Origin of the sequence: Lactiplantibacillus dongliensis (genome assembly GCF_005405105.1) — a bacterium.
Lineage (GTDB): Bacteria > Bacillota > Bacilli > Lactobacillales > Lactobacillaceae > Lactiplantibacillus > Lactiplantibacillus dongliensis.
In genome coordinates, this window is record NZ_BJDK01000005.1 from 1 (window position 1) to 115343 (window position 115343).

The window sequence follows — 115343 nt, forward strand, 5'->3', positions numbered from 1 at the left end:
ATAGTGAATCCAAAGTCATCCTAAACATTGAAAAGTTGGTACATCAACATTCTTCTTGACAAGACGTAGAAAAAACCTCACCATTTATTTGATGAGGTAATCATATCGTGTATTTAGTGACAATCATAGACGGTCAGTTATTGGGTGCTTACGATAATTCCAAACGAGTTTAACTTTACCTAATGAAAGATTGGGTGAAAAATCCAAACCAACCTTGATTACTGGCGATCTTTAACTGGCTTGCATGAGGTTATACCAATTGAGTGCATAGAATAAATCCCCAAGTTAAGAAGGGGACGAAGGGTAAATGCGTGCGTTGCCGATCCAGTAGTAAGATTAATAATGCACCAAACGCAGCCATGGTCAGACTCGTTAAGACGACGGCGGGAGTGGCTAATAAAGTCAGCATGATTAAGATATCCACATCGCCGAGACCAAACTTGTGGGTGAACTTGGCGAGGAGATACAAGCTCAGCAGTAAGCCAAGTAGCAGATAGAACGGTCCATTTAGTTGGGGTGGTTGTAGCCACAACCCAATGCTTGCTGGTAAGACTAAGGTCAGTGGATAGACACTAAAGGTTAAATAATCGGTGAGGCTGTTGAATAAGAGCACCCCGTAACCAAGTAGTAATGGGACTAAGCTCAAACTAACGGTTGGTAGGGTGACTGCCAACAAGGTACCGCAAAGTAGTTCAACTAGTGTGGAGCGTAAGCTGATGCGGTGCTGGCAATCCCAACAGCGACCGCGTTGAATCAAGACGCCTATTAATGGGAGGAGTTGCCAAACCCGCAAGTTTTGTTTACAATAGGGACATTGTGATCGCGCGGCTGACTTAAAGATCGGTTGTCGATAACTGACGCGCTCGGCCATACAAGTAATGAATGAGCCGAGACAAGCGCCGATACTAAAATAATAACTGATGAGTAGGAACAAAGTGAAACCACCTTTCTAAAGTTGCGCTAACTATTAGGTAACTACGCAAAGAAAACTTGATTTCATTTGTTGACACGCCTAAAGCATCATGCTATTCTAGTAAAGGTGCTTTTTGCAGACAGATTCCTGTATAGGAATACAGACATGCTGACTGGTCGGCTCTAGCGCACAATATCGCCGCCGTTCGGGTTTCTTTTTTATCAAAAAAAGAACCACCTGGATGTGTGGACTTAAAAACTCAGACATTTTTGGAAGGAGGACACTTTAGAACATGCCAACAATTAATCAATTGATTCGTAAAGGCCGTAAGTCTAAAGTATCAAAATCAAATGCCCCAGCGTTAAACTTCGGGTATAACAGTTACAAGAAGGTTGCAACTAAGAACCCAGCGCCACAAAAACGTGGGGTTGCGACTCGTGTCGGTACCATGACTCCTAAGAAGCCTAACTCAGCTTTGCGGAAATACGCACGTGTTCGTTTATCTAACTTAATCGAAGTTACAGCTTACATTCCTGGTATTGGCCATAACCTCCAAGAACATAGTGTTGTTTTAATTCGTGGTGGTCGTGTAAAGGATTTACCTGGTGTACGTTACCATGTTATCCGTGGTACTTTGGATACTGCCGGTGTCGAAGATCGTCGCCAAGGCCGTTCCAAGTACGGTACTAAGAAGCCAAAAGAATAGGGAGGTAAGTTAAATGCCAAGAAAAGGACAACCAGCAAAGCGCGAAGTTTTGCCAGATCCAATGTACGATTCTAAGTTAGTTACGCGTTTAATTAACCACCTAATGTTAGATGGTAAGCGCGGGACTGCATCAACTATCTTGTATGATGCGTTTGATCAAATTAAAGAACAAACTGGTAACGAACCTTTAGATGTCTTCGAAGAAGCAATGAAGAACGTTATGCCAGTACTTGAAGTTAAAGCTCGCCGTGTCGGTGGTTCTAACTATCAAGTTCCTATCGAAGTTCGTCCAGATCGTAAAACGACTTTGGGCCTTCGTTGGATCGTTCAATATGCACGTTTACGTGGCGAACATACCATGTCCGACCGGTTAGCTCGTGAAATCATGGATGCTGCTAACAATACTGGTGCCTCAGTTAAGAAGCGGGAAGATACTCACCGTATGGCTGAAGCCAACCGTGCCTTTGCGCATTATCGTTGGTAATATCTTCATGGTTTGGTTAAAGGGTTCCTTTGACTAAACGTAACAACAAGGTGGCTATTATATGTGAGCATATAGTAGTCATTTTTTTAAGAAAAGTTTTTGATTATTACTACTTAATTTTGAGAGGAGAAACACTTTACTAATGGCTAATACAAGAGAATTTTCACTCGATAAGACTCGTAACATTGGTATTATGGCCCATATCGATGCTGGTAAGACTACCACTACCGAACGTATCTTGTACTACACAGGTAAAATCCATAAAATTGGTGAAACCCATGATGGTGCTTCACAAATGGACTGGATGGCCCAAGAACAAGAACGTGGGATTACCATTACCTCAGCTGCGACGACTGCTGAATGGAAAAAACATCGTATCAACATTATCGATACCCCAGGACACGTTGACTTCACGGTTGAAGTTGAACGGTCACTCCGGGTTTTGGATGGTGCGATTGCCGTCTTAGATGCTCAAGCTGGTGTTGAACCCCAAACTGAAACGGTTTGGCGTCAAGCATCAACGTATAACGTTCCTCGTGTCGTTTTCGTTAACAAGATGGACAAAATTGGTGCGGACTTCAAGTACTCTGTAAGCACGATCCATGATCGTTTACAAGCTAACGCCCACGCTATCCAATTACCAATTGGTGCCGAAGACAATTTCGAAGGGGTCATTGACTTAATCGAAATGAAAGCTGACCTTTATGATGAAGATCAACTTGGTACGGAATGGGATACAGTTGACGTTCCTGATGAATACAAAGAAGAAGCTCAAGCTGCTCGTGATGATTTGATCGAAGCTTTAGCTGATATCGATGATGAAATCATGGAAAAATACCTTAGTGGTGAAGAGATTTCTAAAGACGAAATCAAAGCTGCTATTCGTAAAGGTACCTTGGCACTTGAATTCTTCCCAGTTTTAGCTGGTTCAGCCTTCAAGAACAAGGGTGTTCAAATGTTGATGGATTCAGTTGTTGATTACTTACCATCACCACTTGATGTTAAGCCTTACAAGGCTACTGATCCTGAAACTGATGAAGAAGTCGACTTAATTGCCGGCGACGACAAACCTTTCGCTGCCTTAGCATTTAAGGTTGCTACTGACCCATTCGTTGGTCGGTTGACTTTCATCCGGGTTTATCAAGGAACTTTGGAATCAGGTTCATACGTCTTGAACGCTACCAAAGACAAACGTGAACGTGTCGGTCGTTTACTTCAAATGCATTCTAACCAACGGAAAGAAATCCCAGAAGTATTCTCTGGTGATATCGCCGCTGCGATTGGTTTGAAGAACACCACTACTGGTGATTCATTGACTTCAATTGACCATCCATATCATTTGGAATCAATGGAATTCCCTGATCCCGTTATCCAGGTTGCCGTTGAACCTAAGACTAAGGCTGACCAAGATAAGATGAACGTTGCCTTACAAAAGCTTTCTGAAGAAGATCCTACTTTCAAGGCTGAAACTAACCAAGAAACTGGTGAAACTTTAATCGCTGGGATGGGTGAATTACATTTGGACATCATCGTTGACCGGATGCGTCGTGAATTCAACGTTGAAGCAACTGTTGGTGCACCTCAAGTTTCTTATCGTGAAACCTTCACGAAAGCAACTAAGGTCCAAGGTAAGTTCGTTCACCAATCTGGTGGTAAAGGTCAATATGGGGATGTTTGGGTTGAATTTACACCTAACGAAGAAGGTAAAGGCTTCGAATTCGAAGATGCCATCGTCGGTGGGGTTGTTCCTCGCGAATACATTCCTTCAGTTGAACAAGGTTTGAAAGAAGCTATGGCTAACGGTGTGTTAGCTGGTTATCCATTGGTTGACGTTAAGGCAAAACTCTATGATGGGTCTTACCATGATGTCGATTCTAGTGAAGCAGCCTTCAAGATTGCCGCTTCATTAGCTTTACGGAATGCCACTAAGAGTGCTGGTCCTGTTATTTTGGAACCAATCATGAAGGTTGATATTGTGGCCCCAGAAGATTACTTAGGTGATGTTATGGGTCATGTTACCGCTCGTCGTGGGACAATCGAAGGGATGGAAGAACGTGGGAACGCTCAAGAAGTCCATGCCTTTGTACCGTTAGCTGAAATGTTCGGTTATGCAACGACTTTACGTTCTGCAACGCAAGGCCGTGGGACCTTCACAATGAGCTTTGATCATTACGAAAAGGTACCTAAGTCAGTTCAAGCTGATATTATCAAGAAAAATGGCGGCACTCCTGTCGAAGATTAATCTTGATTAAAAAGAAGGTGTTGGGTCTTAGACTCAACATCTTTTTTTGTACGTTGGATAGCTCTAGCTTAAAGACGCCTGCGATCAGTCTCAGGCGTCTTTTTTGCGTAGCTTTTAATTCAATTGCTTCTATTATAGTAGGGTGCCTGGCATAAGTGGGTCTTGTTTGAAAAAATAGCTGCGTTGAATTGCGGCTGTCCCCATGTTTGTAAAACACTCTTGCAAAAAAAGTGAGGGCGATCGATTAGCCGGGGGTGGTCGTAAAAATGCCGTGCCAGTTAGTCACCACTTGGGTGATTTTAAAATTAAGATGTGGTTCTGCTTGCAACTCGTGTTAAACGAGCGTATTATTGCAAATAACGTCGTGCGTTATGACAGACAGGAATGATTGAGCCAATTGGCAATGAGTTGCCACAGTAGGTCAGTGATTTCTAAAACGTTACGCGTGAATCCATGCGTGCTAACCGCTAATCTAGAAATAAAAGTCTGAAAGGACTACTATTTCAATTGAATTTATGTTACATTTATTGGTGCTGGTTCAAAAAAGGTAACACGGTTTACAACGATGGTTCTAAAAAAGTGTGGAAACACTTGCTATTACAAAGCTTTTCAGTTATTATAGATTGTGCTTGGTATTTAGAAGGGGAGTATTGTACCCCCCGACATCAAGTAGTCGTAGTTAGCTTTGATGTGAAAGGTTGCGACACGCCCGGCCACATTGTCATGGGACGTGGCGGTAATTTTCACGGAGCTAGTCTTATTTTTAAAATAGACGAAGGAGGTCACAACAATGGCAAAGCAAAAAATTCGTATCCGTTTAAAGGCATACGAACACCGTATTCTTGATCAATCAGCTGATAAGATTGTCGAAACGGCAAAGAGAACTGGTGCTACTATTTCAGGTCCAATTCCCTTACCAACTGATCGGACGATTTACACGGTCCTACGTTCACCACATAAGTTTAAGGACTCACGTGAACAATTCGAAATGCGGACTCACAAGCGGTTAATCGATATCGTTAACCCAACGCCTAAGACAGTCGATTCATTAATGAAGTTAGACTTGCCTAGCGGTGTAGATATTGAAATCAAGCTTTAATACAAAATATATCAATTAATTGGAGGTGTACTCATGACCACTAAAGGAATCTTAGGGAAAAAGGTAGGAATGACGCAAGTCTTCACTGAAGCCGGGGAATTAATCCCAGTGACAGTTATCGAAGTTCAACCTAACGTTGTGTTGCAAGTTAAGACTGTTGAAAACGACGGTTACGAAGCAATTCAATTAGGTATCGGCGATAAGCGTGAAGTCTTGACTAACAAACCTGCTCAAGGTCATGCAGCAAAAGCAAAAACGACTCCTAAGCGCTTCATTCGTGAAATTCGTAATGTTGAGCTTGGAGAATACACAGTAGGTGACGAACTCAAGGCTGACATCTTTGCAGCCGGAGACGCCGTTGACGTTACGGGTATCACTAAAGGTCATGGTTACCAAGGTAATATTCATAAAGACGGACAAAGTCGTGGACCAATGGCCCATGGGTCTCGTTACCATCGTCGTCCAGGTTCATTAGGTGCTATTATCAACCGGGTCTTCAAAGGTAAGAAATTACCAGGTCGGATGGGTAATCACCAACGGACAATGCAAAACTTACAAGTTGTTCGGGCCGACGTTGAAAATAACGTATTGTTGATCAAAGGGAATGTTCCTGGCGTTAACAAGTCATACGTTACAATTAAGACATCTGTAAAGAGTAAATAAGGAAGGAGGACATAATACATGACTAGCGTAGCATTATTCAAACAAGACGGTACGCAAAATGGTGACGTCACCTTAAACGATGCCGTATTTGGTGTTGAACCAAACGAAAACGTCGTCTTTGACGCAATCTTGATGCAACGAGCATCATTACGCCAAGGGACACACGCAGTTAAGAACCGTAGTGCTCGTCGCGGTGGTGGTAAGAAGCCATGGCGTCAAAAGGGTACCGGTCGTGCGCGTCAAGGTTCAATCCGTTCACCACAATGGCGTAAAGGTGGGATTGTCTTCGGACCAACTCCACGTTCGTACAGCTACAAATTACCTAAGAAGGTTATGCGCTTAGCTTTGAAGTCCGTCCTTTCACAAAAAGTATTGGACAATAGCTTAGTCGCCGTTGAAACTTTAGCTTTCGACCAACCAAAGACTAAGGAATTTGCTAACGTATTAAATAACCTCAATGTGGATACTAAGACTTTAGTTTTAGTTGAAGCCGACAACGAAAAGGCTGCTTTGGCAGGTCGTAACTTACCAAATGTTAAGATCATCAAAGCTAATGGTGTGAACGTCTTAGATGTTGCTAACAGCGACAAATTAGTCGTTACCCAAAAAGCCCTCGATCAATTAGGGGAGGCGCTCGCATAATGGAAGCACGCGATGTAATTTTACGTCCTGTAATCACTGAAGCATCAATGGCTAACTTGGACGACAAGCGCTACACATTTGATGTGAACGTACAGGCGACAAAAACACAAGTTAAAAAAGCTATCGAAGAAATCTTCGATGTTAAAGTCGTTAAAGTCAACATTATGAACGTTAAAGGGAAACTTAAGCGTCAAGGTCGTTACGCTGGCTACACTAAGAAGCGTCGTAAGGCCATTGTTACCTTAACTCCTGATTCAAACGAAATTAAATTGTTTAACGACAAAGATCAAGACTAAATCTATTTATAGGAGGTAACTCTAGTGGGTATTAAGAAGTATAAACCAACCACTAACGGCCGTCGTAATATGACTGCTTCAGATTTTGCTGAAATCACTAAGACAAAACCTGAAAAGTCATTATTAGACTCACAAAGTCATACAGCCGGTCGTAACAGTTATGGTCACATCACTGTTCGTCATCGTGGTGGCGGTCATAAACAACAATACCGTTTAGTTGACTTCAAGCGGATTAAAGATGAAGTTCCAGCTACGGTTAAAGCGATTGAATATGATCCTAATCGGACTGCTAACATTGCTTTAGTAGTTTACGGTGATGGGGTAAAATCATATATCTTAGCACCAAAAGGTTTGGAAGTTGGGATGCAAATTCAATCTGGTGTCGATGCCGATATCAAGGTTGGGAATGCCTTACCATTAACTAACATTCCAGTTGGTACTGTGATTCACAATATCGAATTGAAGCCTGGTAAGGGTGGCCAATTAGCACGTTCTGCTGGTGCGTCTGCTCAATTACTTGGTAAGGAAGGCAAATATGCCATTGTGCGTTTGTCATCTGGTGAAGTTCGTTTAGTTCTCTTAACTGGCCGTGCTACTATTGGTACTGTTGGTAACGAACAACACGAATTGATCAATTCTGGTAAAGCCGGTCGTACGCGTTGGCAAGGTAAACGTCCAACGGTTCGTGGTTCTGTAATGAACCCTAACGATCACCCTCATGGTGGTGGTGAAGGTAAGGCTCCAATCGGTCATCCATCACCAATGTCGCCATGGGGTAAGAAAACCCTTGGGAAGAAGACTCGGAACAAGAAGGCTCGTTCAAACAAGCTTATCGTTCGTGGTCGTCGTCCAGGCAAACATTAATAGTCGAATTTACTGTAGTTTTCGAGAGGAGGTCACAAGATGGGTCGTAGTTTAAAGAAGGGACCTTTCGCAGATGCGCATTTATTAAAGAAAATCGATGCACAATCTGATTCTGACAAGAAATCTGTCATCAAGACGTGGTCACGTCGTTCAACAATTTTCCCTAGTTTCATTGGGTATACAATCGCTGTTTATGATGGTCGCAAGCATGTCCCAGTTTATATCCAAGACGATATGGTCGGTCATAAGTTAGGTGAATTTGTACCTACACGGACTTTCCATGGTCACGGTACAGACGATAAGACAACTAAGTAAAAGTTAGGAGGATAAAGAATGGCTGAACAAGTAACATCTGCACGCGCAACTGCAAAAACTGTTCGTATCGCCGCTCGTAAGGTCCGCCTAGTTGTCGATCTTATCAGAGGTAAAAGCGTTGCCGAAGCATTAGCAATCTTAAAGTTCACTCCACGGGGTGGATCACCAGTAGTCGAAAAAGTACTACTTTCAGCAGTTGCCAACGCTGAAAACAACTTTGACTTAGATCGTGAAGATTTGGTCGTCAGCGAAGCTTTTGTTAACGAAGGACCAACCTTAAAACGGTTCCGTCCACGGGCAAAGGGTTCTGCTTCACCAATCAACAAGCGGACTAGCCACATTACGATCACAGTTACTGAAAAATAGGAGGGATAACGCGTGGGTCAAAAAGTAAATCCAACCGGATTACGTGTAGGAATCATTCGCGACTGGGAAGCAAAATGGTATGCTGAAAAAGATTTTGCAACTTACTTAAACGAAGATTTACGTATCCGTAAGTATATTGAAAAACGACTTGCCGACGCTTCCGTCTCCACCGTTGAAATCGAACGCGCTGCAAATCGCGTGAACATTTCAATCCATACCGCTAAACCAGGGATGGTTATTGGTAAGGGTGGTTCTGAAGTTGAAGCACTTCGTAAAGAATTAAATGAATTAACTGGTAAGCGAGTACACATCAACATCATCGAAATCAAGAAACCTGATTTAGATGCTAAATTAGTTGGTGAAAGTATTGCACGTCAACTGGAAGGCCGTGTTGCTTTCCGTCGTGCGATGCGTGGTGCTATGCAACGTACTATGCGTTCAGGCGCTAAGGGTATTAAGACACAAGTTGCTGGCCGTTTAAACGGGGCCGACATGTCACGTGTTGAAACTTACTCAGACGGTACGGTTCCATTGCATACGTTACGGGCTGACATTGATTACGCTTGGGTAGAAGCTACTACCACGTATGGTCAACTTGGCGTTAAGACATGGATCTACCGTGGCGAAATCTTGCCAGAAAAGAAATCTGCAGATAAAGGAGGAAAATAAGCATGCTAGTACCTAAACGGGTAAAATTCCGTCGTGTTCACCGTGGTAAGATGCGCGGTGAAGCCAAAGGCGGTAAGTCAGTTGCTTTCGGTGAATATGGTTTACAAACACTGGAATCACACTGGATCAGTAACCGGCAGATTGAAGCTGCTCGTGTTGCTATGAACCGTTACATGAAGCGTGGCGGTAAAGTATGGATCAAAATTTTCCCTCACAAGTCCTACACTGAAAAAGGTGTCGGCGTGCGGATGGGTAATGGGAAAGGTACTCCTGCAGGTTGGGTTGCCCCAGTAAAACGTAACAAGGTTATGTTTGAAGTCGGTGGCGTTTCTGAAGAAGTTGCTCGCGAAGCTTTACGCTTAGCTGGCACGAAGTTACCTGTAAGAACGAAGATTATTAAGCGCGAGGAAGTAGGTGGCGAATCAGATGAAGGCTAAGGAAATTAAAGCATTGTCCACTACTGAAATGCTCGAAAAAGAAAAGTCTTACAAAGACGAACTTTTCAACTTGCGTTTTCAATTGGCCACTGGTCAGCTCGAAAACACCGCTCGTTTAAAGCAAGTTCGTAAGAATATCGCACGTATCAAAACTGCGTTGCGTGAACAAGAGTTAAACAAGTAGAGTATAAAGGAGGCAATCTCGAATGAGTGAAGATACTCGTAACAGCCGCAAGGTTATCCAAGGACGCGTTGTTTCAGATAAGATGGATAAGACCATCGTCGTTGTTCGTGAAACATACAAGAATCATCCTGTTTACGGCAAACGTGTTCGTTATTCAAAGAAATACAAGGCTCATGATGAAAATAATGAAGCCCATATTGGCGATATCGTCCGGATCATGGAAACTCGTCCTTTATCAGCTACAAAGCGTTTCCGCTTACTTGACGTCGTTCAAAAAGCTGTTATTATCTAGTTTATTAGCTGATTAATATTAAATGAAGGGAGGACACTTACTGTGATCCAACAAGAAAGTCGTTTAAAAGTTGCTGACAACTCCGGTGCCCGTGAAATCCTAACTATTAAAGTTTTAGGTGGATCTGGTCGTAAAACTGCGAACATTGGTGATATCATTGTTGCTACTGTCAAACAAGCAACACCCGGTGGTGTTGTCAAAGCTCATGATGTTGTTAAGGCCGTAATCGTTCGGACTAAATCTGGTATGCACCGCGCTGACGGTTCATATATCAAATTCGATGAAAATGCTGCGGTTATTATCCGTGATGACAAGACCCCTCAAGGTACTCGTATCTTTGGACCGGTCGCTCGTGAATTACGTGATAAAGACTTCATGCGTATCGTTTCATTAGCTCCAGAAGTTCTGTAGTCACACACCGTAAATAAGGAGGTGCGCAACCTAATGTTGATTAAAACTGGTGATAAAGTTCGTGTAATCAGCGGTAAGGATCGTGGTCAAGAAGGTACCATTAAAAAGGTTATCTCTGCCAAGAACCGTGTCGTTGTTGAAGGTGTTAACAAGATCAAGAAACACCAAAAACCTACGAACGTTAACCCTCAAGGCGGTATCGTTGATGTCGAAGCACCAATCGATGCTTCCAACGTTATGTTCCTTGACCCATCAACCAACGAACCTACTCGTTTAGGTGTCCGTCGTGAAGATGGCAAGCGTGTCCGCTTCGCAAAGAAGTCCGGCAACGCTTTAGAAAACTAATATTACTGACTGAAAGGAGGAAGCAAGTTTCATGGAAAACCGTTTAAAAGCTCAATATGAAAAAGAAATCGTCCCAGCATTAGTGGATAAGTTTAATTACACTTCAGTAATGCAAGTACCTAAGATGGCTAAGATTGTTTTAAACATGGGTGTTGGTGATGCAGTCACTAACGCTAAGAACTTAGACGAAGCAGTTGAAGAATTGACTTTGATCTCCGGCCAAAAACCTTTGGTTACGCGAGCAAAGAAATCTATCGCTGGTTTCCGTCTTCGTGAAGGTATGGCAATCGGTGCCAAAGTCGACTTACGTGGTGAACGTATGTATGACTTCTTAGACAAGTTGATCAACGTTTCATTACCACGTGTTCGTGATTTCCATGGTGTAAGTACTCGTTCATTTGATGGTCGCGGTAACTACACATTGGGTGTCCGTGAACAATTGATCTTCCCAGAAATCAACTATGATAATGTTAACCGTGTCCGCGGTTTGGACATTGTAATTGTTACGACAGCTGATAGTGATGAAGAATCACGTGAGTTGTTGACTCAATTTGGCATGCCATTTGCTAAATAACCGAAGGGGGTTAATCGAAGTTGGCTAAAAAATCACTTATTGTTAAACAACAACGTGGTGCGAAGTTTGCTGTTCAAAACTATACTCGTTGCGAACGTTGTGGTCGTCCACATTCAGTTTACCGTAAATTCCACTTGTGCCGTATCTGTTTACGCGAACTGGCCCACAAAGGTCAAATCCCTGGCATGAAAAAGGCCAGCTGGTAAAAACGAACCCAAGTTAAAGGAGGTTAAACTTTCATGATGACTGATCCAATCGCAGATTTCTTGACTCGTATCCGTAACGCTAACATGGTACGCCACGATTCATTAGAAGTTCCTGCATCAAAAATCAAACGCAACATTGCCGAAATTTTAAAGAATGAAGGTTTTGTTCGCGACGTTGAATATATCGATGATGACAAACAGGGCATCATCCGTGTCTTCTTGAAGTATGGTAAAGACAACGAACGTGTAATTAGTGGTTTGAAACGTATTTCAAAGCCTGGTTTACGTTCATATGTCAAAGCTGATGCTGTTCCTAAGGTTTTAAACGGCTTAGGTATTGCTATTCTTTCAACTTCAGAAGGCGTAGTTACTGATAAAGAAGCTCGCGCTAAGAAGCTTGGCGGCGAAGTTTTAGCTTACGTTTGGTAATAAATAATTAAGACAGGAGGTGCAAGTAAGTGAGTCGTATTGGTTATAAAACAATTAATCTACCTGCTGGGGTAGAAGTGTCACAAGCCGGCGAAGTCGTTACGGTTAAAGGTCCTAAAGGTACTTTGACGCGGAACATCGCTAGTGACATCACGATGTCAGTTGAAGGCAGCGAAGTTAACTTCACTCGTCCAACTGATGACTTTAAGATGAAGGCATTACACGGGACTACTCGTGCCAATGTCAACAACATGGTTGAAGGAGTTACTAAAGGCTTTACTAAGAACCTTCAATTGGTCGGTGTTGGTTACCGTGCCCAATTGCAAGGCAAAAAGTTAGTATTAAGCGTTGGTTACTCACATCCTGTTGAATTCGAAACGCCTAAGAACTTAACTATCGAAGTTCCTGACAACACACATATCAATATCTCTGGTATTGGTAAGCAAGCTGTCGGTGACTTTGCTGCTGAAGTTCGGGCCGTTCGTTCACCTGAACCTTACAAAGGTAAAGGGATTCGTTACGTCGATGAATATGTTCGTCGTAAGGAAGGTAAGACTGGTAAATAATGCAGCTTAGTGCTGTCCATACTATATATTAGAGGTGACTATTGTGATTTCAAAACCAGATAAGAACAAGACACGTCAACGTCGTCACGCTCGTGTCCGCGGTAAGATTTCTGGTACTGCTGAGCGCCCACGCTTAAATGTTTATCGTTCAAACAAAAACATCTACGCTCAAGTTATTGATGATGTAGAGGGTGTAACGCTAGCAAGTGCCTCAACATTAGATAGCGAAGTAACTGGCAACACCAAGAGTGAAAAAGCTGCTTCAGTTGGCGAAATTGTTGCAAAGCGAGCTGCCGAAAAGAAAATTGCTGATGTAGTTTTCGATCGTGGCGGTTACTTATATCACGGCCGTATTCAAGCTTTAGCTGAAGCCGCCCGTGAAAACGGACTTAAATTCTAACAAAGGAGGAATAATACCACATGACTTTCATTGATCCATCAAAATTAGATCTTGACGATAATGTTGTTGCCATTAACCGGATTACTAAAGTTGTTAAAGGTGGTCGTCGTCTTCGTTTTGCCGCATTGGTAATCGTTGGTGACCACAAAGGACACGTTGGTTTCGGTACTGGTAAGGCTCAAGAAGTTCCAGAAGCAATTCGGAAAGCATCCGAAGCTGCTAAAAAGAACTTGATCACTGTACCTATGGTCGGTACAACCATTCCTCATGAAGCTCTCGGAGTTTTCGGTGGCGGACGCATCTTGTTGAAGCCAGCCGTTGAAGGTTCTGGAGTTGCTGCTGGTGGCGCCGTTCGTGCCGTCATGGAATTGGCTGGTATTGATGATGTTACTAGTAAGCGTCTTGGCTCCAATACGCCAGTTAACGTTGTTCGTGCAACGTTTGAAGGCTTGAAGAGTTTGAAGAAGGCTGAACAGATCGCTGCTTTACGTGGCGTTTCAGTTGAACATTTAGCTGAATAGGAGGACAAACAACATGGCTCAATTAAAGATCACTTTAGTGCGCAGTGCGGCTCATCGTCTTCCTAAGCAACGTAAAATCGTTAAGGAATTAGGTTTAGGTCGAGTAAACAGCTCAGTTGTTAAACCTGATGACGCAGCTACTCGCGGTCAAATCTTCCTCATCGCTCATTTGATTGATGTTGAAGTAATTAAGTAATTAAAATATTAAAAGAGGAGGTGCCTACTAGATGAAGTTACATGAATTAACACCAAGTGAAGGTTCACGTTTTTCACGTCGTCGTATTGGTCGTGGTGACTCAAGTGGCCAAGGTAAAACTTCTGGTCGTGGTCAAAAAGGCCAAAAGGCGCGTGGTAAGGTTCGTGTCGGGTTCGAAGGTGGCCAAATGCCATTGTACCGTCGGATTCCTAAACGTGGATTTACTAATATCAACCGTAAAGAATTTGCGGTTGTCAACCTTGATGGTTTGAACCGTTTTGATGATGGTGCAGAAGTTACACCTGAATCATTAAAGGCTGCCGGCTTGGTTAAGAAGAGTGCTGCTGTCAAGATTCTTGGCAACGGTAGTCTGGATAAAAAGTTAACAGTCAAGGCAAGCAAGTTCTCCGAATCTGCTGTTAAGGCAATCGAAGCTGCTGGCGGTAAAACTGAGGTGATCTAACTTGCTGACTACCATGAAGGACGCTCTGAAAGTTAAGGATATTCGGAATAAAATTCTGTTCACGTTGGGCGTTTTGATTGTATTTCGTCTTGGCTCTTATATCACAGTACCAGGAGTAAATGCAAAGGCGCTTCAATCCGTTGCATCAACTGGACTTATAAGTATGCTGAATACATTCAGTGGTGGCGGTTTAACAAATTATTCCATCCTTGCTATGGGGGTATCCCCTTACATTACTGCACAAATCATTGTCCAATTGCTTCAGATGGACATTGTTCCGAAATTTGTTGAATGGGGCAAACAAGGTGAAGTTGGCCGACGGAAGCTTAATCAAGCGACCCGTTGGATGACAATCGTCTTGGCTTTCGTTCAATCGATTGGGATTACGGCTGGTTTTAACTCTTTGAGTCAACTTAAGTTGGTTCAAAATCCGGGTGTGTCGACTTACCTTACGATTGGGATTATCCTGACCGGTGGGGCTATGTTCACCACTTGGTTAGGGGATATGATCACCGATCGCGGTATGGGTAATGGGGTTTCAATCATTATCTTTGCTGGGATTTTAGCTCGGACACCCACATCGATTTATCAAATTTACCAAGAACAATTTGTTAATGTCGCTAAGAGTCAATGGTGGCAGAGTATTTTGTTCGTCCTTGGTTTATTAGTCTTGGTCATTGCCATCGTTATGTTTGTAACGTGGGTTGAACAAGCTAATGATCGAGTACCAATTCAATATACTCGGCGTGCAGCTGGTGCACCTGACAGTAGTTACCTACCACTTAAGGTGAATGTTGCCGGGGTTATTCCCGTTATCTTCGCGAGTTCGTTCATCGCAACACCACAAACAATTTTACTAGGTTTCCAATCCAGTCATGGTGGCGATACTTGGTATACCGTTTTGACGAGTATCTTTAATATGCAGTCGACACCCGGTGCGATTTTATATACCGTACTGATTGTGCTTTTTACTTTCTTCTATGCGTTTGTTCAGGTCAATCCTGAAAAACTATCGAAGAACTTACAAAAGCAAGGCAGCTATATCCCAGGTGTTTGGCCTGGTAAAGATACCCAAGATTGGGTTTCAAAATTGTTAATGCGATTAAGTACAGTCGGTGCCCTTTACCTTGGATTAATTTCCTTGATTCCATTATTAGCGTCAGATATCTGGGGCTTAGATGAATCAATTGGTTTAGGCGGAACGAGTTTACTGATCGTTGTTGGGGTTGCCCTTGAAACAATTCGTCAAATTAAAGGGTTAATGATGAAACGCGACTATGTCGGTTTTATTCGTTAATCATCAGCGAGTGTGTTGGGGAGACTCAACACATTTGTGCATTTTAGGAGGAAAAAACTATGGGAACAATGAACCTAATTTTGATGGGACTACCAGGTGCCGGTAAGGGTACTCAAGCACAGAAAATCCTTGAAGATTTTGATATTCCTCATATTTCTACGGGTGATATCTTTCGGGCAGCAATTAAGAATGAAACCAAAATGGGGCTGGAAGCTAAAAAGTATATCGACCAAGGTAACTTGGTTCCAGACGAAGTCACTAATGGCATCGTCAAAGAACGGTTAGCTGAAGCTGATACTGCCAAAGGTTTCTTGCTTGATGGTTATCCACGTAATATTGATCAAGCCCATGCGCTTCAACAAATCGGCCAAGATTTGAACAAGCCATTGGACGGGGTCATTAACATCCATGTTGAACCTAGTGTGTTAGTCGAACGACTTTCCGGTCGGTTCATCTGCCGGACTTGTGGTGCAACTTATCATAAGTTATACAACAAGCCTAAGGTAGAAGGCACTTGTGATGTTTGTGGCGGCCATGATTTCTATCAACGTGATGATGACAAGCCGGCAACGGTCAAGAATCGGTTGGATGTCAACGTTAAGTTGAATACTCCGTTGATTGATTTTTATGAAAAAGCCAACTTGCTTCACAATGTCGATGGTGATCGCGACATTGATGATGTTTATCAAGATATCAAATCGATTCTTGATAACCTTTAATCAAAAAGAGTCTAAAAGCGGCGTCATTTGCTTTTCAGAGGGCGTTGTGATAAACTTATTCAGGTTTAGCCGTTGAATGATTTAATGTTTTTTTAACATAAAAATGATTAGCGACTGGTTCGAAAAGCGGACCAAAATCGTGGTAGCACGAAACCATATAATAAGGAGGGACACTATTTGGCAAAGGAAGACGTCATCGAAATTCAAGGAACCATCAAAGAAACATTGCCGAACGCGATGTTCAAGGTTGAACTTGAAAACGGCGCTGAGATCTTAGCTCACGTTTCTGGTAAGATTCGGATGCATTACATTCGGATTCTGCCTGGTGATAAGGTTACAGTTGAAATGTCACCTTATGATTTAACAAAGGGTCGCATTACCTATCGTTTCAAATAGGGCGACGCTTCGTACCTTATAGGAGGTAAATATTCATGAAAGTAAGACCATCTGTAAAGCCTATGTGCGAACACTGCAAAGTTATTCGTCGTAAAGGCCGCGTGATGATTATCTGCTCTGCTAATCCAAAGCATAAGCAACGCCAAGGTAAATAATTTAACTTAAAGTCGGAGGTGAAATTTTAATGGCTCGTATTGAAGGAATTGACTTACCACGTGACAAGCGTATTGTCATCGGTTTGACTTACATTTTCGGTATCGGTAATACTTCTGCAAAGAAGATTCTTGCTGAAGCCGGTGTTTCAGAAGACGTTCGTGTACGCGACTTAACTCCTGAACAAGAAGATAAGATCCGTGCCGTCGTTGACGGTTACAAAACTGAAGGTGACTTACGTCGTGAAGTTAGCTTGAACATCAAGTTACTTCAAGAAATCGGCTCATATCGTGGTATGCGTCATCGTCGTGGTTTACCCGTTCGTGGTCAACACACGAAGAACAATGCCCGTACTCGTAAGGGTAAAAAAGTCAGCATCGCTGGACGTAAAAAATAATAATAAGGGAGGTTTTCGAATTTTATGGCAACTAGAAAGACAACCCGTCGTCGTCGGGTAAAAAAGAACATTGAATCCGGTGTGGCTCACATCCATTCAACGTTCAACAACACACTTGTTATGATCACTGATATGCAAGGTAACGCGATTGCCTGGTCATCAGCTGGTTCATTAGGTTTCAAGGGTAGTCGTAAATCAACACCTTTTGCTGCTCAAATGGCCGCAGAAGCTGCTGCTAAAGCATCAATGGAACATGGCATGAAGACTGTTGAAGTCGCTGTTAAAGGTCCTGGTTCCGGTCGTGAAGCTGCAATCCGTGCTTTACAAGCCACTGGTTTGGAAGTTAGTGCAATTCGCGATGTTACGCCAGTTCCTCATAATGGGTCTCGTCCTCCAAAGCGCCGTCGTGTTTAATCTGTGACGTTCATTTTGAGGGCAAACTTCATTTTGTACGCACAACTACTAAACACCACGCGTTTTGAAAGGGGTAAAAGATAAGAATGATTGAATTTGAAAAACCTAACATTCATAAAATTGATGAAAACGACAACTATGGTAAGTTTGTTGTAGAACCGCTTGAACGCGGTTATGGTACAACTTTAGGGAATTCACTTCGTCGGATTCTTCTTTCTTCTTTACCTGGCGCTGCTGTTACTAGTATTCAAATTGATGGTGTGCTTCATGAATTTTCAACGATCGAAGGCGTGACAGAAGATGTTACGGCGATCATTTTGAATGTGAAGAAGATCGCACTTAAGTTAGAATCAGACGAATCTAAGACATTGGAAATCGATGTCAAAGGTCCAGCTAACGTTACTGCCGGTGATATTATCGGTGATGCGGATGTTGAAGTCTTGAATCCTGATTTGGCAATTTGTACAGTAGCAGATGGTGCACACTTCCATATGCGTATGACTGCTAATACTGGTCGTGGTTATGTATCCGCTGAGGATAACAAACATCGTGAAGATGATATGCCAATTGGCGTTTTGCCTGTTGATTCATTGTATTCTCCAATTGAACGTGTTAACTACCAAGTAGAAAACACGCGGGTTGGTCAACGTGATGATTTTGATAAGTTAACCTTAGACGTTTGGACAAATGGTTCAATCACTCCGAGTGAAGCCATTAGTCTGTCAGCCAAAATCCTGACTGATCACCTTTCCATCTTCGTAAACCTCACTGATGAAGCTAAGAACACTGACGTGATGGTTGAGAAGGAAGAAACGCATAAGGAAAAGATGTTAGAAATGACGATTGAAGAGTTAGATCTCTCCGTTCGTTCATATAATTGTTTGAAGCGTGCTGGTATCAACACGGTTCAAGAATTAACTAACAAGACTGAAGCTGATATGATGAAGGTTCGTAACCTTGGACGCAAGTCCCTCGAAGAAGTTAAAGCAAAATTAGCTGACCTCGGGTTATCATTACGCAAAGAAGACTAATACAAGGGAGGATATCCGTTCATGAGTTACCGTAAATTACAACGTACAAGTTCACAACGTCGTGCCTTACTTCGTGATTTGACAAGTTCATTGATCGTTAACGGCCGCATCGAAACCACCGAAGCTCGCGCTAAGGAAGTTCGCTCAACGACCGATAAGATGATTTCTTTGGCTAAGAAGGGCGATTTACACGCCCGTCGTCAAGCTGCTGCATTTATGCGGGACATCGTTGCTGATGTTAAGGAAGATGGCGACAACGTAACTGTACAAACTGCTTTGCAAAAGCTATTTAGTGACTTAGGTCCTCAATATGCTGACCGCAATGGTGGTTATACACGAATTTACAAGACTATGCCTCGTCGTGGCGACGGTGCACAAATGGTTGTCTTGGAACTCGTTGACTAATTAAATTGTTTTACGGATCACTGGGATTGTGGTTGACGGACGCTATGATGGTGGTTACTGCAAAAGGTGACTAAGTCTAGTTCGGAAGTTATTTATGTTGAACATAGATGGCACATCACAGTCTTAAGTGATTTTTTTATGACTTGGTTAAGTTGGTCAACTAACACAAAAAGCCTATCAGTGAACAGCGGATGCTGCTCATTGATAGGCTTTTTTGTTGGGCTTAATTATGGCGTTCTAAGAGTTGTTGGGTAAGTTGCAGTAAGGTTGCCCGTGCTGGTACATTGGGTAGATGCTTAAGTGTACGTAACGCTGTGTTAGTATACTTCTTAGCCAGTTGTTTGGCTTTAATGACCCCGCCAGCCGCAATGACCAGGCTTTGAACTTGTTGCCGCTCAGCTAAGGTTATTTGGCCCTGTTTACGTAAGAGCGGCAGCAGTTGTTGCCGGTAGTCTGTCTGTAAGGCATAGATCAGGGGCGACGTGTAGACGCCTTCTGCGAGGTCTTCTAAGACGGGTTTACCAATCTCTTGACTAGTTTCTTGATAATCCAAGATATCATCCAAGATTTGAAAAGCCATTCCAATCGCCATCCCAGCTTTGTTAGCCCGGTTAGCGAACAATTCGCTTTGACCCGATTCATAAGCGCCTAGGAAACAACTTAACGCGAAGAGTTCGGCCGTCTTACCTTGAATCTGTTCTTGATAGTCCGCTAAAGTAATTTCAGTGTGAAAATGGCGATCTTTTTGATGAATTTCACCAATTAGAATCTTTTCCATATTAGCTGAATTTAATTGAATACTACGAAAGCTACTAGAGTAGTGGGACAAGATCTTAAAGACGACCACAAATAAGTAGTCCCCCGCATAGACCGCCACATCTTTACCGAATTGCTGCTGGATACTGACCTGATGACGACGCAGTTTAGAGTCGTCAATGATGTCATCATGGATCAGAGTTGCTGTATGCAGCGTCTCTAAGGAAGCGGCGAGGGCAATCATCCGGTGCCGCTCAGTCGGCTTGAATTGCGAGAATAACAAGCAATAAGCAGGTCTTAACAGTTTACCGCCACTGTGAATCATATCCAAAATGGCCGCGGTGATGGCCGGGTCAGAAATATTGATATTGTCATCCATCAGTTGCATGACCTGCTGCAACTCGGGCTGCAGGGCGGGATAATCACGCCATAGCGGATGTAATTGCGTTGCTTGCATGAAAATTTACTCCTTTTTTTTACTGGGGACTTGTTCGTGATTAAAACGTAGATAACTTAGAATCGTCACGTGGGTAAATAGGTAGTTAGCGGCAATCCCCAGGGCAATCCCGGCCGCTAGCCCAATGATCGAGAGGATCGGTAAGTAGAGCATGACCGTCCATGTCTGAGCAATGAAGCTAGCGACTAATAATTGACCGACGTTATGCATCACACCCCCGGTCGCTGAAATCCCGATAATGCTGACACGTTTGGGTCCCAGTTGTTTAACCAATAACATTGAAAATAAGCTTAAGAATGCCCCGCCAAAGCTATAGATAAAGGTGGATAACGTGCCGCCAACGAGCGCAGTCAGAATCAAGCGCAGCCAAGTCAAAGTAATGACATCGCGAAATGACAGGGTAAAAATGGCGACAATCGTAATCAGATTTGCCAGACCGAGCTTGGCCCCGGGCGCAAAGGCAAACGGGAAGGGGATCATCCGCTCTAAGATCCCGATGATGACCCCCTGAGCAACTAGCAGGGCAATATAAATATTACGATGAGTCCGATTTGAGTGTTCAAACGAATTATTCAATAGACATCACTCCGTAACCAGTCCATTTCCGCCCGAGGTCGTATGTCCCGTGCTAGACTTGACTTCAATTAAAAGTTTATGTGGCAAACAAACGATGGTCTGTCCGGGCTTATGAATCCAACCGCGTCGAATACAAACCTGATCCGAACAATTAGCTTTGGTAATCGCCACGCGTTTTGGTTCAAACGTCACGCGATTATAGTGCCCAGCTTTGTCACGGTACGTATAATGAACCGTTTGTTTCAAATTAGTAATATTGACGCGTTTGAGAACGGTGCCGTTATGTGAGACGACCGCAGTTAGGGTCCGACGGCTGGTTCGTTTGGCAGATTGCTTAGCAACTTGTGTGTCGTGAACGGCTTGCTGACGTTGCTGATAAGAGAAGATGGCCAATGGCGTAAACGATAAAAGAATTAAAATGACAATAATGACAATATCAAACGGGCGAATCATCGCACGATAGCGTTTGAAGACTTGCCATGACGCTCGTAATCGTTTCATCGTTGCACCTCCAAGTTATTTTGAATAAAAAATGGTCCAAGGTAAAAGCTACCCTTGAACCATCGGGAAACTATTTAATTAATTATAACGCATCTAGCGGGTTTTGACAGCATCGTAATGGGAGCTGACATTGCCATACCACCAGTGACCGAGGTGCTTTTGCATCCACGGAACAACCCAGTAGTCCAAACCAAATGTCCGGCCGGAACCATTCATTAAGGCAAGGGCGGCAAAGACCATCCACAAGTTGACCCAGTAGAACATCCCTGACAAGCAGAAGACGGCAACTAAACCAATGGTAATGGCGTTAGCCAACCATGAGAAGAGGCCAAAGAAGATACATAAGGCAATGATAATTTCAACACAAGTCATGAACTTTTGCATGAAGAGTGCGGTTTGCAAGTTCGGTACAAAGAACTTCGTGACTGATTCGAACCAATGTGGTGATTTTTCAAAGACCATCAATGGGTCCTTACCATACATGTAAGATAAACTGAAGACACCTTTAGTGGCTTTAGTCGCAGCACCGGCAGCTTCACTGGCACCACTAGTTGCTTTAGTTGCAGCTTGGCTCGCACCACTCGTGGCAGCAACTTGAATCCAACTAAATGGTAATCTTAACTTATCGGTGAACCAGGATTCGGAACCTTGAACCTTTGTCCAACAATCCCATAACCACATGGCGCCGTAGAAGAAGCGTAGTGGCACACTCCACAAAACGTTCCCCATCCGAGAAGTCCAACCGCGGAACACATTCCGCCGGTTGCGTGTCCGGAAGAATTCGTGCATGAAGTACTGGAATAAATAGTAACCAGAGAAAATCTGAACGTAATACAACCAGTTAATGGCGTGCTTTAATAAGACCGCGATAAAACCAGAAACGTTCCAGTTATCTAAGACTTGCGCAACCGCATACTTGGAACCAATTGAATCAACGGAAGCTTGATAAGCACCCTTGAACGGTTTGATTTCAGTATCAGTATTATCAATATTCTTGATAATCCCTTGAACCGCCGTAGCTGCTGTTTCTTCGGCACCTTGGACGATTTGTGGGACTGGCCGTGGTTGACCTGGTTCTTGGTAGCTCATTGAATCCCCAGCTAAGAAGACGTTTTTAGCATCTTTAGCTTGCATGAATTCATTAGCAACCAAGCGGCCGCCACGGGGGTTAGTTTCCATATTGAAGTTTTTAACGACACTGTTGGCACGAACCCCAGCAGTCCAAATCAACGTGTAAGTTGGAATTGGATCTTTACCCTTTAAGGTAACGTGGTCTTCAAAGACTTCCGTAATCATGGAGTTGGTTAAGATATCAACGCCATGTTTCTTCATATACTTTTCAGCTTTACCAGCTTGTGTCCGATTTAACATATTGATAATGGTTGGCGCTGCTTCGACCAATTGTAAGGTGATCTCGCTTGGGTCCAACTTGTTATCGCGTGCTAAAACGTCACGATATTCGATTAATTCACCGATTAATTCAGACCCGGTAAACCCAGACCCACAAACAGTGAAGGTTAACATCGCTTTACGTTTGGCTGGATCAAGTTCAGCCGCCCCGCGACGAATAATGGCAGCTAAGTGTGCCCGTAAACTCATTGCTTGTTCGAAGGACCAAAGTTCAAACCCGTGTTCCTTAACCCCTGGTGTACCGAAATCATTGGATTCACCACCAAGACTGATTAATAATTGGTCATATTGGTAGCTACCATTTTCGGTAACAACTGTTTGTTTGTCTTTGTCGATGCTCTTAACGGTATCGGTTACTAAACGAACATTCTTGCGTCGTGAAAATAGTCGTTGCAGATCATATTGAATATGCTCTGGTTCAACCCGTTCCGTCGCCACTTCATGTAGTTCGGTCATGTACGTGAAGTACGAGTGCCGGTCAATTAACGTGATTTCAACGTCAGGATTCTTTTTAAAGTGCTTGGCTAATTTCTTAGTCGCGTAAACCCCAGCAAAACCCGCGCCGACAACGACAACGTTTTTCTTTGCCATTGCGTAACAACTCCCTTGAATAAATAATGTAAAAAAATAATAATTCCACTAACAATTATATAAGTAATGGAAGCGTTTGTCTATGAATTATTGATTAGAATGCATAATAAATCACATTATATTGAAGTGGTGTCCGGCCGGTTAGGCTTTCGATAAATAAAGCGTCACCAATGTGGGCGGTGTATACTGTGAATACGATTATTTTTATAAAATAGGATTGACTATCTTGGGAATAAACGTTAAGATTAATGTGAATTTTCATACAAAAAGGTTAGGAGTGGGATATCATGAAGTTTAAGTCAGTTATTACAGGTGCATCAGTTGTTGCCATTTCCGCATTAGCATTAGCAGGTTGTGGGAGCAGCTCATCAAGTTCTAGTTCATCATCATCCTCAAAGAAGAGTTCATCATCTTCAGCGAAGACAACTAAGGTAGCTAAATCTACTGCTGGTGCCAAAATGAAAGCGGGTACTTATAAACTCGCCGAAGAAAACTACTCACATGGTTACAAGACTGAATTCAGTATTACCGTTAATAGTAAGGGTAAGATCACGAAGTCAGATTACAACCAAGTTAACAAGAAGGGCAAGTCAAAAGTTGACGACACTGCTTACAATAAGCAGATGAAGAAAGTTTCTGGCACGAACCCTAAGACTTACCAACCTAAGTTGAACAAGTCCTTAGAAGGTGCAGCTGCTACTGGTAACGTCGCAACCATTGATGTTGTTTCCGGTGCCACTGAATCATCAAAGACTTTCCAAAACTACGCACAACAATTGATCCAAGCCGCTCAAAAGGGTGACACTGCCACAATCAAGATCAATAATGGCGCTAAGATGAAAGACGGGACTTACAAGTTAGCTGAAAAGAACTACTTTAACGGCTATCGGGTAACCTTCGCTATCACCGTTAAGAATAACAAGATTACAAAATCTGATTACAACCAAGTTGATAAGAACGGCAAGTCAAAAGTTAACGATGCCGCTTACAACAAGAAGATGAAGAAGATTTCTAAGATGGATCCAAAGACTTACCAACCTAAGTTAAACAAAGAATTAGAAAAATCAAGTGATCCAGCCAATGTTGATGTTGTCACTGGTGCAACTCACTCATCAGATACCTTCGTTTTGTATGCTTCACAATTACAAAATGCGGCTCAAAAGGGTGACACTAAGACTATCTCAATCGATAACATGACCTTTGCTGATTAATTAGGATTCACTTTTAAAATGGAGGCTTGAGACATATTGTCTCAAGCCTTTATTTTTTGTTCCCAAGTCACGACGGCTAATGGGCCGTAAAATTGGCATACAGATGTTGTAAACTTTGGTATAATTACGATTGAAATTAGTTAAGGGGAAGTTACAGATATGAAACTGAGAAAATGGATTTATCTAGGATTAGTCGCGACTTTAGTGATCCCACTGACGGCGTGTGGGCCAACCACCAAAAAAGATAAGGCGGCTAGTTATCCGAAACCCACTAAGGTCGTTCAAACACCTAGTGAGAATACGGAATTTATGATGGGAACCGTTGTGACATTGCGCGTCTATAATAAAGGCAAACAAGGGGTCTTAAATAATGCTTTTAAGGTGTTAAAGCAAGAGGCTAAAGAAGTTACAACAAATCAAAAGGGCTCTGAGATTGATAAGATTAATGCAGCGGCGGGCAAGCATCCGGTAACCATTAGCAAGGATATTTATCCGATGGTCAAGGCGGCCTACTATTACAGTAAGAATTCTAACGAATCATTTGATATGGCGATTGGACCGATTACCCAACTTTGGCGAATTGGCTTCCCAGATGCCCATATTCCAAGTCAAGCTGCCATTACCAAGAACGTTAAATTAGTTGATTATACTAAAGTTAAGCTAAATGATAAAAAACATTCGGTTTATCTTGAGAAAAAGGGTATGAAGTTAGATCTTGGCGGCATTGCCAAAGGTTTTATGGCCGATCAAGTTAAAACTTATTTCCGGCAACACGGTGTTTCAACAGCGATTATTGATTTAGGTGGTAACATCTATGTCATGGGCGACAGTCCCAAGGGCACCAAGTCTGGCAATTGGACTGTTGGTATCCAGGATCCTAAGGCGACCCGTGGGACCTCAATTGGCTCGATTCCTACAAAGAATATGTCGATTGTCACCTCTGGTATCTATGAACGTTACCTCAAGAAAAATGGAAAGATCTATAGTCATTTAATGGATCCTAAGACGGGGGCCCCATTCCAAAACAACTTGATGGGTGTGTCAATTATTTCAAAGAAGTCCATCGACGGGGATGGCCTTTCAACGGCGACCTTTGATAAAGGGCTCAAAGACGGCATGGCTTATATTAATGCCAAGGCAGACAAGGGCATTGGCGCCATCTTCATTACGAAGGATAAAAAGGTTTATGTCTCGAATAATTTGAAGAAAAAGTTTACACTGTTTGGTGATAATGGGTACAAGTACGGACCGGCTAGTGATTTGAAATAGCGGCGTATGGTATGATAATAACCATCAGTAATTAAGAAATGAGGGACCATGGTGAGTCAGATAATTGACGTTGAACATTTAAATTATCGCTATCCGCAACAAGCCGCGGATCAGCTAACGTTAACAGACATTTCATTTACGGTCGCGGCCGGTGAATGGGTGGCGATTGTTGGCCATAATGGTTCCGGTAAATCGACCTTAGCTAAAAATTTAAACGGCTTATTAGCGCCCGTTTCTGGGAAAATCACGATTGATGGTCAAGTGCTTTCCGAACAAACGGTTTGGGATATTCGTCGCAAGATTGGGATGGTCTTTCAAAATCCCGATAATCAATTTGTGGGCGCAACGGTCGAAGATGATGTGGCGTTTAGTTTGGAAAATCAAGGAATTCCTCGTGATGAGATGCTGTCACGGGTAGCCGAAGCGTTGGCCCAAGTTGATATGCAAGACTTTGCCACCCGTGAACCAGCGCGGCTGTCAGGTGGACAGAAGCAACGAGTGGCTCTCGCTGGGATGATTGCGGCGCGACCACAGATTTTGATCTTAGATGAAGCGACATCGATGCTGGATCCAGAAGGGCGCGCCGAAGTCTTACAAACGATTCAACAAATGAAGGCTGATTCAGATCTAACGGTCTTATCGATTACGCATGATATTGATGAAGCCGCGAATGCCAATCGGGTGTTAGTGGTGAATGATGGTCATTTGGTTGAAGAAGGGACGCCCGCGGAGATCTTCCAACACGGTCCGGCTTTGATTAAGATGGGCTTAGATATGCCCTATCCAGAACGATTAAAAGCGGCTTTAGCGCGGCTAGGGGTTCAAGTCCCCGCAACGTACTTAACAGAGAAAGGGATGGCAGACTGGTTATGGCAATTACGTTCAAACAAGTAGAATTTACTTACCAACCGGGTACCCCCTTTGAGACTAAGGCGTTAACTGATATTAATGTAACGATTCCCGACGGCTCTTATACGGCGCTCATTGGCCATACGGGGAGTGGCAAGTCGACGTTGTTGCAGCATTTAGATGCGTTACTCAAACCGACTAGTGGGACGGTCACGATTGGTGATCGGGTGATTACCCCAACGACGAGTAACAAAGATTTAAAGCGTTTACGGCAACATGTCGGGATTGTTTTCCAGTTTCCCGAAAGTCAATTGTTCGAGGAAACGGTTGCGAAAGACATTGCGTTTGGTCCCCAAAACTTTGGTGCTAGTGAGGCTGATGCGTTGAAACTAGCGGCTAAAATGTTGACCTTGGTCGGCTTAGACGCGGACTTACTGCAACGGTCGCCGTTCGACTTGTCCGGTGGGCAGATGCGGCGGGTCGCGATTGCGGGCGTACTAGCGATGCAGCCGAAAGTATTAGTACTCGATGAACCCACGGCCGGACTAGATCCGCAAGGCCGGCTAGAAATGATGGACATGTTTGCACGGTTACGGCATGAACAACAGCTAACCATCGTGTTAGTGACCCATCAGATGGATGATGTGGCGAACTATGCCAATAACGTCATTGTGATGGATCATGGGCGAGTCGTGAAGACCGGAACACCGCAAGCAATCTTTAAAGACCCGCAGTGGCTGGCTGAGCATCATCTAGGCTTGCCTAAAACGACGGCCTTTGCACAGCAATTAATAGCGCGCGGGATGACTTTTGATGAGATGCCGCTAACGGAAGATCAATTGGCCGCTGCACTGGTTAAACAGTTACCGACTAGTGTGCTGGGAGGTGGCGACCATGATGAGTAAGATGATTTTTGGCCGTTATATTCCCGGGAACTCGTTGATTCATCACATGGATCCACGGGCCAAACTCTTGTTGAGTTTTTACTTTATCGGGATTATCTTTATTGCTAATAATTGGCCAACTTATGTGCTCTTATTTGCCTTTACATTACTGGCAATTAAACTTTCTGGTGTGAAATGGTCATTCTTCATCAATGGGGTAAAACCGTTGATTTGGCTGATTTTATTTACCGTGGTCTTACAGATCTTATTCAGTGCGAGTGGCGGCCAGGTCTACTTTCAATGGGGGATTATTACCATTAGTCAGTTTGGACTGGTCAACGGGGTCTATATTTTCTGTCGGTTTGTGTTGATTATCTTTATGTCAACACTATTGACGTTAACAACTCCGCCGTTGGAACTGTCCGATGCGATTGAATATCTCTTGATGCCATTAAAAGTAGTGCACTTTCCAGTCTACGAAGTGGCGTTGATGTTATCGATTGCGCTACGCTTTGTACCGACGTTGATGGATGAAACGGAAAAGATTATGAATGCGCAACGGGCGCGCGGGGTCGACTTTGGGGAGGGCAATATCTTCCAACAAATGCGGGCGATTGTGCCATTGCTCATTCCATTATTCGTCAGTTCGTTTAATCGCGCCGAAGACTTGGCAACAGCGATGGAAGCGCGCGGGTATCAAGGTGGGGAAGGCCGGAGTAAATATCGGATTTTAAAATGGCATGGTCGTGATACTTGGGCGACAGTGACTTTTGCAGTGTTAACCGTTGCATTAGTCTACCTACGTGCTTAGACATTTAAAAGGTGGGGCCAAGTTGCCCGCCTTTTTTGATGGAGGATTTTGTGACAACGAGATATAAAATAATACTAGCGTATGATGGCACTAACTTTGCCGGTTTTCAGCGGCAGCCTGGACAACGGACAGTGGAGCAAGTACTGACTAAAGCCGTCAATAAAATGGCTAAAGATCCGGCTGAGCCTATTGTCATCTATGGTGCTGGTCGAACCGATGCGGGGGTCCATGCTTTTGGACAAGTCGTGCATTTTGACCTCCCTTATGAGATTAGTCCAGAAGGTGTCCGCCGTGGCTTGAGCAGCATGTTACCGATGGATATGTTGGTTAAACAGGTTGAAATTGTCCCGGCTGACTTTCATGCGCGGTACAATACGGTCGGCAAGCGTTATTGGTACCGCGCGTACCAAGATGAGTTTGTCGATCCGTTTAAGCGGAATTTTACCGGTCATTTTAAGTTTCAAGCTGATATTGACCGCATTCAACAAGCCATCCCAGCGCTGGTCGGTAAGCATGATTTTTCAACGTTTGTCGCATCGGGTTCGCAAGCCCACGATCATGTGCGGGAAATTTATGCGGCTAAAGCTTGGGCGCTGCCAGCTGAACAAGAAATTCAGTTTGAATTCTGTGGTAGTGGCTTCCTGTATAACCAAGTTCGGATTATGGTGGCCGTCTTAATGGAAATTGGCCAAGGTCGGCGCGAAGTGGACTGTATTCCGCAACTGTTAGCGGCTAAGAATCGGGCCGCCGCGCGAGGAACTGCGCCGGCTTCCGGTTTGTATATGAAAAAGGTTTATTATGATCCACAAGATTTACAAACCGATCTAATTAATGATTGACTTCTAGTGGTAAATTCGGTAAACTAATCGTTGGTATTGTTTGCCCCACGATAAGCCCCGGAATCTTATTGAGTGTCAAGCAAAACAGAAAATGGAGGAACACAACGTGCGTACAACATATATGGCTAAACCAGGTGAAATTGATCGTAAATGGTATGTAGTTGATGCTACGGATGTCCCATTGGGTCGTCTTTCAACAGTCGTTGCATCAATTTTACGTGGAAAGAACAAACCAACATTCACACCAAACGTGGATACTGGTGACAACGTAATCGTTATCAATGCAAGTAAGATTGCTTTAACAGGTAAGAAAGCAGAACGTAAGATTTATTATCATCATACTGCTTATGCTGGTGGTTTAAAGGAACGGACTGCCGGTGACTTCCGTGAAAAGGAACCCGAAAAATTGATTGAAACTTCAGTTAAGGGTATGCTTCCTCACAACTCTTTAGGTCATAAGATGGGCTTGAAGTTGCATGTTTATGCTGGTGCAGAACATACGCAACAAGCGCAACAACCTGAAGTTTTGGATATCACGAACTTAATCTAAGGAGGAAACTACATTGGCTCAAGTACAATATCGCGGCACAGGCCGTCGTAAAGATTCAGTAGCCCGCGTACGTTTAGTACCAGGTTCTGGCAAAATTGTTATGAATGACAAATCAGTTGAAGACTATATTCCATTTGCGGACATCCGTAAGGAATTGTTACAACCATTCGAAGTAACTGAAACAACTGATCAATATGACGTTTTAGTTAACGTCAATGGTGGTGGGTTCCACGGCCAAGCCGGCGCAACTCGTCATGGTATCGCTCGGGCATTGCTTGAAGTTGATCCAGATTTCCGCGGTCCTTTGAAGCGCGCTGGTCTTTTGACTCGTGACGCTCGTATGAAGGAACGTAAGAAGCCAGGTTTGAAGAAAGCCCGTAAAGCTTCACAATTCTCAAAGCGTTAAGATTTATTTTTTCGAAATACGTTGTTATACCAACATTTTCGTACACGGAACACCTGTCATCTGGCAGGTGTTTTTTTGCGTCTATTTTTATTAGTCGCTGGGGTCTGGGTATTACCGCTTCAGTCAGTCTGGACTGATGCTGAAACGATCGGCAGGGAAGATGATCAATCATAGCGCATAACTTGCTAACGCTGTGTTGGTTAGCCTTACGCCAGGCGATGGCAATTCGGTTCTTTGGCTTCCAAACGCGGCCACCACGTTCCAGCCAATGCTGGGCCAACCAGAGTAGCAATTTAAACCAACTGGTACTAAGCGTGTTGTTCGAATTTAAATATAAACGATTCATTGTGGTTATCGAAACTTTCGTTAGTTAAATTCCCGCTTCAGAAACCAAAGCAAATAGTCCCAAACAACACGACAATTTGAAAAAAACACCGCTTTCAACTTTTTTATTAAAGCTAATCAGCCAGTGGGGTCGTTTTCCAAAAGAGAATCTGCTAAGCTTTTGATTAAAATATAATTAGAAAATTAATTATAAATTTATCAGTTTAGGAAGTGGCCAGTATGCAAGCAATGATTGCACTAGCAGTTGTGATGGGATTCATGATGCTAGGGGAATGGGTTTCGACCCGTAGTAAAGCGTATGTGCCGTCAGTGTTTGTTACGGCGGTGTTGTTTTTAATTGGTTTTTGGACGATTGTGCCGAAAAATGTGGTGCCGAGTGCCTCATTCGGGAAGGCCTTCGTTGCCATTACTCAGGCGGTTTTATTGATTCATATGGGGACTTTGATGGATTTAAAGCTCTTATTAAAGCAATGGCGGGCCGTTTTAATTGCCTTAGCGGGGGTCGTTGGGACTGTCATCTTTGCCATGGGGATTGGCCTAGTCTTCTTTAACTGGAAGACCGTTATTGCCAGTGTGCCACCGTTAACTGGTGGGTTGGTCGCGGCTTTCTTAATGACAGCGGGTTTAAAAGCTCAACACATTACGGTTTTGGCCGCCTTTCCGGTGGCGATGTTTGTCATGCATAGCATGCTCGGCTATCCATTGACGGCGATTATGTTGAAACGTGAAAGTCGGCGGTTATTGAAGCATTATCATGAACCAGCTACGGCAGCGGTGGCGACATTGCCGACTGAAAAGCCCGATGATACGGCTAGTGCGACGAATGCCACGACGGCGGTGGGCCTCGACAAACCCAAGCGTCTCAAGTTAACGTTACCAGCAGAATATGATACCGCGGCGTTTATGTTATTCAAAGTCGCTATCGTAACCGTTTTGGCTGAATGGGTCGCGGCCCTGATGCATGGGGTTGTCAATGCTTATATTATTTGTTTAGTCTTTGGGGTCATTGCCCATCAAGTTGGCTTTTTGGAAGATGCTGTTTTGGAAAAAGCCGGCGTCTTCCATTGGTTGATGTATGGATTACTGGCTTATATCTTCTCTAATTTGAGTATCGTCAAAATCAATATGTTAGTCGGAATCGTGGTGCCAATCTTGGTTTTGATCTGTTTAGGGCTTTTCGGGATGTTCTTGGCTTCCAGTCTCTTAGCTAAGCCGCTGGGTTTCAGTCGTGAAATGGCGTTTGCCAGTGCGTTAACGGCATTGTTTGGCTTTCCAGCTGATTACATTGTGACGCATGAAGTGGTTGATATCATGGGTCATACCGAACATGAAAAGAAGTACTTACTCGATCATATGTTACCTAAGATGCTGGTCGGGGGATTCGCAACGGTTTCAGTGGCATCAGTTATTATTGCATCGATTTTCTTGAAGATTTTGTAGGGGGTCTTTCAAATGGACGACTTGGCATTAACGGCTTGGATGACAGCCTTGCGTCATCAGATTCACGCACAACCAGAATTAGCACTACATGAGGTCAAGACGACCGCATTGATTAAAAAAGCCTTAACTGATCTAGGCATTCGGCTAGTCGATTATCCTGGTGCAACTGGGGTCGTGGCCGAAATTGGTCATGGCGAACCGAAAGTGGCCTTGCGAGCGGATATTGATGCTTTACCATTACAAGAAAAGTCAGGCTTACCGTTTGCCTCCAAGATCGATGGTCGTATGCATGCTTGTGGGCACGACTTTCATACCGCTGCCTTACTCGGGGGCGCCCGGATTCTAAAGGCGCATGAAGCCGAATTACCTGGCACGGTTCGCTTGATCTTTCAACCGGGTGAAGAAGGGCATGTTGGCGCGAAAGAAATGTTGAGTCATGATGTCTTACACGGTGTACAGGCGATTGCGGGCTTTCATAATATGCCGGAATTACCGGTTGGCACATTGGCAGTTAAAAGCGGTCCCCTCATGGCCAGCAATGATAATTTTGACGTCCAAATCAATGGGACCGGCGCCCATGCAGCGATGCCGGAACGGAGCGCCGACCCCATCGTGACACTTGGGCAGTTGATTACGGCACTCCAAACGATTCGGAGTCGCAACATTGCGCCGGATGCAGCGTTAGTGCTGACAATCGGTGAAATCCGCGCAGGCCATACGTTTAATGTGATTCCTGATACGGCAAGCTTCAAAGGGACGATTCGGACTTTCAATGCGGCTAATCGGCAATTGGCGAAGGACCGTTTTTATGAGATTGTGCAAGCAACGGTCAAGGCATATCAACAAACGGTCGCTATCAAATGGGATCAAGGTCCCAGCTGTGTCAACAATGATGCGACTTTGACCGACTTGATCACGGCGGCGTGCCAGGGGGCCTTTAAGATTGTCCCAGCGCATCCAGCGAATGCCGATGATGACTTCGCGTTATATCAGGAACAGATTCCCGGCTTTTATGGTTTCTTAGGATCGGGTGGGACGGGAACGCTACATCAACCGAATTATTCATGTAGCGATGCTGGCTTGATCTACGGAGCCAGATTCCATTGGCTGGCCGCGCAGACACTGTTAGCGGCCGTGGCCAAAAATAAATTGTTAGCGACTGATCGCGCGTCATAAGCGACTTTTAGCCAAATTGATAGAAAAAGTTTAAAAATCCATTTGACAATTCTATCAAAGGTGCGGTATAGTCTTAGACATCAACAAAAATTAAATTTTAAGGAGATTTTGATTATGCGACGATTAAACAATAACCAACAACTTAATCGATTTTATTATTACTGGTTTCTGCAGTAGTGTCAGCAGTCGATGCGGGCACTACGCCTTGCATCGATAATGACCAGTAAGTTTTCGTATAATTAAAACTCATACGGAGAGTCATATCGGTGGTTTATCTAACAACTGTGTGACTTTCCAAACTTAGTCGTGGCTGGGCTTTATTTGACCAGCACTGCTAGGAATCGGAACGCTCACAGTTTAGGCTGTGGGCGTTTTTTTCGGCTTGAAGAAAGGGAATGTGAATATGAAACGATTTGATGAGATTGATGAACAAGCAGTGACTAACTTACGTGTTTTGAGTGCTGAAATGATTGAACGGGCTAATTCCGGTCACCCGGGATTGCCATTGGGGGCCGCGCCGATGTTATGGACTTTGTGGAGTCACCATTTACGGCTGGATCCGCAAGCGCCAGATTGGTTTGACCGTGACCGCTTCGTTTTATCGGCGGGGCATGGTTCCGCCTTATTGTACAGTTTGTTGCATGTTAGTGGCTTTGAGGTGACCATGGCGGATTTAAAGCAATTTCGTCAATTCGGCAGTCGGACCCCGGGACATCCAGAATATGGTGTCGTGGCTGGTGTCGAGGCAACGACCGGTCCTTTAGGTCAAGGCTTGGGCATGGCAGTTGGTATGGCATTAGCGGAGCGGCATTTAGCTAGTCAATTCAATCACGAAGCTCAGATTGTCGATCACTTTACCTATAGTTTAGTTGGTGACGGTGACTTGATGGAAGGGGTCTCGCATGAAGCGGCGAGCTTTGCTGGACAACAAAAGTTAGGTAAGTTGATTGTGCTTTATGATGATAATCAAGTGTCACTCGATGGTCCCACCAGCCGGTCATTCCATACCGATGTTTGCCAACGTTTTGAAAGTTACGGCTGGGAAACGCAAGTCGTCACTGATGGCAATGATTTGGCAGCCATTGATGCGGCGATTACCCGGGCTAAGCACAGCCAACGACCGTCACTCATTGCTGTTAAAACAGTGATCGGTTTTGGCGCTCCGGGAGCAGGAACCAACGCCGTGCATGGTAATCCGTTAGGAACCGCGGGACTGCAAACGTTACGGCAGAATCTGAATTGGACCGCCGCCCCATTTACGATTACGCCAGCGGTGGCTCAACGGGCACAGCAGGCGATTGAGCAACGTGGTCAACAAGCGCATCATACGTGGAATCAGCGCGTTCAGCAGTTGAACCCAACGACGTTAGCCGAATTAAAGCGGGTCATGCAGCAGGACTTACCGTTAGATTTTGCCCAACAATTACCGGTCTATGATGAAGGCGCCGAGGCGTCACGGCTGACTAGTCACACGATGATTCAAAAGATTGCCGGTAAGTTACCTGAATTAGTTGGCGGTTCGGCGGACTTAGCCAGTTCGAACAAAACGACGATTGAGACGGATGGGTTACTAACCGCCGATCAACCGGGTGAACGAAACTTAGCGTTTGGCGTGCGTGAATTTGCAGAAGGCGCGATCTTAAACGGCTTGACGTTGCACGGCGGTGTCCGGGCATTCGGGAGTACGTTCCTAGTCTTCTCCGACTACATGCGCGGGGCGATTCGGCTCGCGGCCTTACAAAAGCTGCCGGTCACTTACGTTTTTACCCATGATTCGATTGCGGTGGGGGAAGATGGCCCAACGCATCAACCCATCGAACAGCTGATGAGTTTACGGTTGATCCCTAACGTTACGGTGATTCGCCCTAGTGATCCGAATGAAACGGTGGCGGCTTGGTGGCAAGCCATGAATGCCACCGATCATCCGACCGTCTTAGTCTTAACGCGCCAGAACTTAGCCGTCTTGCCACGGACGAATCAATTGGCCATGACGGGAGTGGCCCGCGGCGGTTACGTGTTATCGCCACAAAAAGGACTACAACCAACGGGGATCTTGATTGCCAGTGGGTCGGAGGTCGCGTTGGCGTTAAAGACGCAAGCTAAATTAGCTACCCTCGGTCAAGATGTCAGCGTGGTCTCAATGCCGTCGATGGATTTATTCAGCCAACAGTCGGCACAATACCAAGCTCAAGTCTTACCACCCCAAGTTCGGCGCCGGGTCGCCATTGAAATGGGCGCCACGCTTGGTTGGGAGCGGTTCGTGGGTTTAGATGGCACAATCGTTGGACTGGATCGGTTTGGCGCAAGTGGGCCAGCAGCCGATGTCTTACCGGCACTCGGCTTTACCGTTGACCAGCTCGTTCAAGCTTACCAACAAACGCACGTCGGCCAACAACAATTAAATGTGATTTAAAAAAAGGGAGCGTTCAAGATGATTGATGGAAAAACAGCGTTATTTGGTTTCGTGGCGCATCCGGCTAAGCACAGTCGTTCGCCGAAAATGCATAATTTGAGTTTTGACTACTGGCATATCAACGCCCGTTACTTAGCCTTTGATGTGGCGCCGGATGGGCTAGCTGATGCTGTTGCCGGTATTCGTAGTATGGGAATTGCTGGGGTCAACCTCTCGATGCCATTCAAACAAACGGTCGTACCGATGCTTGATGAGATGACCCCACGGGCGCGCCGGATTAAAGCTGTTAATACGATTAAAAATGTGGATGGCCGGCTGATTGGTGATAGTACGGATGGCGCCGGAGTCTTTCAAGATTTACAAAACCAAGGCGTCAATCTACATGGTCAGCACGTGATGATTCTAGGCGCAGGTGGTGCTGGTAAAGCAATCATCGCGGCGGCTTTGGATTATGACGTGGCGAGTGTGACCGTCTTTAAACGGCAAAACCAAACTTATGCGCAGGTAGCGGCTTGGCTGGCGGCTTTAAATCAAACGACGCCAATCGCGATGCAGATACAACCATACGAAGATGCCGCGGCCATGCTGCGTGTTGCCAAGGCCAGCGACTTAATTATTAATGCGACCAATATCGGGATGACGGCAGCCGGGCTACCAGTCACACCGCAAGTGATGGCGGCGTTAACCCCGTCACAGACGGTGTACGATGTGATCTACCAACCGTTGGAGACGGCCTTTTTAAAGCAAGCCAAAGCGCAGGGCTGCACGGTCCATAATGGGCTGGGCATGCTGATCTGGCAAGGGGCATTAGCCTTTAAATTCTGGACCGGTAAAGATATGCCGATTCAAGCCGTTGCTGAAACAATTCTAAACTAACTTAATAGGAGTGTATTTAATATGATTATTGTCTTAAAACCTGAAACTGCGGCCGCCATGCAGGCCAAACTAGTTGCTCAATTTGGATCCAAAACAGAACTCTTTACGCATCACAATCGGATTGCCATTCAAGGTATTCAGCCAGCAGATCTACCAGCTGATGTGGTCGCAGCCGCTGATGACCTCATTACTGACGTCCCGGCAGCTGTTCAAAGCAGTCGCTTGTTACATCCGGAAAATACCGTGATTAAAACGCCTCATAGTGTGATTGGCGGCGATCAATTCGTCATGATGGCCGGGCCGTGTTCCGTTGAAAGTGCGGACCACGTGATGGCAATGGCCAAGGTTGCCAAGCAACGCGGGGCGACGGTCGTCCGGGGCGGGGCATTCAAGCCGCGGACATCCCCATACTCTTTTCAAGGGCTCGGTGAGGCTGGCTTACAAGCTTTGCGGGCCGCTGCGGATGCCAATGACCTAGATATGATTACGGAAGTCATGGATGATGAACATGTGCCGATGGTTGCCAAATACACGGATATTTTCCAAATTGGTGCCCGTAATATGCAGAACTTCTCCTTATTAAAGGCGGTTGGTCGCACGCAGATTCCCGTGGCCTTAAAGCGGGGGATGTCGGCGACGATTGATGATGTCTTAAATGCTGCTGAATACATTGCGGCGGGTGGCAATCACCAAATTATGTTATTGGAGCGCGGCATTCGGACTTTTGATCATAAATACACTCGGAATACCTTTGACTTGGGCGCTGTGCCGGTTTTGCAAAAGCTGACGCATTACCCAGTTATTGTGGACCCCAGTCATGCAGTCGGCGAGTGGGATCTCGTCACACCAATGGCGATGGCCGGAGTAGCGTCCGGGGCCAGCGGGATGATCGTTGAAATTCACGACCGCCCAACTGAAGCGTTATCAGATGGCCCCCAAGCCTTAAAACCCAAGACTTACTTAAAGATGGCGCAACAAGCATTTCAGTTGCATGACTTAATGACAAGTTGGAACTAGGTGAAGTAAATGACAACCATTGAAGTGAAAACGACGACTGCTAATTACGCCGTCAAAGTTAAAATTGGCAGCTTGATGAATGTGGCTCAAGCCATTAAAACGGTCTGGACACCACGGCGAATTGCGCTGATCACTGATACAACAGTGGGGGCACTATATGCTGACCAAGTGCAAACTCAGTTAATGGCGGGGGGCTTTGCCGTGACGGTATTGACGGTGCCGACCGGAGAAGCTAGTAAAAGTTGGACGCAGACGATGCGATTAGTCGAGGCCTTGAGTCAAGCGCATTTTACGCGCAATGATGGCGTTGTCGGTGATTTAGCTGGCTTTGTTGCGTCGATTTATATGCGTGGTATCAGGCTCATTCAGCTACCCACGTCATTGCTAGCGCAAGTGGATAGTTCAGTTGGTGGTAAGACCGCGCTGGACTTGCCAACAGGAAAGAACTTGGTCGGTAGTTTTTATCAGCCGGATTTAGTCTTGATTGATCCGCAAACCCTAACGACCTTACCCCAACGGATGCTGGTCGAAGGCTATGGGGAAGTGGTGAAATGTGCGGCGCTAGTTGGCGGGGATTTCTGGGAATTGTTGCAATCGATTCAACAACCTGATGATATTTTACTGTTTGCGCCGCAGCTGATTGCCCGTAGTGTTAGCTTTAAAGCCCAGATTGTGCGGGCTGATGAAAAGGAAGGCGGACAACGGCAACTATTGAACTTTGGCCATACAATTGGCCACGCGGTCGAATTGTTAGGACAAGGTAAGTGGATGCATGGTGAGGCGGTGGCAATGGGCTTAGTTGCTGTGTGTCGGGTATTCGAAGCACAAGGGTTAACCCCCGTTGGCACAGCTAACGCCATTGCTGCTCGGTTAGCGGTAGTCGGTCTGCCAACCGAACTACCTGATTTGGCGCTCAGCACCGTGTTAGAGGCGATGCGGCATGATAAGAAGGTGCACGGTGATCAGCTAACCTGGGTCTACTTAACGGCATTGGGTCAACCGCAGTTACAACCGGTGCCATTAACGGACTTAGCAGCGTGGGTGGCACCGGTCTTAAATGCGGCAGCTTGAAAGAACAATAGGTGTCAGTTGGCTTAGCAGTTACTAAAAAACGACCTGATAACGGTTAAAAGTTGTCAGGTCGTTTTTTTAATTGGCTTTGCCGATGATCTGGTAATGTTGGATTAAATCTAATAATTGCTGAAAATCGGTTGGATAAGCCCCCACACCACTACGATGAAGGTAGTTGGTGGTCTGCACGAGCTTGCCATCATAACGTTTCTGGGTCGTGTGCCAATCTGAATTGGAAACGATCACTTCCCATTGGTCATGGTTGGGCTGAGACGTGTCTAACAAGTCATAATGGTCATGCCAAGGTTGAATAATGCCCATGACATTATCGACAAATAACGGTAGCATGGCGCGGTCAATCTCAAAGTGTGTGCGCCAATACTTCAGTGAAAAGAAATTTTTGAAGGCGGGCCAATGAACCTGACTGATAACAAAGCGATTAGGGCCACATTCACAGCGAAGCTGATAATAGCCGTCTCCATTTCGCAACTTAAAGTACAGAGTTGCCACTGCTGCCGGTTGGTTAGACATACTGCTTCTCCTCTATGATAATCCCCCATTGGTGTATACCAGTATTATGACTGATATACACTTATTTTACAAGTGTAAACCACAAAAAACTTGATGTATTAAACTGTGGTGTCAAGTTTCTTCCTAAGTTATACTGGTTTGGTGATTGATTACCACTCCGTTGGGACTAGTATCGGCTGAAACGTGGTGACCCCAATTGAATTAAGACCATAAAAATCAGCTAGCCGTTAAACTAGCTGATCCTTGTCATCACAATTAGTTGGCCATCTCATCAACTAATCTTCTTGTTCAAAACTCATTTCATTCATTGAGAGTTCCAAGTCATCAAGCACATCGTTAGTACTTAAGAATTGTTCCCAAGCGGCCGTACTATCATCGCGGGTGTGGGGGGCAATCTTATCGTGTAACGTATCGATGACCCGATCAAGTAATTTTTCAGCTTGGCGATTGATTTCAGCATCGTTGTAACGGCGTGCAGGTAAACGGTCCATATTCTGTTTGTTTAAAAAGTCAGTCGCTTTGTCCATGAAAATGGCGACAACTTGCGAATTGTCGGCTAAATAAGTCTTTAGTGCTGCATTATCCACAATAAATCCCTCCAATTAGGTACCCTTAACTATAACACAGCTAAGGGTGAAAACGGTTAGTCAGTTTAATTAATGTGAATAAATAAACAGATAAAAAAGTTAAATTTTTTTATATTGATTTTTGAAATCAACCATTTATATGCAATGAAAACGTTGTCAAATCAACCTCATAAGTAAAACTTATCGGTAATAATGAGTTTGACTATAGCTTTCGAGGGCGGTTAGAATCAAGTTGTAAATGAGTTGTTACTAATTTCACATTCGTAATCAAAATCAAATGGAGGTTTCATCATGGAAAATTATCGAGTCGAATCAGATACATTAGGCGAAGTTAAAATTCCGGCAACCGCATTATGGGGTGCCCAGACCGAACGGAGCCGCAATAATTTCCCCACTGGCGCTAAAATGCCTTTGGAATTAATCAAAGCTTTGTTACAAATTAAGAAAGCCGCGGCGGTTGCCAACAAAGAACTTGACGCCATCGCGCCTGAAAAAGCTGACTTGATTGTGCAAGCAATTGATAAATTATTGAGCTTAGACGATGAAGATCTACGCAAAGACTTTCCATTGGTGATCTACCAAACTGGTTCTGGGACGCAAACGAATATGAACGTCAATGAAGTGGTCGCGCATATGGCTGGTAAGCTCAATGCTGACATTGAAATCTTACCCAACGATGATGTTAACCATGGTCAAAGTTCAAACGACATCTTCCCAACCGCTATGAACATTACCGCGGCGGTGGCTGTTGATAAGTTGGAAGATTCCGCGGCCCACTTATTAGCCGAATTAAAAGAAAAGCAAAAGAAGTACTGGCATGTAGTTAAGATTGGCCGGACCCACTTGCAAGATGCCACCCCAATGACGTTTGGTCAAGAAGTTAGCGGCTGGGCCAGCATGGTTGAACATGATTTGACCTTCTTGAAGCAATTGAACCCAACTTTGAGTGAACTAGCCATGGGTGGAACGGCTGTCGGAACCGGCTTGAACGCCGCACCACATTTCGCTGAAATCATCGCTAAAAAGATGACTGAACTTTATGGGGTTGAATTTACGGCTGATTCAAACAAGTTCTACGGCTTAGCTGCTCATTCTGGGTTAAACGTGGTTCATGGGGCTATCAAGACGTTGGCAAGTGATCTCATGAAGATTGCTAACGATGTCCGTTTCTTAGGTAGCGGCCCTCGTGCTGGTTATGGCGAATTAAACATTCCAGCTAACGAACCCGGTTCATCAATCATGCCTGGTAAAGTTAACCCAACTCAAGCCGAAGCGGTAACTATGGCTGCTGTTCGGGTTATGGGGAACGATGTCGTTGTCGGCATGGCTTCTAGCCAAGGTAACTTTGAAATGAACGTTTACAAGCCCGTTTTAATCAGTGCCTTTTTGGAATCTGCTGAATTATTAGCTGGGACCATGACTGGCTTCGCTGACAAGATGATCCATGGTTTGTCAGTTAATGCTGATCGGATGGCAGAATTAGTTGACCGTTCATTGATGACTGTAACTGCTTTATCACCACACATCGGTTACCACGAAAGTGCAACGATTGCGCAACAAGCTGAAAAAGACGGCACAACCTTGAAAGTCGCTGCCATCAAGTCCGGCTTAGTCACTGAAGCGCAATACGACGAATGGATGGTGCCAATCGATATGACCAATATCGACCAACACTAGGCGATGATCTGATTAACCGTCTCCGTTGACCAGGACGTTCACGGTGGGGCAGACCTGCAGCCAAAATGCGGTCTGCAGGGCGCTTTTAAGCCGAAAACCACGGCTTAAAAGTCGGCCCAGTCACTAAGACCGGAAAATCACCGGTCTAACTGACTCGACACGGTGAACATCCTGGTCACTGCGACTAAGTAAGCATGTGACACCTTAAACTAGTCCATTGTAATTAGCGCAGGGCGGGCTGGATGACGCTCAGTGGTGACATTTGACTTAGCCGAGTGATTTGGCTCGGGTTAGTCAAAGCCCGGCTTGCAAGACCGCACTTTGGCTTGCAAACGTGGCCACCACGTTCCAGCGTCGATCCAGACCAACCGGAGCGGCAAGTGATAGCAAACACTGAATTAATTTAAATAGAATCCATGCCTGCGTTTGATGCGACTTTGACATTGAAAGCAGGCATGTTTTGGAAATTGTGTGTTTTAAATAAGAGAGGTAATTAAAGATGGCAGAAAAATTTCATTTTGTACCTAATGATTTAGCAACCTTAGCCGACCAATACGATGTTGTCGTTATTGGGTCCGGTGCCGCTGGGATGACCAGTGCCGTTCAAGCCCATGAACTTGGCTTGAAACCCGTTATTTTAGAAAAAATGCCGAAAATCGGTGGGAACACGAACCGGGCCTCTTCAGGAATGAATGCCGCCGAAACCGAAGTACAATTAAACCATCATATCGTGGATAGCTATGAAGACTTTTATGCCGATACGTATAAAGGTGGCGGCGAAAAGAATAACACTGAGTTATTAAAATACTTCACTGAACATAGTGCGTTAGCCATTGATTGGTTAGCCGACCATGGCATTATCTTGGACGACTTAACCATTACTGGGGGAATGAGCACGATGCGGACCCATCGGCCAAGTTCGATGGCGCCCATCGGTGGCTTCTTAGTTACCGAATTATTGAAACAAGTTGCTCAAGAAAAGATTCCATTATATACCGACGTCAAAGTGACTGACTTAATCCAAGCAGCGGACGACACGGTTACCGGGGTTAAGGTGACCACCGCGACTGGTGAAAAGACGATCAAAGCTGGTGCCGTGGTCTTGGCAACTGGTGGTTTTGGGGCTAACCAAGCCTTGTTGACGAAATACCGTCAAGATTTGAAAGGCTACAACACCACGAACCAACCGGGTGCGACTGGCGACGGGATTGAATTAGCTCAAACGATTGGGGCTAACTTAGTCGATATGGATCAAGTTCAAGTCCATCCAACGGTTCAACAAGATACGGATCATGCTTACTTAATTGGTGAAGCGGTTCGGGGCGAAGGGGCCATCTTAGTTAATAAAAACGGGGCCCGCTTTGTAAACGAATTGGATACGCGGAAGAACGTGACCGCAGCGATTGATGCGCTCGGTGGTACCGGGGCTTACTTAATCTTTGACCAAGGTATCCGTGATCGGGTCAAGGCCGTGGAATTCTATGACCATATTGGTTTAGTTAAGACAGCCGACACTATCGCTGAATTAGCCCAAACAACTGGTTTGGATGCTGATACCTTAACTGCTGCAGTTACCAAGTGGAATACCGCCGTGGATGGTCATCAAGATACTGACTTTAAGCGGACAACTGGGATGGATCGGGCAATTGTGAAAGCGCCATTCTTCTCAATCCACATCGCGCCTGCTGTGCATTACACGATGGGCGGGGTTTCAATCAATCATTTGACCCAAGTCTTGACGCCAGCTAAGCAAGTCATTAACGGGTTGTTCGCAGCTGGGGAAGTTGTCGGCGGCTTACACGGAAATAACCGGATTGGCGGCAACTCCATTGCTGAAACGGTGATCTTCGGCCGGCAAGCTGGTCAACAAGTCTTTAAATATTTGCAAAAGTAAACTCGTAAAAAAGAAGGAAGCGGCGCCATGTCTCTGGAAAAAGTAAAATACAAAAAGTTTATCGCCCCAATCGTGGTCGGGCTAATTCTCTGGTTTATGGGTCCGATGCGGCCCGTTGGGTTATCGCTGGGCGCTTGGCATATGTTTGCCATTTTCGTTGCCACGATTATTGGCTGTATCACGCAGCCGTTACCCATTGGTGGGGTGGCCATTTTAGGCTTCACCGTGGCTGTTTTAACGAAGCAAGTCCCATTGGATACGGCGATTGCCGGCTTTGGGAACGGGAGTATTTGGCTGATTGTCATGGCCTTCTTCATCTCGCGCGGCTTTATCAAAACGGGTCTTGGCCGGCGTGTGGCCTTACAATTCGTGCGGCTGTTCGGGAAACGCACGTTGGGTTTAGCCTATTCCCTAATTGGGGTTGATCTGGTCTTAGCACCAGCGACGCCAAGTAACACGGCGCGAGCCGGTGGGATTATGTATCCGATTATTAATTCATTATCGGAAGCGTTCGGCTCTTCACCCAAAAAGGGAACGCAACGTAAGATTGGGTCATTCTTAATGTATTCTGAATTCCAGGGGGACGTTATTACGTCAGCCATGTTCTTAACCGCCATGGCTGGGAACCCCTTAGCACAATCATTAGCGAAGACGATGGGGGTTCACATTACGTGGATGAACTGGTTCTTAGGCGGATTAGTGCCCGGGATTATTTCGTTGATTGTCGTGCCATTCTTGATCTACAAGATGTTCCCGCCAGAAGTTAAAGAAACACCGAATGCCAAGCAATGGTCGGAATCACAGTTGAGTGAAATGGGTAAAATCAGTGTACCAGAAAAGTTCATGGGCGGTATCTTTGTGATTGCGCTGGTATTATGGGTCACTGGTAGTATGACTGGGATCGATGCGACCTTAACTGCGTTTATCGCCTTATCATTGCTCTTGCTTTGTGGGGTCTTATCGTGGCAAGATGTTACTAAGGAAACCGGTGCGTGGAATACGTTAACTTGGTTCTCAGTACTGGTCATGATGGCAACGCAATTGAACGAATCTGGGTTTATCCCGTGGTTGAGTAAAGCAATTGCTGGTGCTATGAGCGGTTTGAACTGGGTGATCGCGTTAGTCGTGATTATTTTGGCATACTTCTACAGTCACTACTTATTCGCCAGTGCAACCGCACATGTCAGTGCGATGTACAGTGCCTTTCTAGGGGTTGCTATTTCGGCGCACGTTCCGGGGTTACTCGCAGCTTTGATGCTTGGTTTCTTTGGTAACTTGTTTGCTTCCACCACTCATTACAGTAATGGTCCAGCGCCAATCTTATTTGGCTCGGGCTATGTCACGCAGAATGAATGGTGGCGGATGAATGCCATCTTAGGGATTGTGTACTTTATCATTTGGATTGGTGCCGGGTCACTATGGATGAAACTAATCGGTCTATGGTAAGTTGTGCGTAACATCATTAAATGAAAATTGTTTGGTCAAAGAGCATATCTTGACCGATTGAAAGTCCGGTAATGGTCAACCTAGTTGATCTGTTGCGGGCTTTTAGTCGATTCATGATCGTTTGAACCAACGATTAGAGAAATGAGTGGGCATGATGAATACGCGAGATTTGGCTTATTTTCGAGCCTTAGTTGAACATAAAAATTATACGTTGGTCGCACAGCAGTTTGAGGTGTCCCAACCGGCAGTCACACAAGCGGTGCATCGGTTGGAGAAGGAGTTTCAAGCCAAGCTGGTCGCCCAAGACCGCAGTCATCAGCGGACTGAGATCACCCGGGCTGGGCAATTGCTCTATAAGAATGCCCAACTGATTCAGCAGAATATTGATTTAGCTCATCGCGAGATTGATAGTACCAAAAAACCGAAGATTCGGTTCGGCTTGCCACCAATTATTGGGACGATGTATTTTACCAATATTGCCGGTGAACTCTTGAACAAGGGGTTCCTGCCGCAACTGGCGATTACCGAGACTGGTTCTGGGGAATTACTAACTTTGCTGGAGCATGGTGATATTGATATTGCCCTATTAGGTTCATATAAGCCGTTAGCCGTGCCGGGCATTACGGCGATTCATCTAGGCAGCCGCCCGTTTTGTGTGATTGTGAGCCCGCAGCATCGCTTAGCCGATCGTTCAAGTATCGACTTTAAAGAACTTGCCAATGATAAATTTATTGGGCTAACTGGGAAGTTTGTCCATCCGGGGGCCTTTCGCGCTTATTGTGAGTATGCGGGGATTAATCCACCGATTATTTACAGTACGCCGGATATTTCTTGGGAAAAAGGGCTGGTGCATGCCAACTTAGGTGTGGGCTTATTGGTGCGCGACATTGTCAATTCCGATGATGGCGTGGTGCGCTTAGCAATCAATGACCCGTTGCCAACTAGCTTTAATGTGTCGGTCGCGATGCGGACTGGTTATGTGCCGACCGAAACGGAACAACAATTAATTGAAGAATTAGTCAAAATGGATATCACTGCGCAATAGCAGGGTAGCCACTTGTTGAGACAAGTAAATTAGGAAAGCCGCGATTAATGTGAAAGTAAAAGTGCCATATGGTAAAAGTGAGCAGTTTAACATTGACGTGCCAGATCAACAATTAGTAGGCGTTTTTAATCCGAATCCGGTTGCCTCAGTCGATGAAAACGAGGCGATTGATCAAGCCTTAAAACAACCGTTTTTTGATGAATCGTTTGAAAAATTCATGGATACGGATGAACGGGTCGTTTTCATTGTGAATGACGGGACCCGGCCAACGCCAACTGCGAAAGTGTTGCAACATATCTATCCCATGATTAAAGATAAGAATATTTATTTTATTGTGGCTACCGGGGTTCATCGGGAACCTACTCCAGAAGAATATGACTTTATTTTTGGGCATGCCATCTATGAAGATTTAAAGCGGCAACAGCGTGTGCATTGTCACGACTGCCATAATGATCCGATGAGCTACTTAGGTGAGTCACAAAACGGGACGCCGATGTATCTGAATAAGATCGTGGCGGAAGCGCATAAAGTAGTGCCAATCAGTTCAATCGAACCGCATTACTTTGCCGGTTATACCGGGGGACGGAAGTCGTTCTTGCCCGGTGTTGCTGCGTATGAAACCATTTCGAAGAACCATTATTTAGCGTTACAAGATTCAGCGCGGGCATTGAAGTTAGATGGCAATCCGGTGCATGAAGATATGATGGATGCGATGCATGTTCTGAGTGGCATTAATATCTTTGCGATTGAAATGGTGCTGGATAGTCAACATGACATTTATGCGGTCACAGCGGGGGACTTGAGCAAATCATTTTATGCGGGGATCGATAAGGCCAAGGAAGTCTATGGCGTGGTGATTCCGCACAAGGCTGATATCGTCATCTCGACGGCGCCATACCCCATGGATGTCGACCTCTATCAGTCACAAAAGGCGCTGGATAATGGGAAGTTGGCGTTGAATGAAAAGGGCATCTTGATCCTAGTTGCCAAGTGTCGAACGGGGATTGGGCCGAAGCCGTTTTATAACTTATTGAGTTCAGAAAAAGATCCAGAAGATGTGTTAAAAAAGATCCACCACAGTTGGAAGTTAGGCTACCATAAAGCCGCTAAAATGGCACAGATCGATACTTGGGCACAGACGTGGGCGGTTTCCGACTTAACGGATGAGGAAATGCGAAACGTGCATTTTAAACCTTATCATGATCTACAAGTCGCTTTTGCCGATGCGTTAGCTGAAAAAGGGGATCAGGCGTCAGTGATTGTCTTACCGGCTGGTTCAATGACTGTCCCAGAAGTCGCGGTGACTGGCAAAAACTAAATTTAAGATGAGGGGATTATCAAATGACAACTAAACAGCAAAAATTAGTCAAAACGTTACAAGGATTTAAGTCGGCAGTCGTTGGTTTTTCAGGCGGGATTGACAGTACCTTAGTGTTAAATATGGCGATCACCGTTTTAGGTCGCGACAACGTCTTAGCAGTAGTGGCGAATTCAGAATTCTTCAGTGACGATGAATTTACTGCCGCCGTTAAATTAGCCAACGAGATGGGCGCGCAAGTCGAAACAACGGATCTGGATTATTTGAGTGAACCACACGTTAAGCATAATACGGCTGATAGCTGGTATTACGCTAAGCAATTATTTTACAATCGTTTGGTTGAGTTGCAGCAGCAACACGGCTACGAAGTTGTACTGGATGGCATGATTATGGACGATGAAAATGACTATCGGCCTGGCATGCGTGCGCGTGATGAAGCTGGAGCAAAGAGCCCCTTAGAACTCGCTGGTTTCTACAAAGCCGATGTGCGTGATCTAGCCCAAGCAAACGGCTTAAAGAACTGGAGCAAGGTGCCGTCATGCAGTATTGCCTCGCGGTTCCCTTACGATACGGTCTTAACGCCTGCCATGCTTACCCGTGTCTTACGGGCCGAAAAGTATTTACGGGCGCAAGGTTTTCCAATTGTGCGGGTGCGGTCAACGGATCAAACTGCGCGGATTGAAGTGCCTAGTGAAGATATTGCCAACTTGATTAGCAAACGGGACAGTATCAATAATCAATTGAAAGTTTACGGCTTTGATTTTGTGTCAATTGATCTGGGCGGCTTTGTTAGCGGTCATATGAACAGTCAATTGTCAGCGGCACAAATTGCACAATTTGCTTAGCGGTTTGATTGTTGCTAGTGGGTTGGACTAAGCTTGCCACTCTGGTTGGGCCAGCATTGGCTGGAACGTGATGGCCGCGTTTATGAGCCAAAGGGCGGTCTCATAAGCCGGTCTTTGACTAACCCGGGAAATCACCGGCTAAGTCAAACGACACCACTGAGCTAATGCTGGCCCGCCCGGCGTTAATTAATCCGTGGTTGTAAGTTGGGTTCAAACCTGATTAAGGTCATTGTTAGAAATTAACTGATCGGTTGCAATTTTAACTAGTGTCAAAGGCAGTCGTTGATAATTAAGATAAGTCAAAATCTTAATAGGGTAGCAATCCAAATAAGCACTCAAAATCGAATCAATCGATTTTGAGTGCTTATTTGGATTAATGAAATGTTCTAAACCTAGATAATATGTTACCTGGAACACTAAACGAATCTCATTAAATAAAAATGGTCTGACCCTGGTAGAATACCGAAAACAGGCCATTGTCTAAAACTGAATATAGATTTGTCTAACCCTTTTGTTGCATTTCAAACTTCCAATCTTTTTTAGTGCTAATTTATTAAGTTACTACTCAATGACGTTGTTGAATCAGGACCATACCATCACAGCGTAGTAAAATCAGATTAGATTTAGTATTTGCTTGGAGGAAAGTCTCAGCATGGTCGATAAGCAGAAATATAAATATCTTATGAGTGGCCTGCTGTTACTGATGGTTGGGGTTGGTTTGACGAGAATGATGACAGGAGAGCTTCACCCAAAAGATGTTTAATCATTGCGGAGACCGTGGAAGCTTTCAGCTAGGTGTCCTAGGTTGGATTTCAACAGCGCTTAAACTGGTATATGATCGTGAAAATGAAATAAGGCGGGTCCGTAAGATTGCCATTCATACACAATCTTACGGATCTGTTGGCAGTTGCTAAGTATTGTAATCCCAATATTTTCTCACTATAATAGTACTTATCATACATAAAGAAAAGAGTGAATTATTTTGAAGTCTAAAGCTGCAAAATTGGCCATCGTAGCGACCCTAAGCCTAGGTCTTGGAATTAGCGTCTTGAGTGATCCAATTACATATGATAGTAGTGGCGTGATTGTTGCACAAGCCAGTAAAAAGAATAAAGTTCTTCGCTATAAGAAGTTAGCTAAGAAAGCCGTTCATGTTTCTAAAGGGAATATGTATTCATCGGCTAAGCTCAGCAAGATTTCTCACAAGGCTAAGAACTACAAGCACACGACCTTCTATCGGACTAAGCAAGCTAAGGTTATTAAGACTAATAAGAAGACGGCTGTTTATAACTATATCAAGTCGAAAAATGGTAAGACTAAGGGCTGGATTTGGCATGGTTATGTGAAGAATGGCAAGGCTCCAAAGGCTAAGACAAAGAGTAAGGCCGTAGCCACGAGTGCTAAGTCTAAGTCAAGCTCATCTGTGAGCTCAAGTAATAAGATTAGTAAGAGTAAGCTGCAGAGTATGAGTAAAGGTTTTTCTAGTGGAAACAATATTAAGATCATGAATAATTGGTTGATTAAACCTGGTAAAAAAGGTTCGGGACCTTTAACAAACTCTAAGGGATACCTAATCCCGGCTAAAGGAACCAAGCTTAACATGTTAGATAGCACGTCATATGTCGCAACCTTGAGTAACGGACATCGCTTATCAGGAATTATAAGTCATCCTAAATACGCACTTGAAGTCATGCCTGGTATGCATTCCAATAGCGAAACGTTTACTAATAAATCTAATCATTGGAAGCTTTATTTTATCAGTGGTAATGGTAAAGATGGCAAAAAGATTGTAGCAGAACCACACACAGGTTATAAGCCTATCAGTCATATGAACCCACAACTTCAAAATGGTTTCGGACAACTTGGAATCAACATTAATTCAGATCCAGATTCTGTCCTTTACAATTGGACAAATAAGACTCTCTTAATTAATAAGGCATCGGCCGAAAGTGGATTATTCTTTAAGTAATATTTATAAAGACATGGTATTTATATCGTGTCTTTTTTGTTATACGTAATATAATTGCTGACATATTATTTGATACTCCATTATCAATTTTTAATTGTAGGCGTTACCTTTTATGTGACAAAGAGCCGATAATAGTCAACCGTGATTAAAAGTAGTCCAGCAATAACAGTCGGAGTGACCAAATGAGTCGTCGCGTCGAGTCAATTAGCTGGGTGATTTTCCCTAGATTAGTGACTGGGCCGACTTCGAAGACTGGTTTTAAAGCTTCAGGGTTGCCCCACAGCGAATCGCTTGGTCAACGGAGACGAACAAGTTAGTGTTAGTGATTAAGCCAGAATGCGATGCATAATAGCCAATAACTGCTGCTGAGCGGGCGTTAAGATATGCGTGGTGCGATAGACAATACTAGTGATGAATTCTGGACGTTCCTCATCCATTAGTTCCAGCCGCACGACATCAGCTTGTTGATCCACGATATCGGTTAAATAAGTAATACCAACATTTTGGGCCACTAACTTCATAATCATGTGCGTGTCATTGGAACGAAAGACGACGTCCGGGCGAAAGTGATTGCGTCGTGTGAGTCGATTGAAAGCTTGATTGTGCACGAAGCTGTTTTCGAACAAGACAAAGTCTTCATGGCGCAGTTCACTGAAAAAGATGCGTTTGCGATCAGCGAGCGGATGGGTTTTACCGACATAAATGTAAAACGGATGGCGGTCGAATTCATCGGCGATTAAGTTCTGGTAGGAGAGGGGTTCGATGGACCCTAATAAAGCCATATCCATCTGCCCGTCCAATAACCCTTTACGTAATTCGACCGAGCCGCCTTCGACCGTTAAGATATGGCGCAGAAGCCGCTGCTGCTTAAGCTGGGCCGCGATTTTAGGAAAATAATAGTTTTCAATAATGGGCGGCAACCCTAGTGCAATTTGATTTTGAACGAGATTTTGGATTTCATGATGCGCAGTATCCAATTCACGCAAAATACTAGTGGCATGTTCGGCTAACTGCTGGCCACTCGGCGTGATTGTCAACTCATGATGAACGCGGTCACGAATAACGAGTTGTGATCCGAATTCGGCTTCCAAGCGTTTGATCGCTGTGGTGATGGTTGGTTGGCTAACGCCAAAAAAATCGGCCACTTTTGAAAAGTTTTTTTGATTAATTAGTTCTTTGAAATAGGCTAAGTCTTTTGTATTCATGATTTCTCCTGTTAAATCAGCGTTTATACTGACATTATAAAATATTTTTATAGTAGCTGACAAGTTTGACTATAATAATTGAGCGGGTTTAAGGTGTTAAATGTAAATTGATGAGCGCAGATTGTTGACCGTGATGAACGGATTCGTTAATCTGATAATCGCAGCTTACCAAATTAGTTAATTCAATAGTTAAACTAACCCAAACGGAGGAATTATTAATGACGAAAACTGCAGACCAAATTTTAAATAACCCTTTTTTAAACAAAGGGACAGCTTTTACTAAGGCTGAACGCCAAGCACTAGGTTTAACTGGGACGTTACCTAGCCAAGTTCAAACGATTGAAGAACAAACGACCCAGGCATATGCCCAATTTCAAAGTAAGCCAACGCGTTTAGAAAAACGGATTTTCTTAATGAACTTGTTCAATGAAAACCGGACGTTGTTCTACCACTTGATGGATCAACACGTGGTTGAATTCATGCCAATCGTGTACGATCCCGTCGTCGCTGACTCAATCGAACAATATAACGAATTATTCTTGGATCCCCAAAATGCGGCCTTTGTATCTGTCGATGCCCCTGAAGATATTGAAGCCACGTTGAAGAATGCAGCGACTGGCCGTGACATTCGGTTAGTGGTTGTGACCGATGCTGAAGGGATCTTAGGCATGGGTGACTGGGGTGTCAATGGGGTTGATATTGCCGTTGGTAAATTGATGGTCTACACGGCTGCGGCCGGGATTGATCCGTCACAAGTCTTACCAGTCAGTATTGATGCTGGGACGAATAACCAAAAACTCCTTGATGATCCGTTGTACCTAGGCAATCGGCACAAGCGGATTTATGGTGATCGTTATTACGAAACCATTGATAAGTTTGTGGCCGCTGAACAAAAGTTATTCCCAGATTCATTATTACATTGGGAAGACTTTGGTCGTTCAAACGCCCAAGTAATCTTAGATCAATACAAAGACAAGATTGCGACCTTTAATGATGATATCCAAGGTACTGGGATGGTTGTTTTAGCCGGAATTTTAGGGGCCTTGAATATTTCTAAGGAAAGTATCAAAGACCAAAAGATCTTGTCCTTTGGTGCTGGGACTGCCGGGATGGGAATTGCGAGCCAAATCATGGACGAACTCATGCAAGCTGGTCTGACAGAAGCTGAAGCCAAGCAACATTTCTACGCCGTTGATAAGCAAGGCTTGTTATTCGACGACACCGAAGACTTAACGCCAGCCCAAAAAGCTTTCACCCGTCAACGCAGTGAATTCAGCAATGCTGATGAATTGACGAACTTGGAAGCCGTTGTTAAGGCCGTTCACCCAACCGTTATGATTGGGACCTCGACGCAACCAGGGACCTTTACCGAAAGCATTATTAAGGAAATGGCAGCTCATACTGACCGGCCAATCATCTTCCCATTGTCTAACCCAACGAAATTAGCCGAAGCGAAAGCGGAAGACTTAATTAAGTGGACGGATGGCCGGGCCTTAGTTGCGACAGGGATTCCTGCGGACGATGTTGAATACAAGGGTGTGACTTACCAGATTGGTCAAGGCAATAATGCCTTGATGTACCCTGGTTTAGGCTTTGGGTTGATTGCCTCAACGGCCAAAGTCTTGAACGCAGAAACGTTATCCGCTGCTTGTCATGCTTTGGGCGGTATCGTTGATACGAGCAAGCCAGGGGCAGCCGTTTTACCACCCGTTTCAAAGATTACTGAATTTTCACAAACGTTAGCCGAAGTCGTAGCCCAAAGTGTTATCGACCAAAAGCTAAATAAGGAACCAATCACTAGTGCTAAGCAAGCCGTTGCTGACATGAAGTGGGTTCCTGAATATAAATAAGTTAGTGAGCTAATTGCCACGCTAGATGAGTCGACTCCGACTCGTCTGGTGTTAGTTGGTCAATTATTTAGAAATCAAAATTTAGCTATTAGTAATAGTAGCTTTAGTAACGATTCGGTTGATTGCCAAAGTACGTCAGTATTAATAACCCTAGAGATAGGTGAGTTAATCACGTATTTTGGCCATTAGCTTGTCAGCTAGATTGTAAACGATAAAATTGTAACAAATTAATACAGTGGTCGCGTTTTTAGAGAGAGCGTGCAACACGTTATAGAGAATGAACTAACTAGATTAGTTGTGGTAAGGATTAGTGGTTGGACGTTAATTTAATAACGCTGATATTAACGGCGGGCGGGCCGGATGATGCTCAGTGGTGAAGTTTTTCTTAGTCGGTAATTTTTCCGGCTTAGAAAAAGCCCGATTTGTGAGACCGCCCTTTGGCTCACAAACGTGGCCACCACGTTCCAGCGTCATTCCGGACCAACCAGAGTGGCATGCACAACTAACCACAAGCATTAAAGAGAGAAAAAATTGTAGGAAGTAGGGACTAAAAACTTATGGCTGTTTTATGGAATTCAATTCAAAGTGTCCTCGTGGTCGTTTTGATCATGGTTTTAGGATATGTGTTACGACGGACGGGCTGGTTTGACGATAAATTCGGTGGCACGATTTCGAAATTTATTAAGAACATTGCCTTGCCAGCCTCAATCTTCGTTTCAGTATTAAGTCGCTTAACGCGAGGGCAACTAGTGTCATTTTCCGGTTACTTGGCGTATGCCTTTTTGGCCGTCATCATCGGGTATCTGATTGCGTTTGCTTTAGTTAAGCTGATGCATGTTAAACCCGGACGCAAAGGGATTTTTATTAATGCGGTGGTCAACGCCAATACGATCTTTATTGGGTTGCCCTTAAACATTGCCTTGTTCGGTGATAACAGTATGACGTACTTCTTAGTTTATTATATTGTGAACACCGTTTCGACTTGGGCGTTTGGGGTCTTCTTGATTTCAAATGATGATCCAACTAAGCCAAAGGGGAAGACGCATCACCAGATTGACTGGAAGAAAGTGATCCCAATGCCGTTAGTTGGGTTCTTAGTTGCTTTGGTCTTCCTGCTATTGAATATTCCAATCTTGAAGATTTCCTTTGTGAACTCTACGTTAACTTACGTGGGTAATTTGGTCACCCCATTATCCTTAATCTATATTGGGATTGTCTTGGCCGATGCTGGTTTGAAGAGTATCCGCTTTGACCGTGATACGATTGTGGCTTTGATTGGTCGGTTCATCTTATCACCGGCAATCATGATTGCCGTCTTGATGGTTGCCGGCAACTTTGGAGCCAGCTTCCCAACGATGGCATCACAAACCTTAATCGTGCAATCCGCAACCCCAATGTTGGCGGTCTTGCCAATCTTGGCTAACGAAGCACACGGGGATGTTGAATACGCGACGAACGTGGTCACAACCAGTACGGTTTTGTTCATCGTTGTCGTACCAATCTTGATGTCTTTGATTCAATTTATCTAGGACACGACTAAAATTAAAATAGTATTAAAAAAGGCCCTGATTCTTAGAATTAGGGCCTTTTTTTAATCTTGAAAACGGTTAGCGTCGCTTTCTTTGTGTAAAATAACTAAGTGACAAAAGTCGCTCTTTAACGGCAATTAGGCTCACTTTTATTAAAAATATTAAAGAAATCCTTGACTATTTATGTGAAAATCAATAAAATTAATATCGTTATATTAATAAGAATTCAATTAGGAGGCAATGGTGAATATGAAAGAATCACGACGATTGTTGGTAAAAAAGCCAGTCAATCCGGCTAATTTTAATAAGAGCGGGTTGGCCAAGACCCTCGATGCCTTCAGTTTAACAATGATGGGGGTCGGCGCAATCGTAGGTTCTGGGATTTTCATTATGCCTGGGATTATTGCTGCGAAGTATGCGGGGCCGGCTGCCATGCTATCCTTTGTGATTGCGGCGGTGGTCTGTTCATTGGCTGCTTTGTGTTATGCGGAATTTTCATCAACGATTCCCTTAGCAGGGAGTGCGTACACGTATGTTTACACCGTGTTCGGGGAATTCTTAGCATGGATTTTGGGTTGGGCATTGATCTCTGAATATCTCTTTTCAGTATCGTCCGTGGCGGTTAGTTGGTCGTCATACTTCCAAAATCTATTGAGCGGGTTTGGGATCAAATTGCCCGCTTTCTTATCGGCCGCAGCCGGGACGGCCGGCGCACCGCATGCCGGTTTTAATTTAATTGCCTTTATTGTGGTTTTAGCCATTTCGTTATTGTTAGTTGGTGGGGTCCAAGAGTCAACGCGGGTCAACTCCATCATGGTCGTCGTGAAGATCTTGGTCATTGCCTTGTTTATCGGGGTAGCGATCTTCTTCGTGAAACCTGCTAATTTCCACCCATTCATGCCGCATGGGGTGCATGGGTTAGTCAAAGGGGCTTCGTTAGCCTTTTATGCGTATATCGGGTTTGATGCGGTGTCAACGGCGTCTGAAGAAGTTAAGAATCCTAAGCATGATATGCCGATTGGGATTATCGGGTCACTGATTGTGGCGTCGATCTTGTACATTGCGATGTCCGTTGTCTTAGTCGGAGTTGTTTATTATACGAAGCTAAACGTTGCGGACCCCGTTGCGTATGCGTTAGCCTTGATTCATCAAAACTGGGCTGCCGGCATTGTCTCCTTAGGGGCAGTTGTCGGGATGACCACGGTGTTAATCGTCATGCTATATGGTGGGACCCGGTTGTTATTTGCGATTAGTCGGGATGGCTTATTGCCCAAGACATTCCGCAAGTTAAATCCCCATACGAAAGTGCCGGTTCGCAGCACTTGGATCTTTGGGATTATTTCAAGTATTTTTGCGGCGGTGATTCCGTTGGATAAGATTGCCGAATTAGTTAATATTGGGACGTTGTTTGCCTTTGCAATGGTCTCAATCGGGGTTATCTTTTTACGGAAGCATGAAACCTTACAACAGATTGAAAGTTCATTTAAAGTGCCATTCTTCCCAGTGTTGCCAATTGTCTCATTTTTAGCCTGTGCTTATTTGATGATTAATCTACAAGTATTTACTTGGAAGATGTTTGCCATTTGGATTACGCTCGGGATTATCATTTACTTTATTTATGGCTATCGGCATTCACGGATTCGTGAAGGGTTGCGTGAACAAGAAACTAAATAATTTTTAAGCGTGTCGGCGGTTGCTGGCGCGTTTTTTTGGTAAAATAAGAGCAAGTTAAGTTAGTCGACTTGCTAACTTAATCAGGAGGCGGGGACGTAGTTAGTCAAATCTGGCTTGATCTGACTGGTTGCGGTTCTGTCTGGCGGTGTCCCCCAGCCGCAAAACCGGAGAGAGGAAGGACGTTAAGGATGCAACGAAAATCCAACGCCTATCAAATTAGTGTCTTAGCGGTCTTAACGGCCATTGTCATTATTCAAAATGTGGTGCCATTATTTGGCTATATTCCCTTACCAGGGCTTAGTATTACGACGATTCATATCACGGTCATTATTGCGGCAGTGATTCTGGGCCCCAAAGACGGGGCGATTATCGGTGGTGTCTGGGGTTTGATTGATTGGATACGGGCGTTTACGGCGCCAACCAGCCCGTTAGCACCGATTGTTTTCACCAACCCTTTGGTGTCCGTGTTGCCACGAATCTTGGTCGGGGTCGTTGCCGGGATTATTTTTGCCGGCTGGGCCAAACGTCACCATCCCGCAGTTGGCATGGTGATTGCGGCTGTCGCCGGTTCATTAGTGAATACGATTTTAGTTCTTGGCTTAATCGGCTTGCTGTACCGCAATGCCGCGGCCGGGTTTTATCAGATCGACCTATCAAAGCTAATGCCGTATTTATTAACCATTGTCGGTACAAACGGCATTCCCGAAGCGATTCTAGCGGGGATCGTCACACCGCTAATTGGGACGCCATTACTACGATTTAAACAGCGCCATCGTTAGTGTAAAACGATCATTCCTTAATTGGAGTGATCGTTTTTTTTGAGGATGATTGCCGCTACGGTTAGTGTTAGTTGGTTTGGATTGCCACTCTGGTTGGCCCAGTATCGGCTGGACGTGGTGGCCACGTTTTCGAGCCATAGTGCGGTCTCGAAAGCCGGGCTTTCACTAAGCCGGAAAACCACCGACTAAGTGAAACGACACCACTGAGCCAATTCTGGTCCGCCCGACGTTAATTAACAGGTAGTTATAAATTAACGTTAATTCATTGTGACCAGTAACAGGTAACTTTAACTCATATCAAGCGCTCAAATGTGTTGTTCATTAGAAAGCTGTAGTTTCAAATTGCAACTTGACGTGGTGAAAATAGGTACTACGTTTGGTGTTAGTTGGATGTGGGTTGCCACTCTGGTTGGCCCAGCGTTGGCTGGAACGAGGTGGACACGTTTTCGAGCCAAAGGGTTGTCTTGAAAGCCGGGCTTTATCTAAGTCGGAAAATCACCGACCAAGATAAACGACACCACTGAGCCAATTCTGGGCCGCCCAATGTTAATTAACGTGAATTAATGACTATCTATTGTTGACCGTAAATTTAGCCGAGAGGTTGGTTCCTAAAATGCTCAGCCGTGTCGTTGGTCTTAGTGTGAGTGGTCTGCTCATACTTAGGCCAAGGCCAGTTTTGAAGACCGAGCTTTGGCTTCAAAATGGCCCATGGCGTTCCAGCGTTTTAGGAACCAACCGGCAAGCGGCAATTTTAACTAGCACCCAGCGTATTCTATAGCTTGTTCAACGGAGACGGATAAACAAGCACTAACTAAAAAAATCCGGCTTTCAAGCAGTTTGTAGACTGCTGAAAAACCGGATTAATTCACTCAATTACTTAACTTCAGTAACTTTCTTCTGACTAATAATCACTTTATCATGATACTTATCAACGATTTCTGGATCTGTACTGGTAAACTCAATCAAGTACGAGTTCGTGTAGGCCTTCGCAATTGTGCCGGTCATGGTCTGGCCCTCAAGCTTAAATGTCACTTTAGTTCCGATTTCCATTGGTTTGGCCTCATTTCTGTATAATGTCGTTAATATAGCACGGATTAGCAAAATGTCAACTAACAAACTGAAAACGGGGATAAAACTAGGCTTGAAAATTAGCGCCCTTGACTATTTTACTAATAAAAGTTGAGTTTGATTGAATTTTCACTTATCGCTTGATATGATAAAGGTGACTTGAATGTTTACGCTTACGTAGGTGGACGTAACAGTTAAAATAAAGGGGGGATTATGATGAGTATTTTATCCTTAGCCCGCTTTCAATTTGCGATGACGACGGTGTTTCATTTCTTCTTTGTGCCATTATCAATTGGTTTAGCATTAGTCGTAGCCATTATGGAAACGCTCTATGTTGTGAAAAAGGATCAATTGTACAAACATATGGCACAATTCTGGGGACGGATTTTCTTACTTAGTTTTGCCGTTGGGGTTGTAACCGGGATTATTCAGGAATTCCAGTTCGGGATGAACTGGTCGGAGTACTCACGTTTTATGGGTGACATTTTTGGCGCACCACTAGCGATTGAAGCGTTAGTTGCGTTCTTTATGGAATCCACGTTTATCGGCTTATGGATGTTTGGCTGGGACCGGTTTAGTGCTGGCATTCACTGTGCGTTTATTTGGTTAACTTCCATTGGGACGATGATTTCGGCCATGTGGATTTTGGCTGCCAATAGTTTTATGCAAAATCCAGTTGGTTTCATGATCAATGCTAAAACGGGTCGTGCACAGATGACGAGCTTTGCTGCGGTCATTAAGAATCCGCAATTATGGTATGAATTACCGCACGTTTTGTTTGGGGCATTTGTGACTGGTTCCTTTGTGGTTGCCGGGATGGCTGCGTTTGGTTTGCTTAAGAAGCGCAATCCGGAATTCTTCCGGAAGTCACTTAAAGTTAGTCTGATTATTGGGTTATTGGCCACTGTTGGCGTGGTTGGTATGGGTGATGTCCAAACGCGTTACATTATTAAAGAACAACCGATGAAGTTTGCGGCGACGGAAGGCTTATACAAAGACTCCGGCTCACCAGCGGCTTGGGCGATTGTGTCTGGCATGGATACCAAGAATCATAAGACGGACTGGTCGATTGAGATGCCTTACGTCTTGGATATCTTAAGCTATCATAAGTTATCCGGGAACGTTAAGGGTCAAAATGCGATCAACAAGGAATTACATGCTAAATATGATAAGAAGTTTGGTAAGGACATGAACTACTATGTGCCAACCAAGACATTGTTCTGGAGTTTCCGGGTTATGGCCATTTCCGGTGGTTTGTTTGCCTTAATTGCGATTATCGGCTTAATCTTTAATCGCGCCGGTAGCGACTTAATTATGCGGCAGCGCTGGTTCTTATGGGTCTTAGGGATTTGCACGTTCTTACCATTTGCGGCGAATACGGCCGGCTGGTTTATTACCGAACTGGGGCGGTACCCTTGGGTCGTCTATGGTCTATTGACGATTGCCGATGCCGTTTCGCCAAATGTTAGTGTTGCGTCACTGTTAATCTCAAATATTGTCTACTTCTGCCTGTTCAGTGGTTTAGGCATCGTGATGATCGTCTTGTCCAAACGGGTCTTGCATCATGGTCCAGATGACTTGCTGCAAGCGAAAGATGATGCACCGTATGACCCATATGGTAAGGGGGCGTTCGATCATGAGTAACTTACAATTCTTATGGTTTATTTTAATCGGTGTTTTATTTAGTGGCTTCTTCTTCCTAGAAGGTTTTGACTTTGGGGTTGGGATGTCGATTAAGACTTTGGCGCAAACGCGGTCGGAACGTGATGCAGTGATTCATACCATTGGCCCACATTGGGATGCGAATGAAGTTTGGCTGATCACGGCTGGCGGGGCAATGTTTGCCTCGTTTCCAATGTGGTACGCATCCTTATTCTCCGGTTTTTATCTGATTCTACTCTTGATTTTAGTCGCTTTGATTATGCGGGGTGTTTCTTTTGAATTCCGTAGTCGGATGGAAAGTGAACGTGGTCGGAATTTCTGGGAATGGGCCGCGGCCTTAGGAAGTTTCTTCGCAGCGTTCCTCTTTGGGATGTTGTTTACGGCGATGGTCAAAGGGATGCCAATCAACGCGCATGGAGATATTTCAGCGCACTTTACCGACTATGTGAACTTATTCTCACTTGTTGGTGGGGTGGCGGTGACCTTACTCTGCTACTTACACGGCTTGAACTTTGTCCGATTAAAGACGACCGGGGCATTGCGGGAACGCGCGTTAAAATGGGCCAAACCATTATACTGGCTCCTATTTGCTGGTGAAGTTTTGTTTGCCATCCTATTGTTCTTCAGTACGGACTTCTTCGCTAAAAAGCCAATTTCAACGTTGATTATTGTCGTTGCTTTAGTGCTCTTAACGGTGCTTGCCACTTGGGGTGTTTACAGTAACCACGAATGGCTGTCGTTTATTAGTAGCGGCTTGTCCTTAATCGATGTGGTCATCTTATTGTTCAACGGCTTGTTCCCACGGGTAATGGTTGCGAATAATGCTGCCAACAGTATCTTAATTAAAGATGCGTCGAACTCGCCGTATACGTTACATCTGATGACAATTATCGCCTTGACGACTTTGCCGATTATGCTGATTTACTTCATTTGGAGTTATTGGGTCTTTTATAAGCGAGTTGCATCATAAACCGCTACCAAATACGGAATCAATGGTACAATTTAATTAAATAAGCCCGAAAGTGGTCGTGACTTGGCCGGTGCCAGGTCACGGCTTTTTTGTGATATAAGGTGGGGAGGGACAGTTATGTTTGATCCAGCATTATTCAAATTACCGGGAATGCGACGTCTGGCGGTGATTTTAGCCTTACTAGCGGTCGTTGAAGGCATTTTTATTATTATTCAAGCACAGTTTATGTCCGTGGCAATTGTTGGCTTGTGGCATTTGCAGCAACTGGGAACGATATTACAGCCGATGCTAATCTTTGCGGCGGCTTGGACTGGGCGGCAATTATTAGTCGTTGTCAAGAATCGGTTGATGTATCCCGTTGTTGAAAAGACGACCGGGGATTTGCGTCGACAAGTGATGCAAAAGCTCTATCGGTTAGGACCAAGTTACGTCGCTAAGACTGGGACCGGTAATGTGGTGACGACGGCTTTAGAGGGCATTGATAAGGTTCAGACGTATTTGATGCTCGTCGTCATTAAAGTTATCGATATGATGGTGATTCCATGGGTGATCTTAATTTATATTGCCTGGCTACGGTGGCGTGAAGCGTTATTCTTATTAGCTATTTTTCCGTTAATTATTGTGTTTATGATTATTTTAGGTTACGCGGCCCAAGCGAAAGCCGACAAGCAATACGTCGGGTACCAGCGTTTATCGAATCATTTTGTCGATACCTTGCGCGGCCTGCCCACGTTGAAACAATTAGGACTTAGCCGGCAGTATGCCAACAACGTGTATCAAGTGAGCGAAGGCTACCGGAAGCAGACGTTGGCGGTGATCAAGATTGCCATGTTGTCGACCTTTGCTTTGGACTTCTTTACGACGCTTTCCATCGCGGTCGTGGCGGTCTTCTTAGGCTTTGGCTTAATCGATGGGACGATCACCTTATTACCAGCGTTAGTGATCTTAGTCTTATCACCAGATTACTTTTTGCCGTTACGGACGTTTGCGAGTGATTATCACGCCACCTTAAATGGGAAGAATGCCTTTGCGGCGGTCCAAAAAATGTTGGCCTTGCCCGTGGCCACGCAACGTGATCAATTAGGCACGCAGCCGTTAAATTGGCAAGCAGATAGTACGTTAAGCTTACAAGCGATTGACTTCAGCTATGATGGCACGCAACCAGCCCTTAGTACGCTTAAGCTGCAAGCTAAAGGTTATCAACGAATTGGGATTATTGGGGCTTCTGGCTCTGGTAAGTCAACCTTGATTAACTTGTTAGGCGGCTTTTTAACGCCAACCGCTGGTCAAGGTACCATCACGGTGAACGGTCAATCCGTTACTCATTTAAATCAGATTGCTTGGCAGCAGAGCTTCTTTTATATTCCGCAAAATCCTTACTTGTTCCATGCTAGTTTGGCGGAAAACATCGCCTTTTATCAACCAGATGCGGGCCTCAGCGCAATTGGGGCTGCCGCTGAAAAGGCGGGTTTAACGGCCTGGATTAAAACGTTACCGGATGGACTAGCAACGAAGATTGGCGAGGGCGCCCGCGGAGTTAGTGGTGGTCAGGCGCAACGGATTGCGTTAGCGCGGGCATTCTTGGATAGTTCGCGGCGGATCTTGTTATTCGATGAACCGACTGCCCATCTAGATATTGAAACGGAAGCGGAATTAAAGCAAACGATTTTACCGGTGTTTAAAGATCACTTAGTCTTCTTTGCGACGCATCGTTTGCATTGGATCAACCAAATGGATTATGTACTCGTCATGGACCACGGCCGGATTGTTGAGCAAGGGACGCCAGCGCAACTAGCCGCGGCGGATGGGGCATACGTCCGGTTACGGGATGAAATGGTAGGTGCCATCTAATGAAAAACTTTTTTGCAACCTTTAAACATGATACTTGGGTGATGCCGTATTTACGTAAGTATAAAAAGTTATTGGCATTGACGCTATTTCTTGGGTTAATGACCTTCTTCTGCGGGTCAGCGTTGATGTTTAACTCGGGGTATTTGATTAGTAAAGCGGCGCGTCATCCGTATAACATTCTGATGATCTACGTGCCGATTGTCTTGACACGGGCCTTCGGGATTGGGCGACCAGCGTTTCGTTATGCGGAACGGATCACCAGTCATAATTGGGTCTTACGGATTGTGTCTGATTTTCGTAAAAAGCTCTATCAAGCCGTTGAAAAACAAGCGGTCGCGATTCGACAAAACTTTCAGACCGGCGATGTGTTAAGCCTATTAGCTGATGACATCGACCATATTGAAAATCTCTATTTACGGACTGTTTTTCCAACCGTGATTGCCCTTGTGATGTACGTGTTGATCGTGTTAGCGCTGGGGGTCTTTAGTTGGTGGTTTGGCTTGCTGATGCTACTGATGCTAGGTCTGATTGTGATCGTGATGCCGTTATTGTCAGTGTTAGTGAACGGTGCCCGTGAAACGCGCAGTCGTCAAATTCAACAGACGTTTTATACTCAACTGACTGATGCAGTGATGGGATTAGGTGATTGGCTAATCTCCGGTCGGCAACAAGCCTTTAATGACCGGCAAACGGCGCCGATTGATCAGATTTCTAGTTTGCGACGCGCTGATCACCAATTCCAGTGGTGGCGTGATTTTACCATTCAGCTTATTTTTGGCGTGATTTGCCTGGCATTGATTATTTGGAGTAGCTTTGCATGGACCCAGAATCAGGCTAATGCTAACTGGATTGCGGCCTTTGTGCTATCCGTCTTCCCGTTAGTCGATGCCTTTCAATCGGTCAGCCAAGGGGTCAGTGAATGGCCCAGTTATCAACGGTCGATCGTGCGGGTTAATCAGCTGGATACTAAGCCAATCGATCAACAGGATCAAACCGTGTTAACCGAACCGTTTAGTCAATTGCAAGTAGCTAAGCTTGAGTTTACGTATCCAGAGGGGACCCGGCCCATCTTTAAGCAGCTAAGCTTGACGTTAAAAGCTGGTGAAAAGGTCGCGTTATTAGGGCCTTCCGGGACGGGTAAAAGTACCCTATTGAAGCTCATCTTGGGTGACTTACAACCGAATGCGGGGACGGTGCAACTGAATGATATTCCGATTGCGCGACTACAAAATGAACGGGCCCAGTTATTTGGAGTTTTGGATCAGCAGCCGTATTTGTTTAATACGACGATTATGAATAATGTTCGGATGGGAAATTTAAAAGCGACCGATGACCAAGTGAAGGCGGCGTTAAAGGCGGTTGAATTGGACCACCTGATTGATTCGTTACCGGATGGTTATGAGACGGTGGTTGAAGAAGGCGGGGCCCGCTTTTCGGGCGGTGAACGCCAACGGTTAGCTTTAGCGCGGATCTTATTGCAAGATGCACCGATTATTATCTTGGATGAGCCAACGGTTAGCTTGGATCCAATCACAGAAGCCCATCTTTTAGCAACCGTGTTTAGTGTCTTGCAAGATAAGACGATTCTATGGGTGACCCATCATTTAGCCGGAATTAATTATGTCGATCAGGTCCGCTTCTTGGAAGCCGGGCAGTTCGATATGGCCGGCACCCCGCAAGAATTATATGCGAGTGCCCCACGGTTTAAACGGTTATATGATTTGGATCAGGGTCAGGAGTAGACTAATGTTGGTCTTGGAAATAATTGGCGATCCATAGTAGCGGCGGTTGTCTTAGCTGATTGTGATCCAACTAGCAGCAGATGGAAAAGCACGCTTGGTGCTAGTTGAAATTGCCGCCTGCCGGTTGGTTACTAAAACGCTAGAACGCCATGGGCCATTTTGAAGCCAAAGCCCGGTCTTCAAAGCTGGCCTTGGCCTAAGTCCGAGCAGACCACTCGCACTAAGGCCAACGACACGGCTGAGCATTTTAGGAACCAACCTCTCGGCTAAATAACTGAACTGAAAGTAATCAATCGTTAATTTTTCAATTCCCGGTAGTTAATGTCGGGCGGGCCAGAATTGGCTCAGTGGTGTCGTCTATCTTGGCCGGTGATTTTCCGACTTAGATAAAGCCCGGCTTTTGAGACCGCTTTTTGGCTCAAAAACGAGGCCACCACGTTCCAGCCGATTCTGGCCCAACCAGAGTGGCAATTTAAACCAACTAGCACCAAGCATAGAAAAGCCCCAACGACGCATTGAAGGTCGTTGGGGCTTTTGTTAGTTTAAACGATTAGCTGAAGTGTCAAAACTTACTTAATATCATAGTCAACTGGATTAATTTCCTTGGAGGCTTTCTTTAAGTGGAACATCGCTCGGAAGAAAATAACTAGAATAATGACGACACCCGCGGTAAAGATAATATCTGGGACTGAACGGGCGATCGTCAGTCCTTGAATGATCGGTTCCTTGTAGAAGCTGGCTTGCCGGGCATGCCAGTAGCCGAATTGAAGGGCGTCTTTTAGTTGTAAGTAGCCCATCGGCATTAAGGTGACAAAGGTCATACCGGCTAGGCCGATGTTAAAGGCCCAACAAGACCACTTGATCCAGCGCTCCACTTTAGGTGTCCAGAATTCTGGCTTAGTTAAGTGCCGCATTGCAAAGAGCATAATGGCAATTGAGAAGAAGCCGTAAACACCAGCCATTGATCCATGGGCATGAGCGGACGTCCACTGAGTCCCATGTTCAAAGAAGTTGATTGCCGGTGCATTGATTAAGAAGCCTAATGCCCCAGCACCAATGGCGTTCCAGAGTCCAGTTGAGACGAGGAACATAAAGGTCCCTTTGTATGGGAAGTCGCGTTTACTTTCGCGATAGACCCGGTAATGGGTATAAGCTTCCCAAACCAATAGGCACAGTGGGATAACTTCAAGTGCGGAGAAGCAGGACCCTAAGGCGAGCCAAATGGCATGATCGCCTTCCCAGAAGTAGTGATGGCCCATACCAACAACACCGGTTCCCAATAGTAAGATCAACTGGAAGTAAAGGGCGCGAATCGTTGATTTGATCGTGGTTAACTTCATATCGACCAATAAATAGCCAATTAAAATAACGGCAAACGATTCAAAGATCCCTTCGACCCACAGATGGACAATCCACCAACGCCAGTAATCAGCAAAAGTAACGTGGGAGTTTGGCAAGATGAAAAGTGATGCCAAGTAAAAGGCCGGAATAGCAACTGAACCGGCTAAGAGTAATTGTAGTAAGCGTGATCGATCGAGGTTCTTTTTAATCTTAATCGCCGGTAAGAAACCACGACAAAGAATGATAACCCAGAGCACCATGCCGACAATAAACAGAATTTGCCAGAACTTACCCATCTCGGCATATTCCCAGCCATAATGGCCAAAGATCCACCACTTGTTATTGATGATGCCAAGTGATGAGCCCCATTCACCGAGCATTGAACCAGCCACGACTACTAAGAGGGCATAGAACAATGTGTCGACTAAGAAGCCTTGTCGTTTGGGTTCGCGACCTAAGACGCGTGGCGTGATATAGATCCCGGTGGCTAACCAGGCCGTTGCAATCCAGAAAATAACAAGTTGCAAGTGCCAAGTCTTGGCTAAGTTAAACGGCCAAATGTTCTGTAGCGGAATCCCAAAGAATCCATTTTCAACGTAGTAATGCGCCAGGAGTTCCCCCAACATAACTTGAATAAAGAACATTAGCATGACGATTAGGAAGTACTTTGCCGCCTTACGTTGCGAGCTAGTGATGGGTTCATCCGTTTTAATGGTCCCCATGTCGCGGTAATCGAGGGTGTATTCCATATCGAAGTGGTAACGCTTGTAGAAGTAGATGACGATACCAACACCAGCGACCAGTAAGGCAACGGATAGCGCTGTCCAGACCATGGCTTCTGGTAACATCACGTTGCCAGCATCTAAATCATAGGGCCAGTTATTCGTATAGGAATAAGTCTGACCAGGACGATTGGTTGAAGATAACCAGGCGCCCCAGAAGAAGAAGTAAGTCAATTGGTCGATCTTATCACCATGGGTCATAAAGTCGTCCGTATTGTTTTTGATCATATTTTCAGGCATGCCGGCTTCATGGGGGTTGTTCCGGAATTCATGTCGATAGTAGCGGGTCAAATGTTGCAGCCCAGCAGTTTGGGCGGTGGTTAAGGTCAATTGATCCTTCGCCTGTGAGTAACGATTCTGACGAATTTCGGCTTTGACCTTGCCACGAATACCGGCTTTTTGCTCGGTAGATAATTGCTTAAATGTCTGGTTATATTGCTTCTGGCTGTAGTATTGGTACATGCCACGTAAGTAAATGTGTAAGGCCTGGGCGGTATAGTCCGGGCCAAAATAAGTGCCGTTACCTAAATAACTACCATAATCGGTCAACCCGTATTTTTCATAAACGGCTTGTCCAGAAATTAATTGCTGCTTAGTGACAATCGTGGTGCCACTTTCATCGACAATTCGCGATGGCCGCGGGGCTTCATTTTTAAAAATCAGCAGTCCGCCGGCAATCAATATTGAAAATGCGATGACTAACACCCATAGCAGCGTCTTGTTCAAACGTTTGTATGTTGTCATTTCTTTGCCTCCAAAGTAATCAGTTTAGTTAACTGATCTGGCCACCCCCAGCGGATAGATCAGTCAACTGCATTAATAGCATAAAACGTTTCCAATGATTTGTAAATAACTAATTTATATGAAATTTTAAATACTTTTGGAATAAAATTGATCGATGGACGTTAAAATCAAGCTTTATTTGATTAGCTTGAGATTGCCACGCTGGTTAGCTCAGAATTGACTGGCATGTGGGGATTACGTTTGCGAGTCCGAAAGCAGGGAGGATCGAAGGCACAAAATCACGACTAAGATAAACGACATCACTGGGCCAGGGCCAGTTTTGAAGACTACTCAGTCTGAGGCTTCAAAATGGTCATAGCGTGTCAGTGTTTTAGAAACTACCGCCAAACGTCAACAAAAAGACGAGCTAGTGATACTTAGCTCGTCGGTGGTCTCAGATGATTTAATTGGTTGATCTAGATGGCGCAACGGGTACAGGTTGACATGACCGGGACCGTTTTAATGATTGCGAATTAATAATTGTGTGACAAGCTGGCGGAGCGTCTGTTGGGTCGTTCCTGCCGGCAATTGATTGATTAAGCTCAGGGCGTGTTGGGTATATTGCGTTGCTAATTGTTGTGCCTGAGTGACACCACCCAAGGCAACGACTTGATCACGAATCGCCAATAGATCAGTATCGGTGGCGGTCGTCCCGGGCATTGGTAATTGCCGTGCTAAGCTAGCGTCAGCTTGCAGCGCATAAATCAGTGGCAGCGAGTAAACCCCATCGCGCAAGTCCGTTAACGGTAATTTATGAGTGAGTTGTTCGTCGCCCGTGTAATCGAGGATATCGTCTAGCATCTGGTAAGCTAAGCCCAGTTGTTGGCCAATTTGTGCACCGAGGTCAACGATTGCTTGGGGCGCTTGGGCGAGCTGGGCCCCTTGTTGGCAACTTAAACTAAATAGCCGTGCAGTCTTACCAGCGGCGACTTTTAAGTAGTCATTAAGGCTAGTTTGGGGGTGAAAGTTATGGGCCATTTGATCAAGCTCACCTTGGAGAATCCCGCGCATGGCCGCAACATTGCGTTGGATATCAGTCGTCGTTCGTGCGGAAGCAACCACTAGATCAAAGTAACATGTAAACAAGAGGTCACCGGCGTAGATGGCGTTGCGTTGACCATAGTCTTGATGAATGGTCGTGACGTGTCGCCGTTCTGGACTTTCGTCAATCACGTCGTCATGAATTAAGGTGGCGACGTGTAAAAGTTCCATTGCCGCTGCCCCAGCTTGTAATCGGTCAGCGGCTTGATCCGCGCCAAATTGACTGAATAAGTAAAAGAATCCTGGTCGTAAAAGTTTGCCGCCAGCCTGCAGTAAGGCGTGTACCCGAGCGTTGATGGCGGGATTATCTATGTTAACATGTGCCAATAGGTAGGGCTTTAACGCCGCTAGTTGCGCATGAATCTGTGTATCTGGTTGCCAAATCGTTTGAATCATTCACCGTCACCCCGTTGGCGCAGGACATCAAAACTTGCAGCCCTACGCATTCTAAAATACAATCTAACTTAAAGGTACAAATAACTATTAAAGTTGTCAATCAAAAAGGGGGAGTCGGTCCTTGAAACCGAAAGTTTTTTTAGAGTTTGTGGAGATCAAATCGCTGATTGCCAGTGTTTTACCATTTGTTCTAGGGAGTTTGTACGCGATTTATAATTATCATCAAGTTCATTTAGGTTATTTAGCCCTATTTTTTGTCGCGTCATCGTTATTCCATATGGCGACCAATGCGAATGATAATTACCAAGACTTTTTACATGCGCCACGGGATGCTGATAATCAGGAGTTCCTAGAGGAGACGAACGTGGTCGGGGTTAATCAGATCTCGATTGGTCAGGCGCGGACCATTACGTTTGGCTTAGCTGGGGTGTCGTTGGTCTTAGGGCTATGGCTCGTCACGCGGACTGGTTTGCCGTTGTTATGGATGGGGTTATATTCATACGCGGTCGGTTATTTTTATGCCGGTGGTCCCAAACCAATTTCGACTGGTCCGTTTGGGGAGTTTTTCTCTGGATTTACGATGGGTTTTATGATTTTCTGGATTGCAGTGTTTATTAACACCTATGACGTAACCACAATAACGTGGCTGTCGAGTTTTCAAGTCTTGGTGGCGGCCGGATTAGCTATTTTTGCAATATCAAACATTATGTTGGCCAATAATATCTGCGATATGGCAGAAGACATTGCGCTAGGCCGGCATACGATTCTTTATTATTTGGGTAAACCGGTCATGTTGCGAGTGTTTGCCTGGAGTTATGTGGCTGGCTATCTGTGCTTAGTCGCGGCGGTATGGCTAGGGGTGTTGCCACCATTAAGCTTGTTGACACTGGTTAGTGCAATTCCAGTGTATAAAAACACACGGTTGTTCTTACAGAAACAAGTTAAACGCGAAACGTTTATCTTAGCAATTAAGAATGCGACGATTATTTGTTTGTCATTTGCGGTGTTTATGGGGTTAGGATTGTTGGTTTAGGAGAAATCAATAGGTATTGAGACGCAGTGATGATATACTAATCTTAGTTAGAGGGGGTCGGTTAATACCCGGTCAAGATAATTATCATACCCGTGCGTATGATGTCTGGTTTCACGTTTTAGCCGTAAACGTGATTGTTGTTATATCTGTGCATATAACGTTGTTCCTTGACCAACATAAAATTAACCAACAGAGTGTTGACGTTTTGCTTTGAAGCGCCAACGCTCTTTTTCTATCCAAAGTTTCTGGGGGAGAACAATGGATCATTATACGTTTAGAAAGTTTGATTTAGAACTAGATCAAAGGCATAAATATAATATGAAAAATGTTCAGCAGGCTTATCTTTTTTTGAAAGCTGAGGTTTATCTATACCAATATTGCTATGTCTATGCTGGAAATAAGACAATTAAATTTGCAACTAACCGGGCTGATTTTATGCATTTGTGCGGTGTGGGTTATCAGGGAAAAATCCAAGAGAGCATTTTTTGCGAGATTTAGAGGCTGGTAGCATTAACTATGGAAAGTTGTTAGTTCACGCAGATGGGACCACTGCATTAAAGTTTCAAGTCATTGGTGCTGTTCATTATTTATTTGATTCATTGGAAATAATCATTGATGATCAACGAACGGTAAAATTTTCTTTTGATTACGATGCTCAATTAGCAACGCGACGAAAAATTGTGAGCCTAGGATTAAAGAAAATCAAAACGCTATACGTACCAATCACGCTACTGAGTAGTCAAGGCAAAAATATGAAATTACGTGGCCAGCCTGTACTTGGGATTTTTAGGAAAAATCGTGTGACAGGTCATTGTGAAACGATTATTCAAGCAAAAGCGCTAGTTTGCAAATTGCCAGTAGAAAGTTATTTCAGGTAAAAAAACAGTGTCGAACCTAGGTTAAAAGGTTCGACACTGTTTTATGATCTATTCAAATGGGTAACGATAATCCCACTGCTGTCGAGCAGCCGTCATGATGTCCATCACGTCAGTAGTCTTAACTAAGCTGGTATTGGCTAAATCACCGGCAATCATCCGTTGCATATCAGCAATTTCGTAGTTCATCGCATTGGTGGACGCCCCAGCCTGAATCACCTGAGTCTGTCCTTGGTTATCCGTGAATAAAGCGTGATCGGCGCGCGGATAAGTGTCGATGGTGAAGTACCCATTTTCATACGCCACGATCCCTTGCTTGGGCATCTTAGCCCGGAAAGTCAAGGCCACGTTAGCGAGTTCATCATGGGCATTACGTAGGCTGATCGTCTCGGCTTCATCAACGCCGGTACTGAAACGATGCATCGTGGTCCCAGTAATATATGGTTTAGCGGTTAAAAATTCCCGCACAAAGGCTAACGCGTAGACGCCAATATCCAGCAATGCACCGCCAGCTAAGTCGGGATTAAAGAAACGGTTAGTTGGATCAGGTTCCTTAAAGCTCCCAAAGCTGGCTTGGACCATCTTTAAAGCCCCCAGTTGGTGATCATTGGCAAAGGCGTGCAGCTTTTGATACAACGGCATGTGGTACAACGTCATCGCTTCAGCTAACACGAGCTGGTTGGCGGTTGCGAGAGCCTTAGCTTGATTCAATTGATCACTCGTCATTGTGATCGCCTTTTCACTGAAGACGTGTTTACCGGCCTTTAGCGCTGGTAGAATGGTATCGAGGTGATAGTTGTGCGGTGTCGCCACGTAAACGATGTCAACTAGTGGATCAGCTAATAGAGCGGACAAGTCACCGTAAGCTTTTGGAATCTGATGGTCGTTAGCAAAGGCATCTGCTTTGGCTTGAGAGCGTGAACAAACGGCATAGATTTCACCATCAGGCTGGTCAAAGTATTTGACAAAGCTGTGAGCGATATTGCCGAGACCGACAATCGCCCACCGATATTTTTTAGGCATAGGCACGTTCCTCCAATTTTATGATAGGCTCCAAATTCATTCTAGCAGAAAAGTTGGGTTGGTCGGCGTTAAAAGCCATTTTAATTTTAGCTGAAAGCAGGTAAAATAGAGCCAACTTACATAGAAAGGACACCCGTCATGGCAGCAAAAAAGCGTCGGCGTAAACGCCGGTCTAAAGCAACCGGGTTTTTAGTCAGAAAAGGTCGCGTGCAGTGGTTGAATGTGGTCGTCTTAGTTATCGTGATTGGTGGCTTGGGGTGGCTTGCTAGCACCCGTTGGCCTGCTTGGCGGCCGGTCCGACAAGCAACCACCGTTAAGACGCATGCCGGGTTTATCAAACGCCTGGCACCCGATGCTCAAGCCCTGCAGACGACTTATCAGGTGCGGGCCAGCATTACGCTGGCACAAGCTATTTTGGAATCGGATTGGGGCCAAAGTACGAACGCCACGGAAAACAATAATTTATTTGGTGTTAAAGCGACTGCCGCAGAACCCGGTAAGGTGATGACGACGCAGGAGTATTACGATGGGGCCTATCATCAAGTCAAACGCCGGTTTCGGGTTTATACCAGTTGGCATGCGTCGATGGTGGCACATGCCAAGCGGCTCGCACACGGTCCTGCTTGGGACCCCGGCCATTATCACACGGTGATCGAGGCTACGACATATCAAGACGCGGCTCGGGCTTTAGCCAAATCCGGTTATGCGACGGATCCAGATTATGCGCAAAAAATAATTAATGTTATTCAAAAATATGACTTAGAACGGTATGATAGTAAGTAGAACGTTTAAACTAGCTGAAATTAGTAGGAGGGCATTATGCGAGAACTTGAACAACGTATTTTAACCGATGGCCGGGTCTTACCTGGCGAAGTCTTAAAGGTTGATGGCTTTTTGAATCATCAAGTTGACCCAGATCTAATGTTTACGATTGGTTCCGAATTCGCGCGACTATTCCGCGAAGCCAAGGTTACCAAGATTTTAACGGTCGAATCATCGGGGATTGCCCCCGCAGTGATGGCTGGGTTGCAGTTGCATGTCCCCGTTGTTTTTGCCCGCAAACACAAATCGGTCACCTTGATTGATGATTTATACACCGCTGAAGTCTATTCATATACTAAAAAAACGTCCAATCATATTTCGATTTCCAAGAAATTTTTGAGCGCAGATGATAAGGTATTGTTAATCGATGATTTCTTAGCAAATGGGCAAGCGGTTCAAGGCTTATTTGAGATTTGTGACCAAGCGCAAGCTGAAATTGCTGGCGTGGGGATCGTGATTGAAAAGATCTTCCAAAGTGGTCATCAATTAGTCGCAGATCGTGGGGTTCGCTTGGAATCCCTAGCACAGATTACATCCTTTGATGGTGACCGCGTGCACTTTGCTTCAGAAGCAACCGATTAATTTAGCTTAGAAAGCTGGGATTGAGATGCAAGTTAATCCGGGCATGTTAGTTTTAATTTTTGTGATTAATTTGGTGTACATCACCTTGAATACGTTGCGCTTTTTGTTAGTAATGCGTGGGTATCGCTATTTTGCGGCCTTTACCAGTGTGATTGAAATTACCGTGTATGTGTTAGGGTTGTCCTTAGTTTTGAATCGGTTGAGCAATCCGTTGAATCTAGTGGTCTATGCACTCGGTTACGGGGTCGGGGTCTACGTCGGCATGTTGATTGAAGATAAGCTGGCCTTGGGTTACACAATGATTTCGGTCATCTTACCAGATCCCAAGTCGACCTTGCCGGCAGTCTTACGAACAAACGGTTTTGGGGTAACACAACACGCAGCCTATGGTTTAGAAGGCGAACGGTTAGCGTTAGAGATTCTAGCACCACGTAAGAATGAACGACGGTTATACGATTTGATCAAAACGGAAGCTCCAAATGCGTTCGTAATTGCCTATGAACCCAAGTATATTTCAGGTGGCTTTTGGCTGAAACGGGTCAAACGCCGCAATGCCCGCCGATAATTTATTGAGCGTGCTAATTTATCAATATCGTTAGCGTGCTAGCATAGATATTATTGATACTTATAAATTGGGTGAACTTGTTCTTGAACGAAGCAATTAGCAATAGTTGGTGAAATTAGCGAAGGACGGACTGGATGACGCTCAGTGGTGTCGTTTGACTTAGCCGGTGGGTTTTGCCGGGTTAGTCAAAGCCCGGCTTATGAGACCGTACTGTGGCTCATAAACGTGGCCACCACGTTCCAGCGTCAGTCCAGGCCAACCGAAGCGAATAATAAAACACTTTATTTAAGTTAAAAAACGAAAACGCTAAATATTCAGAAAGATTCGTGTCAATACTTGCATGCACGCTACGGGCAACGTATGATAATTAACGGATCACTAATCGAAAATTCATTTAATATTTATTTAAGAAAGTAGGGACGGATGTGGACAACTCGGTTTTAAATCCAGGTGGTACTTTAGGCATCATCGGTAATAGTACCAACGGTGTTGGATTGGCGATTGCCGCGCACAATGCCGGCATCAATGTCGGTGTTTACGGTGATAACGAAAATACTGAGACCATGGAACTGGCAGATTTTCGTGTTGTCGGGGCCCTCAATGATCAGCAACAATTACAAAACTTCGCCGAACGTTGTGATATGGTGACGTACGAATCAGAAACCATCGATGCGTCAGTCATGGGCTTTTTAGCCGCGCATACCCGTGTACCTCAAGGGACCGATGCCTTAGAAATGATGCAAGATCGGTCGCTGGAACGCGCCTTTTTTGCCCAGTTAAACTTAAACGTGGCACCATCGGCAACGATTGTTAGTCTCGATGATGTCTATCAATCAATTGGGTCGATCGGCTACCCAAGTATTTTGAAGCCGATTCAAAAAGGTTTGGGGCATAATCGGCAGCTGGTCATTAAGACGCAGACCGATATTGTCAAAGCGGCTGACTTATTGGATTGGGGTACTTATATGTTAGAATCCCTGATTCCATTTAAGAAAGAATTATCCGTGATTGTCGCCAAGACGCCGGATGAAACTAAGTTTTTCCCCATCGTCGAGAATCGGTATCGGGATCATCAATTAATGATGACTATGGTGCCAGCGCAGATCGATCAAGCTGTTAATGATGAAATCTTACGGATCACGCAAGAAATTAGTGATAATTTAACGTATACCGGGATCTTTGAAGTGGCCTTTTTCTTGACCGATAGTGGTAATTTATATGTGAAACGGATTGTGCCGGCGATGCATCAAGCAGGCTATGTCTTTGAACGCGCCACTAATATTAGCATGGCCGAACAACATTTGCGGGCGATTGCCGGTTTACCGTTAATGCCAATTAAATCGCTGTTGCCAGTCGTGGCGGTGTACTTCACACCAGCGCAAGCAAATGTGATTCGTACCCAATGGCAGATTAAGCCCAACTGGTTCTTCAACTTCTATCACCGAACAAAATTGCAAGCTGAAAAAGCTGCGATTGCGGGTCATGTGATGGTTGAAGCTGACTCAATCAAAGAAGCCTTGGAACAGATCGATGATACCAACATCTGGCAACTCCAACCGGCGCCAGATGAAGGGGCGGCAGCCAAAACTAGTGATTAATCAGATTATGAAAACGGAAGAGTTTGGGTGTAGACCTGAACTCTTTTTGTCGTTAAATGCTGGGCTTCTAAATGGATCATGGCGTGCCAGTATTTTAGAGAACAACCGGCACCATCGTAAGTAGGGTGGTATTGTCGATTGGCCAATCAGCGTGATGATTTTAAGCAAACTGATGGTCATCAGCACGCTAAATTAATAGAACAAACATTCGAAAAAGCCGGCTGAAAGGCCAGCATATCGGGCTGAAATTTGGTATAATATTTGTTGACTGATTTTTAGAAAGGGTGGCGAACAGCGTGTCGAAAGAAAGCCTATTGGCAGGAATGAATGACAAGCAACAAGAAGCCGTATTAGACACCGAAGGACCGCTACTAATTATGGCGGGAGCCGGTTCGGGAAAGACTCGGGTGCTGACGCATCGGGTCGCTTACTTGATTGAAGAAAAAGGCGTTAATCCTTGGAATGTTTTAGCGATTACCTTTACGAATAAGGCTGCGCGTGAAATGCGTGAACGAGTCGGTAACTTATTGGGTGAAGATGCCCGTGATGTCTGGGTTTCAACGTTCCATGCCCTCTGTGTTCGGATCTTGCGGCGTGATATTGACCAGATTGGTTATAATCGGGCCTTCACGATTGCCGGGACGAGTGAGCAACGGACCTTAGTTAAGCGTATCTTAAACGATCAAAATATTGACTCTAAAAAGTACGATCCACGGTCGATTCTATCGGCCATTTCTAATGCGAAAAACGATTTACAGACACCCGCGATGTATAAAGAAGCCGCGGCGAGTCCGTTTGAAAGCATCGTGGCCGATGTTTACGATCAGTATCAACATGAATTAGCGGCGGATCAAGCGGTTGATTTTGATGACTTGATTATGTTGACGATTCAGCTGTTCAAGCAGCACCCAGAAACGTTGGGCTGGTACCAAAATAAATTCCATTATATTCATGTGGATGAATATCAAGATACCAACAATGCCCAATATACCTTGGTCAACTTATTAGCTGAAAAGTATAAGAATCTCTGTGTTGTCGGGGATGCTGACCAATCAATCTATGGTTGGCGCGGCGCCAATATGGAAAACATCTTGAACTTTGAACAAGATTATCCAGAAGCAGACAGTGTTAAGTTGGAACAAAATTACCGGTCCACCAAGACCATCTTAGCAGCGGCTAACCAAGTGATTAACCACAATACCACGCGGCGCCCTAAGAAGTTATGGACTGAAAATGATGAAGGCCAACCGATTCACTATTATCGTGGGCAAAGCGAAAATGATGAAACCCACTATGTAATCGCTCAGATTCAAGAACAAATGCGCACCAATAAATATGACTATGGGGATTTCGCCGTTTTATACCGGACTAATGCCCAATCCCGGGTCATGGAAGAATCACTCGTTAAAGCCAATATTCCATATACGATGGTTGGTGGGAACAAGTTCTACGATCGTAAGGAAATTCGGGATATCTTGTCGTACTTAACCTTAGTTGTTAATGACCAAGACTCTGTCAACTTTGAACGGGTCGTTAATGAACCGAAACGGGGCATTGGCCAGACCAGTGTTGATAAGTTGCGGGCTTTTGCGGACGAAGCGAATTATTCAATGCTAGAAGCGGCAACCAATGTTGATATGGCTAATGGCATTGCGACGCGGACTAAGGGAGCTTTAGCGAAGTTTGCAGCGACGATGAATGAATTACGCGCAATGCGCGAATTCTTATCAGTCACTGATTTGACGCAAGAAATTTTGGATCGGTCCGGTTACATGAAGGCTCTTAAAGCCCAAAAGACCGCTAAACCGCTTGAAACGCAGACGCGGATCGAAAACATTCAAGAATTCTTATCCGTTACCAAGCAATTCGATGATGGTTATCAACCAGAAGAAGAAGATAGTGATAAGTTTGTGGATTTCTTAGCCGACTTAGCCCTCGTTTCAGACGTGGATAACGTGGAAGAAGAACCCCAAGCAGTGACGTTGATGACGTTGCATGCGGCTAAAGGCCTAGAATTTCCAGTTGTCTTTCTGATTGGCCTAGAAGAAGGCATCTTCCCACTGTCACGGGCTATGATGGATGAGGATGAATTGGAAGAAGAACGGCGGTTAGCTTATGTCGGGATTACCCGGGCTGAAAAGCAACTCTATCTGACTAACGCCTATTCGCGGATGTTATATGGTCGGCGACAAAGTAACCAAGAATCACGATTTGTTGCTGAAATCGACCAAAGCTTGATTAAGAATGACAATACCTTAGAAGGGTCAAGCAGTAGTGACTTAAACGTGCCATTTGCGACTAAGAAAGCCTTGACGCCACGTTATAAGAAGAATCCAGTTGGGACTCGGCCAACCGTTAAGAAAGCGGCCGGAACGGGTGCTGACAAGAATAGTTGGCGGATTGGCGACAAAGTTAAGCATCGTAAGTGGGGGACTGGAACCGTGGTTAAGGTGACTGGTGCCGGTGAAGATGCTGAACTCGATATCGCCTTTAAGTCAGAGGGGATTAAACGGCTCTTAGCCGCGTTTGCCCCAATTCAAAAAGTTCAGGACTAAGTGGTCAAGGAGGCCAGCATAATGGCAAACAAACCGATCAGTGAACTGGATCAAGCAGCAGCGGCGACCGAAGCCGCCAGTTTACGGACTGAATTAAATCAGTGGCGGCAAGATTATTATGATAATGATGCCCCTAAAGTTGAAGATGATACTTATGACCGTGAGTATGCGCGCTTAGTGGCGTTAGAAGCGGCGTTTCCTAGCATTGTGACGAGTGATTCACCAACCCAATTAGTTGGTGGGACGGTTAAAGCTGGCTTTACGAAGGTCCAACATCCGATTCCAATGCTGTCTTTGGGCGATGTCTTTTCACAAGCCGAATTGCAGGCATTTGATGACCGCTTACGGCAAAATGTCGAGGAACCGTTTGACTATAATTGCGAATTGAAAATTGATGGCTTAGCCTTATCGCTACAATACGAAAACGGCAAGTTAGTTCAAGGCTCAACGCGAGGTAATGGGTCGGTTGGCGAAGATATTACCCGTAATATTATGACGATTGACTCAATTCCACACGAATTGAGCCGGCCGTTAACGATTGAAGTTCGGGGCGAATGCTATATGCCCAAAGCCGCTTTTGCGGCCTTGAATGCACGGCGGGAAGCTGCTGGTGAAAGCGTCTTTGCCAATCCGCGGAACGCAGCGGCTGGGTCATTACGCCAGCTAGATACGAAAGTTACAGCTGAACGTCAATTAAGTACCTTTATGTATAACGTGGCGGATTATGAGCCGTTAACGGCCCGCACCCAAAGTGACATGCTGGCAGAATTTGCAGACTTGGGGTTGGCGATTAATCCGACCTTCAAAGTCGCGCATTCGATGGCCGAGGTGTTTAGTTATATTGACCATTATCAAAATGAACGGCCGGACTTAGCCTATGGGATTGATGGGATTGTTATTAAAGCGAATCCTTTACCGTTGCAGCGGTCATTAGGCGCGACCGTCAAAGTGCCGCGCTGGGCGATTGCATTTAAGTTTCCACCGGACGAACAGCCGACGCTGCTTAAAGATGTTGAGTGGACAGTCGGTCGGACCGGGGTGGTGACCCCGACAGCCGTGATGGATCCGGTGCAATTAGCCGGGACCACGGTTGCGCGGGCGTCATTGCATAATCCTGATTATGTGGCCGCTAAAGATGTGCGCATCGGTGATACTGTGTTGCTACACAAAGCTGGTGACATTATTCCGGAAATTTCGGCCGTGGATTTAACGAAACGACCAAAAGATGCTGAAAAGTTAACGATTCCAACCCATTGTCCATCCTGTGGGGCATTACTCGTGCATTTGGAAGATGAAGTGGCATTACGCTGTATCAACCCGAAATGTCCTGCGCAAGTGCAAGAAGGCTTAGTCCACTTTGCCTCGCGGAATGCGATGAACATTGATGGCTTAGGTCCAAAGTTGATTGCCCAACTCTATACCAATCATTTGGTCAGCGATGTGGCGGATTTATATCGGTTGACCAAGGATCAATTATTAGCATTAGATAAAGTAAAAGATAAATCTGCAGAAAACCTCTTGACAGCGATTGACCGTAGTCGCAATAATTCACTTGAACGTTTATTGTTCGGCCTTGGGATTCGCCACGTTGGCGCTAAAGTCGCCCGGTTGATTGCTCAACATTTTGAAACGATCGACGCTTTGATGGCGGCCGGTCAGGAAGAAATTGCGGCGATTGACTCGATGGGCGACATTATTGCCAACGCAGTCGTTCAATATTTTGACAGTGATGGTGCGCAAGCCCTAGTTAAGGAGCTACAAACCGTGGGTGTCAATACGACTTACCAAGGCCCTAGTGAGACCGCCGCTTTAGACAGCAACAGTTGGTTTGCTGGCAAGCGCGTGGTTTTAACGGGTAAGTTACAGAGCTTTACTCGACCGGCTGCGACACAGTGGTTGCAAGATCACGGTGCGACAGTCACTGGAAGCGTCTCTAAGAAGACGGACTTAGTGGTTGCCGGAACCGATGCCGGCAGTAAGTTGCAAAAAGCACAACAGCTGGACATTACCGTTTGGGATGAAGCACGGTTCAGCACGACAATGAGGGAGGATGCACAAGCGTGACAATTAAACGCATACGCACGATGGGCTTAGTGGCAATTACCGCGATTGTTCTGGCCGCCTGCGGAAATTTGAAGAGTTCGTCATTTGGTTCTAATAGTACGAGTCAGACGACAACAACTGGGTCGAAAACGACGACCACCACTGGGACCACGGATTCAGAGTTTTATCAAGGGGTTATTAAGAAGGGCCGTTACCGGACGAGTAAATCGCGCGGCGTCAACGTTTCACAAAATGATAACGTCATGAATTTAAAGAGCTTTGAAACGGGCTTATTGGATGTTTCAAAGAAAGTCTTCCCGACAAACAAGTATGTTTATCAAGAAGGTCAGTATTTGAGTACGTCGACGGTTGAAAATTGGTTAGGCCGTAAGACCAAGGATAATGAGGATGGGTTAAACCCTAAGAGTAACGGGAAAACCGGTGCCGATACGCGGAACCCAATCTATTTACAACAATTAGAAGAACAAGATTATATGGTTCAAAGCGGCAGTAAGTTGAATCTTGGCGGCGTCACGGTTGGTCTAGGGATGAACGCCGTAGATTACTACACTAAGGTTGAATATGGGGCAACCTATGAGACGAATATCACCACGACGGAATTAACCGCTCAAGGTAAAAAGATGGCCAACACCGTGTTACAACGGTTGCGGCAAAAATCAGCTTTAAAGCGGGTGCCAATCGTCTTAGCGCTTTACAAGCAGTCGTCAAATGATAGTCTAGTAGGTGGGAACATGATTGCCTACGCGGTTTCTAAAAATGGGGCCACGTCGATTTCAAATTGGAAATCATTGAATTGGCAAAATTACGTCTTCCCAGCAACGACGGAATCGAAGAATAGCGGTGCGAACAGTAATGATGAGTCAGATTTCTCATCATTTAAGTCGCATGTCCAAAACTTCTTCCCGAACTTGTCAGGTGTGACGGCGAATGCCCATTACAAAGACAAGTCGTTGAGCAAGTTAAGCGTTAATATCACGACGAAGTTCTACAGTGAGACTGAAATTATCAGCTTTACGCAATATTTAGCTACCGCTGCTAAGCGTTATTTGCCATCTGGGGTTCCCGTTGAAATTACGGTTAAGAGTGCCAATGGCGATATTCAAAGCTTCTTAGCGCGGACGGCTAAAGGCAGTTCGTATTACACGCATGTCTTTAGTGATCAAGGCGATAATTAAGCGCTGACTTTTTCCGCTTCGGTTGGTCTGGATCGATGCTGGACCAACCAGAGTGACAAGTTAATCCAACTAGTTTCAAGCGTACGAACTATAATGTATTAGTGGTCAATAAGTGATGTTCAAACACGTATAACGCAAAAGATTAAGAAAGAAGGAAATTTGATGGCTGAAGAACGCATTAATGCCGAACAAGTTAAGCATGTCGCGGAACTCGCGAAGCTCGAATTTACCCCCGACCAATTAGAACTATTTACTGGTCAGTTGGAAAAAATTATTGGCATGTTTGAAGAATTAAGTACGGTTGATACAACTGGGGTCCCTGTAACGTCGCGAGTTAGCGATCGGCAGAATGCCTTACGTGATGACGTTGCCGTTCAAAGCAACCAACGGCAGGCCCTATTAGCCAACGCGCCTGAAACGGCGGAAGGCTTAATCCGAGTACCAACAATTATTGACGAAAGTGGGGACGGCGAATAATGGACTTTTTCAACCAAGATTTAACGAGTCTGCATGCTGATCTAGTTGCTAAAAAGATTAGTGCGGCCGAATTGACCCAAGCAACCTTTGACAACATGGCAAAAACCGATGCTAAAGTTGACGCGTTCTTAAACTTGAACGCTGATGCAGCTTTGAAGAATGCCCAAGCCATCGATGCTAAAGGCATCAATGCTGACAACTTGTTAGCGGGGATTCCCGTGGGGGTCAAAGATAACATTGTGACCAAAGGCTTAACAACGACGGCGGCTTCCAAGATGTTGGAAAACTTTGTGCCCGTTTATAATGCGACGGTCGTTGATAAGATGTTAGCGAATGACATGGTGATTGTCGGTAAGACCAACATGGATGAATTTGCCATGGGTGGGTCAACTGAAAACTCAGCCTTTAAAGTAACCAAGAACCCTTGGGATGTTAGTCGCGTTCCTGGTGGCTCATCTGGTGGTTCAGCGGTAGCCGTGGCTTCTGGTCAAGTGCCGGTTGCCTATGGTTCTGATACCGGTGGTTCAATTCGGCAACCAGCGTCATTTAACGGTATCGTTGGGATGAAGCCAACGTATGGTCGTGTTTCTCGTTGGGGCTTAATTGCTTTTGGGTCTTCACTAGACCAAATCGGACCAATGACACGAACGGTTAAAGATAACGCTGCAGCGTTGAATTTAATTGCGGGTAACGATGTGCATGATGGCACGTCTTCCAAGCGAGCAGTGCCGGACTTTACCGCGGGTTTGACTGGTGATATTAAAGGCATGAAGATTGCGTTGCCAAAAGAATATATGGGCGACGGAATTGATCCTAAGGTTCGCGAAGTCATCCAAAATGCCGTCAAGCAATTTGAAGACTTAGGGGCCACGGTTGAAGAAGTCTCGTTACCACATAGTCGCTATGGGGTTTCAGCTTACTATATTATCGCGTCATCGGAAGCATCATCTAACTTACAACGGTTCGATGGGATTCGCTATGGGTTCCGCGCTCAAGATGTGAAGAACTTGGAAGATGTCTATGTTCGTAGCCGTTCTGAAGGCTTTGGTGATGAAGTTAAACGGCGGATCATGTTAGGGACGTTCTCCTTATCAGCGGGTTATTACGATGCTTACTTCCACAAGGCTGGTCAAGTCCGGACGATGATTATTGATGACTTTAACAAGGTCTTCAATGATTATGATTTAATCATCGGCCCGACTGCACCAACCCCTGCGTTCAAGATTGGCGATGAAATCTCTGACCCAATCACGATGTATATGAACGATGTCTTGACGATTCCGGTTAACTTAGCCGGTTTACCTGGGATGTCAATTCCAGCTGGCTTAGCTGATGGCATGCCAGTTGGGTTACAATTAATTGGTAAGTCTTTTGATGAAAGCACGCTTTACAAGGCTGGTTATGCCTTTGAACAAGCGACTGATTTTCATCAGGCGACCCCAGATTTAGGAGGGACGAACTAAATGAATTTTGTGACGACGATTGGACTTGAAGTCCATGTTGAATTAAAAACCAATTCCAAAATTTTTAGTCCATCACCCGTGCAATTCGGTGCAGAACCTAACGCCAACACGAACGTGATCGACTGGGGCTATCCCGGGGTCTTACCAACGGCCAATAAAGGCGTAGTTGAAGCTGGGATTAAAGCAGCGACTGCTTTACATGCTGAAATTGAACAAGAAACTTATTTTGACCGGAAGAATTATTTCTACCCAGATAACCCGAAAGCTTACCAAATCACTCAACATGAAAAGCCACTAGCCCATGACGGCTGGCTTGAAATTGAAGTGGATGGTCAAAAGAAAAAAGTCGGGATTGAAGAAATGCATATCGAAGAAGATGCCGGGAAAAACACGCATGCCAGCACCCATTCATATGTCGACTTGAACCGGCAAGGGACCCCGTTGATTGAAATTGTCTCAAAACCGGACATTAGTTCACCGGCGGAAGCTTATGCTTATTGTGAAGCTTTACGTCAACGTATCCAATTTACCGGCGTTTCTGATGTTAAGATGGAAGAAGGGTCAATGCGGGTCGATGTCAACATTTCGATTCGTCCAGCCGGCTCCGATACCTATGGCGTCAAGACCGAAATGAAGAACTTGAACTCCTTCAACTACGTTAAGAAGTCCTTGGAATATGAAGAACAACGGCAACAACGGGTCTTAATGTCGGGCGGCCAAGTTCAACAAGAAACTCGGCGGTTTGATGAAACGGCTGGCCAGACTATCTTAATGCGGGTCAAGGAAGGTAGCGATGATTACCGTTACTTCCCAGAACCTGATATTCCAGCGGTAGTTATCAGTGATGATTGGATTCACGATGTGCAAGCCACAATCCCAGAAATGCCAGGTTCACGTCGGGATCGTTACGTGAATGATTTCGGCTTGACCCCTTACGATGCGGGTGTCTTAACGCAAACGAAGGAAATGTCAGACTTCTTTGATGCGACGGTCGCACAAGGTGCTGATCCTAAGTTGACCTCAAACTACTTACAAGGGGACGTTAATGCCTTCTTGAATGAAAACAAGGTCGATTTACAAGATACCAAGTTAACACCGGAGAATTTAGCTGGCATGATCAAGATGATCTCTGACGAAACGATTTCTAGCAAGATTGCCAAGAAAGTCTTCAAGGCAATCATGGCTGGTTCTGAACCAGTTAAGTGGGTCAATGACAAGGGCTTAGTTCAATTATCTGATCCAGCCCAATTACAACCAATTATCGATAATGTCTTGGAAAACAACCAACAATCAATCGATGACTTTAAGAATGGTAAAGACCGGGCAGTCGGCTTCTTAGTGGGCCAAATTATGAAGCAGACGCATGGTAAGGCTAATCCGAAGGTTGTTAATAAGTTGTTGATGGCTTCGTTGCAAGCTCGTTAGAGTGTGAGGTAAGCCGGGTGAGACTGAGCATTGCCTAGCTAGGCAATGATACCGGTGTACTTTCCGGTATGATTGACTGGCGTAGCAAGCGGAAGTCTCAGGCTTGCCGAACACGTTTCGGCAAATCAAGCCCAAAAAAGGCGGTCAATCACCGCCTTTACTAAGCAACAGTAAGTTAAGATAAAACACTAAAGAACAGATACTAAACAGACAGGACGCGGAGGAAAGTAACATGCGTAAACGGGCACGACTAATTTATAACCCGACTTCTGGACGTGAGGCTTTGGCCCATGATCTAGTCGAAATTTTAGGGATCTTTGAACAGGCCGGGTACGAGACCAGTGCTTATGCGACGACGCCAACCCCAAATTCGGCGGCTGACGAAGCGCGTCGGTGTGCCAAAGATGGGTTTGAATTAATTGTCGCAGCCGGTGGCGATGGCACCATCAACCAAGTGGTCAACGGGCTAGCCGGCTTAAAACGGCGGCCTAAGATGGCTATTATCCCGGCTGGAACGACGAATGACTATGCTCGGGCGTTACACATTCCCCGTGATAATCCCGTCGCGGCGGCGAAAGTCGTTTTAAAGCAACAAACGGTTAAAATGGATATCGGCCAAGCCGGTGACCAGTATTTCATCAACATTGCGGCTGGTGGGATGCTGACGGAACTGACTTATGATGTCCCCTCACAATTGAAGTCAATCTTTGGTTACGCAGCTTATTTAGCCAAAGGGGCTGAATTATTGCCACGGGTTAAACCAATTGAGATGGATTTGAAGTATGACGGCGGGCACTTTAAAGGCAAGGCCTCAATGTTTTTCTTAGCGCTGACGAATTCAGTCGGTGGCTTTGAAAAGATCGTGCCGGATGCCTCGTTAGATGATGGTAAGTTCACAATGATTATTGTGAAGACCAGTAATTTAGCGAAAATCTTGCATTTGATGACCTTAGTCTTGAATGGCGGGAAGCATATCAATGATCCAAGCATCATTTATGTGAAGACCAATAAAGTGGTTGCTAAGCCGGTTGAGGGTCGGTTAATGATTAACTTGGATGGCGAATACGGCGGCGATGCCCCGATGACGTTTAAGGATTTTAAGCAACATATTGAATTCTTTGCGGATACGGATCGTATTCCAGAAGAGGCCATTACGGATTCTGATTCTGAATTGCAAGATGCGGAGCGGAATTTTGTCTCTGCCGTCGATCAATTACCAGCCGATAAGTCGGAAACGGAAACTGAATAGCTTGCTTAAATTATCGTTTACCGATACAATGGTGAACGGTAATTTTTTTAACGACCTGAATCGGTGGGCTAATCAGTGCGTCGCCCTGATTGCCCGATCTAAGGCGTTTCAACTAAATCCGTCAGGTGAAAAAGCCTGTTTATATAAAATAATTAAACTAGTCAAGAAAGAAAAACGAGGAATTTCATGAAAGTAAATTTACCAGTTTATAAAGGTGAAGTCTTAGATGTTGATATCATGGACTTAACTTATCAAGGGATGGGTGTCGCGAAAGTCGATAATTACCCAATCTTTATCGATAATGCGTTACCAGAAGAAAAGATCTCCGTTAAAGTGACCAAGACGACTAAAAACTTCGCGTTTGGGGATGTCGAACAAATCAAGCAAGTTAGCCCCCATCGGGTTAACCCTAAAGGGCGGGTCTACCGTCAGACTGGGATTGCGCCGTTGCAACATTTGGAATACAGCGAACAATTGAAGTTCAAGCAACATCAAATCGCTGAATTATTCGCCAAAGTGCATATGGACGATGTGGAAGTCTTACCAACCATTGGGATGGAAAATCCAACCCAATACCGGAATAAGGCGCAAGTGCCAGTTCGGAAAGTCCAAGGCGAATTGACGACTGGTTTTTACAAGAAGAATAGTCATCAATTAATGCCGATTGAAGATTACTATATTCAAGACCCAGCAATTGACCAAGCTATTGTGGTTATTCGGGACATCTTACGGAAATACCATGAAGCCCCTTATGATGAATTTCATCATAGTGGGACGATTCGGACGATCATGGTTCGGCGTGGTTACTACAGCCATGAAATGATGGTTGTGATTGTGACGCGGACGAAACATTTGCCAATGGCTGACGTGGTCGTATCGGAGATTCAAGCCGCTTTACCTGAGGTGGTCAGCATCATCCAAAACGTCAACCAAAAGCAGACTAACGTCATCTTAGGACCGGTTAACAACGTGCTAGCGGGTAAATCAACTATTGATGATCAATTATTAGGGTTGACCTTTGCGATTTCGGCCCAGTCCTTCTACCAAGTTAATCCCCAACAAACTGAAAAGTTGTACCAATTGGCGATTGACAAGGCTGGTTTAACTGGCAATGAAACGGTGATCGATGCGTATTCTGGGATTGGGACGATCTCACTTACGATGGCGCAACATGCCAAGCAAGTTTATGGAGTCGATATTGTACCAGCCGCGATTGACAATGCCCGTCAAAACGCTGACAAGAATGATATTCATAATGTGAAGTTCGTCTTGGATAGTGCTGAAAAGGCGATGGCTAAGTGGGCTGAAGATGATATCAAACCAGATGTCGTTGTCGTTGATCCCCCACGTAAAGGTCTTGATGCGGCCTTTATCGAAAGTGCCGCTGAAATGGGACCAAAGCGCGTGGTCTACATTAGTTGTAACCCATCGACTTTAGTGCGCGATGTCCAACGTTTTGGTGAACACGGCTACCACATCTGTGCGCCGGTTCAGCCAGTGGACCAATTCCCACAAACACCACACATTGAAAGTGTGACCGTCTTAGAACGCGACTAAATTTGAGTTGATTAAAGCAAGCTGACCGTTAGTTGGCTTGTTTTTTTCGTATTCATAAAGGTGTAATTTGCCACTCTGGTTGGCCCAGAATCGGCTGGAACGTGGTGGCCACGTTTGCGAGCCAAAGTGCGGTCTCGCAAGCCGGGCTTGATCTAAGTTGCCCAAAATCAGGCAACTTAGATCAACGACACCACTGAGCCAATTCTGGCCCGCCCGGCGTTAATTAGTGGCTATTAAAAAATTAGTGATTGATTATTTTCAATTCGGTCATTTAGCCGAGAGGTTGGTTCCTAAAATGCTCAGCCGTGTCGTTGGCCTTAGTGCGAGGGGGTTGCTCGGACTTTAGGCCAAGGCCAGTTTTGAAGACCGGGCTTGGCTTCAAAATGGCCCATGGCGTTCCAGCGTTTTAGGAACCAACCGGCAGGCGGCAATTTTAACAAGCACCCAGCGTTTAGGACTATATTTGTTTTTTAACCCTTCGTCCATAAAAATTATCCTTGATTTTTCAACAGGTGATACGGTAGACTTTATCTTAAATTCAAAATAATTAATTCGGAAGACTTATAAGTTAGATAAGGTACTCACAAGAGTATCGGAGGGCTGCGGCCAGATAAGATGGTTTAAACTATCTTTTCTGGTCGCCTTTTTTGTCTTTGGGGGAGGAAGTAAGGATGGAAACATCGTATTGGAATCGGAACTTTATTTTAATCTTAATTGGGAATGCGCTTTTATTTATGGTTTACAACATGCAGGTCCCGGTTTTGCCGTTGTATGGGAAAAAGTTGGGGTTAACGCCTGGTCAGATTGGTATTTTTGTGGGCGCGATTATGTTTGCCGCGTTAGTTACGCGATTATTTGTCCCTTGGTTTTCGGAGCGTTTTTCTAAAAAAATTTTATTGATGGTGGGTATCTTCCTGTATTTATTAGCCGCAGTCGGTTACCCCTTACTTGGTAGTTTTGGGTTGTTAGTCTTATTACGGTTATTCAACGGTCTGGGGCATGGGCTGACGACGACTTACTTTGCGACTTCCGCTGCCGATGAATTACCGCATCAAAAGATTGGTGAGGGGATGGGCTACTTTGGTATTGGGACGATGGTGACGGCGTCGTTAGCGCCATTACTAGCATTAGCCGTTGTTCAGCATTATTCCTTTCAAGCGTTCTTTTTAACGTGTATCGGTATTTTAGCAGCCGCCTTAGTTGCTATTTTGGGGACGACTGCTAAGCCGCGGCGCGTGCAGAACGCTGTTAAAGCGCCAGTTTTTGATCGGCAATTTTTACCGCAGTGTGGTCTCGTGTTCATTTTGGGGATTCTAATGAGCGGGGTCATGACATTTACGCCCATCTATGCGCAACTACGGCATTTAACGGCTATCTCGGGCTTCTTTTTTGTTGCCGCCATCGCCGGGGTCGTGATTCGACCGATTGTTGGCCGCACGTTTGACCAACGGGGACCCCGCTTGATTTTGATGCTCAGCACTGGCCTACTGCTGATTGGCGTTATTTTGATTGCGGTGGTGACTAGTAATTGGCTCCTGATCATTGCGGGCATCTTTTACGGGGTGGCCGATGGGGCGATTTACCCGACCTTGCAAGCGTGGTTGTTTAAAGTCACTACGATTGATAATCGGGATACTGCGACGGGCATGTTTTTAAATGCGTATGATTTGGGTATGGGACTGGGCGCCGTTAGCTTAGGTTGGTTGGTCGAAGGGGTGACTTATCAAGGCATGTTTTGGGTGTTGGCACTAGTTTCGTTGGGCTATATTGGCGTGGCGTTGAGGGCTAGTCGCTCGACAAATCAGTTAGACTGATATTAAAAAGGTCGTGCGACGGATTTCAAGTCGCACGACCTTTTTTTAGAGACGCTGATGTTTGGTGCTAGTTAACTTAAAGTGTTGCTCTGGTTGAGCCAGTATCGGCTGAAACGCGTGACCAACAGGCGGTAACTTAAATTAGCACTAAGTGGATGTTTTTAGTGTTCACTAGCATTCAAAATCAAATGTTCATTGACGAAGGCATTCAGTCCTGATTCACATAATTCCCGACCGTAGCCGGAATGTTTAACGCCACCGAATGGTAGTTCTGGTGCTGTGATCCAAGCGCGGTTAATGGTGGTCATCCCCGCTTCCAATTGTTGCGCCACCCGGTCGGCACGGTTAGCGTCTTGGGAGAAGACAGTGCTGCCTAGACCGTAGCTGGAATCGTTGGCCAAGGCAATTGCTTCAGCTTCTGAGTGAACTTTGTAGACTGCGGCGACGGGGCCAAACATTTCTTCGTCAAATGCCGGATTATCTTTCGTAATATCGGTTAAAATCGTGGGTTCAAAGAATTGTCCAGGTAAGTCGATTGGATGGTTCCCCGCGTATACGTTGGCGCCCGCAGCAATCGCGGCATCGACTTGCTTTTGTAACTTTTGCTTAGCCCGCGCTGAGTTCATCGGTGCTAGCGTCGTTGCGGGATCGAGGGGATCACCTGGTTTGGCTTTGGCGAATTCAGCCTTCATATAAGCTAAGAAGTCCTCATACTTATCAGCCATCACGATGAAACGTTTTGAGGCAGAACAAACTTGGCCGTTATTGAATAGGCGGGCTTGTGGCGCGACGGCCTTAACTAAGTCCCAGTCGGCGTCATCTAGAATAATAAAGGCATCGTTGCCGCCTAGTTCCATCGTTGACTTCTTCAAGTTAGCGCCGGCTTCTTGGGCCACGGCGGCGCCACCACGTTCTGAACCAGTTAAGGCCACGCCGGCAACCCGCTTGTCCGCAATGGCAGCACTGACTTGGTCATAGCTGATAAAGAGATTGGTCAGACTACCCGCGGGGGCACCGGCGCGAGTAACGACGTCGGCAAAGGCGGCCGCGGAACTAGGCGTGTTGGAGGCATGCTTCAAAATCATCGGATTACCGACCATATAGTTGGGCGCAAAGACCCGCATAATCTGGTAGTAAGGGAAATTCCACGGTTCGACCATCACTAGAATTCCGACGGCTTGCTTGGCAAAATAAGCCTTACCAGCTCCGGTTGTCAGTGGGGTGGGGGCTAAAAGGTCAGCGCCGTGATCGGCAAAGTAGTCGGCAATATCAGCACAAAGCTCGACTTCGGCTTCGGCTTCACCAATCAGCTTGCCCATTTCGGTCGTTAAAACCGTGGCCAGTTGATGTTTTTCAGTCCGCATTAAAGTGGCCAGTTGGTGTAAGGTGGCCGCACGAGTGCTAGGGGCGGCTGTCCGCCACTGTTGGTATAGTTGGTGTCCACTGGCTAACGCCTGCTCAAGTTCGGCGTCAGTGGTGTTTGGATACGTTTTTAAAAGCTCATTGGTATATGGATTAATTGTTTTGTAAGCCATGTTGATTGCTCCCTTGTCTATTTGGTTGCTATGAAATCGTTTTCTAACCGGGTTTGTCTTCTAAAATACCCGTTCAAGGGGGGTGAAGTCAAGTGAAAGCGCTGTAATTATTATTTAGATCATCGGTAATCCCCTGTCTTTATTAGGGTTGCGCCTAAATTTATTCAAAATTGGTATAGTTATTTTTGTTAGCCCATTTAGGTCCTGGGTTACAAAGAAAGACCAGTAGCTGGTGGCTGAATTTACCCGCTACTGGTCCATGGTTCGGTTTAATATTTAGATTGTTGTTGGGCTTGTTTAATGAGTTTGGCAAGCCTACTTGGCGTTTGTTTTTGGAGTTGTTGTTCAACCTGGGCTTTAGCCTGAGCAACACTTAGACTCGGGTCAGCGGTCCGTAATTGCTTGATTTTAGTCGCCATGGTTGCTTGTTCGGTTGTCTTTAAGACCTGGGCTTGTTTTGCCAGCCATTGTGCCTGACTGACACTCAAGGTTGCCCAGTTGTTTGGCAGCCTGAATGTCTGGCGACGATTGATTAAGGTTGTATGGTTGCCAGTGAGACTAAATAACCAACGCCAAATCGCGTTACGGTAAGTCCAACGCGTGGTTTTAGTTGTTAAGACGGCGGTGTTAGTCTTTGACGGTCGAACAGTGACGTGGGTCGTCAAGTTAGCCGCGGTATGTTGACGTTTCGTTTGATTCATTGGCCGATAAATGTAAATTCTTTCGGTCGTCGCGTGTTTGATCGGCGCATACAGCAACAGTGAGACCGCATCATTTTTAACTGCGGACTGCAAGGTAGTCGTGGTCGTTTTAGTGACCGCTTGCATGCCCCAATGTTGGGTATCATTACCAATCATTAAGCTGGCCGCAATGACTAGAACCAGTAGGCTAGTGCCGCCAACTGCCCACCGTTGGACTCGCTGTTTTAAAGCTAGAAAGCCTACGATAAAGCCGAGTAAGCCCAGCATAAGTATGATTAAAATCATTTGATCACCTGAGCTTTCTGGGGCTTTTTAACCAAGCTGGCTAGGATTAAGCCCAATAGTCCCATGACTGTCGCCACTAAAAAGGCGGCGTGAAAGCCGTGCATGGCGGCGGTAGTCAGTTGGTCACGATAGACTAATGGGGCGTGTGTCAGTAGCGCCACAGCTGGTTGCGCTTGCGTCGTCACGTTAGTCAAGACACTGCCCAAAATGGCGGTCCCCATCGACGTCATGACTTGCCGCATCGTACTATTGATTGCGGTGCCATGACTGAGCTGAATACCGGTTAGATCAACGGAACTAGCGGCTGTCAATGGCATTGCGACTAGTGCGACGCCACTCATTAAGACGATGTATTCGAATAAAATATAGGTATAGGGCGTCTGCTGGGTTAAAAAGGCAAAGGGGAGCGTACCTAACGTCAATAAGAACATGCCCATTAACGCTAAACGCCGACCGCCAATATGATCATAAGCGCGCCCGCTAACCAGACTGATGACCCCGTATAAGAGTGCGCCGGGAAGAATCATCAAGCCAGATTGCAAGGGTGTTAACCCGCGCACGTTTTGCAAGTACATCGGTAGCACGACTTGGATCCCAATCATGGCCGTATTTGCCAGCGCCGTAATGAGGGAGGCAATCGTAAATGACGGTACTTTTAATAGCCGGATGTTGAGCAACGGTTGGGCTTGCGGCCATTCACGCCAAACGAAACCGGCAATTAACAAGATGCCGACAACAATGCTGCCCCAAACAATCGGCGCGCCCCAACCGGAATTACCGACTGATGAAAAGCCGTAGAGTAGACTACCAAAGCCAAGCGTCGATAACGCGATTGCACCGGCGTCTAAGGGGGACTTCTTCAATGGAATGACTGGTTTAACAGTAAAGATGGCGAGTAGCAAGACGATGAATACTGGCGGAATCATCATGCCAAAGAGGTCGCGCCAACTCGCATTATCCAAGATCCAGCCAGAGACGGTTGGCCCCAGGGCGGGTGCCAAGCCAATCACAATACCGCCAAGGCCCATCATCGTACCGCGCTTTTCGGGCGGATAAATGACCAGTAGGACTGTTTGAATCGTTGGAAAAGTAATCCCAATTCCTAAGGCTTGGACTAATCGACCTAGTAGAATCAGCTGAAAATTCGTAGCGGTGTAACTAATGATCAAGCCGCCTAAAAAGCAACTGAGGGCCGCAACGTAAATGACGCGCAGACTAAAATTATTCAGTAACCACGCACTGACGGGAATCATAATCCCCATCACTAACAGCGAGCCGGTCGTCAACCATTGGACGGTTGCGCTGGAGATTGAAAACTTCGTCATCAGCGTGGGATACGTGGTAACTAGCATATTCGTGGTAAGTGCTGTACAAAAAGTGCCTAAAATCAAGGTCAGCGTCAGCCATAATTGACTGTAACGATGACCAGTTGTATCAACCATTTTTTCGCCTCATTTTTGAATTTGTTGACAAACTTATCTAATCAGTTTAGCTATTATAAGCCTTTTTACTAAAAATTTAAATAGTTTGACTGCATGAACACAATAAAAATTATAAAAATGCGGTATAATAACTAACGAATCAACTTTGAGGGTGGGGGAAAAAAGCAATGGTTAAAAGAAGAACGTTAACCCAGGCGAAAGTGTTAGCAACTGCTAACCAACTAATTGAGACCAAGGGGATTAATGGTTTAACGATCCGTGACTTGGCGCTCGTCTTAGATGTACGACCACAGTCGATTTATAACTATGTCGATAGTTTAAGTGATTTACTCGACCAAGTCGGCATACAATTTATTCAAGGCGTGACTGACCAATTAAATGAAAAGATGGTCGGGGTTGAAGGCGATGCTGCATTAATGGTATTCGCCCAAGAATTCCGGGTCGCTTGTGAACGGCATAAGGGCTTAACGCCGGTAATGCTAGACATGAACGATTCTTTAAAAATTCCACGCACACGGAAAGCTTTGGTCAAGATGTACCAAGATATGTTCCGACCATTACAATTAGACGACAGTGCGCGGGTTGAGAACACCTTGTACCGGTCGGCTTTATTCGGGTTCATTATTCAAGAAATCGGGGGCTTCTTTACGATGTCACAAGATGCCTTGGATAAACGTTTTACGCAGACGATGCAGTTGGCGATTGATCAGACGCATATGCCTAAAGAGTGAGAGGGCCAACGGGTTGCCACTGAGCATTGCCTAGCTAGGCAATGATGCCGGTGAATTTTCCGGGATTATTGACTGGCGTAGCAAGCGGAAGCGGCAGTTGGACCGAACACGTTTCGGCAAAACAAAAAACACGACCCGAAACTTCAAGTCACAGTAAATTCGCATTGAACGAGCGTGCTTAAAAGCAGCGCAGTCAAAAAGACTGACTTCCAAAAAGAAGTCAGTCTTTTTTTAACCAATTACTTTGACACACACAGTAATTGGTGGTACATTATTGTCATCGATAATTACTATGTGACACATAATACTATTTTGAAAGGAAGTCCATGATGAAACCGGAAATTTCTAAAGAGACGATTCGGGGTCATACCACGACCATTGTTTTGAATATTTTAAATCAAGGTGATAGCTATGGCTATGCGATTGCAAAGACGATTAAAACGTTAAGCCATGCAGCCTATGATATTAATGAAGCCACCCTCTATACCGTCTTTCGGCGACTAGAAAAGAATGGTGATATTACGAGTTATTGGGGTAATGAGACTCAGGGCGGCCGGCGAAAGTACTATCGCATTTCGCCACAAGGCCAGGCGACTTTACAACATAACATTGACGAATGGCATTTTGCCAAACAAGTCATTGACGATTTGATCTTAGGAAGGATTGACGAACATGAGTGAAAAAATTGAACAGTTGGTGGCCATGCGGTTGAATACGTATTTTAAGGCGCAACCGATGACGCCGGCGTTAACCGAATTAAAAACAGAACTGGCCACCGATTTAAACGAAGCTGCGAACGATAAAGTCAAAGCGGGTCAAGAACCAGAAGCTGCCGTTGCTGAAGCCTTTAGCGACTTTGGTGATATTAATGAATTAATCCAGCAAGTGAACGCTGAAAACGGGACGGCACAGGACTTACATGGACATCATATCGTGGTCGACGATGCGGGTGTTTCCATTGATGATGGAAACACGTTGAAGATTAATCATGACGGGGTCTCAATCAATCATGGGGCTATCAAAGCAGATGAACATGGGTTGAAAATTGGAAAATTGGTGATGGATGAATCAGGGATTAACTACGACGGTGAACCAGTCATGCAGCCAGACTTTGGTGATCCTGTCCAGCCGTTGAATTTGGCTGGTGAATATCAAGATAATTTGCGATTAGTCAATGAACAACGGTTTGCCGCCGCAGAGATTAATGACTTATCAATCGCCTATCGTTCTGCGACGGTCAAAGTGTTGCCAACGGTTGGTGGTGAGGATGAGATTATTGTGCGCGAATATATGAAACCAAATAATACGGCCTATTATGCGCACACGAGCCAACAGGGCAGTGCTTTAAGCATTGAACAAGGGAAAGTGCCGTTCTTAATCCCGTTGCGGGTACACGTTCAGATTCATGTTCCAGCCAACTATACAGGTGATTTGAAGCTCGCTAGCAAGTCGGGATCGGTATTGTTAGCAGGACTTAAACAGCTGCAGGTCGTCAACTTACGAATTACTAGCGGCAGTTGTCGGGTGGATAGTGTGGCGGCCACCGCAATGAGTGCGGATATTATCTCTGGGAGCTTGCGGCTCAGCCAAGTACGGGTTACGGATCAATTTGGGATGTTGGTCAAGAGTGGTCGCATCAAGTTAGCTAGTGTGCAGGCCGGTCAATTCACGGTCAATGCCACGAGCGGCAGCATTCAGGGCATCGATGTCACTGGTAGCGGGAGTTGGACGGCACATTCTGGGTCAATCAAGTTGGCTATGAAACAACTCACAGGTGACTTGAACTTGAATGCGCATAGCGGGTCGATCAAGTTAGCGATGCCATTGGATGCCAGCTATCGGTATCAATTGGAATCACATAGCGGTCGGGTCACATCACCAGCTCAAGCTGTTAAGGAACACGTTGCGGATGGCTATCAAGCGGGTTACGTGGGGCCGACTGCACAGTACTTGATTAACGGTCGTGTGCATAGCGGGTCGATTAAATTGTATTAGGATGTTTGGCGCTAGTCGAAGTTGCCACCTTCACAATCTTTGGACAAGTATCTTTCAGAACGTCAAAAACGGTGCCACCCCTAACCAGGTGCGCACCGTTTTTGTGATTGCAAATTTTCCGAACGCAAATAGTGGCGTTTTTAAAACCAGGTATCATATAATCTACATAGAGCAGTTTAGAAGATTAAGTGATCCTGACTGGTTTCGCCGATTAACTAGCCGCGACTGACAGCGTCGTTGCGGCTAATCCCAGTGACAACAGTAACCGAGACTGTAACGGTACTAGCTACTGGAAAAATAAGCTATTGCATATTGTTGGTCAAGTTGAGCGAAACCCGTTATGATGGTCTTAGGGAATTAAATCAAGGGTCATTTAGTCGATTAGGGTTTATAGTACGAACTAACAAACCCGTTAATTACTTTAAACCAAAATTAACCATGTGACGGGATCTTCCGTCGATAATCTGAGGGGGTTATATTAATGAAGTCCAAGCATCAACTAGCCATCGCCAGCCTAATGACTGTGGGCGCACTAATGATGACGGCCCAACCAATCGCTGCGGCCACATCATCCAGTACACCGATTGCCCCATGGCGTTATGACAAGAAAACAACCACGTATCGTGACAAATCGACCTCGCCATATTACAAAGACGTTTGGCGTCAAGCTACGAAGAATTGGCAAAAACAAGGCTTTAAGTGGCAATCAACCAAGAACAGTAGTAAAACAACGTTGACGTCATATGCTGATAAGTCAGCCAAAGGGGTCGTTTATATTGGGATGAAGCAAACGACGTATACGGCTAGTGGGCGGATTATTAAGAATAAAGTGATGCTTAACCGGGCCTCGTTCCAGAAGTTTAAGTACAATAAGGCGGAACGGGTTAAGGTCGCTGAACATGAACTGGGGCATGCACTAGGGTTAGCGCATAATCAACGGGGAAGTGTGTCCGTGATGAACCCCGCTAACCGTTCGTATGCGATTAAGAAGGTTGACGTTAAAGGGATGCAGCGGCGATACCAAACCCCTTATAAGACGGTGACTAATGATACCGTTTACGTCGCCAACTCATCCCTAAAGGCCAATCCTTACTTAGAGATCCAAACGGTCTTCGGTCACGATCATGATTGCGAAACGGCGTCACAATTTACCTTAACACCATTTTAACGGTCACTAGCGAGCAACCTTTTAGGAGGTGCTCGTTTATTTTTTGCTTTGGGGGCGAGTCAAATGACGTGGCAGACTTACCAAGATCTCAATAGTCAGCAACCGTTCGAGATTGTCGGGCAATGGGGCTTTACGCCGACTGAGTTGCCGTACAGTGGGACCTTACATTATCAACCACAGGCGATGCATTTATTGTTAACGGCCAATGATTTGGCAATTAGTCAGCATCAACAAGCCTTTTTATACGGGCGTGGCACGGTAGTTCTACCGGTGGCAAACGGCGCACCGGTTTATTTGCCGGTTAAGGTCAGCCTGAGCGGACTCTATCCGGTGCGACAGCAACAGACCTTTCAAAATGATGACCAGCAAGCGGTGCTGGATTATGGCGTGCTCGGAATGGTACTCGGCGGCTTTGTGACGGCCACGACGCGGCTGGCGGCATTGCAACTTGATTTGTTGAATCTAACAGCGTGGCTGCAACCCGCGGTGGGGACGGTGAAGCGGTCGTCAGCGCCGACAGCTAAGCCGCAAGATTGGTTTCAGTTTACGATTGGTCAGCGGACCTATCAGTTACTGACGACGACTAGACCGTTAGTCGGAACTTTGCTAGGAGACCAACAAGTTTCTGGCTTTCAAGTCCATCAAAGTATTGGCGTGGCTCTCGGCACTGGCGGTGGCAGCTTGCGGGAGGTGTCACTGATTGCGAAACAAGTTGCTGACTGGTTAGCCGTGGTCAGCGGGCAACCAACCGTGGTGACCCGGCTGGTGGGTCAAGTTGCGGATCAGCAGCTGATGATTTTTGAGACGACTGCTGATCAAGCCGTTAGTTGTGATTTCCGCTTTACGCGACTAGCAATCCCGCGTGATAACGCGTGGTATCAGGCGATGGCGTTATCGTTACGCAATTGGTTAATGACCTACGACAAGCTGGTGCCGGTGGTCAACACCCTAACCCCGACGCGCCCCGTTCAAGATATTAATGGTGAAATCCAACGTATTTGTAATTGCCTGAATATTATTTTCGATGCTTTTTATAAAAATAAAGGTCGCAAAAAAGAAGTTTACTACCGCCGTAAGGTCAAGATTGTGTTGGAAAATTGTGCGCCACAAGAGCTGCAACAAGCGATGGGGGCGTTGCCAGTTGTGCGAACGACGAATCAGTTATTAGATCTGATTCGCGATGCCCGCAACGTTTCCGCCCATAGTTCGCTGGCCGTCACTACCGTCAAAGGACTGACCACGATTGGTCAAAAATATCAATTTCAACTAGTGATGAAGACCTTGCTACGCTTATGGTTGTTACATCAATTAGGCGTGTCGCCGACCATCTTAGCGGCAGAAGTTCGGTTAGCGCAGCCCTTTGAAGTGGCGATGACGCAGACTTGGTAGCTAGTAAAAAAGATTAGCCGTTAAGCTAATCTTTTTTAGTCATCAACGCAGCTAATTTTCCGAAAAGCGGCTGGTAAGCGGTGGTCAGTTCTTGATAAAGCGGATATAACCGTTGATAAGTTGCCACCGCTGAGGAATCTGGGGTGACAATCTGCTCGTGGCCCACTAACTGTGCCACGGCTGTCAGATCGGTTACTTGATCTAAACTAACCCAGCCCAAGACAGCCGCGCCTAGACACGAACTCTCGAAACTATCCGGAATAACTAACGGAGTCGCGAAGATATCGGCTAGTAGTTGCCGCCAGGTCGCAGAATTAGCAAACCCACCTGTAGCTTGCAGGCTTTTGAAGGGACCAGTTAATTGCTGGACCAACTTAGCGACTTGGACCAGATTAAAGCCGATTCCTTCCAAAGCGGCGCGACTCAGGTCCGCACGGGTATGTTGAGCAGTTAAGCCAAAGTAAGCGCCCCGGGCATCCGCATTCCATAGTGGCGCGCGTTCGCCATTTAGATAAGGGTGCATTAACAGGCCATGACTGCCAGCTGGCACTTGACTGGCCAATTGGGTGATGGTCGCGTAGGAAGCCCCGTCAAAAAAGGTATCACGAACCCATTTTAAAACGTTACCGCCGTTATTGACCGGCCCGCCAATGACCCAGCGATGTGGTGCTAAGTAGTAACAAAATAGTCGACCGTGCGGATCAAGCTGCGGCTGGTCGGTCACGACCCGAATGGCCCCGGATGTCCCAATGGTTAATGCCGCTACGCCTGGCTCAATGGCATTGACGCCTAGATTAGATAAGCAGCCGTCACTGGCGCCAACAATCAGCGGTGTCTGGGGATTGAGCTGCCACTTGGTCGCCAAGGCTGATTTTAAGCCAATCACTTGGGCGGTGGTATCCACGAGTCGGGGTAACTGTTCAGCCTGAATATGAGCTAGCTTTAACGCCAGCGGGTCCCAGTCGAAGTGCTGCAAGTTAAAGAGACCGGTGGCATTTGCAATCGAATAGTCCATGACTAACTGACCCGTGAGTTGATCGATGACGTAACTTTTGATATCCACCACCCACCGCGCTTTCGCCAGGAGATTAGGCTTGGTTTCGGCAAGCCAAGCTAACTTAGCTAATGGCGTCATGGGGCGTAATGGTGTACCGGTATTTAGATAGAGTTGATGTGCTTGTGGTAGGGCACGGAGCCGATCAGCAGCTGCCTTAGCCCGGTTGTCAGCCCAAGTGTACATGCGCGTCAACGGCTGATGGGCGTCATCTAACAAAATCAAACTATGCATGGCGGCCGAAAAACTAATGCCGCCAATTGGTTGTTTAGCTTGCGGTAGCACGGCTTGAATGCCAGTCAAAACGGCTTTGAAAATTGCAGCGGGTTCTTCTTCAGCCATGCCCGGCAAGTCTTGATAGAGCGGGTAGCCATGGTTAGCGCTGGCGGCAACTTGGCCGTTAGCATCATATAAGACGACTTTAGTACTGGTTGTGCCGATATCGACACCTAACATCGGTTGCATTTATTAAGAACTCCTTTTTATGACGTGTTACGCTTGGTGCTAGTGGGATCAGATTACCATTCTGGTTGGGCCAGCATTGGCAAAAACGTGATGGCCGTTTTGGGCAGCCGAAGCGGTCTTCCAAGCCGGGGGTTATCTAAGTTGGAAAATTACCGACCAAGATAAACGACAGCACTGCGCATTTTAGACCCCAACTGGCAGGCGGCAATTTTGACTAGCACCAAGTGTCAAAGTTAATTTTCAGTTTACAGGCAAACGGGCGTCGGCGCAATTGAACCGGTCTGGGGCAAATTTCAATATTGTGGTAAAATTTGGTCATGGAGGTGGCCGCTTTGTCCACACAGAAATCTGCACATCGTAATCGCGTTTTGACCTTGATTCGGTCGTACTATCCTAACCTTAGTCACACCGATCGCAAAATTGCCGATTATATTATTAAAGACCCCGTTAAAACGGCGGCGCAATCTATTTCTGATTTGGCAGCAGCCGTGGGGGTTTCAACGGCGACCGTATCACGTTTTGTAAAGCGCATTAGTTTTAACAGTTTTCGTGACTTTTCAAGAGAGCTGACGGCGGCCGAACCGTTAGAACAATCGAATGCGGAGGCGTTTCAAGACGTTGAGAAGCAAACGACTTTTAAAGGAATTGCGGATTCGACGTTTAATAGTATTCGGAGTTCCTTGGATCAGACCAGTCAAGTGATGACGGAGGCTGACTTAAAAGCCGCGACTGAATTATTATTGGGAGCCCGCATCATTGGATTCTACGGGCTCGGCGGTTCGGCGGTGGCGTCTTTGGATGGCTATCATAAGTTCGTTCGCACGGGGATTTTATGTGCGCATAATACGGACTATGATATGCAGTTGATGCAGGCGGCTCAAATGACTGCTAAAGATGTCGCGGTCGTGATTTCTCATACCGGCCGGAACCAACAGACGTTACAAATTTTAAATACATTAATTGAACACCAGGTACCGGTGATTGCGTTGACGAGCTTTGGTAATTCACCCTTAGCCAAGGGGAGTACAGTGGCCTTTATCTCCGTTGCGGAAGAGGTTAATTATCGTTCCGAAGGGCTGACGTCCTTGATTGCACAGATGAGTATTATTGATAGTCTGTTCTTAATGACGGCGGTACATGGTGATCGTCAGATGGCGGCTAGCTTAGGGCGCGTGCGCGATGCGATTAGTCAGACGCGAACGGAATTATAGGCGATTGTTGGGGTGATTAGTAAAGATGGCAACACAACATACACGACCGATCTACGCGCGTACGCGTGGGGCTAAATGGCGACATCGATTAGGGTTAGTCCTAATCCTAGTCCTAGTTGCGGGGCTAATCTGGGGTGGCCTGCAATGGCTACAGTTTCGGCGTGACGCCGTGGTGCAAGGTTTTAATGTCCGTGGCGTGGCGGTGAGTCAAAATGATGGTTATTTAGATTTTGCGGCGTTACAAAAAGATGGGCTGAAGTTTGTCTACTTGAAGGCAACTCAAGGTGCCAGTTATAGTGATGATAACTTTAGTAGCAGTTACTCGCGGATTCTAGGGACGAGTTTAGGAGTTGGGGTGTACCATGTCTTTAGCTTTTCCAGTTCTGGGCAAGCACAGACGGCTTACTTTGAAAAGACGGTCAATGATAATGTCGGTAACTTGCCGATTGGGATTCAAGTCCAGTATTACGGTGACTATACCAGCGATACCGTCAACGTCAAGCGCGCGCAAAAGCAGTTACGCGCGTTAGTCTTAAATCTAACGGACCATTATAATCGTCATTGTGTCATCTGGACGACGCCAACGATCGCTAAGCACATTGTAAAGCCGGTGATCAAGAAAACACCGCTTTGGTTAGATACGACGCAAACACGCCAACAAAGTCAGCGCGTCTTATTTATGCACTATACCAATCGCGCAGTTTATCGGCAAAATGGGACTAGTCAGGAATTTAACGGGCTGATCTTTAATGGTAATGACGATGCCTTTCAAAAGGTGATTGCGGCTGGGTTGAATTAAGTGTTCCTGAATCTGTCTTGTGAGTTAGGCGCCCATCTTGGTTACTTGTTAGCATGATAATGGATTTAAATCTGTTTAAACTATAAAAGCACTTGAACTTCAAAAAAAGTTCAAGTGCTTTTATAGATTAGTAGGCGGCATCTTGTTTGCCGATATTGGGCGATAAGATGACATAATTACGATTGTCAGCTTCATCGAATAGGGCAACCGGCCGCTGTTCGTTGGCCTTAACTTCCAAATGGAAGCCGTATTGATCAAGCAAAACCAGTTCACTGGGCGAGATTGATTCCACGGTGGCCGGCATTGCGCGACCATCAATTTTAATGAGCATATTTAGATCAATCTCTAACTTGTGATCGCGGTGATGCTCTTCGTCACGATACGTCCACGTTCCCGCGTAAAAAACGGGGAGATCGTCGCTAGCGTTATCAGTTGGGTGTTGCTTACGTAAAAATGTGCTTGAGAGTCCTGCCAGTAATGATAGGCCAAATAAAATGGCGCCACGTCGCTTCACCGGATCAACCTTCTTTCCTTAAGTTTACAGTTAAAATATACCACTATTCAGCTACGTCCGTCACGAAATATGGTTTTCTTAGCAAAGCTTTTACGTTCCTGACATTTTTGGGTAATGAAAGACATCTTTTCGCCACAAAACTGGTAAACTGTAACTATTGAGATTAATCAGTTTTATTAAAATTAAACCGGTTACACGGAATTGAAGGGATGTTTAGTATGTTAAAATTAGGAATTATCGGGACAAACTGGATTACGCAACAATTTATTGATGCGGCCAACGAATCGGGCGAGTGGCAATTGACTACCGTTTATTCACGACGGTTGGATCGTGCCGATGAATTTGCCGAACATAATGGCGCTACGGAAACCTTTGATGATTTGGAACAATTTTTCAGTCAGGGGAGTTTCGATGCGGTCTATATTGCGTCGCCAAATAGTTTACACTTTAGCCAAGCCAAGATGGCCATTGAACATGGCAAGCACGTCATTGTTGAAAAGCCAGCCGTGGCTAACCAAGCCGAGTTTGAACAATTAGATGAGTTGTTGGCAGCCCATCCCGCTGTTCTGTGCTTTGAAGCTGCGCGTCAGGTTCATGAAGTGAACTTCAAGCGGATTCAAGCTAAATTGCAACAGATGGACCGTATTCAAGGGGCGACCTTGACGTACATGAAGTATTCATCCCGGTATGATGCCGTCTTGGCCGGTCAAGAGCCCAACATCTTCTCATTGAAGTTTGCCGGTGGGGCCTTGCAAGATCTTGGGGTGTACGTCGCTTATGATGCGGTCGCTTGGTTCGGGATGCCCGATGACGTGGCGTACTATCCAAGTCTGGCGCCAACAAAAGTGGATAATAAAGGGATCGCCATTTTACAATATCCAAGCTTTAATGTGACGCTGAATATGGGGAAGTCCAGCAACTCTTATCTCCCATCAGAAATTTATGGCTTAAAAGATACTATCGTCATGGACAATGCCGCTGAATTGGCTAAAGTCACTTATTATGATGTCGATGGGCACGCTCAAAATATTGGCGTGGCTCCAGATAAGAATCCAATGTTAGCCGAAGCGCGTGACTTTGCGGCCGTGATCAATGATCCGGCGGGACACGCGGCTGACTATCAAGCATGGCGGCAATTGAGTCGCAATGTCAATAAACTACTATTTAATTTACGGCAATCCGCGCATCTGTACTTTTCAGATGATGAACGCGATACGCCCGCTGAATAGAAATGAGGAACTATGTTAGACGTATTTAAAGAAAAATTTATGGCTCAAGGGTTTACCGAACCGTCACCAATTCAAACGGCGGTTGAAACCCCAATGCTGGCTGGAGAATCTGTCTTAGGCTTAGCGCCCACGGGTTCTGGGAAGACGTTGGCGTTTACTTGGCCAATTCTGGAACAAATTCATGTGGGTGAAGGCACGCAAGCCTTGATCTTAGCACCGTCACAAGAACTAGCGATGCAGACGACGAATGTGGTGCGTGACTGGGCACAATTGATTGATGCCAAAGTCTTAGCTATTACCGGTGGCGCCAATGTTAAGCGCCAATTGGAAAAGCTTAAAAAACATCCTGAGATTATTGTCGGGACGCCGGGTCGGATTACCAATTTGATTGGCGATGGCAAGCTGAAGCTCGGTCATTTACAGACGATGATCGTGGACGAAGCCGATGAATTGTTGACTGACGAAACCTTAGATCAGATCCGCGAAATTTTAGATGCAACCTTTGCTGAATCGCTACAATTAGGCTTCTTCTCAGCGACTGAGACCAAGATTTTAGATGAACTTGATCGTTGGTTTGGTCAAAAGGTCCAGAAGATTGATGTCCGGGCCATTGACCAAACGCAAGGGATCGTTCGTCATCGGACCATGGAAGTCGGTAACCGGCACCGCGCTGATTTGTTGAAGCGAATTAGTCGTGTCGACCATTTGCGGGCATTAGTGTTCTTCAACAAGATGCAAGAATTGCAGCACGTTTTAGTGGATCTACGCCATCAACATGTTAGTTTTGCCGCATTGACGAGTACTCAACGACAAGTCGAACGTGAAAAAGCCTTGCGCTTATTCCGACAAGGTAAGGTAGATTTGTTATTAACGACTGATTTAGCTGCTCGGGGCCTAGATGTCCCTGAGTTGCCAGCTGTTATTAACTTCCAGTTGCCAAAAGATGTGACGACTTATATTCACCGTAGTGGGCGGACTGGTCGCATGGGGGCAGCTGGTTTAGTTATCACACTAGGCGATGATCATGATATTCGTGACTTCAAGAAGATGATGAAGTCGACGGATTATGAAATTAAACCTGCTTATCTAGCTGGGTATCAAGTTGTGGATACGAAACCAGCCAAAGTCAAGCCAACCTTAACCTTTGATCATCCGGCTAGCGCTACTGAGCCAGCTGGGGCATTGCATCGGGTCGCTGGCGCGGGTCATCCAGACTCCGTCCGTGAAGAGCCCATTGTTGGCGTTGAACGACCAGCTAAGGCAGCCAAGAAGTCAGCTGAAACTCCGAAGAAGCATCGTGGCCATAATAAGCATTCCAAGAAAAAAGGGATGCGTAAAAAGAATCGCGAGCGCTTTAGCGAGAAGTAATTGAAAATTTAGTCAATCCGTGAGATGATATTTGACGGATTGATTTTTGGCCTTATAGCACAACTGGATAGGGCACCCGCCTCCTAAGCGGTTGATCCCGGTTCGAGTCCGGGTAAGGCCATTATTATCGCTATCAAACCGTTTCATATCGACGCTAAACGTTGCTATGAAACGGTTTTTGATTTTTGCGAAACGATGTGAATCGATATTTTGGTGCACAATTAGGCATCTTCGGAAATTGTGTGCACCAAGTTGTGCACCGGAACACTCATGGCGTTAAGCACCACCAGGGATTGGCGCGGTTTCTAATTTTCCGTTTTCCAATATAATAGGCACTATTTTTGGTGGCAGTTATAATTAAAGCAGCACTACAATCCCTTTAATAACGGAATTGTAGTGCTGCTCTACTTTAGATTGAAATTGATATTATATACGCTTGGTGCTAGTTGGCTTAAATTGCCACTCTGGTTGGTCCAGAATCGGCTGGAACGTGGTGGCCACGTTTTCGAGCCATAGTGCGGTCTCGAAAGCCGGGCTTTATCTAAGTCGGAAAATCACCGACTAAGATAAACGACACCACTGAGCCAATTCTGGACCGCCCGGCGTTAACTAACAGGTATTAAAAAACTAACGATTGATTATTTCCTATTTCCAGTTCGGTTATTTAGCCGAGCGGTTGGTTCCTAAAATGCTCAGCCGTGTCGTTGACTTCAAAATGGCCCATGGCGTTTCAGCGTTTTAGGAACCAACCGGCAGGCGGCAATTTCAACTAGCACCAAGCGTATTATATAGATGACTATAATAACGATTTTTACGGCTATCTATAATTGGTTATTAGGCTATTTTAAAGTTGTAACGGCTTCAAATAATGAACTACCCAAGTTATAAGCAGCTGTCGAATAGTCTGAATCAGAGTTTGCACTATTAGTAGCTTCTTCTAATCGACTATTCTGGGCAGATAATTGGGCATTAGTTGCTGAATCGAAGCGACCGGCAAAGAGGTGGTAGGCAGCCGACATTGCTTTAGCATCTTCAATTGTATCCCCAAAGCCCATGTCATCGATGGCATTAGCTAGATTGTCGTATGGCATGTTCGTATTAATACCAGTAAAGTTGGATAATACTGAGTCTTGATCATCTGGGGACATGGTTCGTACAATTGCGACTAGCTTTTTAATATCTGACTTATGTTGTTTTGCGGCTTTCACGTTGAATTTAGTCAGATTACCATGCCAAGCCCAGCCTTTAACGGAGCCTTTACTATTTTTAATGTAGTAGTAAACAGCTTTCTTCCCGTTAGATTTTTTAACATGGGCTGACTTTGTGGCATAGAAAGTTGTCTTAAGATAATTCTTCCCGTTATGACGTTTTTTAGTTAACTTGGCACTTGAATAGAGGTAGCCTGCATTAATATGATAAGCTGTTTTCTTAATGTGTTTGGAACTAAGTACTTTTGCAGCTTTCGTTTTGGCTAAGACATTCAAAGTGTTGCTAGGCATAGCAGCGACACCCATACTCAATGATAAGACCCCGACTGCTGCTAATTTGACAAATTTACGCAATTTACTGCGCCTCCAAAATAATATTTTTAAACGTTATAATTATATCATTTTAATGTTTAATGAATAGATGGAATATTAATAATCGAAATGGGAGGATATAACGTATACTAAATTTAGTTCAATAATAATCGATAACCATAACTAATTTAAAACGAGGATGAACCAATGAAATATCTATTATTATTACGTGGTGTCAATGTTGGCGGCAATCATCGTGTGCCAATGGCCGATTTGCGGGCATTGTTTACCGCCGCTGGATGTACTGACGTGTATTCCTATATCAATAGTGGCAATTTGTTTTTTACCAGTTCCTTAGCCACAGCGGCAGTTACTGAATTAACGTCCCAACTATTAAAGACTAATTTTGATTTTCCAATTGATTTTCGCGTGTTGACCCAGCCAGAATTTATGGCTGATTTGGCCTTAGCACCGGCATGGTGGGGACAAGAGTCACAGTTGCGACACAACGCGTTGTTTAAGTTGACTGAATATGATCCTGAACTGGAACAGTGGCTATTGCCCAAGCTAACTGACTATGATCAGGTCTTGATCACGCCCAATGTTATTTTCTGGACGTCAACTTTAAAAGTGAATTTTAGCAAGTCATTTTATTCCAAGTTAATCGGTACGCCGTTTTATAAGCAGACGAGTGCCCGGAACTATAATACGACGATGAAATTGAAAAACTTATTTTGAAGACAGTTCTTGTCTCTTGATTAACAATTAGATCGATTCTTTTGTTAATATTAACAAGCATGATATAATAACCGATATCATAGCCAGTTGTTCAGACATTAGCGAGAGAGGATGGCAAGATGAATAATCAAACGACAATTGCTAATATTCAAGCTTGGTTATTAGCACATGAGCGCTCACAAAAATGGTTGGCAGAAAAGTTAGTGATTACGCCAGCATTAATTAGTCAAATTTTAAATGGTAAACGAAAATTACAAACACAACAATTGATTAAGATCTCCAAAATCACTGGTGTACCACTGGCTGAGCTAACAGCTAGTCCACAAGTTAAAGCTGAGCATCAGCCACAGTACGAGTTGCGGGGACACTTTTCTAAGCCCAAAGCCCAGCATGATTTTGAACAGCTACTTTGGGATATCGAACGATATGTTGATTTAAAGGAGAGCATCCATGATTAGCGCTGATAAGAAGGCTTTTTCTGAGAATCTGGCTGAGTTAGCGGCGGATGTTTTTTTGAGAACTAACTTTGGCTTGGAACTGTTTATTGGCGCTGATATTGAAACTGTTTTGGCTGAGCAAACGGCTGTTATTTATCAAAATAGTGATGATCCGACCTATGCTGGCGCATCAATTCATTATCGTCAGCAGACATTTGTCGTGTTAAATACGCACCAAGATTTGCGAGCACGTTATTATAGTGCTGCGCATGAATTATGGCATCTTGCTTTAGGGACAAAGTGGTTTGGTACTGCTAGTGCAATGATTGAAGCACAAACGGCGCTTAATCTTTTTGATGCTGAGCGAGCAGCCGATCACTTTGCGGCCGCGGTCATGTTACCTAGAACTATGGTAAATACAACTTGGCAGAAAGCAACGCAAAACCAGAAAAGTCCTGAAATTGACGCGATGTGTGCTGCAATTGTGAGACTGGCAAACTTGTCGGCAATGCCCTATGTCGCAGTTACACGTCGGTTGCAAGAGTTGGGGCTATTATCGTCAGATGCCAAGTTGGTTAAGTGGCATGAAAAAGATTGGTTGGCATATTTGGTACAAGCGAATTTTCCACCAAGCCCTTTAAATCAGCCAGCCCCATTTGAAAGCTTTAACGTGTTGGCGGATTTTGTTGAAGGCTTAGTTCAAAAGAAACAATTAACTTTAATCGAAGCGGCTAATTTACTAGCCCATACGGATCCTAAACGAGCTAATCGTTATTTAAAACGGCGGCAACAGCTGATGGCACAGCAATCGGGAGGAACCGTTGAATGAATCGACGAGCAGTCCGAGTCTTTGTTGATACAAATATGTTGATTTTTGCAGCACAATATTTAAAAACAAATGTTTTTGAGTGGATTGATGAACTATATGATAATGTTTGGATTCATGTTGATGTTTTAGATGAATTATTGGTTGCACGGCAAGTTGTTGAGAGCGAAATTCAAAGGCGGGCGTGGCATGTATTTGATCCGGTAACGCTCACTACTGATGAACGAGTTATTTATCAGGCCCAGGTCAATCAAATAAAAGCAGCCTTTCGCCGAATGAATCAGCATCGTGCTGAACAAGGTAAGCGCGTCAAATACACAACTGATACTGGTGAAATTGCGATTTTAGCAGTGTGCCTGTTAGAGGACGCACAGTTAATTTGCAGTAATGACGCTGATATCGGTACGGTAGTTGAGCAAGAACAGTATACCTATGTTGATGCAACAACCGGATTGGAACAATTAATCGTTCAAGATTCATTAGCTGATTTTTGCTATTATTGTGTCGTTGAAGCTGGGATTGCTAAGTCTAAGGTACGTCACTTTTACAAATCACTTTTTGACAATAAGTATGAGCGACAACAGAAGTTAACTGAATTTGACCAACGGCTAGCTGCTATTTTGACTGATAGACATAATTAGAATAAGGCATCGTAGAAATGGGTATTCTGTCCATTCTACGATGCCTTTTATTGGCTAGTTGTGTAAACTTGATTTTACCGAATGACCAGCACATTACACGGTGCCTGATCAACCACATAACTCGTGGTCGAGCCAACAGCCACGCGATGTGGCGAATCCTTACCAGTGGCACCGATGACAATCAGATCAATATCAGAATGTTGTTTGGCATAGGCTTCAATCAAGCGTTTCGGGTTACCGTATGCGACTTCTACATAGAATTGAGGTACGGTGGTCGTGGCGACGAAGCGTTGGCGGTCGCGCATGTCGGCGTGGGCATGGTTGGCCTCGGCTTCTAACAGCTTATTTAAAACGGGGTCCAGTGCTGGTGTGTGATAAGCACGATCATCAACGACGTACAAAGCAGTGAGTTGAGCGTGATGCCGCTGGGCGATATTAACGGCTTCCGTGAAAGCTGTTTGGGCTTGAGCGGAGCTGTCGACGGGCGCTAGAATGTGCGTGTAAGGACTTGGCATATGACCACCTCCGTTATTTTGCCTTAATCATAACCGATGCGCTGACGTTTAGGAAGCTAAATGCACCTTTTAAGTGGCTTTCGTATTTTTTTGTGAGTGGCTGCGGTATGATTTTAGCAGAGTAAGGTAACGGGAGATGAGAACGATTAAAAGTTTACTTTTGGGGCTTCAGCGTTTTGACCAAACAATGGCGCGACAGCGGTATTTCCGGGCGATTCGGGACACGTTGACTTTGCTGTTTCCGTTTGTGTTGATTGGGGCTTATATTAACGTCTTGAACCAGGCCATTTTTCAAAAAAACGGCTTTTTTAATCATATCTATTATTTGAGTCACTGGGTGCCAGGTTTTGAAGATTTAGCGAGTTATACCGGGATGCTTAGTGTGAGTGTCAATGGGGTGTTGGCCGTCATTGCGGCGTTTGCGGTCGCTAACTTAGTCGTCCGGCCGACCAATCATGATGATTTAATGGCCGGGTTAACGGCTAGTCTGAGCTTTGTCATGTTGAACTTTAACTTTGCATTATTCTCTAAAGATGGGCGGACGGCGACATCACAATTTTTGGAAGGTAATCTGGGGACGCAAGGGATCTTTTTAGCCTTGTTAGTCGGGTTATTGACGGGGTGGTTATTCAGCAAATTGGCACGGCGACCGCATGTCCATCAATTAATCGAGACGCGGACGCATCTGTTGGCCCGCGCGCAGGCCAACTTGTTACCAATTAGTGTGACCTTGGTGATTTTCGGGGTACTCGGCTATGGTGTTAGTTATCTGAGTAACGGCGGGCTCAATGGCCTGTTCTATCAATTATTTCGTTATCCATTTGGACATGTGGGTCAAGTGATGCTATTGATTTTTAGTGCGACCTTGCTAAGTAACTTTTTCTGGTTGATTGGGATTATCGGACCTATCAGTTTTAGCGGCAATAATTCGGTCCGCACCGTTCAGAATTTGGAATATGCACTCCAACATGGTTCCGCCTGGGGTGCCCCGAATCCAATAACGATGCATACGATTTTTGATGCTTTCGCAAACGTTGGCGGTCCTGGGATGACGTTAGCGTTGATTATTGCCATCTTATGGCGTTCTCGCAATCATGATTTCCGGTTAGTGGCTAAAACGAGCTTATTACCAAGCTTGTTTAACTTCAATCAACCGCTCCTAGTGGGGTTGCCAATCATGTATAGTCCCATCTTAGCGGTTCCATTCTTGCTGGCACCGATGGCTAGTATGGGCATTACTTGGATTGCGTTGAAATTACAATTTATGCCGCCTGTAGCGTATCCGATTTATCGGACGATGCCCGGTTTTTTGATGGGCTGGCTGGGGACCGGTGGCGATTGGCACGCGTTATTAGTCAGCGTGATTAATTTAACTGTGGCGACAGCGATTTATCTGCCCTTTATTTTGATTAATAACCAGGTTGAACTCGGAGGTGATCACGATGCTGAAGCGTAATTGGTGGCAGTGGCTACTAGGTGTCGTGATTTTAGTCGGTGTTTGCTGGCCGGCTTATAATTGGACGCGCGCAAACATTAAAACGTTAAAAGATGCCGGTCGGACGCGCATGGCCCCCGTGATTATGGTGCCGGGTTCCAGTGCTAGTCAGAACCGGTTCGACAGTCTGATTACGGAATTAGGAAAAGAAACGCCTCAAACACACAGTGTGTTGAAGCTGACAGTCGCGACTGATGGCAGTATCACCTATAGTGGTCATCTCAAACAAAATGATAATGAACCGTTTATTGTGATTGGTTTTGCAAATAATAAGGATGGTAAAGCTAATATTGACAAGCAGGCGGTCTGGTTGAATATCGCGTTTAAGGAATTGGTGAAAACGTATCGCTTTAATCATTTCCGAGCCTTGGGACATTCTAATGGTGGGTTGATCTGGACGCTGTTCTTGGAACGTTATCTTAAACAGTCTCCCAAAATCACGATTGATCGTTTCATGACGATTGCCTCACCGTATAATATGGAATCGACCAGTACGACGCCGAAGACGAGTATGTATCAGGAGCTGTATAAGTATCGCGCTGGCTTGCCGAATTCGTTGACGATGTACTCGATTGCCGGGACGGAGAATTATACGAGTGATGGAACGGTACCGTATAACAGTGTAAATGCCGGTAAGTATATTTTCCAGAATCAGATCAAACATTTTACGGAAGTGACGGTAACTGGGGCGAATACGACTCATTCGGATTTACCGCAGAATAAGCAAATTGTTGGCTTGATTCGGGAATACTTATTAGAAGAAGATGTGCCAAATAAGGTGCGGCGGCAAAATCAACAGCAGTTACGTGGTGAAGATTAGCATAATAGCAGGTTGGCTTAGCGGCTGGCCTGCTTTTTAGATTGTTGGTTGAAAGTTATCGGTTTATGATTAACTTAATCAAAAGGAGGATGTTGGTCATGCAATTAAAACGGGGATTAAAGGGATTATTAGTGTTGGCGTTAGCAGTCGGGGGCTTAGCAGGTTCAGTGACGACGGTAGCAGCTAAGCCTAAAGCGGCGACGGTCCTTAAAACGACCAAGGTTAAGTCAACCGCTTATCATGCGACTAAAGGGACGATTTATAGTAGTGCCAAGTTGACTAGAGTGACCCATCACGCTAAAAATTATCCGCACACGACTTTTTATATTACTAAGCATGCCACGGTACGCAAGGCGAACCATAAAAAGGCTGTCTATTATTATATTGGCAAAGGTAAGGCGAAGGGCTGGATCTGGCATGGTTATTTGACAGCGGGGAAAGCCCCCAAAAAGACGGTGGCCGTGACTAAAAACACGCCGGCAACTTTTGCGGCTATCAAGATGTCACAGAATTTTTTAGCCATTGTCAATCAAGAACGGGCGAAGTTCGGGGCGGCACCTTTAACGATGAATGCCAATTTAACTAACTTGGCTAATCAACGGGCTAAAGATAATGGCACGATTGACACGTTGTCGCATACGGATGCTCAAGGCAATGCTATGTTCGATAAAGAAGCCGCGCAATTTGGTGTTACAGGTGAGACGATGTGGTCAGAATGCTTGTATATGTCGAGTTACAATGACCTTAGCTTTAATTTTGGCAAAGATGCTGCGGATAGCTATCTCTATGACGATGCTGATTCGGATTGGGGTCATCGTAAGAATCTGATTGATCCGGCTGCCACCCAGATTGGGATTGGCTGGTATGTCAAGGCACAGACACAAACGGTCTATAATGCGATTGATCAAACGAATTAATAAAAAAACGGTTCGCTAGCATAACATGCCGGCGGACCGTTTTACGTGATTATTTGGAATTTTTAGCTAAGGTGACAGTGGCCATCATCGCTTTATTATTGGCTAAGTTGCCATAAGTGAAAAAGGCGATACGTTCGTGATCAGTCTTGTTGTTAAAGGCCATTGGATTCATGCTAACGGCTTGCTTAACGGTCTTGCTAGCCCCAGCTTTTAACGTGACGTGCGCGGCAGTTGCCACTGGCTTCACATTTTTGGCTGGAACAGTCTTGTTAGTTAGATCGTAAACGTTATAGCGTAAGTTGCTAAAATAAAATTTAACGGCCTTTTTGGTTTTATTAGTGAGTTTCAAACTGTAAGTGTAGTTAGTGACAATCTTTTTTGTCTTTTTGTCGAACTTACTAGTCGCGGTCAAAGGTTTCTTTTGATCACTTAGTGCAATCTTGAACTTCTTTTTGTTGGCCTGGCTGAGCTTACCGTAAGTCGTGACCGTAGCTTTCTTGGTCGTCGTCTTCTTTGTTTGTGCATGTGCCTTGAGCCGACTTTTGGGCTTCCTGGCCTTCAAACGTAAGCGTAGGTGGGCTTGATATGGCGTTGTGCTGGCGGCGTTAGCGGTAATTGGTCCCATGGCAAGACTGCTGCCGAGGCTTAACACGAGCGCGCCGAGTAAGATGCGTGACTGTTTCATTTGTTGTTCCCCCCAATTTATTAACACTTTAAGCTTAAGGGTTGGGGGCCAACACGTCAATAGAACGCCATTGAAACTTAATCTTTACACAACTTTTACCTAAAACACGTAAAGATTTAACCAAAACTGGGCAAATTTGATTGTATTCTCCCAGATTTTTCGTTAAGGTAAAGGTACTACAAAAAAGGAGTTTACCTCATGAATATTGAAATTTTAAACTCAGCAATTCAAGACTTACATTTTCAGATTGTTTACGACCGTGACGAATCTAAAGAAGAACCTGGCCAAGGCCAATTCAGCTATACGCCCGCTAACGACGATGTTAAAAAGACTTTCGGCGATGACGTGGTTCAAGCCCAATTAGACGTGACTTACAAGGAAGAAATGTACGATATGTCCGCAACGGTCTTCGCTATCATTCGGTTGAGTGGCGAAATGGTCGGGATTATCGAACGTCAATCTAGTGATAAAGACTTAGAAGACGACGAACAAGGCATGTTAAATGACTTGAACAATGCCGTTATCCCAGCATTATCATCAAAAGCGCGCGCATACGCTGCGCTGTTATCAACTGAAGCTAGCAATTTTGCCATTATGCCAGCTGACTTTGACGGTGGTCAAACTAGTAAAGAAAACAACAACGAAGAAGCTTAAGTCGTTGTTTACGAACCGGCTTTGCCATTTAGTGGCAGGGCCTGTTTTTTTGTTATGAGGAGCGTCAGGATGATAAAATTAAAATTTCAATATAAACACAGTTTGGACTGGAAAACGTGGGGTAAATGCCGTATATTTAAGTTGGGTTAGTTATAAAAAATAGGGGGATTGACCATGAAAAAGATGCTCGCAATCGTTGTTACCGGTGTGGCGGGAATAGCTTTAGCAGCCACGTTACCAGGTGTCACGGCTAAGGCTAAAAGTTCAAGCATGTCCGGTTACTACGTGAATCAATCACAGAAGTTAGTGTTGCATCGTAGTGGTAAGTATTTGTTAGTTGGGGATTATCAGCAAGTACCGAATGGTCGCGTGAAGACCTATAAGATTGTCAGTGAAACGCAAAAGGGGTCCAACGTCACGTTAAAGTATCGGACGATGCGTTGGCACTATGCGCATAACTTCCAAGAGGCCGCCGTTAGTCACCATTATTTAGGTAAAAAGGTGCGGACGAGCCAATTAACACTTAACGGGTCACAGTTAAAAGTCCGGCTAAGTACGAATAAACGGGTCCGAGGGTTACAGCCAAATACGGCAAAGCCGGGGACAACCTATACGTTTAAGTCACAGACGACTAATCCCGTGGCATCATGGGTCACAGCTTTTGAAACTAAGCGTTTGACGGATCAAAATAACGCGCTAAAAGCGTACGCTGATTCACAAGCCGCACTGGGGTTTGCAGCACCGCAACCAGCTGTTTCAGCTGCTAAATTACAATTATTTATTCAGCAAGCGATTGCGCATGATGTTAGCTTAGTGGCCAAGCCTTATTTAGGGCAAGCGATGCCACAACCAATTCAACTTTAGATTAAGTGAGACTATCCAGAAATGGGTAGTCTTTTAATTTAAAAGCAGTTAATTAAGTGAATATAAAAATATTAATTTAAGCTTGTGTAAGCGTTAACAATAATGCTACAATAACTTTGGTCGAGATAGTTGCGCCAGTTAAAGATTTGCAGGTAAGGTCAAAAGGCATCACTTGGAGGCACTGTAACCAATTTACAGACAGATTGATGGTAAGCTTAGTTGTCAAAGTTGGGGGTGGCGGTTTAAGACAATAATCTGCCAGCACACATACTTGAAATTGCAATTATGCGCACATAGAATTGAGGACTAAGATGACGATCAGTTAATAGTGGCGACTGAGTTAGCATTAATTCGGTGGTCACTTTTTGTATAGCCTGAGAGGTAAAGCGGGTTGGGGTCGAGCATTGCCTAGCTAGCCAATTATACCGGTGATTTTCCGGTATGGTTGGCTGGCGTAGCAAGCGGAGTCTCCAGCTTTACCGAACACGTTTCGGCCCTCAACATAGCACCTCCTCAGCCCTAAAAAACAACAAACGTAAA

115 protein-coding genes, 1 tRNA gene and 1 pseudogene are annotated in these 115343 nt (G+C 45.2%); 96 read left to right on the forward strand and 21 right to left on the reverse strand.

The window, feature by feature from the left end:
• Positions 1-250: 250 nt before the first annotated feature.
• Complete coding sequence (locus tag FFM80_RS14685) at positions 251-673, reverse strand: hypothetical protein (RefSeq protein WP_263390477.1); 423 nt, start codon at positions 671-673, stop codon at positions 251-253.
• A pseudogene (locus FFM80_RS14690) lies at positions 674-934 on the reverse strand (prepilin peptidase); the annotation flags it as partial.
• 271 nt (positions 935-1205) lie between these two features.
• On the opposite strand from FFM80_RS14690, the gene rpsL reads away from it, so the two are divergent.
• From rpsL to rplQ, 32 genes are all read left to right on the forward strand, one after another.
• Positions 1206-1619, forward strand: coding sequence for a 30S ribosomal protein S12 (gene rpsL, locus FFM80_RS02225; RefSeq protein WP_137635539.1), 414 nt, complete (start codon positions 1206-1208; stop codon positions 1617-1619).
• A 13-nt stretch (positions 1620-1632) separates the two neighbouring features.
• Entirely contained in the window at positions 1633-2103 is a 471-nt protein-coding gene (gene rpsG / locus FFM80_RS02230; protein ID WP_137635538.1) for a 30S ribosomal protein S7, read from the forward strand.
• Between the two features lie 142 nt (positions 2104-2245).
• Entirely contained in the window at positions 2246-4345 is a 2100-nt protein-coding gene (gene fusA, locus FFM80_RS02235) for an elongation factor G (protein ID WP_137639329.1), read from the forward strand.
• Between the two features lie 790 nt (positions 4346-5135).
• On the forward strand, positions 5136-5444 hold the full coding sequence (gene rpsJ, locus FFM80_RS02240) for a 30S ribosomal protein S10 (RefSeq protein ID WP_137635536.1): 309 nt from the start codon (positions 5136-5138) through the stop codon (positions 5442-5444).
• Positions 5445-5477: 33 nt separating this feature from the next.
• A complete protein-coding gene (rplC, locus tag FFM80_RS02245) occupies positions 5478-6107 on the forward strand; it encodes a 50S ribosomal protein L3 (protein ID WP_137639330.1) in 630 nt (209 codons plus the stop codon).
• 18 nt (positions 6108-6125) lie between these two features.
• Positions 6126-6749: a 50S ribosomal protein L4 gene (rplD, locus tag FFM80_RS02250; protein ID WP_137635534.1), complete on the forward strand. Its 624-nt coding sequence runs from the start codon at positions 6126-6128 to the stop codon at positions 6747-6749.
• A complete protein-coding gene (rplW, locus tag FFM80_RS02255) occupies positions 6749-7045 on the forward strand; it encodes a 50S ribosomal protein L23 (protein ID WP_137639331.1) in 297 nt (98 codons plus the stop codon). Before rplD ends, rplW begins: the two co-directional genes overlap by 1 nt.
• 24 nt (positions 7046-7069) lie before the next feature.
• Positions 7070-7909 (forward strand): 50S ribosomal protein L2, encoded by an 840-nt coding sequence (gene rplB / locus FFM80_RS02260; RefSeq protein ID WP_137639332.1) that lies wholly within the window; start codon positions 7070-7072, stop codon positions 7907-7909.
• A 39-nt stretch (positions 7910-7948) separates the two neighbouring features.
• Complete coding sequence (gene rpsS, locus FFM80_RS02265; protein WP_024624524.1) at positions 7949-8224, forward strand: 30S ribosomal protein S19; 276 nt, start codon at positions 7949-7951, stop codon at positions 8222-8224.
• An 18-nt stretch (positions 8225-8242) separates the two neighbouring features.
• The gene (gene rplV / locus FFM80_RS02270; RefSeq protein WP_137635531.1) at positions 8243-8590 is read left to right on the forward strand and encodes a 50S ribosomal protein L22; all 348 of its coding nucleotides are present in this window, start codon (positions 8243-8245) and stop codon (positions 8588-8590) included.
• 12 nt (positions 8591-8602) lie between these two features.
• Positions 8603-9259 carry a 30S ribosomal protein S3 gene (gene rpsC, locus FFM80_RS02275; RefSeq protein WP_137635530.1) on the forward strand — a complete coding sequence of 219 codons (657 nt, stop codon included), beginning with the start codon at positions 8603-8605 and terminating at the stop codon, positions 9257-9259.
• A 2-nt stretch (positions 9260-9261) separates the two neighbouring features.
• Positions 9262-9696, forward strand: a complete 435-nt coding sequence (gene rplP / locus FFM80_RS02280; RefSeq protein WP_137635529.1) for a 50S ribosomal protein L16 — start codon at positions 9262-9264, stop codon at positions 9694-9696.
• Entirely contained in the window at positions 9686-9880 is a 195-nt protein-coding gene (rpmC, locus tag FFM80_RS02285; RefSeq protein WP_003638068.1) for a 50S ribosomal protein L29, read from the forward strand. The genes rplP and rpmC overlap by 11 nt, the downstream gene beginning before the upstream one ends.
• Positions 9881-9902: 22 nt before the next feature.
• Complete coding sequence (gene rpsQ / locus FFM80_RS02290; protein WP_137635528.1) at positions 9903-10172, forward strand: 30S ribosomal protein S17; 270 nt, start codon at positions 9903-9905, stop codon at positions 10170-10172.
• A gap of 42 nt (positions 10173-10214) precedes the next feature.
• Positions 10215-10583, forward strand: coding sequence for a 50S ribosomal protein L14 (gene rplN / locus FFM80_RS02295; protein ID WP_137635527.1), 369 nt, complete (start codon positions 10215-10217; stop codon positions 10581-10583).
• A gap of 33 nt (positions 10584-10616) precedes the next feature.
• Positions 10617-10928 carry a 50S ribosomal protein L24 gene (rplX, locus tag FFM80_RS02300; RefSeq protein WP_137635526.1) on the forward strand — a complete coding sequence of 104 codons (312 nt, stop codon included), beginning with the start codon at positions 10617-10619 and terminating at the stop codon, positions 10926-10928.
• A 31-nt stretch (positions 10929-10959) separates the two neighbouring features.
• The gene (rplE, locus tag FFM80_RS02305; protein ID WP_137606041.1) at positions 10960-11502 is read left to right on the forward strand and encodes a 50S ribosomal protein L5; all 543 of its coding nucleotides are present in this window, start codon (positions 10960-10962) and stop codon (positions 11500-11502) included.
• A gap of 20 nt (positions 11503-11522) precedes the next feature.
• A complete protein-coding gene (locus FFM80_RS02310) occupies positions 11523-11708 on the forward strand; it encodes a type Z 30S ribosomal protein S14 (protein ID WP_137635525.1) in 186 nt (61 codons plus the stop codon).
• A 33-nt stretch (positions 11709-11741) separates the two neighbouring features.
• A complete protein-coding gene (rpsH, locus tag FFM80_RS02315) occupies positions 11742-12137 on the forward strand; it encodes a 30S ribosomal protein S8 (RefSeq protein WP_137635524.1) in 396 nt (131 codons plus the stop codon).
• A 29-nt stretch (positions 12138-12166) separates the two neighbouring features.
• Positions 12167-12703 (forward strand): 50S ribosomal protein L6, encoded by a 537-nt coding sequence (rplF, locus tag FFM80_RS02320; protein ID WP_137635523.1) that lies wholly within the window; start codon positions 12167-12169, stop codon positions 12701-12703.
• Between the two features lie 34 nt (positions 12704-12737).
• Positions 12738-13103 carry a 50S ribosomal protein L18 gene (gene rplR, locus FFM80_RS02325; protein ID WP_307722448.1) on the forward strand — a complete coding sequence of 122 codons (366 nt, stop codon included), beginning with the start codon at positions 12738-12740 and terminating at the stop codon, positions 13101-13103.
• 20 nt (positions 13104-13123) lie between these two features.
• The gene (rpsE, locus tag FFM80_RS02330) at positions 13124-13624 is read left to right on the forward strand and encodes a 30S ribosomal protein S5 (RefSeq protein WP_137635521.1); all 501 of its coding nucleotides are present in this window, start codon (positions 13124-13126) and stop codon (positions 13622-13624) included.
• 13 nt (positions 13625-13637) lie between these two features.
• Positions 13638-13820 carry a 50S ribosomal protein L30 gene (rpmD, locus tag FFM80_RS02335; RefSeq protein ID WP_137606036.1) on the forward strand — a complete coding sequence of 61 codons (183 nt, stop codon included), beginning with the start codon at positions 13638-13640 and terminating at the stop codon, positions 13818-13820.
• A gap of 31 nt (positions 13821-13851) precedes the next feature.
• Positions 13852-14283: a 50S ribosomal protein L15 gene (rplO, locus tag FFM80_RS02340; RefSeq protein ID WP_137635520.1), complete on the forward strand. Its 432-nt coding sequence runs from the start codon at positions 13852-13854 to the stop codon at positions 14281-14283.
• A 1-nt stretch (position 14284) separates the two neighbouring features.
• Positions 14285-15580, forward strand: coding sequence for a preprotein translocase subunit SecY (gene secY / locus FFM80_RS02345; RefSeq protein ID WP_137639334.1), 1296 nt, complete (start codon positions 14285-14287; stop codon positions 15578-15580).
• A 68-nt stretch (positions 15581-15648) separates the two neighbouring features.
• Positions 15649-16299, forward strand: a complete 651-nt coding sequence (locus FFM80_RS02350) for an adenylate kinase (protein WP_307722449.1) — start codon at positions 15649-15651, stop codon at positions 16297-16299.
• Positions 16300-16476: 177 nt separating this feature from the next.
• Positions 16477-16695: a translation initiation factor IF-1 gene (infA, locus tag FFM80_RS02355; RefSeq protein ID WP_003638082.1), complete on the forward strand. Its 219-nt coding sequence runs from the start codon at positions 16477-16479 to the stop codon at positions 16693-16695.
• A gap of 35 nt (positions 16696-16730) precedes the next feature.
• Positions 16731-16850: a 50S ribosomal protein L36 gene (gene rpmJ / locus FFM80_RS02360; protein WP_003638083.1), complete on the forward strand. Its 120-nt coding sequence runs from the start codon at positions 16731-16733 to the stop codon at positions 16848-16850.
• 29 nt (positions 16851-16879) lie between these two features.
• Positions 16880-17245, forward strand: coding sequence for a 30S ribosomal protein S13 (gene rpsM, locus FFM80_RS02365; protein WP_130845138.1), 366 nt, complete (start codon positions 16880-16882; stop codon positions 17243-17245).
• A gap of 24 nt (positions 17246-17269) precedes the next feature.
• The gene (rpsK, locus tag FFM80_RS02370) at positions 17270-17659 is read left to right on the forward strand and encodes a 30S ribosomal protein S11 (protein WP_003641266.1); all 390 of its coding nucleotides are present in this window, start codon (positions 17270-17272) and stop codon (positions 17657-17659) included.
• Positions 17660-17745: 86 nt separating this feature from the next.
• Positions 17746-18690, forward strand: coding sequence for a DNA-directed RNA polymerase subunit alpha (locus FFM80_RS02375; protein ID WP_137628537.1), 945 nt, complete (start codon positions 17746-17748; stop codon positions 18688-18690).
• A gap of 21 nt (positions 18691-18711) precedes the next feature.
• Complete coding sequence (gene rplQ, locus FFM80_RS02380; RefSeq protein ID WP_137635517.1) at positions 18712-19095, forward strand: 50S ribosomal protein L17; 384 nt, start codon at positions 18712-18714, stop codon at positions 19093-19095.
• Between the two features lie 223 nt (positions 19096-19318).
• Here the strand turns inward: rplQ and FFM80_RS02385 are convergent, their stop codons facing one another.
• The 4 genes from FFM80_RS02385 to FFM80_RS02400 form a co-directional block, all read right to left on the reverse strand.
• Positions 19319-20308, reverse strand: coding sequence for a polyprenyl synthetase family protein (locus tag FFM80_RS02385; protein WP_137639335.1), 990 nt, complete (start codon positions 20306-20308; stop codon positions 19319-19321).
• Between the two features lie 6 nt (positions 20309-20314).
• The gene (locus FFM80_RS02390; protein WP_137639336.1) at positions 20315-20884 is read right to left on the reverse strand and encodes a Gx transporter family protein; all 570 of its coding nucleotides are present in this window, start codon (positions 20882-20884) and stop codon (positions 20315-20317) included.
• Between the two features lie 6 nt (positions 20885-20890).
• A complete protein-coding gene (locus FFM80_RS02395; protein WP_137639337.1) occupies positions 20891-21385 on the reverse strand; it encodes a NusG domain II-containing protein in 495 nt (164 codons plus the stop codon).
• Positions 21386-21478: 93 nt separating this feature from the next.
• Positions 21479-23386: an NAD(P)/FAD-dependent oxidoreductase gene (locus tag FFM80_RS02400; RefSeq protein WP_137639338.1), complete on the reverse strand. Its 1908-nt coding sequence runs from the start codon at positions 23384-23386 to the stop codon at positions 21479-21481.
• A 287-nt stretch (positions 23387-23673) separates the two neighbouring features.
• Between FFM80_RS02400 and pplA the strand changes: the two genes are divergently transcribed.
• The 14 genes from pplA to aroB all read left to right on the forward strand — a co-directional run bounded on the left by pplA (position 23674) and on the right by aroB (position 38543).
• Complete coding sequence (gene pplA / locus FFM80_RS02405; protein WP_137639339.1) at positions 23674-24597, forward strand: extracellular electron transfer flavoprotein PplA; 924 nt, start codon at positions 23674-23676, stop codon at positions 24595-24597.
• A gap of 159 nt (positions 24598-24756) precedes the next feature.
• A complete protein-coding gene (locus FFM80_RS02410) occupies positions 24757-25866 on the forward strand; it encodes an FAD:protein FMN transferase (protein ID WP_137639340.1) in 1110 nt (369 codons plus the stop codon).
• Between the two features lie 51 nt (positions 25867-25917).
• Positions 25918-26760, forward strand: coding sequence for an energy-coupling factor ABC transporter ATP-binding protein (locus tag FFM80_RS02415; RefSeq protein WP_171001019.1), 843 nt, complete (start codon positions 25918-25920; stop codon positions 26758-26760).
• Positions 26736-27620, forward strand: coding sequence for an energy-coupling factor ABC transporter ATP-binding protein (locus FFM80_RS02420; RefSeq protein ID WP_137639342.1), 885 nt, complete (start codon positions 26736-26738; stop codon positions 27618-27620). The genes FFM80_RS02415 and FFM80_RS02420 overlap by 25 nt, the downstream gene beginning before the upstream one ends.
• Positions 27610-28410: an energy-coupling factor transporter transmembrane component T family protein gene (locus FFM80_RS02425; RefSeq protein WP_137639343.1), complete on the forward strand. Its 801-nt coding sequence runs from the start codon at positions 27610-27612 to the stop codon at positions 28408-28410. Before FFM80_RS02420 ends, FFM80_RS02425 begins: the two co-directional genes overlap by 11 nt.
• A 50-nt stretch (positions 28411-28460) precedes the next feature.
• Positions 28461-29249, forward strand: a complete 789-nt coding sequence (gene truA / locus FFM80_RS02430) for a tRNA pseudouridine(38-40) synthase TruA (protein WP_137639344.1) — start codon at positions 28461-28463, stop codon at positions 29247-29249.
• Positions 29250-29355: 106 nt separating this feature from the next.
• Complete coding sequence (rplM, locus tag FFM80_RS02435) at positions 29356-29799, forward strand: 50S ribosomal protein L13 (protein ID WP_137635506.1); 444 nt, start codon at positions 29356-29358, stop codon at positions 29797-29799.
• Positions 29800-29812: 13 nt separating this feature from the next.
• The gene (gene rpsI, locus FFM80_RS02440; protein WP_137635505.1) at positions 29813-30205 is read left to right on the forward strand and encodes a 30S ribosomal protein S9; all 393 of its coding nucleotides are present in this window, start codon (positions 29813-29815) and stop codon (positions 30203-30205) included.
• 564 nt (positions 30206-30769) lie between these two features.
• A complete protein-coding gene (locus FFM80_RS02445; RefSeq protein ID WP_137639345.1) occupies positions 30770-31990 on the forward strand; it encodes a hypothetical protein in 1221 nt (406 codons plus the stop codon).
• A 12-nt stretch (positions 31991-32002) separates the two neighbouring features.
• Complete coding sequence (locus FFM80_RS02450; RefSeq protein WP_137639346.1) at positions 32003-33166, forward strand: amidohydrolase; 1164 nt, start codon at positions 32003-32005, stop codon at positions 33164-33166.
• Positions 33167-33569: 403 nt separating this feature from the next.
• Positions 33570-35579 carry a transketolase gene (gene tkt / locus FFM80_RS02455; protein WP_137639347.1) on the forward strand — a complete coding sequence of 670 codons (2010 nt, stop codon included), beginning with the start codon at positions 33570-33572 and terminating at the stop codon, positions 35577-35579.
• 18 nt (positions 35580-35597) lie between these two features.
• Complete coding sequence (aroE, locus tag FFM80_RS02460; protein ID WP_137639348.1) at positions 35598-36455, forward strand: shikimate dehydrogenase; 858 nt, start codon at positions 35598-35600, stop codon at positions 36453-36455.
• Between the two features lie 21 nt (positions 36456-36476).
• Positions 36477-37472, forward strand: coding sequence for a 3-deoxy-7-phosphoheptulonate synthase (aroF, locus tag FFM80_RS02465; protein WP_137639349.1), 996 nt, complete (start codon positions 36477-36479; stop codon positions 37470-37472).
• 9 nt (positions 37473-37481) lie between these two features.
• Positions 37482-38543, forward strand: a complete 1062-nt coding sequence (aroB, locus tag FFM80_RS02470) for a 3-dehydroquinate synthase (protein ID WP_137639350.1) — start codon at positions 37482-37484, stop codon at positions 38541-38543.
• Between the two features lie 78 nt (positions 38544-38621).
• Here the strand turns inward: aroB and FFM80_RS02475 are convergent, their stop codons facing one another.
• A complete protein-coding gene (locus FFM80_RS02475; RefSeq protein WP_137639351.1) occupies positions 38622-39074 on the reverse strand; it encodes a hypothetical protein in 453 nt (150 codons plus the stop codon).
• Positions 39075-39349: 275 nt separating this feature from the next.
• Complete coding sequence (locus FFM80_RS02480; protein ID WP_137639352.1) at positions 39350-39661, reverse strand: hypothetical protein; 312 nt, start codon at positions 39659-39661, stop codon at positions 39350-39352.
• 291 nt (positions 39662-39952) lie between these two features.
• Between FFM80_RS02480 and FFM80_RS02485 the strand changes: the two genes are divergently transcribed.
• From FFM80_RS02485 to FFM80_RS02515, 7 genes are all read left to right on the forward strand, one after another.
• Entirely contained in the window at positions 39953-41338 is a 1386-nt protein-coding gene (locus FFM80_RS02485; RefSeq protein ID WP_137639353.1) for a class II fumarate hydratase, read from the forward strand.
• 499 nt (positions 41339-41837) lie between these two features.
• Positions 41838-43232: a flavocytochrome c gene (locus FFM80_RS02490; RefSeq protein WP_137639354.1), complete on the forward strand. Its 1395-nt coding sequence runs from the start codon at positions 41838-41840 to the stop codon at positions 43230-43232.
• Between the two features lie 27 nt (positions 43233-43259).
• Positions 43260-44678, forward strand: a complete 1419-nt coding sequence (locus FFM80_RS02495; RefSeq protein WP_137639355.1) for an anion permease — start codon at positions 43260-43262, stop codon at positions 44676-44678.
• Between the two features lie 154 nt (positions 44679-44832).
• Positions 44833-45723, forward strand: a complete 891-nt coding sequence (locus FFM80_RS02500; protein WP_137639356.1) for a LysR family transcriptional regulator — start codon at positions 44833-44835, stop codon at positions 45721-45723.
• Between the two features lie 49 nt (positions 45724-45772).
• Positions 45773-47041 carry a lactate racemase domain-containing protein gene (locus FFM80_RS02505; protein ID WP_137639357.1) on the forward strand — a complete coding sequence of 423 codons (1269 nt, stop codon included), beginning with the start codon at positions 45773-45775 and terminating at the stop codon, positions 47039-47041.
• A 23-nt stretch (positions 47042-47064) separates the two neighbouring features.
• Positions 47065-47886: an ATP-dependent sacrificial sulfur transferase LarE gene (gene larE / locus FFM80_RS02510; RefSeq protein ID WP_137639358.1), complete on the forward strand. Its 822-nt coding sequence runs from the start codon at positions 47065-47067 to the stop codon at positions 47884-47886.
• A gap of 1048 nt (positions 47887-48934) precedes the next feature.
• A complete protein-coding gene (locus FFM80_RS02515; RefSeq protein ID WP_171001020.1) occupies positions 48935-49855 on the forward strand; it encodes a hypothetical protein in 921 nt (306 codons plus the stop codon).
• 326 nt (positions 49856-50181) lie between these two features.
• Here the strand turns inward: FFM80_RS02515 and FFM80_RS02520 are convergent, their stop codons facing one another.
• A complete protein-coding gene (locus FFM80_RS02520) occupies positions 50182-51060 on the reverse strand; it encodes a LysR family transcriptional regulator (RefSeq protein WP_137639360.1) in 879 nt (292 codons plus the stop codon).
• Positions 51061-51245: 185 nt separating this feature from the next.
• Between FFM80_RS02520 and FFM80_RS02525 the strand changes: the two genes are divergently transcribed.
• From FFM80_RS02525 to FFM80_RS02540, 4 genes are all read left to right on the forward strand, one after another.
• Positions 51246-52910 (forward strand): malolactic enzyme, encoded by a 1665-nt coding sequence (locus FFM80_RS02525; protein WP_223877282.1) that lies wholly within the window; start codon positions 51246-51248, stop codon positions 52908-52910.
• Between the two features lie 557 nt (positions 52911-53467).
• Complete coding sequence (locus tag FFM80_RS02530) at positions 53468-54439, forward strand: AEC family transporter (RefSeq protein WP_137639362.1); 972 nt, start codon at positions 53468-53470, stop codon at positions 54437-54439.
• Positions 54440-54688: 249 nt separating this feature from the next.
• Entirely contained in the window at positions 54689-56113 is a 1425-nt protein-coding gene (locus tag FFM80_RS02535) for an amino acid permease (RefSeq protein WP_137639363.1), read from the forward strand.
• 188 nt (positions 56114-56301) lie between these two features.
• Positions 56302-56892, forward strand: coding sequence for an ECF transporter S component (locus FFM80_RS02540; RefSeq protein WP_137639364.1), 591 nt, complete (start codon positions 56302-56304; stop codon positions 56890-56892).
• An 873-nt stretch (positions 56893-57765) separates the two neighbouring features.
• Here the strand turns inward: FFM80_RS02540 and FFM80_RS02545 are convergent.
• The gene (locus FFM80_RS02545) at positions 57766-57942 is read right to left on the reverse strand and encodes a DUF2187 domain-containing protein (RefSeq protein ID WP_137635485.1); all 177 of its coding nucleotides are present in this window, start codon (positions 57940-57942) and stop codon (positions 57766-57768) included.
• A gap of 231 nt (positions 57943-58173) precedes the next feature.
• Here FFM80_RS02545 and FFM80_RS02550 point away from each other — a divergent pair, with 231 nt between their 5' ends.
• The 4 genes from FFM80_RS02550 to cydC all read left to right on the forward strand — a co-directional run bounded on the left by FFM80_RS02550 (position 58174) and on the right by cydC (position 64185).
• Positions 58174-59604, forward strand: a complete 1431-nt coding sequence (locus FFM80_RS02550; protein ID WP_137639365.1) for a cytochrome ubiquinol oxidase subunit I — start codon at positions 58174-58176, stop codon at positions 59602-59604.
• Positions 59597-60592: a cytochrome d ubiquinol oxidase subunit II gene (cydB, locus tag FFM80_RS02555; RefSeq protein WP_137639366.1), complete on the forward strand. Its 996-nt coding sequence runs from the start codon at positions 59597-59599 to the stop codon at positions 60590-60592. The genes FFM80_RS02550 and cydB overlap by 8 nt, the downstream gene beginning before the upstream one ends.
• 117 nt (positions 60593-60709) lie before the next feature.
• Positions 60710-62443, forward strand: coding sequence for a thiol reductant ABC exporter subunit CydD (gene cydD, locus FFM80_RS02560; RefSeq protein ID WP_137639367.1), 1734 nt, complete (start codon positions 60710-60712; stop codon positions 62441-62443).
• The gene (gene cydC / locus FFM80_RS02565) at positions 62443-64185 is read left to right on the forward strand and encodes a thiol reductant ABC exporter subunit CydC (protein ID WP_137639368.1); all 1743 of its coding nucleotides are present in this window, start codon (positions 62443-62445) and stop codon (positions 64183-64185) included. Before cydD ends, cydC begins: the two co-directional genes overlap by 1 nt.
• 569 nt (positions 64186-64754) lie before the next feature.
• Here cydC and FFM80_RS02570 read toward each other — a convergent pair.
• Positions 64755-67052, reverse strand: coding sequence for a nitric-oxide reductase large subunit (locus FFM80_RS02570; RefSeq protein ID WP_137639369.1), 2298 nt, complete (start codon positions 67050-67052; stop codon positions 64755-64757).
• A 498-nt stretch (positions 67053-67550) separates the two neighbouring features.
• The gene (locus FFM80_RS02575; protein ID WP_137639370.1) at positions 67551-68528 is read right to left on the reverse strand and encodes a polyprenyl synthetase family protein; all 978 of its coding nucleotides are present in this window, start codon (positions 68526-68528) and stop codon (positions 67551-67553) included.
• A 121-nt stretch (positions 68529-68649) separates the two neighbouring features.
• On the opposite strand from FFM80_RS02575, the gene FFM80_RS02580 reads away from it, so the two are divergent.
• The 3 genes from FFM80_RS02580 to FFM80_RS02590 all read left to right on the forward strand — a co-directional run bounded on the left by FFM80_RS02580 (position 68650) and on the right by FFM80_RS02590 (position 70439).
• Positions 68650-69561 carry a 1,4-dihydroxy-2-naphthoate polyprenyltransferase gene (locus FFM80_RS02580; protein WP_137639371.1) on the forward strand — a complete coding sequence of 304 codons (912 nt, stop codon included), beginning with the start codon at positions 68650-68652 and terminating at the stop codon, positions 69559-69561.
• 258 nt (positions 69562-69819) lie between these two features.
• The gene (locus FFM80_RS02585; RefSeq protein ID WP_137639372.1) at positions 69820-70059 is read left to right on the forward strand and encodes a hypothetical protein; all 240 of its coding nucleotides are present in this window, start codon (positions 69820-69822) and stop codon (positions 70057-70059) included.
• On the forward strand, positions 70047-70439 hold the full coding sequence (locus tag FFM80_RS02590; RefSeq protein WP_137639373.1) for a hypothetical protein: 393 nt from the start codon (positions 70047-70049) through the stop codon (positions 70437-70439). Before FFM80_RS02585 ends, FFM80_RS02590 begins: the two co-directional genes overlap by 13 nt.
• A gap of 48 nt (positions 70440-70487) precedes the next feature.
• Here FFM80_RS02590 and FFM80_RS02595 read toward each other — a convergent pair whose 3' ends face one another.
• Complete coding sequence (locus FFM80_RS02595; RefSeq protein ID WP_137639374.1) at positions 70488-71459, reverse strand: Gfo/Idh/MocA family protein; 972 nt, start codon at positions 71457-71459, stop codon at positions 70488-70490.
• Positions 71460-71597: 138 nt separating this feature from the next.
• On the opposite strand from FFM80_RS02595, the gene FFM80_RS02600 reads away from it, so the two are divergent.
• From FFM80_RS02600 to FFM80_RS02660, 13 genes are all read left to right on the forward strand, one after another.
• A complete protein-coding gene (locus tag FFM80_RS02600; protein WP_137639375.1) occupies positions 71598-72242 on the forward strand; it encodes a glycoside hydrolase family 73 protein in 645 nt (214 codons plus the stop codon).
• A gap of 36 nt (positions 72243-72278) precedes the next feature.
• The gene (locus FFM80_RS02605; RefSeq protein ID WP_137639376.1) at positions 72279-72863 is read left to right on the forward strand and encodes a xanthine phosphoribosyltransferase; all 585 of its coding nucleotides are present in this window, start codon (positions 72279-72281) and stop codon (positions 72861-72863) included.
• A gap of 25 nt (positions 72864-72888) precedes the next feature.
• Complete coding sequence (locus FFM80_RS02610) at positions 72889-73428, forward strand: DUF2179 domain-containing protein (protein WP_137639377.1); 540 nt, start codon at positions 72889-72891, stop codon at positions 73426-73428.
• A gap of 425 nt (positions 73429-73853) precedes the next feature.
• Positions 73854-75026 carry a 5-(carboxyamino)imidazole ribonucleotide synthase gene (locus tag FFM80_RS02615; RefSeq protein ID WP_137639378.1) on the forward strand — a complete coding sequence of 391 codons (1173 nt, stop codon included), beginning with the start codon at positions 73854-73856 and terminating at the stop codon, positions 75024-75026.
• A 296-nt stretch (positions 75027-75322) separates the two neighbouring features.
• On the forward strand, positions 75323-77581 hold the full coding sequence (pcrA, locus tag FFM80_RS02620; protein WP_137639379.1) for a DNA helicase PcrA: 2259 nt from the start codon (positions 75323-75325) through the stop codon (positions 77579-77581).
• Between the two features lie 21 nt (positions 77582-77602).
• On the forward strand, positions 77603-79645 hold the full coding sequence (gene ligA, locus FFM80_RS02625; protein ID WP_137639380.1) for an NAD-dependent DNA ligase LigA: 2043 nt from the start codon (positions 77603-77605) through the stop codon (positions 79643-79645).
• Positions 79642-80820: a CamS family sex pheromone protein gene (locus FFM80_RS02630; RefSeq protein ID WP_137639381.1), complete on the forward strand. Its 1179-nt coding sequence runs from the start codon at positions 79642-79644 to the stop codon at positions 80818-80820. The genes ligA and FFM80_RS02630 overlap by 4 nt, the downstream gene beginning before the upstream one ends.
• A gap of 162 nt (positions 80821-80982) precedes the next feature.
• The gene (gene gatC, locus FFM80_RS02635; protein WP_137639382.1) at positions 80983-81297 is read left to right on the forward strand and encodes an Asp-tRNA(Asn)/Glu-tRNA(Gln) amidotransferase subunit GatC; all 315 of its coding nucleotides are present in this window, start codon (positions 80983-80985) and stop codon (positions 81295-81297) included.
• Entirely contained in the window at positions 81297-82760 is a 1464-nt protein-coding gene (gatA, locus tag FFM80_RS02640; RefSeq protein WP_137639383.1) for an Asp-tRNA(Asn)/Glu-tRNA(Gln) amidotransferase subunit GatA, read from the forward strand. The genes gatC and gatA overlap by 1 nt, the downstream gene beginning before the upstream one ends.
• Entirely contained in the window at positions 82761-84185 is a 1425-nt protein-coding gene (gatB, locus tag FFM80_RS02645; protein WP_137639384.1) for an Asp-tRNA(Asn)/Glu-tRNA(Gln) amidotransferase subunit GatB, read from the forward strand.
• Between the two features lie 232 nt (positions 84186-84417).
• A complete protein-coding gene (locus FFM80_RS02650) occupies positions 84418-85434 on the forward strand; it encodes a diacylglycerol kinase (RefSeq protein WP_137639385.1) in 1017 nt (338 codons plus the stop codon).
• 186 nt (positions 85435-85620) lie between these two features.
• Complete coding sequence (gene rlmD / locus FFM80_RS02655) at positions 85621-86991, forward strand: 23S rRNA (uracil(1939)-C(5))-methyltransferase RlmD (protein ID WP_137635466.1); 1371 nt, start codon at positions 85621-85623, stop codon at positions 86989-86991.
• A 671-nt stretch (positions 86992-87662) separates the two neighbouring features.
• Positions 87663-88805 (forward strand): MFS transporter, encoded by a 1143-nt coding sequence (locus FFM80_RS02660; RefSeq protein ID WP_137639386.1) that lies wholly within the window; start codon positions 87663-87665, stop codon positions 88803-88805.
• 161 nt (positions 88806-88966) lie between these two features.
• On the opposite strand, the gene FFM80_RS02665 is transcribed toward FFM80_RS02660, so the two are convergent.
• The 3 genes from FFM80_RS02665 to FFM80_RS02675 all read right to left on the reverse strand — a co-directional run bounded on the left by FFM80_RS02665 (position 88967) and on the right by FFM80_RS02675 (position 92768).
• On the reverse strand, positions 88967-90340 hold the full coding sequence (locus tag FFM80_RS02665; RefSeq protein ID WP_137639387.1) for an NAD-dependent succinate-semialdehyde dehydrogenase: 1374 nt from the start codon (positions 90338-90340) through the stop codon (positions 88967-88969).
• 269 nt (positions 90341-90609) lie between these two features.
• Entirely contained in the window at positions 90610-91326 is a 717-nt protein-coding gene (locus FFM80_RS02670) for a DUF4811 domain-containing protein (RefSeq protein WP_137639388.1), read from the reverse strand.
• Positions 91323-92768 carry an MDR family MFS transporter gene (locus tag FFM80_RS02675; RefSeq protein ID WP_137639389.1) on the reverse strand — a complete coding sequence of 482 codons (1446 nt, stop codon included), beginning with the start codon at positions 92766-92768 and terminating at the stop codon, positions 91323-91325. The genes FFM80_RS02670 and FFM80_RS02675 overlap by 4 nt, the downstream gene beginning before the upstream one ends.
• A 167-nt stretch (positions 92769-92935) precedes the next feature.
• Here FFM80_RS02675 and FFM80_RS02680 point away from each other — a divergent pair, with 167 nt between their 5' ends.
• From FFM80_RS02680 to FFM80_RS02700, 5 genes are all read left to right on the forward strand, one after another.
• Entirely contained in the window at positions 92936-93499 is a 564-nt protein-coding gene (locus tag FFM80_RS02680; RefSeq protein WP_137639390.1) for a TetR/AcrR family transcriptional regulator, read from the forward strand.
• Positions 93500-93828: 329 nt separating this feature from the next.
• Complete coding sequence (locus FFM80_RS02685) at positions 93829-94179, forward strand: PadR family transcriptional regulator (protein WP_137639391.1); 351 nt, start codon at positions 93829-93831, stop codon at positions 94177-94179.
• Positions 94172-95494 carry a DUF4097 family beta strand repeat-containing protein gene (locus tag FFM80_RS02690; protein ID WP_137639392.1) on the forward strand — a complete coding sequence of 441 codons (1323 nt, stop codon included), beginning with the start codon at positions 94172-94174 and terminating at the stop codon, positions 95492-95494. Before FFM80_RS02685 ends, FFM80_RS02690 begins: the two co-directional genes overlap by 8 nt.
• Positions 95495-95975: 481 nt before the next feature.
• Positions 95976-96662: a matrixin family metalloprotease gene (locus FFM80_RS02695; RefSeq protein ID WP_137639393.1), complete on the forward strand. Its 687-nt coding sequence runs from the start codon at positions 95976-95978 to the stop codon at positions 96660-96662.
• Between the two features lie 63 nt (positions 96663-96725).
• Positions 96726-98051, forward strand: a complete 1326-nt coding sequence (locus tag FFM80_RS02700; protein ID WP_137639394.1) for a hypothetical protein — start codon at positions 96726-96728, stop codon at positions 98049-98051.
• Between the two features lie 25 nt (positions 98052-98076).
• Here the strand turns inward: FFM80_RS02700 and FFM80_RS02705 are convergent, their stop codons facing one another.
• The gene (locus tag FFM80_RS02705; RefSeq protein WP_137639395.1) at positions 98077-99570 is read right to left on the reverse strand and encodes a gluconokinase; all 1494 of its coding nucleotides are present in this window, start codon (positions 99568-99570) and stop codon (positions 98077-98079) included.
• Between the two features lie 332 nt (positions 99571-99902).
• Between FFM80_RS02705 and FFM80_RS02710 the strand changes: the two genes are divergently transcribed.
• Both FFM80_RS02710 and FFM80_RS02715 read left to right on the forward strand, forming a co-directional pair.
• The gene (locus tag FFM80_RS02710) at positions 99903-100781 is read left to right on the forward strand and encodes a MurR/RpiR family transcriptional regulator (protein WP_137639396.1); all 879 of its coding nucleotides are present in this window, start codon (positions 99903-99905) and stop codon (positions 100779-100781) included.
• Between the two features lie 25 nt (positions 100782-100806).
• Positions 100807-101580 (forward strand): GH25 family lysozyme, encoded by a 774-nt coding sequence (locus tag FFM80_RS02715; protein ID WP_137639397.1) that lies wholly within the window; start codon positions 100807-100809, stop codon positions 101578-101580.
• 127 nt (positions 101581-101707) lie between these two features.
• On the opposite strand, the gene FFM80_RS02720 is transcribed toward FFM80_RS02715, so the two are convergent.
• On the reverse strand, positions 101708-102094 hold the full coding sequence (locus FFM80_RS02720) for a DUF4828 domain-containing protein (protein WP_137639398.1): 387 nt from the start codon (positions 102092-102094) through the stop codon (positions 101708-101710).
• Positions 102095-102312: 218 nt separating this feature from the next.
• On the opposite strand from FFM80_RS02720, the gene FFM80_RS02725 reads away from it, so the two are divergent.
• From FFM80_RS02725 to FFM80_RS02735, 3 genes are all read left to right on the forward strand, one after another.
• On the forward strand, positions 102313-103323 hold the full coding sequence (locus FFM80_RS02725; RefSeq protein WP_137639399.1) for a Gfo/Idh/MocA family protein: 1011 nt from the start codon (positions 102313-102315) through the stop codon (positions 103321-103323).
• Between the two features lie 12 nt (positions 103324-103335).
• The gene (locus tag FFM80_RS02730; protein ID WP_137639400.1) at positions 103336-104691 is read left to right on the forward strand and encodes a DEAD/DEAH box helicase; all 1356 of its coding nucleotides are present in this window, start codon (positions 103336-103338) and stop codon (positions 104689-104691) included.
• 48 nt (positions 104692-104739) lie between these two features.
• A tRNA-Arg gene (locus tag FFM80_RS02735) sits at positions 104740-104812 on the forward strand.
• A gap of 718 nt (positions 104813-105530) precedes the next feature.
• Here the strand turns inward: FFM80_RS02735 and FFM80_RS02740 are convergent.
• Positions 105531-106253, reverse strand: coding sequence for a hypothetical protein (locus FFM80_RS02740; protein WP_137639401.1), 723 nt, complete (start codon positions 106251-106253; stop codon positions 105531-105533).
• Positions 106254-106418: 165 nt separating this feature from the next.
• Here FFM80_RS02740 and FFM80_RS02745 point away from each other — a divergent pair, with 165 nt between their 5' ends.
• The 4 genes from FFM80_RS02745 to FFM80_RS02760 all read left to right on the forward strand — a co-directional run bounded on the left by FFM80_RS02745 (position 106419) and on the right by FFM80_RS02760 (position 108853).
• Positions 106419-106949, forward strand: a complete 531-nt coding sequence (locus FFM80_RS02745) for a DUF1697 domain-containing protein (protein ID WP_137639402.1) — start codon at positions 106419-106421, stop codon at positions 106947-106949.
• A 119-nt stretch (positions 106950-107068) separates the two neighbouring features.
• Entirely contained in the window at positions 107069-107407 is a 339-nt protein-coding gene (locus tag FFM80_RS02750; RefSeq protein ID WP_137639403.1) for a helix-turn-helix domain-containing protein, read from the forward strand.
• Positions 107400-108215 carry an ImmA/IrrE family metallo-endopeptidase gene (locus FFM80_RS02755; RefSeq protein WP_137639404.1) on the forward strand — a complete coding sequence of 272 codons (816 nt, stop codon included), beginning with the start codon at positions 107400-107402 and terminating at the stop codon, positions 108213-108215. Before FFM80_RS02750 ends, FFM80_RS02755 begins: the two co-directional genes overlap by 8 nt.
• A complete protein-coding gene (locus FFM80_RS02760; protein WP_137639405.1) occupies positions 108212-108853 on the forward strand; it encodes a hypothetical protein in 642 nt (213 codons plus the stop codon). Before FFM80_RS02755 ends, FFM80_RS02760 begins: the two co-directional genes overlap by 4 nt.
• Positions 108854-108927: 74 nt before the next feature.
• On the opposite strand, the gene FFM80_RS02765 is transcribed toward FFM80_RS02760, so the two are convergent.
• Positions 108928-109368 carry a universal stress protein gene (locus FFM80_RS02765; protein ID WP_137639406.1) on the reverse strand — a complete coding sequence of 147 codons (441 nt, stop codon included), beginning with the start codon at positions 109366-109368 and terminating at the stop codon, positions 108928-108930.
• Between the two features lie 136 nt (positions 109369-109504).
• Here FFM80_RS02765 and FFM80_RS02770 point away from each other — a divergent pair, with 136 nt between their 5' ends.
• From FFM80_RS02770 to FFM80_RS02780, 3 genes are all read left to right on the forward strand, one after another.
• On the forward strand, positions 109505-110824 hold the full coding sequence (locus FFM80_RS02770; RefSeq protein ID WP_137639407.1) for a PTS sugar transporter subunit IIC: 1320 nt from the start codon (positions 109505-109507) through the stop codon (positions 110822-110824).
• A complete protein-coding gene (locus tag FFM80_RS02775; RefSeq protein ID WP_137639408.1) occupies positions 110811-111683 on the forward strand; it encodes an alpha/beta hydrolase in 873 nt (290 codons plus the stop codon). The genes FFM80_RS02770 and FFM80_RS02775 overlap by 14 nt, the downstream gene beginning before the upstream one ends.
• Before the next feature lie 98 nt (positions 111684-111781).
• Positions 111782-112600: a CAP domain-containing protein gene (locus FFM80_RS02780; RefSeq protein WP_137639409.1), complete on the forward strand. Its 819-nt coding sequence runs from the start codon at positions 111782-111784 to the stop codon at positions 112598-112600.
• 49 nt (positions 112601-112649) lie between these two features.
• On the opposite strand, the gene FFM80_RS02785 is transcribed toward FFM80_RS02780, so the two are convergent.
• Positions 112650-113285, reverse strand: a complete 636-nt coding sequence (locus FFM80_RS02785) for a hypothetical protein (RefSeq protein WP_137639410.1) — start codon at positions 113283-113285, stop codon at positions 112650-112652.
• Positions 113286-113483: 198 nt separating this feature from the next.
• Here FFM80_RS02785 and FFM80_RS02790 point away from each other — a divergent pair, with 198 nt between their 5' ends.
• Entirely contained in the window at positions 113484-113939 is a 456-nt protein-coding gene (locus FFM80_RS02790; RefSeq protein WP_137636308.1) for a hypothetical protein, read from the forward strand.
• Between the two features lie 174 nt (positions 113940-114113).
• Positions 114114-114803 (forward strand): hypothetical protein, encoded by a 690-nt coding sequence (locus tag FFM80_RS02795; RefSeq protein ID WP_137639411.1) that lies wholly within the window; start codon positions 114114-114116, stop codon positions 114801-114803.
• Positions 114804-115343: the final 540 nt, after the last annotated feature.

What these genes read in the sequence shown, in the direction of transcription:
- FFM80_RS02445 (WP_137639345.1), top strand. Translation starts at nt 30,770, where the DNA reads ATGCAAGCAATGATTGCACTAGCAGTTGTGATGGGATTCATGATGCTA.
- FFM80_RS02785 (WP_137639410.1), bottom strand. Translation starts at nt 113,285, where the DNA reads ATGAAACAGTCACGCATCTTACTCGGCGCGCTCGTGTTAAGCCTCGGC.
- rpsK (WP_003641266.1), top strand. Translation starts at nt 17,270, where the DNA reads ATGGCAACTAGAAAGACAACCCGTCGTCGTCGGGTAAAAAAGAACATT.
- cydC (WP_137639368.1), top strand. Translation starts at nt 62,443, where the DNA reads ATGAAAAACTTTTTTGCAACCTTTAAACATGATACTTGGGTGATGCCG.
- FFM80_RS02750 (WP_137639403.1), top strand. Translation starts at nt 107,069, where the DNA reads ATGAATAATCAAACGACAATTGCTAATATTCAAGCTTGGTTATTAGCA.
- FFM80_RS02570 (WP_137639369.1), bottom strand. Translation starts at nt 67,052, where the DNA reads ATGACAACATACAAACGTTTGAACAAGACGCTGCTATGGGTGTTAGTC.
- FFM80_RS02535 (WP_137639363.1), top strand. Translation starts at nt 54,689, where the DNA reads ATGAAAGAATCACGACGATTGTTGGTAAAAAAGCCAGTCAATCCGGCT.
- rpmJ (WP_003638083.1), top strand. Translation starts at nt 16,731, where the DNA reads ATGAAAGTAAGACCATCTGTAAAGCCTATGTGCGAACACTGCAAAGTT.
- FFM80_RS02660 (WP_137639386.1), top strand. Translation starts at nt 87,663, where the DNA reads ATGGAAACATCGTATTGGAATCGGAACTTTATTTTAATCTTAATTGGG.
- FFM80_RS02765 (WP_137639406.1), bottom strand. Translation starts at nt 109,368, where the DNA reads ATGCCAAGTCCTTACACGCACATTCTAGCGCCCGTCGACAGCTCCGCT.
- aroE (WP_137639348.1), top strand. Translation starts at nt 35,598, where the DNA reads ATGATTGATGGAAAAACAGCGTTATTTGGTTTCGTGGCGCATCCGGCT.
- FFM80_RS02795 (WP_137639411.1), top strand. Translation starts at nt 114,114, where the DNA reads ATGAAAAAGATGCTCGCAATCGTTGTTACCGGTGTGGCGGGAATAGCT.
- FFM80_RS02770 (WP_137639407.1), top strand. Translation starts at nt 109,505, where the DNA reads ATGAGAACGATTAAAAGTTTACTTTTGGGGCTTCAGCGTTTTGACCAA.
- FFM80_RS02605 (WP_137639376.1), top strand. Translation starts at nt 72,279, where the DNA reads ATGCGAGAACTTGAACAACGTATTTTAACCGATGGCCGGGTCTTACCT.
- FFM80_RS02420 (WP_137639342.1), top strand. Translation starts at nt 26,736, where the DNA reads ATGGCAATTACGTTCAAACAAGTAGAATTTACTTACCAACCGGGTACC.
- FFM80_RS02485 (WP_137639353.1), top strand. Translation starts at nt 39,953, where the DNA reads ATGGAAAATTATCGAGTCGAATCAGATACATTAGGCGAAGTTAAAATT.
- rpsM (WP_130845138.1), top strand. Translation starts at nt 16,880, where the DNA reads ATGGCTCGTATTGAAGGAATTGACTTACCACGTGACAAGCGTATTGTC.
- cydD (WP_137639367.1), top strand. Translation starts at nt 60,710, where the DNA reads ATGTTTGATCCAGCATTATTCAAATTACCGGGAATGCGACGTCTGGCG.
- FFM80_RS02775 (WP_137639408.1), top strand. Translation starts at nt 110,811, where the DNA reads ATGCTGAAGCGTAATTGGTGGCAGTGGCTACTAGGTGTCGTGATTTTA.
- FFM80_RS02715 (WP_137639397.1), top strand. Translation starts at nt 100,807, where the DNA reads ATGGCAACACAACATACACGACCGATCTACGCGCGTACGCGTGGGGCT.
- rplC (WP_137639330.1), top strand. Translation starts at nt 5,478, where the DNA reads ATGACCACTAAAGGAATCTTAGGGAAAAAGGTAGGAATGACGCAAGTC.
- FFM80_RS02410 (WP_137639340.1), top strand. Translation starts at nt 24,757, where the DNA reads ATGAAACTGAGAAAATGGATTTATCTAGGATTAGTCGCGACTTTAGTG.
- FFM80_RS02695 (WP_137639393.1), top strand. Translation starts at nt 95,976, where the DNA reads ATGAAGTCCAAGCATCAACTAGCCATCGCCAGCCTAATGACTGTGGGC.
- FFM80_RS02385 (WP_137639335.1), bottom strand. Translation starts at nt 20,308, where the DNA reads ATGCAAGCAACGCAATTACATCCGCTATGGCGTGATTATCCCGCCCTG.
- FFM80_RS02575 (WP_137639370.1), bottom strand. Translation starts at nt 68,528, where the DNA reads ATGATTCAAACGATTTGGCAACCAGATACACAGATTCATGCGCAACTA.
- FFM80_RS02610 (WP_137639377.1), top strand. Translation starts at nt 72,889, where the DNA reads ATGCAAGTTAATCCGGGCATGTTAGTTTTAATTTTTGTGATTAATTTG.
- FFM80_RS02780 (WP_137639409.1), top strand. Translation starts at nt 111,782, where the DNA reads ATGCAATTAAAACGGGGATTAAAGGGATTATTAGTGTTGGCGTTAGCA.
- FFM80_RS02685 (WP_137639391.1), top strand. Translation starts at nt 93,829, where the DNA reads ATGAAACCGGAAATTTCTAAAGAGACGATTCGGGGTCATACCACGACC.
- rplO (WP_137635520.1), top strand. Translation starts at nt 13,852, where the DNA reads ATGAAGTTACATGAATTAACACCAAGTGAAGGTTCACGTTTTTCACGT.
- FFM80_RS02725 (WP_137639399.1), top strand. Translation starts at nt 102,313, where the DNA reads ATGTTAAAATTAGGAATTATCGGGACAAACTGGATTACGCAACAATTT.
- FFM80_RS02500 (WP_137639356.1), top strand. Translation starts at nt 44,833, where the DNA reads ATGAATACGCGAGATTTGGCTTATTTTCGAGCCTTAGTTGAACATAAA.
- FFM80_RS02670 (WP_137639388.1), bottom strand. Translation starts at nt 91,326, where the DNA reads ATGATTTTAATCATACTTATGCTGGGCTTACTCGGCTTTATCGTAGGC.
- rplE (WP_137606041.1), top strand. Translation starts at nt 10,960, where the DNA reads ATGGAAAACCGTTTAAAAGCTCAATATGAAAAAGAAATCGTCCCAGCA.
- rplV (WP_137635531.1), top strand. Translation starts at nt 8,243, where the DNA reads ATGGCTGAACAAGTAACATCTGCACGCGCAACTGCAAAAACTGTTCGT.
- larE (WP_137639358.1), top strand. Translation starts at nt 47,065, where the DNA reads ATGACAACTAAACAGCAAAAATTAGTCAAAACGTTACAAGGATTTAAG.
- FFM80_RS02790 (WP_137636308.1), top strand. Translation starts at nt 113,484, where the DNA reads ATGAATATTGAAATTTTAAACTCAGCAATTCAAGACTTACATTTTCAG.
- FFM80_RS02680 (WP_137639390.1), top strand. Translation starts at nt 92,936, where the DNA reads ATGGTTAAAAGAAGAACGTTAACCCAGGCGAAAGTGTTAGCAACTGCT.
- FFM80_RS02450 (WP_137639346.1), top strand. Translation starts at nt 32,003, where the DNA reads ATGGACGACTTGGCATTAACGGCTTGGATGACAGCCTTGCGTCATCAG.
- FFM80_RS02490 (WP_137639354.1), top strand. Translation starts at nt 41,838, where the DNA reads ATGGCAGAAAAATTTCATTTTGTACCTAATGATTTAGCAACCTTAGCC.
- FFM80_RS02690 (WP_137639392.1), top strand. Translation starts at nt 94,172, where the DNA reads ATGAGTGAAAAAATTGAACAGTTGGTGGCCATGCGGTTGAATACGTAT.
- rpsQ (WP_137635528.1), top strand. Translation starts at nt 9,903, where the DNA reads ATGAGTGAAGATACTCGTAACAGCCGCAAGGTTATCCAAGGACGCGTT.
- rpsE (WP_137635521.1), top strand. Translation starts at nt 13,124, where the DNA reads ATGACTTTCATTGATCCATCAAAATTAGATCTTGACGATAATGTTGTT.
- FFM80_RS02755 (WP_137639404.1), top strand. Translation starts at nt 107,400, where the DNA reads ATGATTAGCGCTGATAAGAAGGCTTTTTCTGAGAATCTGGCTGAGTTA.
- rpsJ (WP_137635536.1), top strand. Translation starts at nt 5,136, where the DNA reads ATGGCAAAGCAAAAAATTCGTATCCGTTTAAAGGCATACGAACACCGT.
- aroB (WP_137639350.1), top strand. Translation starts at nt 37,482, where the DNA reads ATGACAACCATTGAAGTGAAAACGACGACTGCTAATTACGCCGTCAAA.
- FFM80_RS02545 (WP_137635485.1), bottom strand. Translation starts at nt 57,942, where the DNA reads ATGGAAATCGGAACTAAAGTGACATTTAAGCTTGAGGGCCAGACCATG.
- gatA (WP_137639383.1), top strand. Translation starts at nt 81,297, where the DNA reads ATGGACTTTTTCAACCAAGATTTAACGAGTCTGCATGCTGATCTAGTT.
- FFM80_RS02400 (WP_137639338.1), bottom strand. Translation starts at nt 23,386, where the DNA reads ATGGCAAAGAAAAACGTTGTCGTTGTCGGCGCGGGTTTTGCTGGGGTT.
- FFM80_RS02530 (WP_137639362.1), top strand. Translation starts at nt 53,468, where the DNA reads ATGGCTGTTTTATGGAATTCAATTCAAAGTGTCCTCGTGGTCGTTTTG.
- FFM80_RS02595 (WP_137639374.1), bottom strand. Translation starts at nt 71,459, where the DNA reads ATGCCTAAAAAATATCGGTGGGCGATTGTCGGTCTCGGCAATATCGCT.
- rplQ (WP_137635517.1), top strand. Translation starts at nt 18,712, where the DNA reads ATGAGTTACCGTAAATTACAACGTACAAGTTCACAACGTCGTGCCTTA.
- rplD (WP_137635534.1), top strand. Translation starts at nt 6,126, where the DNA reads ATGACTAGCGTAGCATTATTCAAACAAGACGGTACGCAAAATGGTGAC.
- FFM80_RS02550 (WP_137639365.1), top strand. Translation starts at nt 58,174, where the DNA reads ATGATGAGTATTTTATCCTTAGCCCGCTTTCAATTTGCGATGACGACG.
- rpsS (WP_024624524.1), top strand. Translation starts at nt 7,949, where the DNA reads ATGGGTCGTAGTTTAAAGAAGGGACCTTTCGCAGATGCGCATTTATTA.
- FFM80_RS02700 (WP_137639394.1), top strand. Translation starts at nt 96,726, where the DNA reads ATGACGTGGCAGACTTACCAAGATCTCAATAGTCAGCAACCGTTCGAG.
- rpsG (WP_137635538.1), top strand. Translation starts at nt 1,633, where the DNA reads ATGCCAAGAAAAGGACAACCAGCAAAGCGCGAAGTTTTGCCAGATCCA.
- FFM80_RS02730 (WP_137639400.1), top strand. Translation starts at nt 103,336, where the DNA reads ATGTTAGACGTATTTAAAGAAAAATTTATGGCTCAAGGGTTTACCGAA.
- rpsL (WP_137635539.1), top strand. Translation starts at nt 1,206, where the DNA reads ATGCCAACAATTAATCAATTGATTCGTAAAGGCCGTAAGTCTAAAGTA.
- FFM80_RS02425 (WP_137639343.1), top strand. Translation starts at nt 27,610, where the DNA reads ATGATGAGTAAGATGATTTTTGGCCGTTATATTCCCGGGAACTCGTTG.
- FFM80_RS02395 (WP_137639337.1), bottom strand. Translation starts at nt 21,385, where the DNA reads ATGAAACGATTACGAGCGTCATGGCAAGTCTTCAAACGCTATCGTGCG.
- FFM80_RS02760 (WP_137639405.1), top strand. Translation starts at nt 108,212, where the DNA reads ATGAATCGACGAGCAGTCCGAGTCTTTGTTGATACAAATATGTTGATT.
- FFM80_RS02520 (WP_137639360.1), bottom strand. Translation starts at nt 51,060, where the DNA reads ATGAATACAAAAGACTTAGCCTATTTCAAAGAACTAATTAATCAAAAA.
- FFM80_RS02585 (WP_137639372.1), top strand. Translation starts at nt 69,820, where the DNA reads ATGGATCATTATACGTTTAGAAAGTTTGATTTAGAACTAGATCAAAGG.
- gatB (WP_137639384.1), top strand. Translation starts at nt 82,761, where the DNA reads ATGAATTTTGTGACGACGATTGGACTTGAAGTCCATGTTGAATTAAAA.
- rplP (WP_137635529.1), top strand. Translation starts at nt 9,262, where the DNA reads ATGCTAGTACCTAAACGGGTAAAATTCCGTCGTGTTCACCGTGGTAAG.
- rlmD (WP_137635466.1), top strand. Translation starts at nt 85,621, where the DNA reads ATGAAAGTAAATTTACCAGTTTATAAAGGTGAAGTCTTAGATGTTGAT.
- gatC (WP_137639382.1), top strand. Translation starts at nt 80,983, where the DNA reads ATGGCTGAAGAACGCATTAATGCCGAACAAGTTAAGCATGTCGCGGAA.
- rpmC (WP_003638068.1), top strand. Translation starts at nt 9,686, where the DNA reads ATGAAGGCTAAGGAAATTAAAGCATTGTCCACTACTGAAATGCTCGAA.
- FFM80_RS02475 (WP_137639351.1), bottom strand. Translation starts at nt 39,074, where the DNA reads ATGTCTAACCAACCGGCAGCAGTGGCAACTCTGTACTTTAAGTTGCGA.
- aroF (WP_137639349.1), top strand. Translation starts at nt 36,477, where the DNA reads ATGATTATTGTCTTAAAACCTGAAACTGCGGCCGCCATGCAGGCCAAA.
- FFM80_RS02675 (WP_137639389.1), bottom strand. Translation starts at nt 92,768, where the DNA reads ATGGTTGATACAACTGGTCATCGTTACAGTCAATTATGGCTGACGCTG.
- FFM80_RS02540 (WP_137639364.1), top strand. Translation starts at nt 56,302, where the DNA reads ATGCAACGAAAATCCAACGCCTATCAAATTAGTGTCTTAGCGGTCTTA.
- FFM80_RS02350 (WP_307722449.1), top strand. Translation starts at nt 15,649, where the DNA reads ATGAACCTAATTTTGATGGGACTACCAGGTGCCGGTAAGGGTACTCAA.
- FFM80_RS02375 (WP_137628537.1), top strand. Translation starts at nt 17,746, where the DNA reads ATGATTGAATTTGAAAAACCTAACATTCATAAAATTGATGAAAACGAC.
- FFM80_RS02600 (WP_137639375.1), top strand. Translation starts at nt 71,598, where the DNA reads ATGGCAGCAAAAAAGCGTCGGCGTAAACGCCGGTCTAAAGCAACCGGG.
- tkt (WP_137639347.1), top strand. Translation starts at nt 33,570, where the DNA reads ATGAAACGATTTGATGAGATTGATGAACAAGCAGTGACTAACTTACGT.
- FFM80_RS02665 (WP_137639387.1), bottom strand. Translation starts at nt 90,340, where the DNA reads ATGGCTTACAAAACAATTAATCCATATACCAATGAGCTTTTAAAAACG.
- fusA (WP_137639329.1), top strand. Translation starts at nt 2,246, where the DNA reads ATGGCTAATACAAGAGAATTTTCACTCGATAAGACTCGTAACATTGGT.
- FFM80_RS02495 (WP_137639355.1), top strand. Translation starts at nt 43,260, where the DNA reads ATGTCTCTGGAAAAAGTAAAATACAAAAAGTTTATCGCCCCAATCGTG.
- FFM80_RS02650 (WP_137639385.1), top strand. Translation starts at nt 84,418, where the DNA reads ATGCGTAAACGGGCACGACTAATTTATAACCCGACTTCTGGACGTGAG.
- ligA (WP_137639380.1), top strand. Translation starts at nt 77,603, where the DNA reads ATGGCAAACAAACCGATCAGTGAACTGGATCAAGCAGCAGCGGCGACC.
- rplW (WP_137639331.1), top strand. Translation starts at nt 6,749, where the DNA reads ATGGAAGCACGCGATGTAATTTTACGTCCTGTAATCACTGAAGCATCA.
- FFM80_RS02745 (WP_137639402.1), top strand. Translation starts at nt 106,419, where the DNA reads ATGAAATATCTATTATTATTACGTGGTGTCAATGTTGGCGGCAATCAT.
- FFM80_RS02705 (WP_137639395.1), bottom strand. Translation starts at nt 99,570, where the DNA reads ATGCAACCGATGTTAGGTGTCGATATCGGCACAACCAGTACTAAAGTC.
- rpmD (WP_137606036.1), top strand. Translation starts at nt 13,638, where the DNA reads ATGGCTCAATTAAAGATCACTTTAGTGCGCAGTGCGGCTCATCGTCTT.
- cydB (WP_137639366.1), top strand. Translation starts at nt 59,597, where the DNA reads ATGAGTAACTTACAATTCTTATGGTTTATTTTAATCGGTGTTTTATTT.
- rplX (WP_137635526.1), top strand. Translation starts at nt 10,617, where the DNA reads ATGTTGATTAAAACTGGTGATAAAGTTCGTGTAATCAGCGGTAAGGAT.
- pplA (WP_137639339.1), top strand. Translation starts at nt 23,674, where the DNA reads ATGAAGTTTAAGTCAGTTATTACAGGTGCATCAGTTGTTGCCATTTCC.
- rpsH (WP_137635524.1), top strand. Translation starts at nt 11,742, where the DNA reads ATGATGACTGATCCAATCGCAGATTTCTTGACTCGTATCCGTAACGCT.